This window comes from Methylobacterium sp. 142-1Y (assembly GCF_057747795.1).
In genome coordinates, this window is sequence record NZ_CM173224.1 from 1,967,501 (window position 1) to 2,080,436 (window position 112,936).

The window sequence follows — 112,936 nt, forward strand, 5'->3', positions numbered from 1 at the left end:
TCATCGCCTCTCAGCGCCAAGGCATCCACCAGATGCTCTTAAGGCACTTGATCGCTCTCATGATCGGTGTCCGGCGTGACCGACAGCCTGTTGGGGCCATCGCTCACACCATCCACGGTCACGATAAAGACCGGCAGCCACCGCTTTCGCAGCGACTGCCTTATGCTTGCCGAACGCACCCCGGCCGGCCGCTTTCGCAACGGCCCGGGCACATTCCCTCTTCACGATGTCAGATATCCGCAGCCACCCGCTGAACGCGTCGATGGTGCGAAGCTCTTTGATCCGGACGACCCTCGACCTCACTGCCGATCGGCAGGGGAGGGTGGTGGAGCTGGACGGGATCGAACCGACGACCTCATGCTTGCAAAGCACGCGCTCTCCCAACTGAGCTACAGCCCCGTGGGACGCCACTCGTTGGCAGAGACCGTCACCTGATCCTGGTGGGCCTGGGACGACTCGAACGTCCGACCTCACCCTTATCAGGGGTGCGCTCTAACCGCCTGAGCTACAGGCCCGTCGCTGGTTCCACCAGCGTGTCCGGATGATGAGAAAGAGAAACGAAGACGGCGCGTCCCGCCAATTGGGTCCTGACTGGACCCTTGATCCAACGACGCCGTACGAGGAGAGGACCGGTTACCCGATCGTCCTGACAAACAGCATCCTTAGAAAGGAGGTGATCCAGCCGCAGGTTCCCCTACGGCTACCTTGTTACGACTTCACCCCAGTCGCTGACCCTACCGTGGTCGCCTGCCCCCTTGCGGTTGGCGCAGCGCCGTCGGGTAAGACCAACTCCCATGGTGTGACGGGCGGTGTGTACAAGGCCCGGGAACGTATTCACCGTGGCGTGCTGATCCACGATTACTAGCGATTCCGCCTTCATGCACCCGAGTTGCAGAGTGCAATCCGAACTGAGACGGCTTTTGGGGATTCGCTCCAGGTCGCCCCTTCGCTGCCCATTGTCACCGCCATTGTAGCACGTGTGTAGCCCATCCCGTAAGGGCCATGAGGACTTGACGTCATCCACACCTTCCTCGCGGCTTATCACCGGCAGTCTCCCCAGAGTGCCCAACTCAATGATGGCAACTAGGGACGTGGGTTGCGCTCGTTGCGGGACTTAACCCAACATCTCACGACACGAGCTGACGACAGCCATGCAGCACCTGTGTGCACGCCTCCGAAGAGGACAACGGATCTCTCCGCCTAACATGCCATGTCAAGGGATGGTAAGGTTCTGCGCGTTGCGTCGAATTAAACCACATGCTCCACCGCTTGTGCGGGCCCCCGTCAATTCCTTTGAGTTTTAATCTTGCGACCGTACTCCCCAGGCGGAATGCTTAATGCGTTAGCGGCGCCACTGACCTGCATGCAGACCAACGGCTAGCATTCATCGTTTACAGCGTGGACTACCAGGGTATCTAATCCTGTTTGCTCCCCACGCTTTCGCGCCTCAGCGTCAGAACCGGACCAGACAGCCGCCTTCGCCACTGGTGTTCTTGCGAATATCTACGAATTTCACCTCTACACTCGCAGTTCCGCTGTCCTCTTCCGGTCTCAAGCCAACCAGTATCGAAGGCCATTCCGTGGTTGAGCCACGGGCTTTCACCCTCGACTAAATCAGCCGCCTACGCGCCCTTTACGCCCAGTGATTCCGAGCAACGCTAGCCCCCTTCGTATTACCGCGGCTGCTGGCACGAAGTTAGCCGGGGCTTATTCCTCCGGTACCGTCATTATCGTCCCGGAGAAAAGAGCTTTACAACCCTAAGGCCGTCATCACTCACGCGGCATGGCTGGATCAGGGTTGCCCCCATTGTCCAATATTCCCCACTGCTGCCTCCCGTAGGAGTCTGGGCCGTGTCTCAGTCCCAGTGTGGCTGATCATCCTCTCAGACCAGCTACTGATCGTCGCCTTGGTGAGCCGTAACCTCACCAACTAGCTAATCAGACGCGGGCCGATCCTTCGGCAGTCAAGCCTTTCCCCAAAAGGGCGTATCCGGTATTAGCTCAAGTTTCCCTGAGTTATTCCGAACCGAAGGGCACGTTCCCACGCGTTACTCACCCGTCTGCCGCTGACCCCGAAGGGCCCGCTCGACTTGCATGTGTTAAGCCTGCCGCCAGCGTTCGCTCTGAGCCAGGATCAAACTCTCAAGTTGAAGAGCTGATCAAAGCTGATCACAATAGTAACGGAGGCTCACGACCGATCGGCGTTTCCGCCTGATCGTGTGAGCACCGAAACGTCAGACCAGCATCATCCTACTCACGACCGGTTCCGACGGAACCGACCCGCAGGGACGACGCCGTCCACGCTTCTCTTTCTCGTATGTACTTGTCAAAGAGCGGGTCGGGCCGGGAGCCAGACCTTGTACCCTGGAGAACAGAAAGCCGAGCCTGGTTTCCCTGGCCCTTGCTTCACCGTCTCTGGGGAAGTCCTTCGCGGCGGCCAGTTCGTCGGCGCCCCGTCGGTGAGCGGCTGTCTAAGGGTAGCCGGCTCGCCTGTCAACACGGCTGCGATCCAAGGATCGTGACCCATAAGGTGGGGAAGGGCAGGGGTACCGCGTAGCCCCCGCGGCCAGCCCGTCCCCGAGATGGATTTGCACGCCCTGCGTTCAAGTGTCCGCCGTCATCGGGCCGAGACCGGTCGGCCGGCGTCCCCTACATTGAGCAGGCGATGCAGGAGACCGACGGCGGATGCGTACGACCCTTCCACCCATCGCGGTGATCGGCGCCGGATTCAGCGGTACCATGGCGGCTCTCCACCTGAGCCGGTTGATGCCGGAGCGTCCGGTTCTGCTATGCGAGAAGTCGAGCGCGTTTGCGCGCGGCCTCGCCTACGCGACAGGGTGCAGCGATCACCTGCTGAACGTCCGCGCCACCAACATGAGCGCATTCCCGGACCAGCCGGACCATTTTTCGCGGTGGCTTGAAGGCTGCCCCCTCGACGGAGCCGCGTGGACCCATTCAACGCCGGCCGGGCTGTTCGCGGCCCGCGGACTCTATGGCCGTTACCTCACCGACCTGCTGCTCACAGCCTTGTCCAAGCCTGGGCCGGGGCCCCTCCTGATGCTCGAGAACGACGAGGTCGTCGATCTTGCGCCGGCGGAGACCGGCTTCGATCTAACCCTTGCGGCCGGACGTCGGCGGCGCGTGGCCGGCGCAGTTCTGGCCTGCGGCAACCTGCGGGCCCCGCGCGGTCCTCGCAGCCGCTACGTGGTCGATCCCTGGGACGACACTCCGCTCGACGATCTACGGCCCGACCTGCCGTTGCTCATCATCGGGACCGGGCTGACCATGGTCGATGCCGTCGCGGCTCTGCGCCAGCGCCGCTTCCCTGGGCCGATCCTTGCCGTGTCACGCCACGGCTTGTTGCCGCAGGTCCATGCCGCGACTGCCTCATGGCCCGCGCCTGCGATCCCAGCCGCAGCGCGGCAGTCGCTCCTCGGGCTGCTGCGGTTCTTGCGCGAGGAGACGCGCCGTGCTGCGTCGGCCGGGATCGATTGGCGCGGAGTGATCGACTCTCTGCGAGGCGACAGCGTCGGCTTGTGGCGCGGCCTGCCGCTCTCCGAGCAGCGCCGCTTCCTGCGCCACCTGCGTGCCTTCTGGGACGTGCATCGCCACCGGATGGCACCGCCTGCAGCCAAGATCGTCGGTCGCGAGTTCGCGGAGGGCGGGCTGACGCTGATGCGCGCACGGGTGGTCGCGATCGACGACCAAGCCGGCCATGCTCGGGTCACGGTGCGCGAGCGCGGCGTTGCCGCTCCGCAGGTCGTCGACGTGCAGCGGATCATCGATGCGTCCGGCGTCGGACGCGTCGTGGATACCGACGACTTGCTCCTGCGCCGCCTGCTGAGCCGAGGGCTGGTCCGGCCTGACGCCCTTGGCCTCGGTCTCGCGGTGGCGGATGATCTCGCGGTGCTCGGCCAGCACGGCGAAGCGGGTCGACCGCTTTGGACCCTCGGTCCTCTGCTGCGCGGTACGCTGTGGGAATGCACGGCAGTGCCCGACATCCGCGGGCAGGCGGCCGAGCTCGCCCGGACGGTGGCGAAGCGACTACAGAGTGCAGCGACCGGAGTGGGCCGGGAGACGGCCTGAGCTCGAGGGCACGATACTGGCGCCAGATGCCGCGCAATCGCAATCACCTGCTCGCGCACTCGCTCGCAAACGTGTACTTGCACAGGCACTTGCCCGCATCGAGCGGACACCTCCTGTCATTCCATAACGTCGCTTATGCGAATTGTGTGGTTCGGCGAGGGCACTGGCGGGCCGGAAAGGATCGATCCGACCTCCCCCGGAACGGATCGCGGGCCGATCCCGGGGCCGGCCCTCGTGCGGCGCCTCAGAGTGCGGCGATCAGGGTCTTGGCCTTCGCGGCGACCCGATCGGGCGTGTCGCCGGGCTTGTAGAGCGAGGAGCCGCAGCCGTAGCCGCTGGCGCCGGCCTCGCGCCAGGCCGGCAGGCTGCGGGCATCGACGCCGCCGACGGGCAACAGCGGCGTGCCCTTCGGCAGCACCGCCCGCAGGGCCTTCAGCATCGGCGGACCGCCGGCCTCGGCCGGAAACAGCTTGAGGGCGTCGGCCCCGGCATCGAGCAGGCCGAAGGCCTCGGCCGGGGTCAGGAAGCCCGGCATCGCCACCATGCCGCGGGCCTTGGCGGCGCGCACCAGGGCCGGATCGGCGTGCGGCGTCACCAGCAGGCGACCGCCGACGGCCGCCACCGCCTCGACCTCGGCCTCGCGGCGGAAGGTGCCGGCGCCGACGAGCGCCCGGTCGCCGAGGCGCGCCGCCAGACGGCGCACGCTCTCGACCGGCTCGGGCGAGTTCAGCGGCACTTCGAGGATCACGACGCCCTCGGCCACCAACGCCTCGCCGATCGCCTCGACCTCGTCGGGCGTCACGCCGCGCAGGATCGCCACCAGGGGGCAGCGCGAGAGCCAGCCCGTCACATCCATGCGATTCTCTCCCCGATCAGCGCCAGTCCGCGGGCGGCGGCATCCGGATCGCCCGTGACAGCCTCGCCACCCTCGAGGGCGATCGCCCGGCCGTAGAGCGCCATCAACGGGCCTGAGCCCACGAGGTGTACGAGGGCCGGCTTCGTCATGGCGGCCGCCACCTCGTGCCCGATCAGCAGGCCCGACAGGTAGCTCGCCGCATCCTCCGGTGCGAGCCGGCCGAGCAGCCCGAGGGTGCGGGTGCCGAACAGGTGGTGGAGCAGCCCGCCCTCGTCCGCTGCGCGGGCGACGCCCGCCTCGAAGGCCGGCCCCACCTGCGCCGGCCCGGTCATCATCCGGCCGAGGATCGTGTGACCGCTGAGCGCCGCGAAGGCCTCGCCGGTCATGTGGGTGGTGAAGCCGGCGATGCGGCTCCTTGCGACCCGCACCCACTTGGCATGGCTACCGGGCAGGCAAAGCAACGCGTCCTCGCCCCGCCCGGCAAGCGCCCCGAAGACCTGGACTTCCTCGCCGCGCATCACCTCGGGCGTGCCCGCGGCATCCTCGGCGCTCAGGCCCGGGACCAGCCGCACGGTGGCGCCCGCGAACGGCACCGGCACGACGGCGCCGGCCAGCTCGTCGAGCCCCGCCGGACAGGCGAGATACGGCGCCTCCTGCCAGCCTTGGCGGCTGCCGACCATGCCGGAGAGCAGCACCCGGGTCTCGCCCTCGGCCAGCCAGTCGCCGACCATCTCCGTCAGCGCTGCCGGAAAGCCGCCTTCGGGCACCCGCAGGATGCCGCCCGCGCTCTCGCGCCGCGCCAGAACGGCACCGTCCGGCGCGAGCCGGTAGGCGCGGGCGCTGCTCGTTCCCCAATCCACCGCGATCATGCCCGGTGCTGTGCCCCAGGGACGGCGCGAGCGCAACCATCCCGCCGCGCTGCCCCTTGCGCTTGACGCCGCTCCGGGCCGCTCCTATCCAGGGAAAAAGGTTGCAACTGAAACCAATCGACAGGGCAGGAAAGGGTCGCCGTCATGAACAGCCAGGCGCCGTCCGGGCTTCGTCCCGCCGCCACCGGCTCCGGTCTCAGCCCCGGCTACATGTCGGGCTTCGGCAACGGCTTCGAGAGCGAGGCCCTGCCCGGCGCCCTGCCGGTCGGACGCAACTCGCCCCAACAATGCCCCTACGGCCTCTATGCCGAGCAGATCTCCGGCTCGCCGTTCACCGCGCCGCGCACCACCAACGAGCGTTCCTGGCTCTACCGCATCCGCCCGACCGTGATGCATTGGGGGGCGTTCCGGAAGGTCGATGCCGGTCTCTGGCGCACCGCCCCGGCCCAGGAGATCGAGTTGCCGCCGGCGCCTTTGCGCTGGGATCCGGTTCCGATCCCGGCCGAGCCGCTCTCCTTCGTCGAGGGCATCCGCACCATGACGACGGCCGGCGATGCGGGCAGCCAAGCCGGCATGGGCGCGCATGTGTATGTCGCGACCCGCTCGATGCGGGACGAGTACTTCTACAACGCCGACGGCGAGACGCTGGTGGTGCCGCAGGAGGGCGGTCTGCGCTTCCGCACCGAGTTCGGGGTGATCGACGTCGAGCCCGGCGAGATCGTGGTGATCCCGCGCGGCGTGAAATTCATGGTCGAGCTGCTGGGCGGCCCGGTCCGGGGCTATGTCTGCGAGAATTACGGCGGCGCCTTCACGTTGCCGGAGCGCGGTCCAATCGGTGCCAATTGCCTGGCCAACCAGCGCGACTTCCTCACGCCGGTGGCGTCTTACGAGGACCGCGACGCCCCCGGCACGATGCTGGTGAAGTGGGGCGGGACCCTGTGGGCGGCGGACATCGCCCATTCGCCCCTCGACGTGGTGGCCTGGCACGGCAACTATGCGCCCTACAAGTACGACCTGCGAAAATTCTCGCCGGTCGGACCGATCCTGTTCGATCACGCCGATCCGTCGATCTTCACGGTACTGACCTCACCCTCCGAGACGCCCGGCACCGCCAATATCGACTTCGTGATCTTCTCCGACCGCTGGCTGGTGGCGGAGAACACCTTCCGGCCGCCCTGGTACCACCTCAACGTGATGAGCGAGTTCATGGGGCTGGTCTACGGGGTCTACGACGCCAAGACCGGCGGGGGATTCCGGCCGGGCGGCGCGTCGCTGCACAACACGCTGCTGCCGCACGGGCCGGATGTCGACGCGTTCGAGAAGGCCTCGACCACCGAGCTCAAGCCGCACAAGCTGGAGGGCACGCTGGCCTTCATGTTCGAGACGCGGTTTCCCCAGAAGGTCAGCCGCTTCGCCGCCGAGACCCCGGCCTTGCAACAGGATTACGGGACTTACGGGCGCGAGCTCGTGAAGCATTTCGACCCGACCCGGCCGCAGGTGCGGTGATGACATTGATCGATCACACCCACGACCCCGCCGCCCGCTCCTCGGTTCCCGGAGCCGACGGGCATCTCGACTTTCCGATTCAGAACCTGCCGCTCGGGATCTTCTCGCGGGAGGACGGCGCCTCGACCGAGGGTGGCTCCCGGCGAGCCGGCGTCGCGATCGGCGACCAGATCCTCGATCTCGCGGCGGTCCTGGCCGCCGGCCTCCTCACCGGCGAGGCGGTTCGGGCGGTGGTTGCGGCGGAATCCGGCGACCTCGCCGGGATGCTGGCCCTCGGCGCCGGCCCGCGCCGGGCCCTGCGCCACCAGCTCTTCGCGCTCCTGCAGGCGGATGGGCCCGACCGCGATCGGGTGACGCCGCTCCTGCACCCGGCCGCCGCCTGCACGCTGCACCTGCCGGCGCGGATCGGCGACTACACCGACTTCTTCGTCGGCATCCACCACGCCACCAACACGGGCAAGCAGTTCCGGCCCGACCAGCCGTTACTGCCGAACTACAAGCACGTGCCGGTCGGCTATCACGGCCGCGCCTCCTCGATCCGGCCCTCCGGCGTCCCGGTGCGCCGGCCGCACGGCCAGGCGAAGCCCCCGCATCTCGACGCGCCGGTCTTCGGCCCGTCGCGCCGGCTCGATTACGAGCTGGAGCTCGGGGTGTGGATCGGGCCCGGCAACGACCTCGGCACGCCGGTGCCGATCGGCGAGGCCGCCGGGCAGGTGGCGGGCTTCTGCCTGCTCAACGACTGGTCGGCCCGGGACATCCAGGGCTGGGAGTACCAGCCCCTCGGGCCGTTCCTCGGCAAGAGCTTCGCCACCACGATCTCGCCCTGGATCGTCACGCCGGAGGCGCTGGCGCCGTTCCGCATCGCCCAGGCCGCGCGGCCCGAGGGCGATCCCGCCCCCCTGCCCTACCTCCTCGACGCGGCCGACCAGGACAGCGGCGCCCTCGACCTCGACCTGGAGATCTGGCTCTCCACCGCGGCCGCCCGCGAGGCCGGCGCAAGTCCGCACCGGGTCGCGCGGTCCAACGCCCGCCACATGTACTGGACGGTGGCGCAGATGATCGCCCATCACACCAGCGGCGGCTGCAACCTGCGCCCGGGCGACCTTCTCGGCACCGGCACCCTGTCGGGCCCGGCTCCGGATTCCTGCGGCAGCCTGCTCGAGACCACGCAGGGCGGCAAGACGCCGATCCGCCTCGCGCCCGGCGAGGAGCGCCGTTTCCTGGAGGATGGCGACGAGGTGATCCTGACGGCGCGAGGAATCCGCGAGGGCTTCGCGCCGATCGGCTTCGGTGCCTGCCGGGCTTTGGTGCTGCCCGCGTCGTGAACTGGGTCCCGGTCGCCGATCTCGCCGAGTTCGAGGCAAGCCCGGTGCTCGCCCGCGAGGCCGGCGGCGTCGCCCTCGCGCTCTACCGCATCGACGGCGCGGTCTACGCCACGCAAGGGCTCTGCACCCATGCCGGAATCAGCCTCGCCGGGGGCGAGATCGTCGAGGGCTACATCGAGTGCCCGGCCCATTACGGCCTGTTCGAGATCGCCACCGGCCGGGCGCAGGGCGGGCCGGTCTGTCGCGACCTCGCGACCTATCCGGTCCGGGTCGAGGATGGCCGGGTCTTCGTCGCGGTCGGGCCGGAGGAGTGATCCCGGCTCAGCGGGCCTCCGCGAAATGCGTTCCATCCCAGGTCAGGGTCGTCCGGCAGGGGGCGGACTCCGCCTTGCCGCAGGCGCTGCCGTGCCGGCTCAGCAGGATGGCAGGCCTGCCGTTCACCGTCCCGAAGCGCAGGTCGCGGACGGTTCCGCTGAAGGCCTGGACGTAGCCGCTCCGTCCCTTCGAGACGTAGACCTCCATCCGGCATCCCGCTTCATGGCAGTAGCGGCTGGCCTCCGCGCCGCACTTGTAGCTGCCGTAATCGAGGATGTAATCCATCACGCCGTCGCGGTTCACGTCCTTGCGCGAGATGAATTGCGTCACGAACGCCGCCTTCTTCAGCATGCAGTCGCGGATATCGCCGTCGATCGCGGCCCGAAGCTGACGCGGCAGCTCCTGGGCCCGGACATCCCGATGCGATGACAGAACAGCCGAGACCAGCGCCGTCGCCATGACGGCGCGGCGAGAGAGGATGGCGCGCAACGACGATCTCCGGCAAGCATCGGCGGAACAGGGCCGGAATCTTGATTCCGGCTCGTCTCACGCAAATCGCGGAAGGCGAAGCGTTCGATGATTCGCTCCGATGCCGTGATCTGGCCGCAGCGCGACGCCCCCGTCAACACCATGACGCAGGGTGAAACCGTCGGATGGCGGGCGGACGGCCGCCGCGCCGGTCCGCCCTCGGCCGGGCGTCTACCGGTCCCCTGCCAGCCCCTGCCCGCTCGCCGCCCCGGCGAGCGCCAGGATCGCCCGGTTGAGCGGCACGGCGATCCCGTGGCGCTCGGCCGCCGCGACGACGGCGCCGGTCAGATGGGCATGTTCCAGCGGGCGTCCGGCGAGGCGGTCGTAGAGCATCGAGCTGCCGCCGTCGCCGCTGATGCGCCCATAGCTGTCGAGGATGCGGGTCGCGTCCTCGTCGGTGAGCCGGGCGCCCTCGGCATTGGCGACCCGGATCACCTCGTCCATCAGGCCACGGGCGAGGTCCCGGATCGCCGGATCGTTGAAGACCACGATGCGCCGCAAGGTGAGCGCCGTGATCGGATTGACCACCGCGTTGCTCAGGAGCTTGCGCCAGGCGACGGTGACGAAATCCGCTTCCTGCGTGATCTCGAACGGCGTGCCGGAAAACAGCTCCGCGAAGGCGGCACCGTCGGGGCCGGCCGGCACGGTCATCTTGGTGCTGCCGTGGTGGGTGATGCGGCCTGGCGCCGTGCGCTCGACCGAGCAATAGATGATCGCCGGCAGCACCGTGACCCCCGGCGGCAGGTGGGGACGGGCCCGCTCCGCCTGGCCGACGCCGTTCTGCACCACCACCACCCGGGTCCGGGGCCCGACGAGGGTGCGAAACCACGGCTCCGCACTCGCAGTGTCCTGGGCCTTGGTGGTCACCAGCACCCAGTCGGCGGCACCGACCTCCGCCGGATCGGCGACGATGCGGACCGGGACCTCGCGCTCGCCCGAGGCGTCGGTGACGACGAGGCGGTCGAACGGCGTGCGCACGCACAGGGTCACGTCGCGCCCTGCCCGCTCCAGCGCTCCCGCCAGGTAGCCGCCGATCCCGCCGCTCCCGATCACCGCGACGCTGCCCGCCTGCCTGGTCCCGTCCGCCATCGTTCCACTCGCTCTCAACGATCGTTGCGCCCGGACCTTAGAGCGGCCCCCTCGCCCCGGAAAGGCGGGGTCGCCGCGGGTGGGGCCTGCATCCGCCGCGTTCTTACCCAGGGTCACACCTTGTCCGCTGCGCTGCGGGATCTAGCTTCACCGCCGTCGCACAGGCCAGGAGATCCCCATGACGTCGCACGTCCCGGTGGAAGGGCATGCCGCTTCCGGCAACAAGCCGGCCCCGCCCTGCACGATCGTGATCTTCGGCGCCGGCGGCGACCTGACCAAGCGCCTTCTGATGCCGGCGCTCTACAACCTCGCCGGCAGCCGCCTCCTCGACGACGCGACCGCGATCTGGGGCGTGGACCACACCGACGGATCGGACGAGAACTGGCGAACGAACCTTTCCGACACGATGGAGTCCTTCACCAAGGACGACACGGCGGAGTTCCACGCCAAGCACATCGACCCGAAGGCCTGGGGTTTCGTGCGCGACCGGCTGCACTACTTCAAGGGCGACTTCCTCGACCCGACAACATATCAGGCGATTGCCAAGAAGATTCCCGGCAACGCGGTGTTCTACCTCGCGGTGGCGGCGCGGTTCTTCGCGCCGATCGTCGAGCATCTGGGCCAGGCGGGGCTCCTGAAGCAGTCCGACCACGCCTTTCGCCGGGTGGTGATCGAGAAGCCGTTCGGCAGCGACCTCGCCTCGGCGCAGGAGCTGAACAAGCGGCTGCTTACCGTCGCCGACGAATCGCAGCTCTACCGGATCGACCATTTCCTCGGAAAGGAGACGGTGCAGAGCATCATGGCGATCCGCTTCGCCAACGGGATGTTCGAGCCGATCTGGCGCCGCGATTTCGTCGACCACGTCCAGATCACCGCCGCCGAGACGATCGGCGTCGAGGAGCGCGGCGCCTTCTACGAGCCGACCGGGGCTTTGCGAGACATGGTGCCCAACCACCTGTTCCAGCTCCTGTGCATGACCGCGATGGAGCCGCCGGTCTCCTTCGACGCGGAAGCCGTGCGCACCGAGAAGGCGAAGCTCGTCCAGGCGGTGCGCCCGGTTCCGCCGGAGGATGCGGTGCGCGGCCAGTACCGCGCCGGCACCGAGCAGGGCCACGCCGTGCCGTCCTACCGGGAAGAGCCGCATGTGGCTGGCGACAGCCGAACCGAGACCTACGCGGCCTTGAAGCTCACCATCGACAACTGGCGCTGGGGCGGGGTGCCGTTCTATCTCCGCACCGGCAAGCGGATGACCGGGCGGCGCACCGAGATCGCGGTGCATTTCAAGCCGGCGCCCTACCGGCTCTTCCGCGATACCCCGGTCGACCAGATCGCCCCCAACATCCTGCGGATCATGGTCGATCCGGTCCAGGGCATGACCACCGAGTTCAACGCCAAGGTGCCGGGGCCGTCGATGCGGCTCGGGGCCGTGCGCTCGACCTTCCGCGAGGGCGACTTCTTCCCCCAGGAGCCGAATGTCGGCTACGAGACCCTGATTTACGATTGCCTCTGCGGCGATGCCACCTTGTTCCAGCGCGCCGACAACATCGAGGCATCGTGGGCCGCCGTCGATCCGCTGGTGAAGGCGTGGGGGGCGGGCGGCGAGCCGGAGCCCTACGAATCTGGCAGCGCCGGCCCGAAGGCGGCCGACGAGCTGCTCGCCCGCGACGGCCGGCGCTGGCTGCCCCTGGACGGCGACTAAGCAGATTTCGCAAAAATGGCCGCCGGTTTTGCGGGATGAAGCTGCGACAAAACAAGGAATCCGAGCGGGCGAAGCGTTGGCCTGCCAACGCAAGTCTGCTGAGAGCAGCACCCGATCGCGCCTCCACACGGTACACGACAGGGGCCTGAAGTCTGCCGGCCATGGGGCTCTTCCACCCTCATCCTCATCCTGAGGTGTTCGTCGATCGAAGATCGACTGACCTCGAAGGAGGGCTCCAGGGATCGCGGAGGCTTCTGGAGCCCTCCTTCGAGGCTCCTTACGGTCGAATGCGATCTCCGATCGCCGGCGCCTCAGGATGAGGTCGCGGGTGGGAGAGGTGATCGCCGCGGGTTTCATGCCACTGTCGTGCATCGTGGCGCTGCCATCGGAGGCTGCTCCAATTTTTGATTTTGCCGCATTTTCTGCGAAGAACCAGTATCCACGTCGTCGGAAAATGCGGTAGAGTAGAGCCCGATTACGCTGCCATCGGACGCTGCGTTAGTCTTTTATTTCGCCGCATTGTCTGCGGCGAACCGGTATCCACGTCGTCGGACAATGCTCTTTGCGGGAAATGCTCTTGGCGGGAGAGGCGACCTTGGACGACACGCGCGAATGGCTCGAGGCCGACGGGCTCGGGGGCTTCGCCTCCGGCCCGGTCATGGGCCCGCGTACCCGGCGCTACCACGCGCTGCTTCTGACCGCGACGACCCCGCCGACGGGCCGCCTGGTCCTGGTCAACGGGATCGAGGCGGAGGTCGCCATCGCGGGCGGGACCGTCCCGCTCTCGACGCAAGCCTATGCGCCTGACGTGATCCACCCGGACGGCTGGCGCCACGTCGCCGATTTCACGCCCCGTCCCTGGCCGTCCTGGACGTATCGCCTGGCCGACGGCGGCACGCTCCGGCACGAAGTGCTGGTCGAGCCCGATTCAGGCGAAACGCTGCTGCGCTGGCAGCGCCTGACCGGCACCGGCCCCTGCACCTTGACTGTTCGCCCGCTCCTGTCGGGCCGCGACTACCACGCCCTCCACCACGAAAACCCGGCCTTCGCCTTCGCCGCCGCCGTGCAGGGCGGCAACGTCTGCTGGCGGCCCTATCCCGGCCTGCCGGCCATCGGGGCGCTCACCAACGGGACTTACGCCCACGAGCCGGACTGGTACCGGAATTTCCTCTACGCGGCGGAGGCGGCCCGCGGCCTCGACGACATCGAGGATCTGGCAAGCCCCGGTCGCTTCACCTTCGACCTCGCCACCGGTCCGGCCGTGATGATCCTGCGCAGCGGCGACGGCCTGTCCGTTCGCGCGGCGGCGCATGCCGAGCGCCTGATGGCGGGCGAGCGGGCGCGGCGCAAAGCCTTGTCGCCGCTGGCGCTGGCGGCCGGCACCTACCTGGTCGACCGCTCGGGCGGGCGCACCCTGGTGGCGGGCTTCCCGTGGTTCACCGATTGGGGCCGGGATACCTTCATCGCGTTGCGCGGCCTCCTCGTCGCCACCGGCGCGCTGGCACAGGCCCGCGCGATTCTTCTCGCCTGGGCCGGCGCGGTGAACGAGGGCATGATGCCGAACCGCTTCCCCGACCGAGGCGCGGTGCCCGAGTACAACGCCGTCGACGCCTCGCTCTGGTACGTGGTCGCGGTCCACGAGGTGCTCGCCGCCCACGCCGCTGCGGGTCGCCCGGTCCCGGAGGCGGAAGCCGCGCGCCTCGCCGAGGCCTGCATGGCGATCCTCGACGGCCACGCCGCCGGCACCCGCTACGGGATCGAGGCCGATGCGGATGGGTTGCTGCGGGCCGGCGTGCCGGGCGTGCAGCTGACCTGGATGGATGCCAAGGTCGACGACTGGGTCGTCACGCCCCGCATCGGCAAGCCGGTCGAGGTCCAGGCCCTGTGGATCAACGCGCTCAGAATCGGCTCCGCCCGCTGGTCGCCGCGCTGGCGCGACCTGGAGCAGCGCGCCTCGGCGAGCTTCGCGCGCTTCCTCGCCCCATCGGGCGCCCTTCACGACGTGGTCGATGCCGACCATGTCCCGGGCGCGGTGGATTCCAAGGTCCGGCCGAACCAGATCCTGGCGGTCGGCGGCCTGCCCTTCCCGCTCCTCACCGGTGCCGCGGCCCGGGCGGTGGTCGACGCGGTCGAGGCCCGCCTCCTCACGCCTCTGGGCCTGCGCTCCCTCGATCCCGCCGATCCGGACTATCGCGGCACCTATGCGGGCGATCAGAGGGCGCGGGACGGCGCCTATCACCAGGGCACGGTCTGGCCGTGGCTGATCGGCCCCTTCGTCGATGCCTGGCTCGGCGTGCGGGGCCGTTCCCAGCCGGCGAAGGCCGCGGCGCGGGCGCGCTTCCTGCCGCCGCTCGAGGCCCATCTCCAGGAAGCGGGCCTCGGCCACGTCTCGGAGATCGCCGACGGCGATCCGCCCCATCGGCCCGGCGGCTGCCCGTTCCAGGCCTGGTCCCTCGGCGAGCTGATCCGTGTGCGGCGGATGCTCGACCTCGATCCGGTGTGACCGCTCTTCCGGTGCGCCCGTTTCTGGAGAACCCCGCGATGCCCGATCCCGCCCCCTGCCTCACCGATACCGAGGAGGGCCGCCGCCTCGCCGCCGTCGAGGACGAGGGCTGGCACCGCTGGGGGCCGTACCTGAGCGAGCGCCAATGGGGCACGGTGCGGGAGGATTACAGCGCCGGCGGCACCGCCTGGGACTACCTGCCCCACGACCAGGCCCGCTCGCGCGCCTATCGCTGGGGCGAGGACGGCATCGCGGGCTGGAGCGACGACCGCCAGCTCTGGTGCCTCGCACTTGCCGTGTGGAACGGCCGCGACCCGATCCTGAAGGAGCGGATGTTCGGCCTTACCAACGGTGAAGGCAATCACGGCGAGGACGTCAAGGAACTGTGGTGGTACCTCGACGGAACTCCGACGCATTCGTACATGCGGATGCTCTACAAGTACCCGCAGGCGCCCTACCCTTACGCCGAACTCGTGGCCGAGAACGGACGACGCAAGGGAAAAAACCTCCCGGAATACGAGATCGCCGATACAGGTGTGTTCGCGGAGGGGCGGTACCACGACGTGACGGTGGAATACGCCAAGGCCGCCCCCGACGACGTGCTGATGCGGGTCACCCTCGTCAATCGCGGGCCGGACGACGCGGATCTCCACGTCCTGCCGCAGTTCTGGGCCCGCAACACCTGGTCCTGGGGCCATGAATCCTGGGAGACGACGCAACCCCGCCCGCTCCTGCGCCTGACCGAGACCGGCGCCGTCGAGGCGACGCGCGAGGGCTCGCCGCCCTTGCGCTTCACGGCCTTGCAGCCGGCCGAGTTCCTGTTCTGCGAAAACGAGACCAACACGCGGCGGCTGTTCGGCACGCCCGGCCCCGCCCACCCGAAGGACGCGGTCAACGACCGCATCGTCGAGGGCCGGCACGACGCGGTGAACCCGCTGGCCGAGGGCACCAAATGCGCCGCCTGGAGCCGCGTCACCGTACCGGCCGGCGGCGTCGTGAGTTTACGCTTCCGCCTGTGCCCCGCGGCGAACCCGGACGAGCGCGACCCGGCCGCCTTCGACGCCGTGATGGCGCGCCGCCTCGCCGAGGCCGACGCCTTCTACGGCGCGCTCCAGCGCGACATCGCCGACCCGGATGCGCGCCTCGTCCAGCGCCAGGCCCTCGCCGGCATGCTGTGGTCGAAGCAGTTCTACCATTTCGACGTCCGGCGCTGGCTTACCGGCGATCCGGCCCAGCCGGCCCCGCCGGAAGGCCGCCGCCACGGCCGCGACAGCGATTGGACCCATCTCAACAACGCCGACATCGTCTCGATGCCGGACAAGTGGGAATATCCCTGGTACGCGGCCTGGGACCTCGCCTTCCACTGCGTGACCTTCGCGCTGATCGATCCGGCCTTCGCCAAGGGCCAGCTGATCCTGCTGACCCGCGAATGGTACATGCACCCGAACGGGCAGTTGCCGGCCTATGAATGGGCCTTCGGCGACGTGAACCCGCCGGTCCATGCCTGGGCGGCGCTCCGCGTCTACCGCATCGACCAGGCGATGACCGGCAAGCCCGACCGCGCCTTCCTGGAGCGGGTCTTCCACAAGCTGATGCTGAACTTCACCTGGTGGGTGAACCGCAAGGATGCCGGCGACCGCAACGTCTTCCAGGGCGGTTTCCTCGGGCTCGACAATATCGGCATCTTCGACCGCTCGGCCAAGCTGCCCACCGGCGGCACCCTCGACCAGGCCGACGGCACCGCCTGGATGGCGACGTACAGCCTCAACCTGATGCGCATCGCGCTGGAGCTGGCGGTTGAGGATCCGGTCTACGAGGACATCGCCACCAAGTTCTTCGAGCACTTCCTGACCATCGCCGAGGCGATGACCCATGTCGGCGGCACCGGCACCGGTTTGTGGGACGAGACCGACGAGTTCTACTACGACGTCTTGCGCCTGCCCGACGGCCGCCAGGTGCCGTTGCGGGTGCGCTCGCTGGTCGGCCTGATCCCGCTCTGCGCCGTCGAGGTGCTGGACGAGAACTTTTCGGAGCGCTTCCCGGCCTTCGCCCGCCGGGCCCGCTGGATCCTGGCCCACCGCCCCGACCTCGCCGATCAGGTCTCGCGCTGGGAGCAGCCGGGCCGCGGCAACCGGGTGCTGCTCTCGCTGCTGCGCCGCCACCGGATGAAGGCGCTCCTGCGCCGGATGCTCGACGAGACCGAGTTCCTGTCCCCCCACGGCGTCCGCTCGGTCTCGAAGGCGCATGCGGCGGCGCCGTTCCGCTTCCCATGGGACGGCCAGACCTTCGCGGTCGATTACGAGCCGGCGGAATCGACCACGGCCGTCTTCGGCGGCAACTCGAACTGGCGCGGGCCGGTCTGGCTGCCGATCAACTTTCTGCTGGTCGAGGCGCTCACCGAATTCGGCCGCTTCTACGGCCCCGACTTCAAGGTCGAGTGCCCGGCGGGCTCGGGCCATTACCTCACCCTGCCGCAGATCGCCGACGAGCTGTCCGCCCGCCTCACCCGCCTGGTTTTGCGCGGCCCCGGCGGACGCCGCCCGGTGCTGGGCGACAACCCGCTGTTCCAGGACGATCCGCATTTTCGCGACCACATCCCGTTCCACGAATACTTCCACGGCGATACCGGCGCGGGCCTGGGGGCTGCGCACCAGACCGGGTGGACGGGCTTGCTGGCGCTGCTGCTCCAGCCGCGGCGGGACGTGGCGGGCGGGCAGGTGCCGGCGGCGCCGGAGGGCTGATGCAGGGTCTCTCGACCATTCATCGCGTCGTGCACCCATCGCTTCGGGGTGAGATCCGCGCATGAAGGCGATCACGTCGATCCCTGTCCGCTTCGTCAGCGCGATCAAGCGGTCGTTCCGGCAGTTCCTGAGCCTGCCGCTCGCGACCGTGATCGGCTTCGCGGGCTTGAGCGTCCTGGTCTACCTCGCGGACAGATCCTGGTCCGGCGGCCAGGCACCTCACGGCTTTCGCTGGCTCGGGGACCTGATGGGGGACCGGGCAGCCCTCGGAAGCCTGCTCGCGACCGTGGCATCGAGCATCGTCACGGTCACCTCCATCACCTTCTCGCTCCTGCTTCTCGCCGTGCAGCAAGGTGCCGCAGCCTTGACCGCACAGGTCACCGACCAGTTCATGGCCCGCAAGGTCAATCAATTCTACTTCGGCTATTTCGTCGGTCTGTCGGTTTTCGTACTGATGACCCTCGTCACGAACACGGATTATCATCGTCCCGTGTTTGCCGCAGCCCTCAGCCTGCTGCTCACCGCTCTGGCACTGTGCCTGATCATCGTGATGATCTACAACACCATCGATCAGATGCGACCCGAGCAGATCATCCAGTTCATTCACGACAAGGTGCTGGGCGCGCGAGGCGAGGACCTCAAGCTGCTTGCGGCAACCCGACGGGCGAGGTGCCACGGCTGGTTCGACGTCGCGCTCGTCCGCTCCTGCGAGAAGGGCTACGTCGTCGGCCTCGACCTCGCTCGGATCGAGAACGCTCTGGAGCGGCATGCGCGAGGCAACGTCGAGATCGAGATCCTGATCACGCTCGGGACGTATCGGGCCGTCCAGGACCCGCTGTTCCAGGTCCGAACCAGACCCGGCGTCACCTTGAGCGAGGATGCGCAAAACAGCATCGTCGACGAGGTCCTGGCCGCCTTCGCCTACGACGACGGCCGTGATCTGAAAAACAACACCGCCTACGGCTTGCACCAGCTCTCGACCATAGCGTGGACTTCGGTATCGACGTCGAAATCGAACCCCAATCCAGGCCTCACGGTGATCCAGGCCCTGCGAGACATCATCTCACAATGGAGCCGGGGCGAGGTCGAGATGCGGGACGATGCCGGCTCCTGTATCGTCTACGACGATGCGGCCCCGATCATCGCAACCGACGCGCTCGAAGCCGTGATCGTGGTCGCGTCGGAATCGATTCAATCGCAGACGCTGACGGAAGCCGTCAGGACGCTCGCCATCCTCCTGCGCCACGTCGAAACGCCGACGGCCGAGCGGCTGGCCGATGTGGCCCATCGCGCGCTGTCGAGCCTCGGCGAGCACGTCCTCACCCGCCAGCTCGACATCGCACTCCGCGACCTGACGGACGCCCTGCGGGAACGGGGCTTCGTCACCATCGCGGATGCCGTCCGCGAGGCGTCGGCCGAACTCGCGGCCAGCCTGGGCAAGCTGAACTCGCGCTCGACCCGGGTCCCCGGAACGACATCGTAGCCGATGACCGTCATGCCCGCTCTCATCCTGCCGCGGAGGCCTGACACCGTGGCGGGCCGAACGGCAATCAGCGCCTCTTCCCCGGCCTCTTGAACACCCCGACGATCTCGACATGCGGCGAGTGCCGGAACTGATCGACCGGGGTCACCGCCTCCAGCCGGTAGCCGCCGCGTACCAGCAGAGCGGCATCGCGGGCGAAGCTGCCGGCATCGCATGAGACGCCGACCACCACCGGCACCTTCGATTCGGCGATCCGGGCGCTCTGCGCCTCGGCGCCGGCGCGGGGCGGATCGAACACCACGCCGTCGTAGCGGTCGAGCTCCGGCGCCAGCAGCGGGCGGCGGAAGAGGTCGCGGCGTTCGGTGGTGATGGTGCGAAGGCCCGCGGTCTCACGGAAGGCGCGATCGAGGGCTTTGAGCGCCCCGTCCTCGCCCTCGACGGCGTGGACGGTATGGCCTTCCGCGAGTGCCAGCGAGAAGGCGCCGGCGCCGGAGAAGAGATCGACCACGCGCTTCGCTTTGCCGACTCCCTCGACGACGAGGCGCGCGAGCGTCGCCTCGCCCTCCGCCGTCGCCTGGAGGAAGCCGCCGGAGGGCGGTACCAGACGCGAGCGGCCGGCCGGGATCTCCGGCGGACGGCGGATGATCAGCACCTCGCCGTGGAGGGAGAGCCGGGCGAGGTCCAGTTCTCCCGCGAGCAGCACCAGGGCCTGGCGCGCCCGCTCCGAGGCCGGGCCGTGGCCGCGGATATCGACGTCGAGGCCCCCGGCGGTCGCGGTCACCTGCACGTCGAGGGGCTTTCCGCCGCCTCCGCCGAGGGGACGGCTGACCGCCCGGGCGATCTCGGGGGCGCGGTGCAGGGCCGATTCCGTGATCGGGCAATGGTCGATCGCCACCAGTGCGTGGCTGCGCGCCGCCATGAAGCCGGCCTGGGGCCCGCCCTCGCCCGCCCGTACATGCAGGGTGATGCGGCGGCGTCCCGTGCCGTGGGCATCGAGGAGCGGCGCCACCGGCGCCTCGATCCCGGCCCGCGCCAGGGCACCGACCAAGAGGTCGCGCTTCCATTCCGCATAAGGAGCGGGTGCGAGATGCTGGATCGCGCAGCCGCCGCAGGTGCCGAAATACGGGCAGAACGGCGCGATCCGATCGACCGAGGGCGTCAGCACCGCGTCGAGCCGGGCCCGGGGCGGCCGGGCGCCCTCCTCCGGCTCCGCCCGCACGGTCTCGCCCGGCAGAGCGCCCGGCACCACCACGCCGTCCGCCGTCACCCCGTCGCCGCGCAGGCCGAGGCGGGTGATCTCGTAGGTCGTCTCTGCCACGTCGCTCATCGCCCAAGCCCCTGCGAAACAAGCCCCTGCGAACCCAATCCCCGCAAGCCGAGCCCCCGCACCGCGCCGATCAGGAATTCCCGGTTGCCGTCGCCGCCCTCGACCGGCGACGGGATCAGGCCGCGGACGGCGAAGCCGAGAGAGACGATGAGGTCCCGGATCCGCTGGCAGACCGTCTCCTGCACCGCCTCGTCGCGGACCAGCCCGCCGCGGCCGACATGCTCGCGCCCGGCCTCGAATTGCGGCTTGATCAACGCCACCAAGGCGGCGTCGCCCGCCAGGAGCGGGATCACGGGCGGCAGGACCAGCCGCAGGGAGATGAAGCTCACGTCGATCACCAGAAGGGAGGGCGGCTCGGGGAAGGGTTGGAGGGAGCGGGCGTCGGTCGCCTCGAGCGCCGCCACGCGGGGATCGGCGGCCAGGCTCGGATGGAGCTGGAAGCGGCCGACATCGACGGCATGGACGAAGGCTGCGCCGCGGCGCAGCAGCACGTCGGTGAAGCCGCCGGTCGAGGCGCCGATATCGAGGCAGGTCCGGTCCGCCGGGTCGATCGCGAAGGCGTCGAGGGCGGCAGCGAGCTTGAGGCCGCCGCGGGAGACGTAAGGGTGCGGCGCCTCGGCGACGATGGCGGCGCCCTTCGCGATCAGGTCGGAGGCCCGGCGCACCACGACGCCGTCCGCCCGCACCAGTCCGGCCTCGATCGCGGCTTGCGCGCGCGCCCGGCTTTCGAAATGGCCCGCCTCCACCAGGAGGCGGTCGGCCCGCAGCCGCTCGCCCGTCGTCATCAACTCTCGATCCCTGATCGTCTACGACCGTTCCGTAGCCGCCCGGAGGCCGTCCACACCGGCGCCGCGCGCCCTAGCTACACGGCGGCACACGAGGAGAGTTCTTCCCATGAGACATACCGTGCTCGCGAGCGCCCTGGTTCTCGGCGTGACCGCCCCGGCCTTCGCCCAGGACAAACCTGCTCAGGACAAACCTGCTCAGGACAAGCCCGCTGCGCCGACGACCTACAATGCGCCGATCGTCAACAACAAGGGCGAGACGATCGGCAAGATCGACCTCAGGGACGGCGCCAACACCCTGGTGATGCGGGTGACGATCCAGACCGGCGGCCTGCCGCCCGGCTGGCACGGCATCCACTTCCATGCGGTCGGCAGCTGCGCCGACACCGACAAGTTCCAGGAGTCGAAGGCGCACGTCAATCACGACAACGCCAAGCACGGCCTGCTGAATCCGGAGGGACCGGACGAGGGCGACCTGCCGAACGTCTACGCCAATGCCGATGGCTCGGTGAATGCCGAGGTGTCGAGCGACACCCCGCTCACCGGCGAAGGCGGCCTGAAGGACAATGACGGCTCGGCGCTGATCATCCACGCCAACGAGGACGACCATACCACGCAGCCGATCGGCAATGCCGGCGCCCGCATCGCCTGCGCGGTCATCAAGTAGCCGGGAACGGGCCGCGTCCTCGGACGCGGCCCGGTTCTCGCCTCAGCGCTGGCGCCGGGCGACGCTGACGACGTTGCTCGCGACCTTGGGTTCCGAACGGGCCGGCAGCGTGGCCTCGACGACCTTGACGATCGAGGCCGCATCGAGCCCGGCCTCGGCATACATCCGCTCCGGCGAGTCGTGGTCCTGGTAGCTGTCCGGCAAGGTCAGCGTCCGCACCCGCACCTTGCCGTCGTCGAGCGCCCCGCGCGACGACAAGAGGTGCAGCACCATCGCACCGAACCCGCCGACAGACCCCTCCTCCAGGGTCACCAGAACCTCGTGGCTCGATGCCAGATCCAGGATCAGCGCCTCGTCGAGCGGCTTGGCAAACCGCGCATCCGCCACCGTCACGGCGATGCCGGCCGCCTCCAGGCGTTCGGCCGCCTTCAGCGCCTCCGCCAGACGCGTGCCGAGGCTGAGCAAAGCCACCCGCGCGCCCTCGGGACGGCGGATCACCCGGCCCTTGCCGATCTCCAGGACCTCGCCCTTCTCGGGAAGCTCGACGCCGACGCCCTCGCCGCGCGGATAGCGGAACGCGATCGGCCCCGTATCATGCGCGTGCGCGGTCGCCACCATGTGCACCAGCTCGGCCTCGTCGGCCGCCGCCATCACCGTCATGTTCGGCAGGCAGCAGAGATACGCCAGGTCGAAGGCGCCGGCATGGGTCGCCCCGTCCGCCCCCACCAGGCCGGCCCGGTCGAGGGCGAAGCGCACCGGCAGGTTCTGCAACGCCACGTCGTGGACGAGCTGGTCGTAGCCGCGCTGCAGGAAGGTCGAGTAGATCGCGCAGAACGGCTTGAACCCCTCCGTCGCCAGGCCGCCCGCGAAGGTCACCGCGTGCTGCTCGGCGATGCCGACGTCGAAGGTCCGCTCCGGATGCACCTTGGCGAACAGGTCGACGCCGGTGCCCGACGGCATCGCGGCGGTGATCGCCACCACCTTGTCGTCGATGTCGGCCGCCTTGATCAGGCTCTCGCCGAACACCCGCGTATAGGCCGGCGCGTTGGGCTTGGCCTTGGTCTGCTTGCCCGACACGACGTCGAACTTCACCACCGCGTGGCCGCGATCGGCGGCGGCCTCGGCGGGTGCGTAGCCCTTGCCCTTCTGGGTCACGACGTGGACCAGCACCGGGCCGTCCGGCGCGTCGCGCACGTTCTTGAGCACGGGGAGCAGGTGGTCGAGGTTGTGGCCGTCGATCGGCCCGACATAGTGGAAGCCGAGCTCCTCGAACATCGTGCCGCCGCCGGCGAGCATGCCGCGGGCATATTCCTCGGCGCGGGCGGCGGTGTCGTAGAGGGCCTTCGGCAGCAGGCGGCCGAACTGCTTGGCGGTGTCGCGGAGCGAGCGGTAGGTGTCGCCCGAGACGAGCTTGGCGAGGTAGGACGACATCGCGCCGACGGGGGGCGCGATCGACATGTCGTTGTCGTTGAGGATGACGATCAGGCGGCTTTTGAGGGCGCCGGCATTGTTCATCGCCTCGTAGGCCATGCCGGCCGAGATCGAGCCGTCGCCGATCACCGCCACCACGTTGCGGCGCGGCGGCGTCTCGCCGCGGGCTCGTGCCGCGGCGTCCGAGAGGTCGCGGCCGATCGCCATGCCCAAGCCCGCGGAGATCGAGGTGGAGGAGTGCGCCGCGCCGAAGGGATCGTAGGGGCTCTCGGAGCGCTTGGTGAAGCCCGACAGGCCGCCGCCCTGGCGCAGCGTGCGGATGCGGTCGCGGCGGCCGGTGAGGATCTTGTGGGGATAGGCCTGGTGGCCGACATCCCAGATGATGCGGTCGTCGGGGGTGTTGAAGACGTAGTGGAGGGCGACGGTGAGCTCGATGACGCCGAGGCCCGCGCCGAGATGGCCGCCGGTGACCGAGACGGCATCGATGGTCTCGGCGCGCAGCTCGGCGGCGAGCTGCGTCAGGTCGCTCTCGGGCAGCTGGCGCAGGTCCGCAGGAATGCGGACGCGGTCGAGGAGGGGAAGGTTGAGCGGTGACACCGGAGCCATCCTCACGTCCGGAAGGAGAAGACCCGCCGCGGCACGCCGGGGCGGGATGAATGGGAGCGATCAGGCGACATCGAGCGGCGCCGTCCCGGCGGCGCGTCCGTCCGCCCCGAGGGTGATGCGCTGGATGCGCGCCTCGGCACGCTGCAGCAGCGCCTCGCAGTGCCGCTTGAGGACCTCGCCGCGCTCGTAGATCGCGACGGATTCGTCGAGCGGCACGTTGCCCTGCTCCAGGCGCTGCACGATGCCCTCGAGTTCCTCGAGGGCCTTCTCGAACGGCAGATCCGCGGTTCCGGTCGGGCCGGCGGGGACGGAGACGGCCGCGCGGCTGGCATCGGACCGGGCTGCGGACATGCGTGACGACACTCCCATGATGAGCGTTGGGTTATGGCGACGAGAATCGCGCGAAACAACCCTTCGGCGGTGCCGCAGGGCCGCGATGAAGCCGTCGATGCCCGTTTGCGCGCCAGGGCTGCGTTTCGGCCACAGTGGAATCAGTCGATGGTGACGCTGAAGGGCTCACCCTCGAAGGCGTCGGCGCCGCGACCGATCGCCGCGATGGCCGCCACCATGCGCCCGTCCCGCCCGAGCATCGCATCCGCCACCGCGACGAGGCGGCGGTTCGGAGTCGCCGAGGGCGAGGCCTGGCGCAACTCGCGGGCGATCTCGGCCTCGTCCCGGTCCGGACGTAGGGCGCAGGTGGCGATGAAGGCGGCGGCCGTCGAGCGGCTGATGCCAGCATAGCAGTGGATCACCAGCGGCTGCTCGCGCGGCCAGGCGCGCACGAAGTCGAGGAGCCGCCGGACATGCACCTCGTCGGGCAGGACGTGGCCGTCGAGGGTGTCGGTGATGTCGCTGACTCCGACGAACAGGTGGTCGTCTTCCGCGATTGCCGGCGGCCGGATCACCTTCGTGCCGACATTGATCAAGGTCACCACATGGCGCGCGCCGGTCGCCTCGACCGTCTCGGGCAGGCGGGACAGGGCGCAGACGTGCAGGGTCGGCATGGCGGCGGGAAATCCTTCGGTTCAGGATACGGGAACGCCCTGCTGGGCATCGGCCAAGGCGTGGAAGCGGGCGAGGAACGCGCTTTGGGCCTCGGCGGTCGGCCAGGGTTCGAGCAAGGTGCCGAGATCGGCGTCGAGGCGATCCGGCTTGCCGAAGACCCGGACGGCCTCGACTTGCGAGAAGCCGGCGAGCCGCGTCGCCTCCAGGTAGGCGCTGAGCCGATCGGCGCGCTTGATCAGGCGCTGCATCGCCGCGCCCGGTGCCGGGGTGAGCCCGAAGCGCAGACGGATCGCCGCCAGCAGCCGAGTCTCCACCGCCTTGTAGGAATGCCCGATCGCCGCCTTGAACGGCGAGATGATGTCGCCGATCACGTATTCGGGCGCATCGTGCAGCAGCAATTCCAGCCGGCCAGCGGCCGCGAGGCCGGGCTCGAAGGCGCCGCCGATCGCCTCGACGAGCAGCGAATGCTGGGCCACCGAGAAGACCTGCGGGCCGGCGGTCTGCCCGTTCCAGCGCGCGACCCGGGCGAGCCCATGGGCGATGTCGACGATCTCGACGTCGATGGGCGAGGGATCGAGAAGGTCGAGGCGCCGACCCGAGAGCATCCGCTGCCACGCCCGCGGCGGCGCGCTCACGGCTTGACCCCGAGACCACCGGGACCGGCCAAGGCGGCGCAGGCTTCGTGCCGGCAGCAGCCGACGAGGTGATCGTTGAGCATGCCGACCGCCTGCATGAAGGCGTACACGATGGTCGGGCCGCAGAAGCCGAACCCTTCCGCCTTGAGCGCCTTCGACATCTTGCGCGAGACCTCGCTCTCGGTCGGGATCTCGGTGCGGGTCTCCGCCTTCGTCTGGACCGGGCGTCCGTCGACGAAGTCCCACAGGAAGGCCGAAAAGCCGGGCCCTCGCTCCTGGATGGCGAGGTAGGCCCGCGCACTGCGGATCGTCGCCTCGATCTTGGCGCGGTTGCGGATGATGCCGGTATCCCGCATCAGCGCCTCGACCTCCGCAGGGCCGAACCGTGCGATCGCCTCCGGCTCGAAACCCGCGAAGGCACTCCGAAAACCCTCGCGCCGGCGCAGGATGGTGATCCAGCTCAGGCCGGCCTGGAACCCGTCGAGGATCAGCTTCTCGTAGAGGGCGCGGTCGTCGTGCTCCGGCACGCCCCACTCGGCGTCGTGATAGGCGACGTAGAGCGCGTCGGTGCCCGGCCACCAGCAGCGCTGGCAGCCGTCGGGATGCAGGATCAGTCCGGTCGACATCCGGTGTCGTGTAGCGGTGTGGAGCTGGAACGCAACCTCCCCGACGACCTCGCTACGCGACGAACTCGGCCGCCGCGAAGCCCTGCAGGTAGAGGAGCGCGGTGAGGTCTCCGTGGTCGATCCGGGCGTGCGCCGCGGCCGCCACCGCAGGCTTGGCCCGGAACGCCACGCCGAGGCCGGCTTCCTCCAGCATCGCCAGGTCGTTGGCGCCGTCGCCCACCGCCAGGGTCTCGGCCGGATCGAGACCGAACCGGCTGCGCAGCTCGACGAGGGCGTCGCGCTTGGCGTCGCGACCGACGATCGGCTCGGCGACGGTGCCGGCGAGCCGGTCGCCCTCCGTCTCGAGGCGGTTCGAGCGATGCTCGTCGAAGCCGATTTGCGCCGCCACCGGCCCGGTGAACAGGGTGAAGCCGCCCGAGACGAGCGCCGTATAGGCGCCATGCGCCCTGAGGGTGCGCACCAGGATGCGCCCACCGGGCATCAGGGTGATGCGCTCGGCGATGACCTGATCGACGGCCTTGAGGGGCAGGCCCTTGAGCAGGGCGACGCGCTCGCGCAGGGCCGGCTCGAAGGCGATCTCGCCCCGCATCGCCCGCTCGGTGATCGCCGCGACGTGGTCCTTGAGCCCGACCACGTCGGCGAGCTCGTCGATGCATTCCTGGCCGATCATGGTCGAATCCATGTCGGCGAGGAAGAGCCGCTTGCGCCGGTGGGGGCTCACGACCTGCATCGCCACGTCGATCGGCTCAGATGCGAGCGCCGCGCGCAGGCGCTCGGCGAGGGCCGGCGCGGAGGCGGGCGCCCCCTCGACCAGGATTTCGGCGGCGACCTCGCCGTGCAGGATGCGCGGCGGGTGCTCGGTCGCCAGCACGCGCCGGGCTTCGGCCAGCACCGCGTCGGTGATGGCGGGGCGCTCCGGGTTTGCTATCAGGGTGGCGACCAGGGTCATCGGAAAAGCTCGGGCTCGTCGGTACGGCGCGTCCGGGCTTGCGCGCATCGGAGAGGCAGGCATGGACGGGCGGGTTCGGGCGATCCTCATCGCAGGGCCGACCGCCTCGGGCAAGTCGGCCCTGGCACTCGCCCTGGCGCAACGGCACGGCGGCGTGGTGATCAATGCCGATTCGATGCAGGTCTATCGCGACCTCCACCGACTCACCGCCCGGCCGGCGCCGGAGGAGGAAGCACGGGCGCCCCACCGCCTCTACGGCACGATCGACGGCGCGGTGAATTTTTCCGTCGGCCATTACCTGGCGGAGGCCGGCGCGACGCTCCGCGAAGCCTGGGCCGCGGGCCGCCTGCCGATCGTGGTCGGGGGCACCGGGCTCTACTTCATGGGCCTGACCGACGGCCTGTCGGAGATCCCGCCGGTGCCGGACGAGATCCGGGCCGTCGTGCGGGCCGAGGCGGAGGGGCGGGAGACGCCCGAGCTTCACGCCGCCCTCGCCCGCCGGGACCCGGACGGTGCCGCCCGCCTCGACCGCAACGACCGCCTGCGGGTGCTCCGCGCCCTCGAAGTGCTGGCCGCCACCGGCCGGCCGATCGCCGCGTTCCAGGCCGCGCGCCGGCCGGGCCCGCTCACCGGCCTGTCCTGCCACAAGATCTTCCTCACCCCGGACCGGGAGGTTCTGCGGGCGCGGATCGATGCCCGCTTCCTCGCCATGATGGCGGCGGGCGCCCTCGACGAGGTTCGGGCCCTGGCCGACCGTCACCTCGATCCGATGCTGCCGGTGATGCGCGCCCACGGCGTGCCGGGGCTGATCGCCTACATGCGCGGGGACCTCCCGTATGACGAGGCCGTGGCCCGTGGCCAGGCGGATACGCGGCGCTACGCCAAAAGGCAGGTGACGTGGTTCCGGCACCAGGCCGGGGCGGAGTGGGCGTGGGTGACGCCGGAGGCGGCGATGGCGGGGGTCGAGACGGGAATGTGGGACCGGCCGGGGTGACGGGGGACCCGGCAACCCCTGTTCCCCACCGGTTTCCAGAGGAACCGCAAGGCGTTGCCCGGGCATCCTGCGACGGCGCCTGAGACCGCCGTGCCTCGCCCTCCCGTGATACGAGAGGATGAAGAGATCGGGCCAAGCCCTTGTGAGAGCAGCCCGATCGCCGGTCACGCCCGCCCGCGCCGTCCCTCCACCAGCCACATCGCCAAGACGGCCGCGGCGATGGCCGCGAGCGCCGCGAGGCCGAGCCCCAGGGGATAGACCGAGACGCCGCGCACCACCGCACTGTCGCTCGGGCGGAAGCCGATCCAGTCGGAGCCGGAGAGCCGGCCGGAGCGGGTGATCTGGAGCCGCGGGATCGCGAGCCCGCCCCCGGCCTCGGCGAGGCGGCGCACCGAGCCGCCGGTCGCCTCGGCGAGCGGGCGCAGGCGCTCGGTGTCGCTGAACACGTCGATCAGTTCGCGCGGATTGGCCGGGCCGACGCTGACGAAGGCGACGAGGTTGCCGGAGCGCAGGGTGTGCAGCCCGAGCTCGTCGGCCTCGAAGGCGGCGGCGAACAGGCCCGGCTTGTCGGGGTTCAGCGTCAGGGTGCGGGTCTTCCCGCTCGGCGCCGTCACGGTGACGGGCTCGGCGGTGTCGGCCATGGTCTGGCGCTCGACCCGGACCTCGCGGCCGTGCCCGGTGGCATTGGCCCGCAGGGCCTCCTCCTCCAGGGCCGGCTCCTTCATCAGCCAGTGGCCGAGGCGGCGCAGCAGGTCGAGATGCGGCCCGCCGCCCTCGTAGCCCCGGGCCCAGAGCCAGGCATGGTCGGAGAGGAGGAGCGCCACCCGGCCCTTCTCCTCGCGGGAGAGCGCCAGCAGCGGCAGCTTGTCGGCGCCGGCCAGGATCGGGGTGACGCCGGGGCGGACCTCGGCGCCGATGAGGCGCAGCCAGTCGCCCCAGGCCGGCGGCGAGGCCTCGGAGCCCGGCAGGTCGCGGGTGACCGGGTGGCGCTGGCCGCTATCGGTGAGCGCCGCCTTGTAGGCGCGCTCGACCACCCGCCCGTTCGGCTCGCCCGGCAGGATCGCGGACAACCGCGTCCGGGCAAGACTCGCGGCCGAGGCGAATTCGGGCCCGGCGGCGATCAAGAGCGCCCCGCCCTCGCGCACGTAGCGCACGATATTGTCGAAGTAGCTCGACGGCAGCACGCTCTGGTTGGCGTAGCGGTCGAAGATGATGAGGTCGAAATCCTTGATTTTCTGCTGGAACAATTCGCGGGTCGGGAAGGCGATCAGCGACAGTTCGGAGATCGGCGTGCCGTCCTGCTTCTCCGGCGGGCGCAGGATGGTGAAGTGGACGAGATCGACATTGGCGTCGGACTTGAGTAGGTTACGCCAGGTGCGCTCGCCGGCATGGGGCTCGCCCGAGACGAGGAGCACCCGCAATTTCTCGCGGATGCCCTCGATCGGCAGCACCGCCCGGTTGTTGGCGGTGGTCAGCTCGCCCGGCAGCGCCTCGGCCTCGATCTCGACGACGTTGGGGCCCCCGTGCTCGACCCGGAGCGTCAGGCTGAAGGGCTGGCCGGTGCGGACCGTCTGGCGCACCACCTGCTCGCCGTCGCGGCGCACCGTCACCACCGCGGAGCCGGTGCCGCCGCGCTCCATCACCTCGGCCCGGATGGTCTGGTCGCGCCCGACGATGCCGAAGCGCGGCGCCTCGATCAGGCGGATCTGCCGGTCGCGCTCGTCGGGCCGGCCGGTGACCAGCACGTGGAGCGGCGCCTTGAAGCTCGCGGCGGCGAGGTTCGCCGGGATGTCGTGGACGACGCCGTCGGTCAGCATCACCACGCCGGCAAGGCGATCCGGCGGCACGTCGGCGAGCGCGCTGGAGAGCGCCGTGAACAGCCGCGTGCCCTCGTCGCCGCCGGCCTCCGGCACGTCGACGAAGCGCGGCTCGATCTGGTTCACCGTGCCGAGGCGGCGTTGCAGCTCGGCCCGCACCGTATCGGTCATCGCCGGGCGGTCGCCGAGCCCTTGCGAGCCCGAACGGTCGACCACGACCGCCACGATGTCCTTGACCGGCTCGCGCTCCTCCTGGACCAGCGAGGGATTGGCGAGCGCTAGCAGCACCAGGGCGAGGACGAGGACGCGCAGGAGCGCCACCGGCCCGCGGGCCAGGAACGCCACTACGGCGAGGATCGCGGCGAGGCTCCCCAAGGCCCACAGGATCGGGATGGGGACGAGGGGGGCGAGGCTGAGACTCAGCATGAACGGTACCGTTGTCTGATGCGACGCCTCACTGCCCCAGCCGCTCCAGCAGCGCCGGCACGTGGACCTGATCGGCCTTGTAGTTGCCGGTGAGCGCGTACATCACGAGGTTGACGCCGCCGCGGAAGGCCATCTCGCGTTGCCGCGGATCGCCGCCGACGAGGGGATAGAGGGCTTCGCCGCGCCGGCCGATGGCCCAGGCAGAGGCGAGGTCGTTGCCCGTGATGACGATCGGCGAGACGCCGTCGCCGGCCCGGGCCGGGCGGCGCTCACCGCCCTCGCCGGCCGGCGGCAGGGCCTCGACCCAGGTCTGGCCGGTGGCGTAGCGGCCGGGGAAGCCGTCGACGAGGTAGAACGCCTTGGTCAGAACGTGGTCGCGGGGCACCGGCTCGAGTTCCGGCACCTCCAGGGTCGCCAGCATGCGCTGGAGGGTGAGGGCCTCGGGCGTGGGCGGTCCGCCGGGGCGGGCCGTCATCGCGTCGCGGGTGTCGAAGATCACCGTGCCGCCGTTCTTCATGAAGGCGTCGATCCGCCGGATCGCCGCCTCGCTCGGCAGCGGCCGGTTCGGCACGATCGGCCAGTAGATCAGCGGGTAGAAGGCGAGCTCGTCCTTGGCCGGGTCGATGCCGGCGGGCTCGCCGGGTTCGAGCGCGGTGCGGCTCGCCAGCATCTGGGTCAGGCCGGCGAGGCCGGCCCGGCTGGTCTCGTCGACGGTCGGGTCGCCGGTGATCACGTAGGCGATGCGGGTGACGAGCGCCGATTCGATGCCGTTCGGCCGGTTGGCCGCGGGCTCGACCGCGCGAGCCGATTCGGGCGCCGCGCCCAGCACCAGGATCCCGAGGATCACGGCGGCCGCGGCCGGCCGGCGGCGCAGGCGTGCCGCCATCCGCCCGAGGAAGCCGCCGAGCCACAGGCTCGCCAGGGTGTCCAGACCCAGGAGCAGCAGCGCGGCGAGGAAGAACGGTCCGCGCAGGTCGCGGGTGCGGGCCTCCTCCAGGCCGCCGAAGCGGGCACTGCTCAGCGGCTTCAGGTCGAGAGGCTTCAGCCGGTCCTCCGCCGTGAGCGCGTTGACCGCGAGGCCGCCATCGGCAGGTCCGTAATAGCCCGGCGGGTGCTCCGGCGTCGCCCGTTCGGTCCACGTCGCCGGGACCGCCCGGGCGGTGGCCGGGGGCGCCTTCAGGGCGCCGAACCCGTCGAGGGTGAGGCGCGGCGCGAGCACAGGCGGCGGGGCGCCGGGGCTCGCCCCGGTCGTCGGCGGGGTGGTGCCCGCCAGCGCCACGACGCGGCGCAGCATGGTCACGAACAGGCCCGAGAGCGGCAGGTTCGACCAGGTGGTGTCGGCGGTGACGTGGACCAGGACCACCATGCCCTCCCCCCGCTTCGCGGCGGTGACGATCGGAGTGCCGTCCTGCAGGGCGGCCCAGGTGCGCCGGGCGAGGTCGCCGTCCGGCTCGGCCAGGATCTGGCGCCGCACGCCGATATCGGCCGGCGGCGTCAGCCCCGAAAAGGGGCTCTCGGGCGCGAACGGCGCCAGTGTGCGCGGGCTGTCCCAGGACAGGGTGCCGCCGAGATTGCGCCCGCCCCGGCGCAGGCGCACCGGCACGAGGTCGTCGCTGCCGGCGGCGAGCCGCGGGCCCGCGAAGCGCAGGAGCAGCCCGCCCTTGTCGACGAAGGTGGAGACCCGCTCCAGCGTCGCCGGATCGAGGGCGCCGACATCCGCCAGCACCAGGACCGAGACCTGGGAATCGAGCATCTGGCCGATCGATTCGGCGACGCCGCGCCCGCCGCGGGGCTCCAGCACGTCGGCGAAGGGCGTCAGTGCGCGGGAGAGATAGTAGGTCGGCGAGAGCAGCGGCTGGGCCTGGTCGCTCGTCCCGCCGAAGACGAGGCCGACCCGGCGGCGCCGGCCGCGCTCGTCGGCCAGCACCACGGCACCGGCCGAGTGCTCGCCCGCGACCTCGAACCGCGCGATGGTGTTGCGTAGCTCCACCGGCAGGTCGAAGCGGACCTCCGTCGCGGTGGCATTGCCGGCGAAGGCGAAATTCGTCTCGGCAAGCGGCAGGCCCTTGGCATCGAGGGCCCGGACCGTGCCGGATTCGCGACCGTTCGGCTCCGCCCGCACCACGATGACGCCGAGCTGGCCGCCGGAGGAATCCGGGCCGGCGAGGCCTAGAGCCGGCGTCCGCTCGGCCTTGAGCACGGTGATGTCGGCGCGGTTGCGCGATGCGGCTGCCGCGAGGCCGGCCGGGAAGGCGTCGCCGTCCGGCCCGGCGACGCCGTCGCTGACCCAGACCACGGCGCTGCCCGGGTTGCGCTCCAGGAAGGCGGTGAGCGACGGCAGCTGCGCCGACCGGTCGGCGAGGTGCGGCAGCGGCTCGATGGCGCGCAGGCGCTCGAGCGCCGGCCCGGGACCGGTGGCCTCCAGGCCCGTCGGCGAAGCGGCGGTGGCGAGCAAGGCCACCGGACGCCCGGCCCGGGCTGCCGCCTCGACCTCGGCCGCGGCGACGCGGATCCGGTCGCGCCAGTCCTGCGCGGCGGTGAAGCCGTTGTCGAGGACCAGTACCAGGGGGTTACGCCCGTCGGCGGCACCCTGCGGGCTCGGATTCCAGACCGGACCCGACACCGCCAGGATCAGGCAGGCGGAGGCGAGCAGCCGCAGCGCCAGCAGCCAGGGCGGCGTGCGGGCCGGCGTCTCGCGCTCCGGCAGCAGGTCGGCGAGGATGCGCAACGGCGGGAAGTCGATGCGCCGCGGCCGCGGCGGCGTCACCCGCAAGAGGTACCAGAGCGCCGGCAGGGCGACGAGCGCCGCGAGGGCGGCGGGGGCGGCGAAGCTGAGGGGCAGTCCGAACATCGAAGGCGTCCTCAACCTGCCCCGCGGGCGGCGGCGACCAGGGTGACGAGGCGGAGCGCCGCCTCGCTCGCCGGTCGGTCGGTGCGGTGCAGCGTCAACGTCCACCCCTGCGACCGGGCGATCTCCGCCAACGCATCGCGATGGGCGCGGATCCGCCGGCGATAGGCCTCGCCCCAGGCGGCGGCGTCGCCGACCCGGAGCGACAGGCCGGCCTCCAAGTCGTGCAGTTCGGCCTGGCCGGAGAACGGGAAAGTCTCCTCCACCGGATCGACCACCATGACGAGGTGGCCGCGGCTGCCGGCACCGGCGATCGCCGCGACCGCGGCCCGCACCTGCTCCGGCGGCGAGAGGAAATCGCCGATCAGCACCGCCTCGTCGAAACGTCCGACCGGGGCGCGGGGCGGCAGATCCTCGTCGAGGCCGGAGGCGTCGGCCGACAGGGTCTCGGCCATCCGCTCGACGATGGTGCGAGTGGCCTGGGGCCGCGACAGGCCGAGGAGCCCGACCCGCTCGCCGGCCTCCACGAAGGCGTCGCCGAGGGCCAGCGCCAGGACGAGGGCCCGCTCGATCTTCGGCGCCTGCGCGAGCGTGGAGCCGAAGCCCATCGAGGCCGAGCGGTCGACCCAGAACCAGACGGTATGGGCCGCCTCCCATTCGCGCTCGCGGACGTAGAGACGGTCGTCCCTCCCTGAGCGACGCCAGTCGATCCGGCTCGCCGCCTCGCCGGCGACGAAGGGGCGGAACTGCCAGAAGCTCTCGCCCGGGCCGGCCCGGCGGCGGCCGTGCAGGCCGTGCGCCAGGGTCGCGGCGACCCGGCGGGCCTCCAGGATCAGGCGCGGCATCCGCTCGGCGAGCGAAAGGGCGGTCTCGGTCTCCTGCCGGCCGGGGGCGCGGAGGCTTGCGTCCAGGACGCGTGTCGCGACCACCGGGTCAGAGCCGCCCGACGAGGCGGCCGATCAGGCCGGGGATCGTCTCGCCATCGGCGCGGGCCGCGAAGGTCAGCGCCATGCGGTGCTTCAAGACCGGCTCGGCCAAAGCCGCCACGTCGTCGACGGAGGGCGCGACCCGTCCCTCGATCAGCGCGCGGGCGCGCACCGCCAGCATCAGCGCCTGGCTGGCGCGGGGGCCGGGGCCCCAGAGCAGCTTGTCGGCGATCGCCGCGTCGCCCCCGACGGGCCGCGCCGCGCGCACGAGGTCGAGGATCGCATCGACCACCGCGTCGCCGACGGGCAGACGCCGCACCAGGCGCTGGGCCGAGAGCAGGGCGTCGGTGTCCATCACGGCTTGCGGCCGGTGTTCCTCGGCACCGGTGGTCTCCAGCAGGATGCGCCGCTCGGCGGCGCGGTCGGGATAGCCGACGTCGATCTCGAGCAGGAAGCGGTCGAGCTGGGCCTCGGGCAGCGGATAGGTGCCCTCCTGCTCGATCGGGTTCTGGGTCGCCAGGACGTGGAACGGCCGCGGCAGATCGTGGCGGGCGCCGGCGACCGAGACGAAGCGCTCCTGCATCGCCTGGAGCAGCGCCGACTGGGTGCGGGGGCTGGCGCGGTTGATCTCGTCGGCCATCAGGAGCTGGGTGAAGATCGGCCCGCGCACGAAGCGGAACGAGCGGTGCCGGTCCTGGTCCTCGTCGAGGATCTCGCTGCCGAGGATGTCGGAGGGCATCAGGTCGGGGGTGAACTGCACCCGGCGCGCGTCGAGCCCGAGCACGGTGCCCAGCGTCTCGACGAGCTTGGTCTTGGCCAGGCCCGGCAGGCCGACGAGGAGACCGTGGCCGCCCGCCAGCACGGTGACCAGCGCGAGATCGACCACCTGCTCCTGCCCGAAGATGACCCCGTGGATCGCCTCCCGGGCGCGCCCGACGCTGGCGAGGCAGGCCTCCGCGGCGGCGACGATGCCGTCATCCATCGGGGTCGCGGCCGGCGCGCTGGCTTCCATCATGCGGGGTCCTCGTCGTCATCCGGGGGGCCTCGCGGCCCCCTGTCGGGGATCGGCGAGTGTGGCTCCCTTCCGCACCGCAAGGCAAGGTTGGCGCGACGCCGCAGGGCGGTGGGGCGGGTGCCGAACTCACGCGCCGTGCGGCTCATCCTCCGCCCCGATCAGGGATGACGCTGTCGAGAGACGGAAGCGGCGCGGGCGATTCCCTCCCCCCGCGGGCTGCAGGGCCGTCCGGGAAAAAAATCGGCACGGGTAAACCCATCCCCTCTCCCGAATGGGCAGGACAATGGCATAAGAAGTACAATTGCATAAGAGACGGCTGTGGGTCGATCTGCCCTGAAAGCGATTTCGGAGAGCGGCCTCTCCGCAAGCGAAAGATGCGGCGAGCGATCGGCAATCACGCATGCTTGTACAGCCTCTTCGCTTATATGCGATAGCCATGCCTACACGGGAGAGTGGATCCTGCGCTTTACTGGCGATGAATTAGGTCCGACACAACCAAACAGAGATCAATGCCAAATCAAGGCGTTCGTCGCCCGATCGCCACCGGATCCACCGACACCTCCTGCTTCAAGGTCCGCAGCGCGAAGACCGAGCGCGACTGGCGGATGCCGCGGATGCGATAGAGCTTTTCACGAAGGAACCGCTCGTAATGCGCGGTGCCGCTGACCGCGACCTTGATCATGTAATCGTACTCGCCGGTCACAAGATGCACCTCCAGCACTTCGGGGATGCGCAGGATCTCGGTACCGAAGGCCTCCAGCACCGCATCGTCGTGCTTGTCGAGGGTGACCTCGATGAACACCACGTCCGGGATGCCGAGTGCCCGGTGGTCGAGCACGGCGACGTAGTCGCGGATCAGCCCCGCCTCCTCCAGGCGCCGCAGCCGCGTCCAGCACGGCGATTGCGACAGCCCGACCCGCTCGGCGAGCGCCGCGATCGTCAGCCGGCCATCGGCCCGCAGGGCACCGAGGATCTTCCGGTCGAGATCGTCGAGCCTTTGCGGCTCCGCGCCCTTCTGCGGCGCCTGCGCCCGCGCAGAACGTCTGTTCGGCGTTTCGCCCCTCGATGCCATGCTGCGTTCTCCGGTCACCCGCTTTAGCGGCGAAAAACGGCGAGGACCATCCGGCCGGACCGGGCTACAGTCGGGGAAATCAAGCGTCGCGGGAGGGCGCAGATGGCTCTTGAACAAGGGCATGCGGTGGAGGTCCGGGCCCGGATTCTCCACGTCTTCGGCGGTGTCACGCGCCCGCTCGGCGGGAGCGAACGCGCCGGCCACACTCTGAGACGCCTCGCTCTCGACGCCACCTCCTCCGCGGTCACCCTGTCGATCCTGGTTCCGGAAGGAACGGACCTGTCCGTCCTCGCTGCCCGCCTCTCGCGCCATCCGATCGCGGTCGAGGCGCAGGTCGGCGCGCCGTTCTGACACCCCCTCCCGCATCGTCCGCGACCCCCTCCCCCGCGAAGGGCTTATCCCATGCCGCCAGACGCCCCGAGCCCGCAGGCTCCGTTAAGTCTCCACGTCCCCGAGCCGGCCGTCCGTCCCGGCGGCAATCCGAGCTTTTCCGATCTCGACATCCCGGAGGCCGGCGCCGTCCGCCGGCCCGACGTCGACGTGGCGGCCGCCGACATCCGCGACATGGCCTACACGCTGATCCGGGTGCTGGATTCCGACGGCAAGGCGGTCGGCCCCTGGGCCGGCTCGCTCACCGACGACGAATTGCTCGCAGGTCTTCGCGACATGATGAAGCTGCGCGCCTTCGATGCGCGGATGCTGATGGCCCAGCGCCAGGGCAAGACCTCCTTCTACATGCAGCATCTCGGCGAGGAGGCGGTGAGCACCGCGTTCCGCCGGGCGCTCCAGCCCGGCGACATGAACTTCCCGACCTACCGCCAGGCGGGCCTGCTGATCGCCGGCGGCTACCCGCTCGTCGACATGATGTGCCAGATCTACTCGAACGAGGCCGATCCGCTGCACGGCCGGCAATTGCCGGTGATGTACTCGGCCAAGGAGCACGGCTTCTTCTCGATCTCGGGCAACCTCGCGACCCAGTATATCCAGGCGGTCGGCTGGGCGATGGCATCGGCGATCAAGAACGACACCAGGATCGCCGCCGCCTGGATCGGCGACGGCTCGACGGCGGAATCGGATTTCCACGCGGCCTTGGTCTTCGCCTCGACCTACCGGGCGCCGGTGGTGCTCAACGTCGTCAACAACCAGTGGGCGATCTCGACCTTCCAGGGCTTTGCCCGCGGCGGCTCCTCGACCTTCGCGGCCCGCGGTCACGGCTTCGGGATTCCGGCGCTCCGGGTCGACGGCAACGACTACCTCGCCGTCCACGCGGTGGCGAAATGGGCGACCGAGCGGGCGCGGCGCAACCTCGGGCCGACGCTGGTCGAATACGTCACCTACCGGGCCGGCGCCCATTCGACCTCCGACGACCCCTCCGCCTACCGGCCGAAGACCGAGTTCGATGCCTGGCCCCTCGGCGACCCGGTCAGGCGCCTGAAGGATCACCTGATCGCCCGCGGCGCCTGGTCGGAGGAGCGCCACCGCCAGGGCGAGGCCGAGATCCTCGACGAGGTCGTGGCCGCCCAGCGCGAGGCCGAGACCCACGGCACGCTGCATGCCGGCGGCAAGCCGTCGCCACGCGACATGTTCGAAGGAGTGTTTTCGGAAATGCCCCCTCACCTGCGCCGCCAGCGCCAGCAGGCGGGGTACTGACATGCCGCGCCGCACGATGATCGAGGCCATCCGCGACGCGATGGCCGTGGCGATGGAGCGCGACGACGACGTGGTCGTGTTCGGGGAAGATGTCGGCTATTTCGGCGGCGTCTTCCGCTGCACCCAAGGGCTCCAGGCCCGCTTCGGCAAGAGCCGCTGCTTCGATGCGCCGATCAGCGAACTCGGCATCGTCGGCGCCGCCGTCGGCATGGCCGCCTATGGCTTGAAGCCCTGCATCGAGATCCAGTTCGCCGACTACATGTATCCGGCCTACGACCAGATCGTGTCCGAGGCCGCGCGCCTGCGCTACCGTTCCGGCGGCCAGTTCACCGCCCCGATGGTGGTGCGGATGCCCACCGGCGGCGGGATCTTCGGAGGCCAGACCCACAGCCAGAGCCCCGAGGCCCTGTTCACCCACGTCGCCGGCCTCAAGACCGTGGTGCCGTCGAACCCCTACGACGCCAAGGGCCTGCTGATCGCCGCAATCGAGGATCCCGACCCGGTGATCTTCCTGGAGCCCAAGCGCCTCTATAACGGCCCCTTCGACGGCCACCACGACCGGCCGGTGACCCCGTGGGCCCGCCACGACCTCGGCGAGGTGCCGGACGGGCACTACACCGTGCCGCTCGGCAAGGCGGCGATCCGGCGCGAGGGCAACGCCGTCACGGTGCTGGCCTACGGCACCATCGTCCACGTCGCCGAGGCCGCCGCGGCCGAGACGGGAATCGACGCGGAGGTCATCGACCTGCGCACGCTGCTTCCCCTCGACATGGAGACGATCGAGGCCTCGGTGCGCAAGACCGGGCGCTGCGTCATCGCGCACGAGGCGACCCTGACCTCGGGCTTCGGCGCCGAGCTGGCGGCGCTCGTGCAGGAATCCTGCTTCTACCACCTGGAGGCGCCGATCGTCCGGGTCGCCGGCTGGGACACGCCCTACCCGCACGCCCAGGAATGGGCCTATTTCCCGGGCCCCGAGCGTGTCGGCCGGGCCCTTCGCGCCGCGCTGGAGGGCTGACCCATGGGCTTTCGCATCGTCAAGCTCCCGGATATCGGCGAGGGCGTGGCCGAGGCCGAGGTCTCGGCCTGGCACGTCAAGGTCGGCGACGTGGTCCGCGAGGACCAGCCCCTCGCCGACGTGATGACCGACAAGGCCACCGTCGAGATCCCCTCGCCGGTGAGCGGCACCGTGGCGGCACTGGGCGCCGAGGCTGGCCAGATGCTGGCGGTCGGCGCCGAATTGGTGCGGCTGGAGATCGAGGGCGGCGAGGCCGCCCCTGAGGCCGGGGTCGCGGTGGCGCCCGAGATCGCCAAGGCGCAGGACGCGGCGGCCGGCAAGCCCGCCGCCGCCCTGATCCTGGCCGCGGACGGCCTGGAGCCGGCGCAGCCCGCACCTGCCCCGCCTTCTGCTGCCGCGCCGAAACCCGCCGAGCCACCGAAGCCTGCACCGACCAAACCCGCTTCCCCTGCCCCGCGCCCCGCGGCGGCAGCACCCTCCTCCGGCCCGCCGCGCCCTCCCGGCGAGAAACCGGTCGCCTCGCCTGCCGTGCGCCGGCGGGCGCTGGAGGCCGGGATCGACCTGCGCCAGGTCCGCGGCACCGGCCCGGCCGGCCGCATCGGCCACGACGACCTCGACGCCTTCCTGAACACCCCGCCGGAGGATGCCGCGCCGGCCCCCGCCGGCCGCGCCCCGCGCACGGGCGTGGAGGAGATCAAGATCATCGGCCTGCGACGGCGCATCGCCCAGCGGATGGCCGACGCCAAGCGCCGCGTCGCCCATTTCTCCTACGTCGAGGAGGTCGACGTGACGGCGGTGGAGGAGCTGCGCGCCGCCCTCAACCAGCGCCACGGCGCGACCCGGCCGAAGCTGACCCTGATCCCGTTCCTGGTCCAGGCCCTGGTGCGGAGCCTCCCGGACTTCCCGCAGATGAACGCGCATTACGACGACGAGGCGGAGGTGATCCACCGCCATGCCGGCATCCATGTCGGGATCGCGACGCAGACGCCGTCGGGCCTGATGGTGCCGGTGCTCCGTCACGCCGAGACCCGCGACGTGTGGAACTCGGCGGCCGAGGTTCGCCGCCTGGCGGAGGCCGCCCGCAACGGCCTGGCCGCCCGGGACGAACTCTCGGGCTCGACCATCACCATCACGTCGCTGGGGGCGCTCGGCGGCATCGTGACGACGCCGGTGATCAACCGACCGGAAGTGGCGATCATCGGCGTCAACAAGCAGGTGATGCGCCCGGTCTGGCGCGATAACGCCTTCGTGCCGCGCCTGACGATGAACCTCTCGGCGTCCTTCGACCACCGGGTGGTCGACGGCTACGACGCCGCCCTGTTCGTGCAGGCGCTCAAAGGCCTGATCGAGACGCCCGCGACCCTGTTCATGGAGGCCTGATGTGGGCGAGATCACCACCAAGCTCCTGGTGCTCGGCGGCGGCCCGGGCGGCTACGTCGCGGCGATCCGCGCCGGCCAGCACGGCATCGACACCGTGCTGGTCGAGGAGAACCGCTTGGGCGGCACCTGCCTCAATGTCGGCTGCATCCCCTCGAAGGCGATGATCCACGCCGCCGAGGCGTTTCACGCGGCGGTGCTGCAATCCGAGGACGCCTCGCCCTTCGGCCTCTCGGCCGGCCCGCCGCGCCTCGACTTCTCCCGCACGGTGGCCTGGAAGGACGGTATCGTCGGGCGGCTCAACACCGGGGTGGCGTCGCTCCTGAAGCGCGGCGGGGTCAAGATCCTGCGCGGGCGCGGCACCATGGTCGACGGCAAGACCTGCCTCGTCGAGACCGATACCGGCCCCGAGCGGGTTCGGGCCGAGCACGTGATCCTGGCCACCGGCTCGGTCCCGGCGGCACTCCCCCACCTGCCCTTCGGCGGGCGGGTGATCTCCTCGACCGAGGCCCTGTCGCTGCCGAGTGTCCCCGCCACGATGGCGGTGGTGGGCGCGGGCTATATCGGCCTCGAACTCGGCACCGCCTTCGCCAAGCTCGGCGCCAAGGTCACGGTGGTGGAGATGGCCGAGCGGATCCTGCCGGCCTACGATGCCGAGCTGACCCGGCCGGTGGCGCGGCGCCTCGCGGGGCTCGGGATCGAGGTGCTGCTCGGCGCCAGGGCGACCGGCCTGTCCAGCGACGCGCTGGCCGTCGAGGTCGGCGGAGACTCGAAAAAGATTCCGGCGGAGGTGATCCTGGTCGCGGTCGGGCGCAAGGCGCGCACGCAGGATCTCGGGTTGGAGCGGCTCGACCTCGACATGAGCGGACCGTTCATCCGCATCGACGAGCGTTGCGCCACCTCGATGCGCAACGTCTGGGCGGTCGGCGACGTCACCGGCGAGCCGATGCTGGCCCACCGCGCCATGGCGCAGGGCGAGATGGTGGCCGACCTCGTGGCGGGCCGCCGCCGCGCCTTCCACAAGGTGGCGATTCCGGCGGTCTGCTTCACCGACCCGGAGGTGGTCTCGGCCGGCCTCTCGCCGGAGGAGGCCCGTACCGCCGGCCACGAGATCCGCACCGGCCTGTTTCCCTTCGCGGCGAACGGCCGCGCCATGACGCTCGGCGCCGAGGACGGCTTCGTGCGGGTGACGGCGCGGGCCGACAACCACCTCATCCTGGGCATCCAGGCCGTGGGGGCCGGGGTCTCGGAACTCGCGGCGGGATTCGGCCTGGCGCTGGAGATGGGCGCTCGGCTGGAGGACGTGGCCGGCACGATCCACGCCCACCCGACCCTCGGCGAAGCCTTCCACGAGGCGAATCTCCGGGCGCTCGGGGAAGCGTTGCACATCTGAAAAACGGCGCCGCCGCGCAAATCGGCGCCCGATATGCGAGAGGATCGGTCGTCCGGGCGGCGGAGGGACGACGCGTGAGCGAGAAGAAGCGCCGGGCCACGGCCGCGGAGATCCGCGACCGGGCCTTCGGCGACGTGATCGAGTGGCTGGAATACCGCGTCGCGGTGTGCCGCGACGGGCTGGAGCGCTACACTGCCTCCCACGGCGCCGACAGCCGGGCCGTGGCGACGGAGCGCGCCGCGGCGTTCGAGGCCGAGCTGATCCTGCGCGAGATCGGCAAGCTCGCACAGGCGGCGCCGCGCTCGAAGGCGTTTCGCGAGGCCGCCGAGGCACGCCGCCGCTTCATCGCCGCGCAGCGCGAGCGGACCGGCGACGCCGGCACGCCGGACGAGGCCTGAGGGGCTGCTGCCGCAGCGCCATCCGCGGCACGAAGATTTTTCCCGTTCCTCATTGAATAGAACCGAGACCGCGTGAAATACTCCGAAGTCGGTTCGCACCAGACGAGCCGGGATCCGGGGAGAATCGCCATGACGGGCCGGTGCCGCTTGCGCCTGGACAGACTCGTTTCCGTGCTCGCCCTCTGCCTCGCGGCGCAAGGGGCGCGCGCCGAGGTGAAGACGGGGCCGGTGCTGACGCATTGGGGCCTGTGCGAGGCCTCCGGCGCCGTGCCCTACCCGGCCGGCAGCTTCGGCGACCGCTTCCTGGTGGTCGACGACGAGGACAACACGCTCCGCCTCTACAAGGCCGACGAATCCGGCGCACCGCTCGCCCTGAAGGGCGGCGACCTCGACGCCGCGCTCGCGACGAGCGGCCGCGAGGAGCCCGCCAAGGCCGACCTCGAATCCCTCGCCTGGCTCGGCAGCGACCTGGTGCTGATGGGCTCGCATGCCCGCGACAAGGACGGCCGCACCCGGGAAGCCTCGCGCCAGATGCTCGCCCTGTCGGTCGGGGGCGACGCCAAGGCCCCGGCGGTCACGCCGAAGGGCAAGGCGTTCACGGGGCTTGCCAAGGCGCTGGCCGATCTCGACCCGCGCCTGTCCGAGCGCATCGCCGTCGATCTCGCGGCGAAGGCGAGCCTGAGCCCGAAGCGGCGCGGCCTCGCCCTCGAGGGCCTGGGCCCGACGCCCGACGGGCGCGGCCTGTATGTGGGCCTGCGCAACCCGCTCAACGCCGACAACGATGCCCTGGTGGTGCCGTTCGAGAACGCCGCCGAGGTGCTGGCGAGCGGCGCCGCGCCGAAGCTGGCAAAGCCCATCGCCCTCGACCTCAAGGGCCGGGGCATCCGCGACATCGCCTATGCGCCGGGGATCAAGGCCTATTTCCTCGTCGCCGGCGGCTCCGGCAGCGGCGGCGAGGCCGCCGACCTCTACCGCTGGTCGGGTACGGTCGGCGAGGCGCCGACCCGGGTTCCTGGGGTAGCCGAGGCGCTGGCGGCGCTCCCGGACTTCCAGCCCGAAGGCCTGATCGTGTCTTCGGACGGGAAGAAGGTGCAGGTGATCAGCGACGATGGCGACATCTGCCCGGCGCGCAAGCCGCAGGGGTTTCGGAGCGTGGTGCTGGAGTTGGAGTGAGAGGTATTCGCTCCACTGATCCTTCAGCGATCTCGTGTCTCTTGTTTCATCCCGATGCCCGCCGCGAGACGGGTCTCGGGGTGATGTCGGCGAAGCCCGGGAGAAGAGACGGAACGGCATCCGCGCTTTGAGGACCTGGCGGTAACGACATCCGATCGGCTTGACCATGCGCAGGATGGTGATCGACCGGATGCGGCTTCGGGAGGGGCTGCTTCCAGGCTATCGATGACGACGAGGTCCATGACGGGTTTGCAGTCTGACGGCTTTCGGGCAGGATCGCGAAAGAGTCGGACGTCGACCGCCCCCTTGGCCAAGCCTGCCAGCGCCGAGGAGGTGCGCGCATTTCACGCGAGGCTGATGGCCGTCGCCAGCGGCTCAGATGATCCGCGGCTCGAACGTGTCTTCGACATCGTGCCGCGGGAGGCATTTCTGGGTCCCGGACCATGGAAGATCATGGTCAATGAGCGCTACGTCGAAACACCGACTACCGATCCGGTCTTCGTCTACCAGAACTGCCTCGTTGCCCTCGATGCCGCCAGGCGCATCAACAACGGCGAACCGTTCCTGCATGCGCGCTGGATCGGAGCGATCGCCCCGAAGAGAGGCGAGACCATCGTCCACATTGGAGCGGGCGCCGGATATTACACCGCTCTCCTGTCGATGCTGGCCCTGCCGAGCGGTCGCGTACACGCCTATGAGATCGAACCGGGACTGGCCCGCCGCGCCTCCGACAACCTAGCGCCATTCGAGGGCGTGACTGTCGTGCAGGGCGATGCGACGGAATTGCCCCTGCCGGATTGCGACGTGATCTACGTCAATGCGGGGGTCGTTTCACCGCCCGGTCCTTGGTTGAAAGCCCTGCGACCCGGCGGGCGGATCGTCTTTCCGTGGCGGCCCTCGACGCAGCTGGGGGTCGCCGTGATGATGACCCGAGCGGACACGAGCTTCACGGTCCGGCTGTTGGGACCGGCGTGGTTCATCCCCTGCGTCGGTGCGTCGGACCCGGCAGGTTGCATCAAGTCCCCCAGCCTATCGCAGGCGCATTCCATCGGAGCGGCGTGGCTGATCGAAGATCGAGCGCCGGACGATACGGCTGTCGCCCTATGCCGGGATGTCTGGTTCTCGGGCGGGCCGGAATAGAACCGGACGACCGATCCGGGTCGACAGGGGAACGGCCGGTTCGGGATGGGCGACAGCCCCATGGTCACGAGACCGCCGCTTTCGGGCAGAGGGGTCGGGGCCGCGCACCCCACTCAGCAGCGTTTCACCGGCGGTCGAAGGATACGCCGATGCCAGCCCAGGCGGGTTTTCGAGTCGGTGACGTATCTCTGCGAGACGGTCATGCGACGAGTGCCGCCGGGCGAACCGAACGTTCTTCGACGATGACCGCGACCGTGTCGTCATCACGCACGCGGCCCGTGATCCTATCTCCACGAACGACGCCGTCCGTTGCCCGCCCTGCCGCAGCATATGCCGAGATGCCGCGAGCCGGCACGACTCTACAGTTCATCGCGGCCCTCGCGCCGCGTGAAGCCCCGCCTCACGACGGAGCCGCGCCTCCCAGGCGCTCCCTCTCCCGCAACGCCTCGATGAGGTCGAGCACGCGCGCGACCTGCGCGCCGACATTCCACCAGGCCGGCCGTGGCAGGGCGGGAGGCACGGGTACCGCCGCCACCGCCTCGACCAGGAAGGCCGCCTCCGGCAAGGCCGGTCGGTCGGCGCGGCGGGTCGAGGCGGTGGTCAGCGCCCGGGCGAGCAGTTGCGCCTTGCGGGCCCCCGGCACCCGGGCGCGGCGGGTGACCGGGTCGAGGCCGGCGCGGGCGAGGTCGCGGCCGATCTCGGCGTAGATCAGCCCCGCGGCGCGCACGGCCGGACGGCAGGCAGCCGGCAGCATCGCGATGCCGGATTCGGCCCGGGTGTAGAGGAGGTCGGCCGCCGCGAGCAGGCGGGCCACCACGGCGGCGAGGCCTAAGCTCGGCTCCGGCCGGGCCAGGAAGGCGTCGGGGTCGATCCCGGCCTCGCGCAGCCAGTCTTCGGGCAGGTAGAGGCGCCCGTTGCGGGCATCCTCGCCGACGTCGCGGGCGACGTTGGTGAGCTGCATGGCGATGCCGAGGTCGCAGGCCCGGGCGAGGGCCTCGGGCGAGCGCTCGCCCATCACCAGGGTCATCATCGCCCCGACCGAGCCGGCGACCCGGGCCGCGTAGGCGACGAGGGAGGAGAGGTCGGGGTGGCGCCGCCCGGCGGCGTCCCAGGCGAGACCCTCGAGGAGGGCGGCGGGCAAGGCCTCGGGGATGGCGTGCCGAGTCACGATCTCGGCGAGCGCCCGGTCGGCGGGGGCGTCCGCCGGCCGGCCGGCATAGGCGGCGGCGAGGCGGGCGCGCAGACGCGGCACGGCATCGGCTCGGGCGCCCGCCCCGTCCACCGCGTCGTCGGAGAGGCGGCAGAAGGCGTAGAGCCCGTAGGCGTCGCGGCGCACCGCCTCGGGCAGCAGCCACGAGGCGGCATAGAAGCTGCGCGAGCCGGCCCGGATCGCGTCCCGGCAGGCGCTGTGGTCTGCGGAGCGGGCCAGGGCGGCGGCGAACGGCGTCGGGCGACGCGCATCAGGCGAAGACGGCAGCATCGGGCACCACGCGATCGAGGATCTTCGAGGAGGACAGCACCCCCGGAAGCCCGGCCCCCGGATGGGTGCCGGCGCCGACGAGGTAGAGGTGGCGCACCGCGCCGCAGCGGTTGTGCGGGCGGAAATAGGCGCTCTGGGTCAGGATCGGCTCCAGGCCGAAGCCCGAGCCGCGCCAGGACAGGAAGTCGTCGGAAAAGTCCTGCGGCGTCGTCACCCGGGAGGTGACGAGGGCATCCGACAGGCCCGGCAGCACGGTCGCTTCGAGGCGCGCGGCGATGCGCTGCCGGAACGGCTCGGCCAGCGCCGCCCAATCCTGCCCGCCGGCGAGGTTCGGCACGGGGGCCAGCGCGTAGAACGCGTCGTGCCCCGGCGGCGCCACGCTCGGATCGGTCGCGGTCGGCCGGTGCAGGTAGAGGCTCATGTCCTCGGCCAGCACCTTTCGCGAAAAGATGTCGTCGAGGAGCCCGCGATAGCGCGGCCCGAGCAGGATCGTGTGGTGGGCGAGTTCCGGATAGCGGCGCCGCGTGCCGAAGTACCAGACGAACAGCCCCATCGAGGAATGCGCCCTGGACAGGCGCCGCTCGCGCCAGCCCCGCGCCTCCTTTGGCAGCAGATGGAGCGCGGTGACGGCGGAATCGGCGTTCGACACCACCACGTCGGCGGCGATTTCGGTGCCGTCGGCGAGCGCGACGCCCCGGGCGGTGCCGTCCTTCACCAGAATTCGCTCGACCTCGGCGCCGCACCGCACCTCGCCGCCCTGGCCCTCGATCAGCGACACCATCCCGCGCACCAGGGCGCCTGTGCCGCCGAGGGCCGAATGCACGCCCCAGCGCCGCTCGAGCGACGCGATCAGGCAGTAGAGCGCGCTCGCCCGGAACGGCGAGCCGCCGATGAGCAGCGGGTGGAAGCTGAAGGCCGTGCGCAGGCGCTCGTCGCGAAACACCGACGAGACCAGGCTGTAGACGCTGCGATGACCGCCGATCCGCAGGAGGTCGGGGGCGATGCGCAGCATGTCGGTGAGGCGCCCGAACGGCACCGCGCCGAGCTGCTCGAACCCGACCCGGCACAGCTCGTCGGACAGCGCCATGAACCGGTCGTAGGCACCGCCCTCGCCGGGGGACAGGCGCTCCACCTCGGCGCGCATGGCGTCGGCCTCGCCGCACATGGCGAAGGTGGCGCCGTCGTCGTAGCGGATGCGGTAGAACGGCCGCATCGGCACGAGCGTCACGTCGTCGGCGAGACGACGCCCGCAGAGCGCCCACAATTCCTCGAACAGGAACGGCGCGGTGACGATGGTCGGCCCGGCATCGAAGGCGAAGCCGTCCTGCCGGTGGACCCGCGCCCGCCCACCCGGCTGGTCGAGCCGTTCGAGCACGCTCACCCGGTAGCCCCGCACGCCGAGCCGGATGGCCGCCGCGAGCCCGCCGAAGCCGCTGCCGATCACCACCGCACGGGGGCGGCGCCGGGCGGACGTGACCCGCGGCGGCGCATCGTCGAGTGTCAACATAGGTTGACACTATCGTCGCGGTCGGGGCGGGTGGCAAGCGGGAAAGGTGGTTTTCCGGGCCGGCGCCTCATGACGCTCGCGCGCTCACCGGCGCACGAGCGTCAAGCTGCATTGACGCCTGCTCCGTGTGGCCTCGGCCGGGCGCCTACACGTCGCAGCTCAATCCCAACGCCGCCAGCCCCTCGTCGAGCAGGTCGCCGACATTCGGGATGCCCAGGAGGTAATCGGCGGGGCGGGTGCCGGCGGCCTCGCGCTCGCGGGCGAGACGGACCGCGTCGGGGAATTCCTCCGGCTCCATGTCGCCGCGGCCGACGAACAGGATCGCCACCAGCTCGGCCCGCTCGTCGTCGTTGAGGCCGGCGATCACCTCGCGCAGCTCCTCCTCGGTGGCGTCGTCGGTGCCGTCGACCAGCACGTCGCGGGCGCCGTCGTCGATCGGGTTCGAGCCGGAATCAGGGTCGCTCAGGCCCTCCTTCACGTCGAGGGCCCGGACCCGCAGGATGAACTCACAGACCTTCTCTACGGCGATGTCCATCGGTCGAACCTCCTCGCACCACGCGCGACACTGAATGCCAGCCTCAACCCGCGAAGCGCGGCCGGGTTCGCCTTTCTCGCTTCGCCTCTGGTTTCTCGCTTCGCCTCTGGACGGCGGGGCCGTTCGACATCAAGTGAGCGGCGGCGCGCCCATCCTCCGAGATTCCCGCCCCGAGGTTCCCGATGCTCATCAACGCCGCCTTCGCGGCCCTGCGGCAGGTCTTCTCCCCGCCGCTCCGCGCGATCCTGTGGAAGTCGCTCGTTCTCACGGTCGGGCTCCTGGTCCTGGTATGGTTCTGCCTCACCAAGGGCATCGCGGCGATCCTCGCCGCCCACCCGATCTCGACCGACTACGCGATGGTCAACGCCGTGGCGTCGTTCCTGGCCGGGGCCGGGCTGTTCGTCGGGCTCGCCTACATCCTGCCGCCGGTCTCGATCCTGGTGGCGGGCTACTTCCTCGACGACGCCGCCGACATCGTCGAGCGCACCGACTTCCCCGACGAGGTGCCGGGCCGGGCGATGCCGCTCTCCCAGGCGATGCTCTACACGGTACGATTCGCCGCGCTGGCGCTGGCCGTCAACCTCGCGGCCCTGCTCCTGCTGCTGGTGCCGGGCGTCAACGTGGCGGCGTTCTTCCTCGCCAACACCTACCTGCTCGGGCGCGAGTATTTCGAGCTCGCCGCCGCCCGGTTCCGGCCCCTGACCGAGGCCGGCGCCATGCGGCGCCACCATTCGGCGACCGTGATGCTCGCCGGTGCGCTGCTCGCCGGGCTGATGCTGGTGCCGATCGTCAACCTGATCACGCCGCTCTTCGGCATCGCCCTGATGGTCCACGTCCACAAGGGCCTGAGCCGCGACCGGCTGCTGAAGGCCCCGACCTCGCGCCCGCCCCTGGCGATGGACCGCGACCGGCTCGACGCGGGCAGGCGCTGATCCGGTTTCCGCATCGCGAAGCGATCAATCGGCAGCCGTCTGAGACGGTTGCGGATCGTGCCGGGCGCGCGCACCCTGGCGCCATGCCCGGCGAGACCCACGACGTGCTGAACCAGAGCCCGCCCTTCGGCGACGTGAACCTGTTTGCGGCCGATGCGGCGCTGCGGGGCGCCGTCGCGGCCTTCGGACCGGATGCGGCCGACGGGCTCGACAGTTTCGGCGTGCACTGGGGAACGGCCGAGCGGCTCGATCTCGGCCGCCTCGCCAACGCCCACCCGCCGATCCTGCGCACCCACGACCCGCGAGGGCACCGGGCCGACCGGGTCGAGTTCCACCCGGCCTACCACGCCCTGATGGCGGACAGCGTCGCGGACGGCCTGCACGCCTCGATCTGGGACGGGGCGGATCCGGAAAGACCCCGGGCGCGGGGCCGTCTCGCCCGGGCGGCGCGGGTCTTCATGGTGGCGGGCGTCGAGAGCGGGCATCTCTGTCCGATGACCATGACGAGCGCGGCGGTCGCGGCGCTCGAGTCCGCCCCCGACCACCTCGCCGCCTGGCTGCCGCGGATCGTGAGCCGGCGCTACGATCCGCGCTTCAAGCCCTGGTTCGAGAAGGCCGGCGTCACCCTCGGCATGGGGATGACCGAGAAGCAGGGCGGCACCGACCTGCGCGCCAACACCACGACGGCCGCGCCCGCGGGCGGCGACACCTACGCGCTCACCGGCCACAAGTGGTTCTTCTCGGCGCCGATGTCCGACGGTTTTCTGGTGCTGGCGCAGGCCCCCGGCGGGCTCACCTGCCTGCTGGTGCCGCGCCACCGGCCCGACGGCAGCGTGAACGCCCTGCACCTGCAACGCCTGAAGGACAAGCTCGGCAACCGCTCGAACGCCTCCGCGGAGGTCGAGTTCGCGCGAGCCTTCGGCTGGCGTATCGGCGAGGAGGGCCGCGGCGTTCCGACCATGCTGGCGATGGTGCAGCTGACGCGTCTCGATTGCGCGGTCGCCTCGGCGGGTCTCTGCCGCATGGCCCTGGTGCTGGCCCTCCACCATGCCCGCCATCGCCAAGCGTTCGGGAAAGCCCTGGCCGACCAGCCGGCGATGCGCCGGGTGCTGGCCGATCTCGCCCTCGAGAGCGAGGCGCAGACGGCTTTGACCCTCCGGCTCGCCGCCACCTTCGACCGGGGCGAGGCGGCGCACACCCGGCTTCTCACCCCGGCGGTGAAATACGCTGTGTGCAAGGCGGCGCCCGGCTTCGTCTACGAGGCGATGGAGGCTCTCGGCGGTAACGGCTACGTCGAGGAGAGTCCCCTGCCCCGGCTCTACCGCGAGGCGCCGGTCAACGCGATTTGGGAGGGCTCCGGCACCGTCATGGCCCTCGACGTGCTGCGCGCCGCCACGCGGGCGCCGGAGGAGGTCGTGGGGCTGGTGGCGGAACTCGGCGAGGAGGCGGAGGGCCTGCCGGGCGTGCGCGAGGCTGCCGCCGACATCGTTGCGGCGCTCCGGGCGCCCGACGCCGAGGCCCGCGCCCGCTTCGCCACCGGCCGCCTCGCGACCCTCGCCGCCACCGCGTCCCTGGCCGCCTGCGCGCCGCCGGCCGTCGCGGAGGCCTACGCGGCGACGCGGCTCGCGCGGGAGCGGGCGATCTACGGGGCGAACGGGATCGGGGCGGTGACGGAGATGCTGCTCGGCCGCGCCCTGCCGTGAGTCACCCGAACACCACGTGCCCCATGATCCGCCCCGGCATGAGGGTGAACAATCCGGTGATCACCAGCGCGCCGAGATAGACCCCGATCATGCTCCAGCGATGGGCCGCGACGTTTCCTCGCCGCGCGTAGAGCACCGCCCGCACCAGGGCGACGAGCGTCACCACCGACAGAAGGTGGATCCAGCTGAACGGCCCGGCCTGGCGCAGGCCCGAGATGCCGAACGAGCTGAGCGCCACCACCGCCATCAGCCCGACCCAGAACCGGCCCATCAGCCGATGCCGCCCGCCGCCCCGGGGCAAGACGAACTGCAAGGCCCCGAGCACCAGCGCGGCGATCGCCGCCGCGGCGTGGGCCTGGATCACCGGCGAGGCCTGGAGGAGCGGCTGGAGGGTCATGGCTGGAGGATCATGGCGGACACGTCCCGCGACGCGTGCCTCGGCGCCCGCGCCTTGCGGCCCGGTCCGATGCGCGTATGTTGACAGGAGCAACATACGAGGCATGTGGACATTGTCAACATCGGAGGGCGGCAGCGCCTATCACCATGGCGACCTGCGCCGCAGCCTGATCGCGGCGGCGCGCGAATTGCTGCGGGCCGGCGGCGTCGAGGCGGTGACCTTGCGTGAGGCGGCGCGCCTCGCCGGCGTGTCGCACAACGCTCCCTATCGCCACTTCGCCAGCCGCGAGGCGCTGCTGGCGGCGCTCGCGGCCGAGGGATTCCGGGACCTCCGCCGGGTGCTCGACGAGGCCGGGGGCCGGGCCGAGCCGGCCGGACGGCTCACCGCCCTCGGCCGGGCCTATCTGCGTTTCGCCGATGCCGACCGGGCGACCTTCCGGCTGATGTTCGGCGGGGTGGTGGAAGAGACCGCGCATCCCGATCTCGCGGAGGCCTCGGGCGCCGCGTTCGCGACGTTGCAGAACGTTGTGGCGGAGCGCGAGCCCTCCGGCCTCGCCGAGCGCGAGGCCCTGCGCGCCTGGGCGCTGGTCCACGGCCTCGCCCATCTCGTGGCCGACCGGCAGATCGATGCCGCGCGGGCGGAAGCGTGCCTCGCTTGAGAGCAATTCCGATGTGGATCGTTCGCCTTCAAATGAGGCAGGCCAAAATTTAGGCATTTTCGCTGCGCCTAAAAACAGCGTGCCGGCGATGGAACGGTTGGCAGGGCTCTTGCAGTCCCCTCCCCGTCATTCACCGACGGGAAACTCCACGATGCCGCTGCCCACCCGCCCGCTCCTGCGCCGGTCCGCGCTCGGGCGAACCCTGTCCGGGCTCGCCCTCGCCCTCGCGCTGGTGGGGCCTGCGAGCGCGCAGGGCGTGCTGCGCATCGGCATGACCGCCTCCGACATCCCGCTCACTACCGGCCAGGCCGACAATGGCGGCGAGGGCATGCGGTTTGCCGGCTATACGATCTACGACGCGCTCATCAACTGGGACCTCAGCCGGGCCGACAGGGCCTCCGACCTGACGCCGGGTCTGGCCACCTCCTGGACGATCGACCCCGCCGACAAGACCCGCTGGACCTTCAAGCTCCGCCCCGGCGTCACCTTCCACGACGGTTCCATCTTCGACGCCAACGCGGTGGTGTGGAACCTCGACAAGCTGCTGAAGCAGGACAGCCCGCAATTCGACCCGCGCCAGTCGGCGCAAGGCCGTACCCGCATCCCGGCGGTCGCCTCGTACAAGGCGGTCGATCCGATGACGGTGGAGATCGTCACCAAGAACCCGGACGCCACCTTCCCCTACCAGATCGCCTGGATCCTGATGTCGTCTCCCGCCAACTGGGAGAAGCAGGGGAAGAGCTGGGACGCCGTCGCCAAAGCGCCCTCCGGCACCGGACCGTGGAAGGTGACGGGCTTCGTCCCGCGCGAGCGCCTGGAGCTGGCGCCGAACAAGGAGTACTGGGACAAGGGCCGGGTCCCGAAGCTCGATCGTATGGTCCTGGTGCCGCTGCCCGAGGCCAATGCCCGGGTGGCCGCGCTCCGCTCCGGCCAGGTCGACTGGATCGAGGCGCCGGCGCCGGATGCGGTGCCCTCGCTGAAGGCCGCGGGCTTCGCGCTGGTCACCAACCTCTACCCGCATAACTGGACCTGGCACCTGTCGCGGGCCGAGGGCTCGCCGTGGAACGACATCCGCGTGCGCAAGGCCGCGAACCTCGCCGTCGACCGCGAGGGCCTGAAGGAGTTCCTCGGGGGGCTCGCCACCCCGGCCGAAGGCTTTTTGACCCCCGGCCATCCCTGGTTCGGCAAGCCGAGCTTCAAGCTCTCGTACGATCCGGACGCCGCCAAGAAGCTGCTCAAGGAAGCCGGCTACGGCCCGAACAAGCCGGTCGTCACCAAGGTGCTGATCTCGGCCTCGGGCTCGGGCCAGATGCAGCCGCTGCCGATGAACGAGTTCATCCAGCAGAACCTCGCCGAGGTCGGCATCAAGGTCGATTACGAGGTCGTGGAGTGGAACACGCTCATCAACATCTGGCGTGCCGGCTCCAAGTCCGATAGCGCGCGCGGCGGCACAGCGATGAACTACTCCTACCTGATCCAGGACCCGTTCACCGCCTTCATCCGCCACGCCCAGTGCAACCTGGCACCGCCGAACGGCACCAACTGGGGCTATTACTGCGACCCGGCGATGGACAAGCTGTTCGACGAGGTCCGCACGACCTTCGACCCGAAGGAGCAGGTCGGAGTCCTGCAGAAGATCCACGAGAAGTTCGTCGATGACGCGCTGTTCCTGATGGTCACCCACGACGTCAACCCGCGGGCGATGAGCAAGAAGGTGCAGGGCTTCGTCCAGGCCCAGAGCTGGTTCCAGGATTTCTCGCCGATCACGATGGCGAAGTGAGCGTCTGACCGATCTCCCGCCCGGCCACCGCCGGGCGGGACCACGACACCGTCAACCGGCGCCCCCCATGATCCTCTTCATCCTCAAGCGCATCGGCTACGCCGCCCCGGTCGCCCTCGGCGTCAGCCTGGTGTGCTTCCTCCTCGTCCATCTCGCCCCCGGCGATCCCTTGAGCGCGATCCTGCCCGTGGATGCCACCGCCGAGATGCAGGCGCAGATGCGCTCGGCCTACGGCTTCGACAAGCCGCTGCCGGTGCAGTACGGCCTGTGGCTCTGGAAGATCCTGCACGGCGATCTCGGCACCTCGATCGCCACCGGCCGCCCGGTCCTGTCGGAGGTCGGCCGCGCCGTCGGCAACAGCCTGATCCTCGCCTCCGTCGCGACGCTGATCGGCTTCACCTTCGGCACCTTCTTCGGCTTCGTCGCCGGCTACGCCCGGGATTCCTGGCTCGACCGGGTCGCCTCGTCGATCGCGGTGTTCGGGGTCAGCGTGCCGCATTACTGGCTCGGCATCGTGCTGGTGATCGTGTTCTCGGCCACCCTCGGCTGGCTGCCGCCGACCGGCGCGGGGCCGCAAGGGTCGGGCAACTGGGTCCCGGACTTCGACCACCTGCGCTACATCCTTCTGCCGGCCATCACCATGTCGGTGATCCCCATGGGGGTGATCTCGCGCACCGTGCGGGCGCTCGTCGGCGACATCCTGCACCAGGACTTCGTCCAGGCGCTTCGCGCCAAGGGCCTGTCGGAATTCGGCGTCTTCCGCCACGTGGTGAAGAACGCGGCGCCGACCGCCATCGCCATCATGGGCTTGCAGCTCGGCTACCTGCTCGGCGGCTCGATCCTGATCGAGACCGTGTTCGCCTGGCCGGGCACCGGCTTCCTCCTCAACGCCGCGATCTTCCAGCGCGACCTGCCGCTGCTCCAGGGCACGATCCTGGTCCTGGCGATGTTCTTCGTCACCCTCAACCTCCTGGTCGACGTGGTGCAGACCGCGCTGGACCCCCGCATCGAGAGGGCCTGATCCGATGTCGATCCAGACCTCCCTCACCGGCGATCCCGTCGCTTCGGTGCCGGCGCCCGAGATCCCGGCCGTGGCGTCCCGCGGCTACTGGGGCAGCGTGTTGCGGCGGCTCGCCCGCGATCCGGTTGCGATGGCCGCCGGCCTCGTGATCCTCGCCATCGTGCTCGCGGCGATCTTCGCGCCGCTGATCGCCCCGATGGACCCGTTCAAGGGTTCGATGGTCCGCCGCCTGCGCCACGTCGGCGACGCGACCTACTGGCTCGGCTCGGACGAGCTCGGCCGCGACATGCTCACACGCCTCCTCTATGCCGGCCGCCTGTCGCTGTTCATGGGCGTGCTGCCGGTCGTCATCGCGTTCTTCGTCGGATCGGGTCTCGGCATCCTGGCGGGCTATGCCGGCGGCTGGGTGAACACGCTGATCATGCGCGTCGTCGACGTGTTCTTCGCCTTTCCCTCGGTGCTGCTCGCCATCGCGCTGTCGGGCGCGCTGGGTGCGGGCATCCTGAACTCGATCGTGTCGCTCACGGTCGTGTTCGTGCCGCAGATCACCCGCGTCGCCGAGAGCGTCACGGTACAGATCCGCAACCGCGACTATGTCGAGGCGGCCCGGGTTTCGGGCGCGAACCCGTTCACGGTGGTGCGGGTGCAGGTGCTCGGCAACGTTCTGGGTCCGGTCTTCGTCTACGCCACCAGCCTGATCTCCGTCTCGATGATCCTGGCCTCCGGCCTCTCCTTCCTGGGTCTCGGCGTGAAGCCGCCGGAGCCGGAATGGGGATTGATGCTCAACACCCTGCGCACCGCGATCTACGTCAACCCGGTCGTCGCGGCGCTTCCCGGCGTGATGATCTTCATCACGTCGATCTCGTTCAACCTTTTGTCGGACGGCCTTCGCTCGGCCATGGAGGTGCGCCAGTGACCGAGCTCGATCCCCGCGACCGCGGCGGCCCCGCCCAGCCGCTCCTCACCGTCGACGGCCTGCTGAAACACTTCCCCGGCAAGGGCGGTCTCTTCGGCAAGGGCCCGGCGGTCCGCGCCGTCGACGGCGTCGACTTTTCCGTGATGAAGGGGGAGACCCTCGGCGTCGTCGGCGAATCCGGCTGCGGCAAGTCGACGACGGCGCGCCTGCTGATGCAGATCGCCCGGCAGGACAAGGGCGACATCGTCTTCGACGGCGAGTTGCTCGGTTCCCGCGCCCTCGACCTGAAGGCCTATCGCCGCCAGGTGCAGATGGTGTTCCAGGATTCCTACGCCTCGCTCAACCCGCGACTCACGGTCGAGGAATCGGTCGCCTTCGGCCCGCGGGCGCACGGCCTGTCCGCGGCGGCGGCGCTCGCCCGCGCCCACGACCTGCTGCGCCGGGTCGGGCTGGAGCCGCGGCGCTTCGGCGGGCGCTACCCGCACGAGGTCTCGGGCGGCCAGCGCCAGCGGGTCAACATCGCCCGCGCGCTCGCCCTCGAGCCGCGGCTCCTCATCCTCGACGAGGCGGTCTCGGCCCTCGACAAATCGGTCGAGGCGCAGGTTCTGAATCTCTTGACCGACCTCAAGCAGGAATTCGGCCTGACCTACATCTTCATCTCGCACGACCTCAACGTCGTGCGCTTCATGTCCGACCGGGTGATGGTGATGTATCTCGGCCGGATCGCCGAGATCGGACCGGCCGACGCGATCCTCGGGGAGCCCCGCCACCCCTACACCGCGGCCCTGCTGGCCTCCCAGCCCTCCACCGATCCGAATGCCCGGCTGGAGGAGGCGCCGCTCACCGGCGACCCGCCGAACCCGATCAACCCGCCCCCCGGCTGCCGCTTCCACACCCGCTGCCAGTTCGTGGCAGACGTTTGCCGGACGCGCGAGCCCGGTCTCGACCCGGTGGCGCCGGCCCATTTCGCCGCCTGCCACAGGTCGGTGGCGGGGTCCGGCCACCCGGATGCTCCCCCGGTCCCGCTGGCGGCGTGAGGCAATCATGAACGCACCCCTGCGCACGAGCGACACCGCCACCTCCGACGCCCTGATCGAGGTCCGCAACCTCACGGTCGACTTCCTCGGCGGCCGAAAAGCCGTCCGGGCGGTCGGCGGGGTCGATTTTTCGATCCGCGCCGGCGAGGCCCTGGCCCTGCTCGGCGAATCCGGCTCCGGCAAGTCCGTGACCCTGCGGGCCCTGATGCGGCTCCTGCCGGAATCCCGCACCCGCATCGGCGGGCACCTGCGGGTCGACGGCCACGACGTGCTCTCGCTGAAGCCGAAGGCGCTCTCGGCCTATCGCGGCGGTACGGTCGCGATGATCTTCCAGGATCCGGGCCTCGCCCTCGATCCGGTCTACCGCATCGGCGACCAGATCGCCGAGGCCGTCATGCGCCACGAGGGCGTCTCCCGCGCCGCCGGGCGGGCCCGGGCGCTGGAACTGTTCGAGCGCGTCCACATCCCCTCGCCGGCCCGGCGGCTCGACGCCTACCCGCACGAATTGTCCGGCGGCATGCGCCAGCGGGCGATGATCGCGCTCGCGCTCGCCTGCCGGCCGAAGGTGCTGCTGGCCGACGAGCCGACCACGGCGCTCGACGCCACGGTGCAGATCCAGATCCTGCTGCTCCTGCGCGAGTTGCAGCGCGACCTGGGACTCGCGGTGATCTTCGTCACCCACGATGTCGGCGTGGCGGTTCAGGTCGCCGACCGGGTGGCGGTGATGTATGGCGGCCACCTCGTCGAGGTCGGGGCGAGCGGCGAGGTCATCGGCACCCCGGCCCATCCCTATACGCGGGGCCTGCTCGCCTCCCGCATCACGCCGGATTCACCGCGCGGCGTGCGGCTGCCGACCATCCCGGGCTCGCCGCCCGACCTCGCCGACCCGCCCCCCGGCTGCCCGTTCGAACCCCGCTGCGGCCTCGTGGTGCCGGCCTGCCGCGAAGGCCTGCCGGCGCGGGTGGCGGTAACGCCGGGGCATACGGCACGGTGCGTGCGCGTGGGTGAGGATGGGACGGGGGAGATGCGGGCTTAAGCAGATTGGCGTTAGAGCATTTTCCGACGAAGTGGATGCCGGTTCGTCGCAGAAAATGCGGCAAAACAAAGACCTAGAGAGCTTCGCGATTGCAGCGCGATCGTGAAGTGCTCTAGCGTGCAACGCGTCGTTCGCTCGGGCTCTCGTTCGGTCGCACATTTGTTGTTGCAGAACCGGCGGCCGCTTTTGCGAATTCTGCTGAGAGACCCCCCCCTCATGGACCATTGCCTCCCGGTCCGATGCGGGGGCATGATCGAAGGCAGATCCGAGACCTGGAGGCTCCATGACGCAGGTGACGAATCCTGAAAGGCTGTCGCTCGACGCGGTGTCGGTCGAGGACCTGAACGCCGCCCTCCGCGTCATCCGCCGGCTGCCCCTGGAGCTGCTGGGCTTCCTGATCCTGCTCCCGATCGTCTGCATCGGCCTGTCGCGGCTCGGGACGGCCCTCGCGCCTCCCTACGGCGTCTATCTGTACGGGCAGTCCCTCGTCACATGGGGCCTGATCCTGATGCTCGCCCTGCTGTTCGGGCTGGTCTGGTGGCGAGGGCGACAGGTCGGACGCCTGCTGAATGCTCCGGAGATCCTGTCGTCGCCGGTACCGGGCCTGCTGTCGGCGCCCGGCGTGCTGGCCGAACGCGCGCAGGCCCTGGGCATGGAATGGACCGGCTTCTTCGGGCCGCTCCGCCCGCGCCGGACGTGAGGCCGGTGGATCGCAGCAAACGCGCCGCCTTCGAGTGATCGTCGAGCCGCCGGTCGGGCTCCGGCGTGGCGAGGTGGACCGGCACGCTTGACGGATCTCCTCCGTTAGCCCCTCCTGTGGCGATAACAATCGTCACCGGGAGGATGTCTTGAATTCCATGAAACGGCTGCTGTTGTCCGCCGGCTGCCTGGTGCTGTCGGCTGCCTCCGCCTCGGCTCAGACCACCATCAAGGTCGGCGTGCTGAACGATATGTCGGGGGTCTACTCCGATATCGGCGGCAAAGGGTCGGTCGCCGCGGCGCAGCTCGCGGTGGAAGACTTCGCGGCGATCGACAAGTCCATCCATGTCGAGGTCGTCTCCGCCGATCACCAGAACAAGCCGGATATCGGCGCCGGCATCGCGCGGCAATGGTATGACCGGGACGGCGTCGACGCGATCCTGGACGTGCCGACCTCGTCGGTGGCGCTGGCGGTCAGCCAGGTCACCCGCGAGAAGAACAAGATCTTCATCGATTCGGGCGCCGGCACCACCGACCTGACCGGGTCGCAATGCTCGCCCAATACTGTCCACTGGACCTACGATACCTATGCACTGGCGAACGGCACCGGCGGCGCCATGGTCAAGCGCGGCGGCGACACATGGTTCTTCCTGACGGCCGATTACGCCTTCGGGCAATCGCTGCAGAACGAGACCGCTTCGGTCGTCACGCGCAATGGCGGCAAGGTACTGGGCTCCGCCAAGGTGCCGTTCCCGGCGAGCGACTTCTCGTCCTTCCTGCTCCAGGCGCAAGCCTCCGGCGCCAAGGTGATCGGGCTGGCGAATGCCGGCGGCGACACGATCAACGCCGTCAAGCAGGCGCATGAATTCGGCATCACCGAGGGCGGGCAGAAGCTCGCGGCCCTGCTGTTCTACGCCCAGGACGCCAAGGCGCTCGGCCTCGAGACCGCCAAGGGCCTGGTGCTGACGGAGGCCTTCTACTGGGACCTGAACGACGGGACCCGGGCCTTCTCGGAGCGCTTCGCCAAGCGGGCGAACGGCACCATGCCGAGCATGAACCAGGCCGGCGTCTATGGCGGGCTGATGCACTACCTGAAGGCGGTCTCGGCGACGAAGTCGAAGGATCCCAAGATCGTGATGGAGTGGATGAAGGCCAACCCGACCGACGATCCGCTCTTCGGCAAGGGCATGATCCGAGCCGACGGCCGCACGATCCACGACATGTACCTGTTCGAGGTCAAGAAGCCGTCCGAGTCCAAGGGCCCCTGGGACGTCTACAACAAGCTCGCGACCATTCCCGGCGACCAGGCGTTCAAGCCGATGAACCAGGGCGGCTGCCCGCTGGTCGGCAAGAGCTGAGTGGCAAGAGCTGTGTAGCAAGAGCTGAGCCGGCCGGCGCGGCATCCCGACGCCGCGTCATGCCGCGTTGCGCCCGTCCCGGCCGGGGGTTAACTCCGGCCTCGGATTCGAGTGATGGAACGGGAGATCGGGACGCGGTGAGCAAGGCGCCGGTGACGAAACGCGGGCCGGCGCAAGGGGCGGCCAAGACGGCGGCCGCCCCCTTCGCCGAGATCGTGATGGTGTGCGCCAAGTGCGCCAAGCGGCAGGGCATGGGCGCCAAGGCGGTCCGGGGCGGTTTGAAGCGCGCCCTCAAGGCGGGTCAGCGCGGCCGCAAGGTGCGGGTGGTCGAGACCGGTTGCCTCGGCCTGTGCCCGAAGCGCAGCCTGACGCTCGCCACCGCCGGCTCCCTCGGTGAAGGCCGTCTCCTGGTGCTCGATCCGGCGCTCGCCCCCGAGGCGATGCTGGACGCTCTGCTGCCTATGCGGGAGACGATGACGTGACGGCGGTCGGAACCGGCGCGGCACGGTCCGGCACCCGCCCGAGCCTCGGCCGCCGCCTGCTGCGGCGGGTGCCGCTCCTCGGCGCCGCGATCGGCGTGGTGCTGGCCCTCTGGCTCGTCGCCGCCAACGACGTCGGGGCGGTGGCGGACGCCTTCGGGCGCGTCGGAATCCTCGGTATCGCCGCGGTGGTGCTGGTGCGCGTCGCGATCATCGGGCTGTGCGGCGTTGCCTGGGCCCGAGTCCTCACCGGCCTCGTCGGCGTCGCCGCCGGGCCGTTCGTGCTGCTGCGCTTCGTGCGCGAGGGCGTCAACGTGCTGCTGCCCGTCGCCTCGGTCGGCGGCGAGGTGCTGGGCGCGCGGCTCCTCACCTTCTGGGGTGTCACCGGGGCGGCGAGCGCCGCCGGCATTCTGGTCGACATGTTCTTCCAGGTCGTCACCCAGGCCCTGTTCGCGCTGACCGGCGTCGTGCTGCTGTCGCAGATCGAGGGCGAGCAGGCCGCGACCCTGGCGGCCTGGTGCGCCAAGGGACTGGCCCTGAGCGGCGTGGTGCTCGCCGCCTTCTTCGCGGTGCAGCGCTATGGCGGCGCCGCCTTCATCGAGCGCCAGGTGACCGCGCTCGCCCGCCGCTTCGCCGCGGAGGGCGGGACGGCGCCGGCCGGCGGCGGCGTGCAGGCCTCCCTCGACGCGGTCTGGGACCGCCGGCGCTGGTGGCCCCTCGCCCAAGGCTTCCTGCTCCACCTCGCGGCCTGGTTCCTCGGCGCCCTGGAGATCTGGATCGCCCTGCAATGCCTCGGCATCGAGGGCGTGACGCTGGCCGAGGCGGTGGTGCTCGAATCCTTGAGCCAGGCGATCAAGTCCGCCGCCTTCCCGGTCCCGAGCGGTCTCGGGGTGCAGGAGGGCGGTTTCGTGCTCCTCGGCGGTCTGTTCGGCATCGATCCGCACACCGCGCTTGCCCTCTCGCTGGTCAAGCGGGTGCCGGACGTGGTGCTGGGCGTACCGGGGCTGATGGCCTGGCAGGCGATCGAGGCCAGGCGCGGGCTGATGGCGGCGAGGGCGGTGCCGCCAGCGGCCTGAGGGGCGAGACACGGCTCGACGGACGGTCGGCCCATGCGCGCCGCGGCGAGGTCGATGGCGGTGGGCTGGATGGTGGCTTCGCAAGCGTCGCGATCGGTGGATGTACGGCGGTCCAGACGATGAGTCTCGAGACCGCGCCAGGCCCCCTCGACGTCGATTGGGTTCCGCCGCGTATCGGGAGCAGGCCACCGAGGCGGCGGCGCCCGACCTCCTTGCGCCGTCGGGCTTTGGGGGACCTGTTCCTCGGGCTTGCCCGGTCCGGTGAAGCGCCGACGGCTCCATCCGACAACCAGCGAGACCGAACTGGGGCCTTGAGCACGAGCAGGCCCGCTCCCGGGACGGCTCGCTCCGGCATGTCTGCCTGGTGATTCCCGCCCTTGCGGTGCGGGCGCGGATGCGACAGCGGGCGAACGGCTTGCTTCGACCAATCGAGCAAGGGCCTAGTTCACCTGTGCCCGGTCGCTTCGAAAGATTTGACAGGCCGCGAGTTGGCTCGCCCAGCGGCGCCGTGAACCGGCCCTCCTGATCGCCTGGCCGGCGTGGCGGCGCACCAAGCTCACATTGATGGAGACATGTCACTGCGAGATTATAATATAAGATTTCTGACTAATCATCCGGGTAAATTATTGTATTTTATCAGTTAAAAATATAATTATATTGATTAAACATATGTGCTATTTGATTTTTAAGGCGCAAATATGTTTTTATATTTATTGTGCGCTCCTCGAACTTGGAAAAATCGGAAATCTCGCACCGGAAGTGGGAGCAAGAAAATATGAAATCTCAATATAAAAACATCCTTACGGCTGCCGTGTCCTGATGCTAAGTTGTTTCCACCCTGTAACGGACGAGCACATTGAGGGCCGGGCGGGGCGATAAGGGAGCTTGAAATGGCGAGGGTCGGTCCTCTGCTGCAGAACGTGCTGCAGCGCATCGGCGGGGCGACCCGGGCCTTGGATGAGCGCGAAATGCTGGCCGTGGCGGCTCATGTCGGTGGCGAGGCGGCCGAGGGACGCCTCCCGCTCGTCGTCCAGTTCGGGACGCGCCGTCCGAAGCGAGGCGAGACGTGGCCGGAATACAAGGCTCGGATCGGCAGCGAGATCGAGCCGATGAGGGAGGTGTTGACCAGAGGCAAGGGCGAGCCCTTGATCCTGGCTAATGCGCTTGCCGCGACTATCCCGGCACAGCAGGCGCTCGGGCTCCGTGGCCACGAAGGCGTGAGCCTCGTCGAGCTCGATCCCACGGTGAACCCGACTCTGATGGACGATGCTCTCGTCGACGTGGGCCTGAGCCAGTTTCACAACCAGGCCGGTCGGCTGACAGGCAAGGGGGTCCGGGTGGCCGTCCTGGATTCGGGGATCGACACCGAGCACCCCTGGCTGACCGTTGCCGGTTCCGTGAGCACTTGTGGAGAGGACGTAGCCCTGCCTGGCCGTCACGGCACGCATTGCGCGGGATCGATCGCCTCGAAAGACGCCGTCTTCGGGGGGATCGCACCGGACGTCGACCTGCTGAACGTCTAGGTACTGAAGCAAGACGGGACAGGCCAATACACGCGCATCACCAAGGGGGTCGACGCCGCGCTCGATCTCGAGGCCGACGTGCTCTCGCTCAGCCTCGGCTTCAACCATCGTCCGACCTGGTCGGACCAAGGCCATGGCTGGGCCTGCCCGGACGGGCGCTGCCCCCTCTGCACGGCGGTCGACAACGCCGTGTCCCTGGGTGTCATCGCATGCGTCGCGGCGGGAAACGAGCACAGTCACGCGGAGAGCCTGCGGCGGTTCGGGTACGGGAACACCTTCGATACCGAGCTTGCCTGTCCCGGCCAGGCACGCGCGGCGATCACGGTCGGCGCGCTGACGAAGCGGACCTTTCTCCCCGCCGACTTCTCGAGCCGTGGCCCAACCTCCTATGGCGAGGCGAAGCCCGACCTCGCGGGCCCCGGAGTGAACGTGATGTCGACCATTCCGGTGCTGCGTCTGGCCAATGGCAAGCTCGATCCCGCCGTCCGACGGGGCGATCTGTTCGGCCGCGAGAGCGGCACCTCCATGGCGACGCCCATCGTCGCTGGCACCGTGGCGCTCCTGCTCCAGCATCGTCGCCAGCAAGGCGGCCCGACGACCCCGGCATCCATCAAGCAACTCCTCCTCGCCCAGGCCACCACCGCGCTCGCGCAGCCGCCGAACGTCGTGGGCAAAGGCCGCATCGACCTCGCGCGCTATGGTGTTATCGTGCCGACCACATGAATGAGGCCTATTCCGTTGGGGTCCACCATGGAAATCCGTGACATCGAGAAGCTGCGCGACCGCGGCCTGACGGTTCCGACCGCCGATGGCGACGAGGGCGTTCGCATCACGGCACAGTGCTCACGCCTGTTCGAGGACCAATCCCGGCGTGAGCGCCGGGAGGCGCTGGAGGCCTGGGAGCACGATCTTGAGCGCCGGATCGCGACGCATGGCGGCCAGATCGTGCCCGGCTCCCTGTCCGTCGCCGGCCAGACGATCGAGGCCATAGTGCCGATCGGAAGCCTGACCTCGCTCAAGGCCGACCTGTCGGCGGCCGACATCCGTGTCGATATCCCGGTTCCCACGCAAGTGACCCTGGAAACGTGAGCGCGACGTGACGACCAGGTCCGGTTGACGGCCTGCACGGGCAGCCCTTGGCTTCGCTCGAGCGCGTGAAGCGTTCGGCTTCGCCGTGCGGGCTTGCGATCCGTGGCGAACACCGATCCGCTCAGCGCGCAGCGCCCGCTGCGATCACCCGGGCCAGCAGGTCCGGGGTGTCCGGGGCGTTCATCGCACGGGCGGCGGTCTCGGCGGTATGGCCGCTCGCGTCGCGGCGGGACGGGTCGGCCCCGCGGGCGAGCAGCGTCTCCACCATCTCGACGCGGTTGAACATCGCGGCCGTCATCAGGGCGGTGCGCCCGTCCGGTCCGGCGCCGTCGATCGCGGCCCCGCCGTCGAGGAGGGCCAGCACCACCGGCATCGCGCCCTTGAACGCCGCCGCGGCGAGCGGGGTCTGGCCGCGGTCGTTGGCGGTCTCCGGATCGGCCTTGTGCGCCATCAGCACGCCCACCGTCTCGACATGGCCGTGATAGGCCGCCAGCATCAGGAGCGTGTCGCCCTTGTCGTTGCGCAGGTTGGGCGGCAGGCCCATCCCCAAGAGTTCGGCCAGCTCCGCGTGATGGCCGAGTCGGGCATACTGGAAGACCCTCCCTGCGAAGGCGATCGTGTCCTCGTCCAGCATCGGCGGCGCCTTCGCGCCGGGCTCGTCGTTCTGCATCGCGCTCGCATCCATGGCTCGTCGGTGCCGGATATCGGGCAGACCGGCCGGCTGCCAAGAGAAAGGGTCGGCGAGAGGGAGCGCCGCCGACGAGCGGAGCGCCTTCCGCCGAGGACGGGGTTAGGATTACGTTCACCACTCGGCGTGGAAAGGCTGGGAGCGGCCAGGCTTCGGGATGGATGTTCACGTCTGCCTGCGCATCTGGAGCCGCACGAAAAGCTTGAGCGCGAGACATCCGTCGTGACTGCCCTGTACGAGTGCATTGCCGGAAATCACGACCTCAAGCTGGTTTTTCTTGCAGCGGTTGTATGCAACCTTGCCGCGGCAACCAGCTTGACGCTCCTCGACCATGCCCGCCTCCGCGCCGGCCGGGAGCGGCGCCTCTGGCTCTCCACCGCCGCCCTGGCGGGCGGGACCGGCATCTGGGCGACGCATTTCATCGCCATGCTGGCCTTCTCGCCTGACATCGCCTCAGCCTACGATCTCGGCCTGACCGGGCTGTCCCTGCTGATCGGCATCGGCATGGCGGCGGCCGGCTTCTGGACCGCCCTGCGGCCGGGCCTGCCGGCGGCCGCCTGGCTCGGCGGCGCGCAGATCGGGCTGGGCGTCGGCGCCATGCACTTCACCGGTATGGCGGCCTTCGAGGTCGCCGGCCGGATCACCTGGAATTTGGGCCTCGTCCTGGCGGCTTTGGCCGCCGGGACCGGGCTCGGGAGCCTGGCGCTCGCCACCACCCTGCGGGACGGCTCGGTCCGGGTGAAGCTCGCCGGGGCGGGCCTGATGGTGGCGAGCATCTGCGGGCTGCACTTCACCGCAATGACGGCGGCCACGATCGTGCCGGATCCGAGCATCGCCCTGTCGGGCACCGCAGTGACGGCGGGGACCCTCGCCCTGGCGGTGGCGCTCGCCAGCATCACCATCCTGGCCCTGGCCTTCGCCGGCCTGTGGCTGCACCAGCGCGACGAGCGCCGCTCGGCCCTCGAAGGCGACCGGATGCGCGGCCTCGCCAACGCCGCGGTCGAGGGGCTGGTGGTCTGCGACGGCGACCGGATCGTCACCGTCAACGACAGCTTCGCCGACCTCGTCGGCCTCGAGCCCGACGCGCTGACCGGCGCCGCCCTCGCGGATCTCCTCGTCGAGCCGGCCGCGACAGGGTCCGCTGAGGTGCCCGAGGCGCAGCTGCGCCGCCGCGACGGCAGCCTGGTGCCGGTCGAGGTGATACGCCGGGTCATCGACTTCGCCGGCCGGCCGCACGCCGCCCTGGCGGTGCGCGACCTGCGGGCCCGCAAGCGCGCCGAGGCGCGAATCGCCTTCCTCGCCCATCACGATGCGCTCACCGGGGCGCCGAACCGCACCAGCTTCAACGCCCGGCTGTTGCAGGAGATCGCGCTGGCCCAGGCCGCCGGCCGGCCGCTCGCGGTGCTCTGCGCCGACCTCGACCGCTTCAAGGAGGTGAACGACCTGTTCGGCCACGCCGCCGGCGACGCGCTCCTGCGCACCGTCTGCGCGGCGATCACCGCGGTGCTGAGCCCCGGCCAGATGCTGGCGCGGCTCGGCGGCGACGAATTCGCCGTGCTGGCACCGAATCTCGACGCACCGGGCGCCGAGGCGCTGGGCGAGACGATCCTGGCGGCCCTGCGCCAGGCTGAGACCGGGCCGGCGGGCGCCATCGCGGCGGCGAGCCTCGGCATCGCGCTCTATCCCCATGACGGGGAAGATGCGGAAACCCTGATGATCCAGGCCGACACCGCCCTCTACCGCGCCAAGCAGGAGGGCCGCGGCCGCCTGCGGTTCTACGAGGCGCGGATGGGTGTGCAGGTCCGCGAGCGGCGCCAGATCGAGCACGACCTGCGCCACGCCGTCGAGCGGGGCGAGATGCGGGTCGTCTACCAGCCCCAGACCCGCATCGACACCGGCGAGGCGGTCGGCTTCGAGGCGCTCCTGCGCTGGCAGCACCCGGAGCGGGGGAACGTCCCGCCCGACCGGTTCATCCCGATCTCGGAGGAGACCGGCAGCATCCTGCAGATCGGCGAGTGGGTGCTGCGCGAGACCTGCCGCGAGGCGGCCTCGTGGGACAAGCCGCTGCGCATCGCCGTCAACGTCTCGGCGGTGCAGCTCCACGCCCCGGGCTTATCGGAGCTGGTCCACGAGGTCCTGTTCGCCACCGGCCTCGCTCCCTCCCGGCTCGAACTCGAGATCACCGAGACGGCGCTGATCCGCGACCTGCCGCGGGCGCTCGCCACCCTGCGCCGGGTCAAGGCGATGGGGGTGCGGATCGCCATGGACGATTTCGGCACCGGCTACTCGTCCCTGTCCAACCTGCGCGCCTTCCCGTTCGACAAGATCAAGATCGATTCCTCCTTCACCCGCGCGGTCGATTCGAGCGAGCAGGCGGCGACGATCGTGCGCACCGTGCTCGGCCTCGGGCGCGGCCTCGGCCTGCCGGTCCTGGCCGAGGGCGTCGAGACCGCCGGCGAGCTCGCCTTCCTGGGGGCCGAGGCCTGCCACGAGGCGCAGGGCTACCTGTTCGGCCGTCCGGGCCCGATCGAGGGGTTCCGGCACCTCACCATGGGATTGCCGCCCGCCGCCGAGACGGCGGCGTGAGGGACCGTCGCGAAACTGCGACCCCACGGGCTGGCCGGCGGTGGCGGGAGGCGGCATAAGCCTGGCGGAAGGGGCCACCCGGCCCCGCCCTCTACCGAGACGAGACCCCATGACCGTCAAGGCCGTCCCCACGCAGCCCTTTCCCGACCAGAAGCCCGGCACGTCGGGCCTGCGCAAGAAGGTGCCGGTCTTCCGCCAGCCCGGTTACGTCGAGAACTTCGTCCAGGCGATCGTCGACTGCCTGCCCGATCGGGCCGGCACGACCCTGGTGGTCGGCGGCGACGGGCGCTTCCTCAACCGCGAGGTGGTGCAAACGACCCTGAAGATCGCGGCGGCCAACGGGTTTTCCCGCATCCTGGTCGGCCGCGGCGGCCTGCTCTCGACCCCCGCCGCCTCCTGCGTGATCCGGAAATACGGCGCGATCGGCGGCGTGGTCCTGTCGGCGAGCCACAATCCGGGCGGGCCGGAGGGCGATTTCGGCATCAAGTTCAACGCCCGCAACGGCGGCCCGGCGCCCGAGCCGGTGACCGAGGCGATCTTTTCCCGCACCAAGACGATCACCGAGTACCGCATCGTCGAGGCCGCCGACATCGACCTCGACACGATCGGCGACGTGGCTCTCGGTGAGGCCACCGTCACGGTGATCGATCCGGTGGCGGATTACGCCGCCCTGATGGAAACCTTGATCGACTTCGAGGCTGTTGCGGCCCTGTTCCGCTCCGGCTTCCGGATGCGCTTCGACGCGATGAGCGCGGTGACGGGTCCCTACGCGGTGGAGATCCTGGAGCGGCGCCTCGGCGCGCCGGCCGGCACGGTGGTCAATGCCGAGCCCTTGCCCGATTTCGGCGGCCACCATCCGGATCCGAACCCGGTCCATGCCCATGACCTGATGGTGGAGATGACCGGCCCGGACGCGCCCGATTTCGGCGCGGCGTCCGATGGCGACGGCGACCGCAACATGATCGTGGCGCCCCGCCTCTTCGTCACCCCGAGCGACAGCCTGGCGATCCTCGCCGCCCACGCGCATCTGGCGCCGGGCTATCGCGGGGGCCTTGCCGGCATCGCCCGCTCGATGCCGACGAGCCGCGCCGCCGACCGGGTCGCGGCCGCGCTCGGCATCCCGGCCTTCGAGACCCCGACCGGCTGGAAGTTCTTCGGCAACCTGCTCGATGCCGGGCGGATCACGCTCTGCGGCGAGGAGAGCGCCGGCACCGGCTCGAACCACGTCCGCGAGAAGGACGGGCTCTGGGCGGTCCTGCTCTGGCTCAACCTGCTCGCCGCGACGAAGAAGCCCGCCGACACGGTGGTGCGCGACCATTGGGCGACTTACGGCCGCGACTACTATGCCCGCCACGATTACGAGGAGGTGGAGAGCGCCGCCGCCGAAGGATTGATGACCGCTCTTCGCGACAAGCTCGCCGGGCTGCCCGGGCAGCGTATCGGAGATCTGACCGTCGAGGCCGCGGACGACTTCGCCTATACCGACCCGGTCGACGGGTCGGTGACGGCGCGCCAGGGCGTGCGGATCCTGTTCCGCGAGGATGCCCGGGTGGTCTTCCGTCTGTCGGGCACCGGCACGGTCGGGGCGACGCTCCGGGTCTATCTCGAGCGCTTCTCGAAGGACCGGCTCGATGCGCCGACCGCCGAGATGCTGGCCCCGGTCGTGGCGGCCGCCGAGGCGATCGCCGGGATCGTGCAGCATACCGGCCGGACCGAGCCGTCGGTGGTGACGTAGGGCAGGCGTGAACCCTCCCCCCGCAGAGGGCTGAGTTGTTCGGGGAGAACAAATGGCGCGGGTTCCTCCTCTCCCCGCGGGCGGGGAGAGGGCCGATCCTCCGTCCAGGAGGAGCGGCGAGCCCGCGCAGCGAACCGCAGGTTCGCCGCGAGGGCGAGGGGGGGGGCCGGATGAGCCTCATCCTGAGACACCCCCTCACCCTCGCTCCGGCTGCGCCTGCCGTGCCATCTGAACGATGACACAGCCCTCTCCCCGCCCGCGGGGAGAGGGGATCTCCTGCGCCTCGTCTTTCCCCGGACAGCCCTCCGCAGAGGGAGAAGGGTTCAGAGGTGGCGCCTCACACCGCCCCCTCCTCCCCCGGCGGGGTGATCCGCGGGCGCTCGTGGTAGAGCAGGTACAGCCCCGAGGCCGCCACGATGGCGCCGCCGATCACCGTCCAGCGGTCGGGCAGATGGCCGAAGATCAGGTAACCCAGCAGCACCGCCCAGAGCAGGTGGGCGTAGGCGAAGGGGGCCAGCGTCGAGGCCGGCGCCCGGCGATGCGCCAGAATCAAGAGCCAGTGCCCGAGCGCCCCGAAGAACCCGACCGAGGCGATGCCGATCCACGTCGAGGGCTCGGCCGGCGTCTCCCACAGGAACGGCAGGGCCGGTGCGGTCAGCACCGAGCCGACGAGGCCGGTATAGAACATCGTGGTCTCGGGCGGATCGTGCGCGGCGAGCATCCGCGTCACCACGATGTAGACGCCGTTGACCAAAGCCGTCACCACGGCGAGCAACGCCGCCGGATGCATCCCCGAGACGCCCGGGCGGCTCACGACCAGCACGCCCGAGAAGCCGACCAGCACCGCGATCGTCCGCCGCCAGCCGACCCGCTCGCCCAGCAGCGGCCCGGCGATCAGCGCCACTACCAGGGGCGAGGCGAAGGTGATCGAGGTCACCTGTGCCAGCGGCAGGTAGCGGAGCGCCACGAACGAGCACATCGTCGCCGTCACCAGGCAGAGCGAGCGCAGCACCTGCAGCCCGGGCCGGCAGGTGCGCATCAACCCGACGATGTCGCGCCGCGCGGCGAGGAACGCCGCCACGATCACGAAGCTGACGAGGTAGCGCACGGCGACGATCAGCATCGGGCTCATCGTTCCGCTCAAAAACTTCGCCGAGGCGTCGATCGAGGCGAAACCCGCCACCGCGCTCACCATCAGGGCGATGCCGATCAGGGTCTCGTGCTGGCCCGTGCCGCGCATGCCCGATTCCTCTCCTGTCCACTCCCTTGACTTAGAATGGAACTCCGTTCAAATCCAGAACTGCGTTCCAGATTTGCGAGCGCGGAATTCGAGCACGACAGATGGCCGGCTCCCTGCTGCGGCGCGCCCTGGACCTGGTGGAACTCCTCGCGAACCATCCGCGCGGGTTGCCCCTCCAGACCATCGCCGAGACGCTGGATATCCCCAAGAGCGGCGCGCACCGGCTGCTCGCCGAACTCACCGAGCATCATTACGTCGTGCAGGACGGCGAGACCGGCCGCTATCTCCTCACCACCAAGTTCGCCACGCTCGGTCTCAAGCACCTCTCGCGCACCGGCGTCGTCGACATCGCCCAGTCGGTGCTCGACCGGCTGGCGGGCCTCAGCGGCGAACTGGCGCGCCTCGCGGTGGTCGATTACCCGCGCCTGGTCTGGGTGGCGAAGGCGCAGGGCGCCCGCACCGGCCTGCGCTACGACGGCGACATGGGCACGGAAGCCCGGCTCTCCACGACCTCGACCGGCATCGCCTGGCTCGCCAGCCTCTCGGACGAGGAGGCGCTGAGCCTCGTCATGCGCCAGGGGCTCGCCGTGCCGGAGGAATGCGGCCCCAACGCGCCGCGCACGGTCGCCGCCCTGATGGCGCTGGTGAACGAGGCCCGCGCCCGGGGCTATGCCTGGGTGCAGGACACCAACACGCCGGGCGCCGCGGCGATGGCGGCCAACATCGTCCATCCGCAGACCGGGCGGGCGATCGGCAATCTCAGCGTCGCCGGCCCGAGCCTGCGCCTCACGCCGGCGCAGCGCGACGCGATCGCGCCCGACCTGATCTCGGCCGCCGCCGACCTGTCCTCGGTCGGCGCCTTCTCCGAGTATCTCGGAGCGCTCGGCGGCAGGGCCACCGTCACGTCCGGGTAACGCCCCGACATGGCTCGGGCCCCGGGACGGTGGTAAGTCCCGCGGGCGCGTCGAACGACCGGGCCACCGAGAGCCACCGAGGATCAACCCTCGCACGACCCGCCTCCGAGAGGAGCGCACAGGAGGAGACGATGACCCACGCCGACAGCGAGTTCCTGCAACGGGACCGCTCGATCCATCCGCCGGCCTTCACGCCGGACTACAAGACGAGCGTGCTGCGCTCGCCGCGTCGCGCCATGCTGTCGCTGCAATCCTCCCTGTCGGAGGTGACCGGCCCGACCTTCGGCCATTCCGAACTTGGGGCCCTCGATAACGACCTGATCCTCAACTACGCCCGCGAGGGCGAGCCGATCGGCGAGCGGATCTTCGTCCACGGCCATGTCCGCGACGAGAACGGGCGCGGCATCCCCCACACCCTGGTCGAGTTCTGGCAGGCCAATGCCGGCGGGCGCTACCGCCACCGCAACGACCGCTACCTCGCGCCGATCGACCCGAATTTCGGCGGCTGCGGCCGGACGATCACCGACGAGCACGGCTTCTACTACTTCCGCACGATCAAGCCCGGGCCCTATCCCTGGCGCAACAACCTCAATTCCTGGCGCCCGGCACATATCCACTTCTCGGTGTTCGGCTCGGGCTTCGCCCAGCGCCTCATCACCCAGATGTATTTCGAGGGCGACCCGCTGATCTGGCGCGACCCGATGGTGCTCGGCATCCCCGACCGCTCGGCCGCCGAGCGCCTGATCGCCCCCCTCGACCTCGGCGCCGCGGTGCCGCTCGACATGCTCGCCTACAAGTTCGACATCGTGCTGCGCGGCCGCCAGCAGACGGTGTTCGAGAACAAGCTTCAGGGGAACTGAGACGATGGTCCAGCCGCTTCCCGTCCGTCTCCAGGAGACCCCGTCCCAGACCGCCGGGCCCTACGTGCATATCGGGCTGATCCCGCACCAGGCCGGGTTCGACATCTTCGAGACCAACTTCACCAACGTCCTGACCGGTCCGGACACGAAGGGCGAGCGCATCCGGATCGAGGGCCGGGTCTTCGACGGCGCCGGCTCGCTGGTGCGCGACGCCTTCCTGGAGATCTGGCAGGCCAATTCTGCGGGCCGCTACAACCACCCGGCCGACCGCCAGGAGGGCAAGCCCCTCGACGAGACGTTTCGGGGCTGGGGCCGCACCGGCTCGGATTTCGAGACGGGCGTGTGGTTCTTCGAGACGGTGAAGCCCGGCCCGGTCGAAGGCCGCAAAGGCCACCGCGCGATGGCGCCGCACGTCAATCTCTGGATCGCCGCCCGCGGCATCAATATCGGCCTCCAGACCCGGCTCTACTTCGCCGACGAAGCCGCGGCCAATGCCGACGACCCGGTGCTGAACCTCGTCGAGCGCGGGCCGTTGCGCGACAGCCTGCTGGCGAAGCGCGAGGAGCGGGATGGGAAGGCGGTCTACGTCTTCGACATCTACTTGCAGGGGCCGAACGAGACCGTGTTCTTCGACGTGTGAGATTCTTCCCACCCGCCTCACACACGACGCCTCATCCCACCCACGACCTCATCCTGAGGTGCCGCGTAGCGGCCTCGAAGGAGGGCTCCGGAGATCGCTGAGACTTCTGGAGCCCTCCTTCGAGGTCAGTCGATCTGCGATCGCCAACACCTCAGGATGAGGATGCGGGTGGGAAAGTATAGAAGCCAGCCAAATCCGTCTCGCGCTCGCAGAGCCGATAATAACCCAGGAGACCCCCCATGAACCCCGTCGTCATCGCGGTCGCGATCACCGGCTCGGTCCCGCGCAAGAAGGACAACCCGGCGGTGCCGACCACCGTCGCCGAGCAGATCGAATCGACGCACCAGGCCTTCGAGGCCGGCGCCACCCTCGTCCACATCCACGTCCGCAACGACGACGAGTCGCCCTCCTCCGACCCCGACAAGTTCGCGGCCGTGCAGGAGGGCGTGCGCAAAGCGTGCCCCGGCATGATCGTGCAGTTCTCGACCGGCGGCCGCGGCCGCGACCCGAGCGCGCGCGGGCTCTCGCTGGTGCACCGGCCCGACATGGCCTCGCTCTCGACCGGCTCCGTCAACTTCCCGAGCATCGTCTACGAGAACCACGCGACGCTGGTGAACGACCTCGCCGGCACGATGCACAAGAACGGTATCCGGCCCGAGATCGAGATCTTCGATCTCTCGCACATCCACGGCGCCAAGAGGCTGATCGAGGAGGGGCTGATGGACGCCCATCCGCACGTCCAGTTCGTGATGGGCGTGAAGAACGCGATGCCGGCCGACGAGCACCTGCTCGACATCCTGCTCGCCGAGACCCGCCGGGTGATCCCGGGCGCGACCTGGACCGCCGCCGGCATCGGCCGCGAGCAGGCCCGCGTCATGGGCTGGGCGCTCTCCCGCGGGGCCGATGCGGTCCGCACCGGCCTCGAGGACAACGTCCGGGTGACCAAGGACCGGCTGGCGGCGAGCAACGCCGAGCTGGTGTCGCTGGCCGCCGAGATGGTGACCCGCCACAACCGCAAGGTCGCGACCCCGGCGGAGGCCCGCGCCCTCCTCCATCTCAAGCCCGTGGCCTGATCCGATGACGCTCTCGGCCCTCGACTCCGCCCTGCTCGGGCCCCTCTTCGCCACGGACGCGATGCGCGCCGTCTTCGCCGACGAGGCCCGGGTGGCGGCGATGCTGCGGGCCGAGGCGGCCCTGGCGCGGGCGCAGAGCCAGGCCGGCCTGGTGCCGGCCTCCCTCAGCGCCGCCATCGAGGCGGTCCGGTCGACGGCGCTCGACCCCGCCGCGCTCGGCCGGCGCACCGCCGTCTCGGGCGTGCCGGTGATCCCCTTCGTCAAGGCGGTGCAGGGCGCGCTGCCGCCGGAGCTGGAGCCCGCCTTCCACAAGGCGACCACCACCCAGGACATCGCCGACACGGCCCTGGTGCTCCAGGTCCGCGACGCCCTCGACCTCGTCGCCGCCGACCTGAGGGCGATCATCGAGGGGCTGTCGGGCCTCGCCCGTCACCATCGCGAGACGCCGTGCGTCGGCCGCACCTACGGCCAGCACGCGGCACCGGTCACGTTCGGCTTCAAGGCGGCGATCTGGGCACTCGGCATCGCGGAGGTGGCGGCCCTGCTGCCGGCCCTGCGCGATCGGGTGCTCACCGCCTCGCTGGGCGGTCCCGTCGGCACGCTCGCCGGCCTCGGCGAGAAAGCGGAAGCGGTGGGCGACGGCTTTGCCGCCGCGCTCGGTCTCCATCCCGACCTCGCGCCCTGGCACACGCGGCGCGCCCGCATCGCCGAGACCGGCTCGTGGCTCGCCCTGCTGATGGGGGCGCTCGCCAAGTTCGCCACCGACGTCGCGCATCTCGCCACCACCGAGGTCGCCGAGGTGGCCGAGCCCTACGTGCCGGGCCGCGGCGGCTCCTCGGCGATGCCGCACAAGCGCAACCCCGTCTCCTCGACGGTGATCCTCTCCGCCTTCGGCGCCGCCAAGGGCACCAGCCTGACCCTGCTCGACGGGATGGCCGCGGCCCACGAGCGCCCGGCCGGCGCCTGGCACGCCGAGTGGCACGCCCTGCCGACCCTGTTCGGCCTCGCCTCGGGCGCGTTGCGCGAGGCGCGCGGGTTGGCACAGGGGCTGGTGCCCGATCCCGAGCGGATGCGCCGGAACCTCGACGTGACGCAAGGCCTGCTCTTCGCCGATGCGGCGGCGAGCCGGCTCAGCCCGGTGATCGGCGCCAAAGCCGCCCATGCCCTGGTGGAAGAGGCCGCCGGCGCGGTGCGCGACGGGCAGGGCTCGCTCCGGGAGGTCTTGCGCGCCCGGCCCGAAACGGCCGACGCCGATCTGGACGCCGCCTTCGATCTGACCCCCGCCATCCGGGCGGGGGCCCGCACCGCCGACCGGGCGCTGGCGGAAGTCTCCCGCCTCGCCGCCTTCCTGCATTCCGCATAACCTGAGGTTCCCATGCCCCGGATCGAGGCCAACGGTACCCTTCTGAACTACGAGCTGTCCGGCCCGAGCGGTGCGCCGGTGGTGGTGTTCTCCAACTCCCTCGGCACCTCGCTGGCGATGTGGGACCCGCTGGTGCCTCACTTGCGCGGCCGCTACCGGGTGTTGCGCTACGACACGCGCGGCCACGGCGCCTCGCAGGTGCGCGACGAGCGCATCGAGGTCGAGGACCTGGCCGAGGACCTGATCGGCCTCCTCGACGCGCTTCACATCCCCCGCGCCCACGTGGTCGGCCTGTCGCTCGGCGGCATGACCGGCCAGGCGGCGGCGAGCCGCCATCCCGACCGGGTGATCAGCCTGACCCTGATGGCGACCGCCGCCTTCATGCCGAGCGAGGCGTCGTGGAACGAGCGCGCCGCCCTGGTGCGCGAGAAGGGCACGGCGGCGATCGTCGAGGCGACGATGACCCGCTGGTTCACGCCCGATTTCCCGGCCAAGGCCCCCGACGCCGTGGCGCCGGTGCGCGGGCAGTTCACGGGGACGGATTCCGCCGGCTACGCGGTGTGCTGCAACGCCATCGGCCGCATGGACCTGCGCCCGGTGCTGAACCGGATCACGGCGCCGACCCTGGTCATCGCCGGCCGCGACGACCCGGCGACGCCGCCCGCCATGGCGCAGGAGATCTGCGACGGCATCCGCCACGCCGAGCTGGTGGTGCTGCCGAACGCCGCCCATCTCCTGTCCGTCGAGCAGCCGGCGGCCACCGCCGCCCATCTCCTCGGCTTCCTCGACCGGCACCGGGAGGCGGCCGACACCGCGACCGGCGCGGTGGCGTTCGAGACGGGGCTCGCCAACCGCAAGAGCGTGCTCGGCGAGGCCCATGTCGAGCGCTCCCTCGCGGCGGCCGGCGACTTCGCCGGGCCGTGGCAGGACTTCATCACCCGTACCGCCTGGGGCGAGGTCTGGGGCGACCCGCGCATCCCGTGGAAGACCCGTTCCTTCGTGACGCTCGCCATGATGGTGGCGCTCGGCCGCGAGGAGGAATTCAAGCTTCATATCCGCCCGGCCCTGCGCAACGGCGTCACCGTCTCGGAATTGCAGGCCCTGCTGATCCAGACCGCGATCTATGCCGGCGTGCCGGCGGCGAACGGCGCCTTCCGCTGGGCCCGCGACGTGCTGGGCGACGAGATCGCCTGAGCCGGGGCGACGAACCGGCCTTGCGCCGATGCGCCGGGGCGGCCGGGATGGTAGAGCACCGTCCCGACCGCCTCGCCCCTGCCCGCCGAACTGTTCGATCATGGACGCCGTCACGCCCCGCGCCTCTCCCCGCACCAAGGATCCCGAGCGGACCAAGGCCGACATCCTGACGGTCGCGACGGAGGAATTCTCGGCCTTCGGGCTCAGCGGCGCGCGGGTCGATGCCATCGCGGAGCGCACCCGCACCTCGAAGCGGATGATCTACTACTACTTCGGCAGCAAGGAAGGCCTGTACCTCGCGGTGCTGGAGAAGGCCTATGCCGACATCCGCCAGGTCGAGGCCGATCTCGACCTGGGCAACGTGGGCCCTGCCGAGGCGATCCGCCGGCTCGTGGAGTTCACCTTCGAATACGACGAGGCCCATCCGGACTTCATCCGCCTCGTGGCGATCGAGAACATCCACCGGGCCGAGCACCTGTCGGGCTCCGAGACGATCCGCGGGCTCAATCTCGGGGTGATCCAGACCATCACCGACATCATCGCCCGGGGCCAGCGCGACGGGGTCTTCCGCGCCGACGTCGATCCCCTCGACGTGCACCTGATGATCAGCGCGCTCTGCTTCTTCCGCGTCTCGAACCGCCACACCTTCGGGGCGATCTTTTCCGTCGATCTCGATGCGCCGGACCTGCGCGCGCGCCACAAGCGGATGGTCGGCGACGCGGTGGTCGGCATGCTGTCGCTGCGCTGACCCGGCGGGGAACCGGATCCGGCGCGCGGCCATTACTCCGATAAGACTGCACGCCATCTTATCGAGGAGAGCCCGATGACCAGGGGCACCAGCCGCCTCGTCCTGCTCGCCGTCCTGGCCGCCTCGCCCGTTCTGGCGCAGGTCACGGACACGCCGCAGCGCAGCCGCGAGCAGACCCCCAACATGCCTCCGCCCCACGAGACCCTGCCCGAGCGCGTCCGCCCCGGCGACACCGACGCGACCGGCACCGTGCGGCCGAGCGCGCCGGCACCGGACCCGAAGACCAGCGACGGGGTGCTGCGGCCGCAGAAGGGGTGAAGGCACGCGCTTCCGCACGCCGGCCTTGCGCCATTCACGACCGCAACGGGCCCCCGCACAGCAGACCGGTCCTGTTGCCTGTCCGATGGCGCGCGTCGCCCAACGGCCAGGCGGCCTTCGCTCCCTTGGAGGACACTCGGTGCGCAACGTCGCGCAGCCCGGCAGCGGTCGCGTTCGTCGATACCTCCCCTGCGGGCCGAATTGCAGGGCACGCCTGGGGACATTACTGTTATTTTCTCCATCCATTCAACATCAATTGTTATAATATAAGATAATGATTACGCTTAACATCCCGCTCGAAGCAGTCATGATCGATCGTGACTGTCTGCTCCGCACCATTACGGCTCTGCGATGCGCGCGAGGAGGGAGGCATGTTGAGCAGGCGGATCTTCACCGGCTGCGCGATCTGCGCGGCCTTCGGGCTGGTAGCGGATGACGCCTCGGCGCAGCCGTCGGGCGGGATCAAGCGGACGATCACCGCGCGCACCGACGGCCCGGCCGAGGGCTACGAGACGCTTCAGGTGATCGTCGATATCGAGCCGAACGTCACGCTCGACTGGCATACCCATCCGGGCACCGAGGCGGGCTACGCCTTGGACGGTGTCGGCGAGCTGCGCGTCAAGGGCGAGGCACCGCGGACGATGAGGTCCGGCTTCTCCTGGATGACGGCGCCGGACACGCCGCACATGCTGAAGAACGGTCCGCAGGCAACCAGGCTGCTCGTGACCTTCACGGTGCAGAAGGGCAAGCCCCTGGCGACACCGGTCCCGGCTCCGACATGAGCGCCCTGCGACCGCGGCGGCGCCGACCCGTGCGCCGCCATCGGGAGCGAAACGATCACCTCGGGAGCGCCTCGACGACCGAACCGCAGGACACGATCATGCGAGGCATGGCCTTCGTCGCGATCCCGCGGCTCTCCGCCCCTTCGATCGCCGGCGCATCGGCGAACGGGTCTCAGAACCGCGCCGTCAGGAACAAGCTGACGTTCCGCCCCGGCAGCACGATCTCGTCCTTCTTGAACGAGGCCGAGTTGCGGATCACGTCGTTGAGCAGGTTCGTGCCCCGCATCCCGAGCGTCACCTCGCTCCAGCCGGTCACCGCCGGATCGAAGGCCTTGGTGTAGCTGACCTCCGCCCGCAGGTTGTCGTAGCCGGGCGTACGGGTCTCGTAGGGCGCGGTCTCGGTATGGGCGAAGGCGTGGAGCAGGTTCATCCGCGCGTACCAGCCGTCCGCCCGCACGAACACGCCGCCGCCGACCCGGTGCGGCGGGATGCGCGGCACATAAGTTCCGTCGTCGAAGGTCGCGCGCACGAAGTCGTACTGCGCCTCGATCCCCGCAAAGCCGTTGCCGACGGGCAGAAGGTCGAGCTGCGAGCCGATCTCGGCGCCGGCGAACGTCGCGTTCTGCTGCGAGTAGACGATCTGGGCCAGCTCGTCGTCGCTGCCGCAGCTGGAAAAGTCGTCGCCGCAGCGCTGGCCGGTCAGGCGCTTGTAGATGAAACCGGTATAGCGGGTGTAGTAGCCGGTGGCGTCGAGGCGGAACGGGCCGACGGCCCGGCGGATGCTGGCCTCGATGGTGCGGGCGCGCTCCTTCTTCAGGTTCGGATCGCCGATCTCGAAGGTCTCGGTCGCGTCGTGGGGCCCGCGGGAATAGAGCTCGAAGGCCGACGGCGCCCGCTCGACGTACTGCCCGGTCAGGCTGGCGACGAAGCCCTCGGGCAGATCCTGCAGCACGCCGAAACTCGCGCTCTTCGGGGCGAAGTGCCGGCGGCGGCCGTAGGAGAGCGGATCCTCGCCGTCCACCGGCAGGTAATCGCCCGGGAACAGCGTCGCGGTGCCGGTGGAGCGCGCCCCCTCGATCCGACCCGCCGCCTGGAGCCGCAGGCCCCGCTCCAGGCGCAGCTCCTCGAACAGGTAGACGGCGTTGCTGCGCGAATCGGTTGGCGCCAGGAGGGTGCCGGCCTCGCCCGAGGTGCCGATCAGCCGCCGGTCGGCCTGGAGGCCGAGCGCGCCGGTCAGCGTGCCCAGCGGAGTGAGCACCGGGACGTGCTGGATCTCGAGCCGGCCTTCCGCCTGCCGGTTCTTGAAGGTGGCCTGGATGCCGTCGATCCCGTCGCCGCCGATCCCGATCTCGTTGTGGCGGTAGGTCGAGCCGCCGAGCCAGAACCGGATCGCCTCGACCGGCCCGTCGAGCGGGCGGTACTCGCCCTTGGCCTGGAGCTTGTCCTGGGTCGGGTCGAGGCGGGTGCGGCTGTCGGCGGCCTCTCCGCCCGGGATCTGGTAGAGCGCGTCGTAGTGGCTGAACGACAGGCCGACGAAGCCGCGGTCGAACAGGTACGACATCCCGACCGCGCCGCCCTGCGATTCGTTGGCCGTGTTGCGCTGGATGCCGAGCGGCGTGGAATAGCTGTCGGCGGCGGTCTTGAAGCCGTCGGCGTGGAAGGCGACAGACTGGCCGGCGGCATCGACCGTCGCGGCGGCATTGCGGCCGTTATCGACCGACGAATAGCCGGTGGTGATCTGCCCGGCATAGCCGTTCGGCGGCGCGAGCGTCGGGATCCGGTTGTCCTCCACCGAGACCACGCCGCCGATCGCCTGGCTGCCGTAGCGCAGGGAGGCGGGCCCGCGGATCACCTCGATGCGGTTGGCGACGAGCGGGTTGATCGGCACGGCGTGGTCCTCGCCGAGATCCGAGACGTCCTGGACGCCGATGCCGTTCTCCTGGATCCGCACCCGACCGGTATCGAGGCCGCGGATGATCGGCCGGCTCGCCGCCCCCGGCGCGTAGGTGGTGGCGGAGAGGCCGGGCCGGTCGAACAGGGCGTCGCCCAGGGTGCGCGGCTGCTGGCGCAGGATCTCGCCTTGCGTCACCACCGTGACCGGCGAGAAGGTGGTGGTGACGACCGGCAGCACCCCGACCGGGAAGGCACCCCCTGCCCCGCTCCCCGCCCCGCCGGTCGGCGCGGCGGCGATCGGGCTCGGCGATGCGACGTCGATCGTGTCGAGGGCGATGTCCTCGGCCCGGGCCGCCTGGCCGGCAAAGGTGAAGGCCGCCGCCAGCAGCACCGGACCCGCCCCGAACGATCCCACCTTGCCCATGCCCGCCCCCGACGAATGCTATAACGTTGCATTCGCGCGACGAGGGACGGGCTGGCAAGGGGAAAGCCGGGGCATCCCGCACGAGACGCCCCAAGCGTAACGTTATTACAACACGGTACGTATCAGCGGGCCGCGAGGTCCCGCCGCAGGGTCGGCAGCCCGATCCCGGCGGCATCGAAGCCGCCATCCACCGCGAGGGTCTGGCCGGTGACGTAGCTCGCCCGCGGACCGCACAGGTAGACGATGGCGTCGGCGATCTCGCGCTCCAGGCCGTAGCGGTTGAGCGGCACGGCGTCGTGGTAATCGGCGCGGATGGCGGGGCTGTGGACCGCCTTCGCCATGGCGGTATCGACCGGGCCCGGCGCCACGGCGTTGACCCGGATGTTCAGGTGGGCGAGTTCCACCGCCTGCTGCTTCGTCAGGTGCTTGAGCGCGGCCTTGCTGGTGCCGTAGGCGACCCGCAGGGTCGAGGCGCGCTGCCCCGAGATCGACGTGATGTTGACGACCGCACCGCCGCCGCCCCGCGCCATCACCGGGGCCGCCGCCTGCACGCAGAGGAAGGGGCCGGTGAGATTGACGGCGAGCACCCGCGCCCATTCGGCGTGGCTGGTGTCGAGGAGCGGCTTGAACACCGCGGTGCCGGCATTGTTGACCAGCGCGTCGAGCCGGCCGAACCGGCCCTCGACGGCGGCCACGGCCTGCGCCACCGCATCCGGGTCGGCGACGTCGGCGGTGAGCGCCAGGGTGTGGTCGGGTCGGTCGAGCACGGCCACGGCCCGGTCCTGTGCCGCGCCGTCGATGTCGAGGAGCGCGACGCGCCAGCCCTCGTCCAGGAAGAGTCGTGCCGTCGCCAGCCCGATGCCCCGCGCCGCGCCGGTAACCAATGCGACCTTGCCCTCGCCCGCCATACGATGCCCTCCCGTCGTTTTGCCTCTTGGGCTTGCCTCTTGCATCGCGGGCGGAGGCCGGCAGGTCAAGCCGGATCGGGGGTCGCGTTGCGGGCCATGAAGCTCTGCGCCGTGCCGGTCGAGGAATCGACGAAGATCACATCCGTCGGCGCACGCCGGGGCGTGTCGACGGAGAGGAACACCACCGGCCCTTCGATCAGTCGCGGCATGGCGTGGACCACGCCGCGCTCGAAGAACAGCAGTTGGCCGGGGCCGAACTCCGCCTCGTCGGAGGCGTCGCCGATCCAGAACGTGCCGCGGCCGGAGATCACGTAGAGGTATTCGTCGCAAGCTTCGTGGTAATGCGCCGGCGTCGGCCGGTAGACGCGAAACACCCGGGCGCTCGCCGCCGGCCGATCGGTCAGGTAGGTGTCGACCAGCATCGTGGTCGCGCTGTCGGGCAGGGCGGCGGCGATCGCCCCGATATCGAAGCGGCCGCTTTTCGGCGGTGCGTCGGACACGCTGTCGGACATCCCATCCTCCCGTTCGAACCTCGCAGCCGTTCAAGCTAGCGCGGCTCCTCGCGCAGCGGGAGGGGCGAAAACGCCGGACCCGAGTGCATCGGTCGCGGGCAATTTTTTAGAACCCCCTTAGTCTTCGATCTTGACGGAGCACCGCCGCCGGCTACCCTCACGCACAATTCGCCGCCAAAAGGCGAAGCTGACGCAAGAGGGAGGAGAGTGGATGCCTGCATCCATGTCGCCCGGTCACGCCATCACGGCCACGCCATGCCGCTGATGACGCGAATCGTTTATTTCCGACATCGTGCCGCGAGCGTGGCCTTTGCCTCGTTTCTCGGCTGTGTCCCGGCCTTCGCCGGCGACATCGACGTGGTGCACGCCTTCGTGGCCCCCACCGAGAAGGTCGGCTCCGACGTCCCGCTCCACCTGACGGTGATGAACCGCGCCGCCGAGGCCGATTCGCTGCTGCGCTTCCGCTGTCCCTTCGCGAATTTCAGCGAGCGGGTCACGGTCGACAAGGGCGGCGAGGGCCCGCCCTCGAAGCGCCCGGTCCAGACCATCGCCGTCAAGGCCGCGGGCGAGACCGCCCTGACCCCGGAGGGCATGCACGTCATGCTGCTCCAGATCCGACAGCCGCTGGCCGCGGGCGAGCGCTTCACCTGCTCGGCGAGCTTCCGCAAGGCCGGCTCGGTGGACGTGCCGGTCGAGGTCCGCGCGTCCAACTAGCGATCGACATCAATCCACGCCCGGCCGCGAGACGGCCCGCGCCGGGGCGACGACATAACCATAAGGCCGCCCGGAGGAGACACCCATGACGACGTCCCGCACGGCACGGCGCATCCTTGCCGCAACCTCGCTCGCCGCCCTGATGGCCGGCGCCATCGCCCCGGCCGTCGCCGCCGACGGCGGCGTCACGCAGGAGCGCCTGCTGAATGCCGACAAGGAAGACGGCAACTGGATCCAGCACCACAAGAACTTCGCCGGCCACCGCTACTCGACGCTGAGCCAGATCAACAAGGACAACGTCAAGGGCCTCAAGGTCGCCTGGACGATGGCGCTCGGCGGCATCGAGTCCGGCGGCATCTGGAGCCATGGCGGGCTCGAAGGGACGCCGATCGTCGAGAACGGCATGATGTACGTCACCGACGGCTGGGGCTCGGTCTACAAGATCGACACCCATGGCGGCGAGGGCAAGCTCGTCTGGAAGATGGATCCGAAGACCGACCGGGAATGGGCCGGCGCGGTCGCCTGCTGCGGCGTCAACAACCGCGGCGTCGCGCTCTGGGGCGACCTCGTGGTCAGCCACACCCTCGACGGGCGGCTGATCGCCACCAACAAGGAGACCGGCCAGGTCGCCTGGCAGCGCCAGGTCGCCGATCCGGACAAGGGCGAGACCATCACGGGCGCACCGCTGATCGTGAAGGGAATGGCGATCTCCGGCGTCGGCGGCGCCGAATACGGCATCCGCGGCTGGATCGCCGCCACCGACCTGAAGACCGAGAAGGAGGTCTGGCGCACTCACACCATCCCGGGCAAGGGCGAGCCGGGCTCCGAGACCTGGAAGGGCCCGAACAACGCGGCGGTCAGCGGCGGCGGCTCGACCTGGGTCACCGGCACCTACGATCCCGATACCGACACGATCGTCTGGGGCGTCGGCAATCCGGGCCCGGACTGGGACAACGCCTACCGGCCCGGCGACAACCTCTACACCGACTCGACGCTCGGCCTCGACGCCCAGACCGGCAAGATCAAGTGGCACTTCCAGCACACGCCGAACGACCCCTACGATTATGACAGCGTGTCGGAGAACCTGCTGGTCAACGCCAACGGCCGCAAGCTCGCCATCGAGGCCGACCGCAACGGCCACGCCTACGCGGTCGACCGGACCAACGGCCAGTTCGTCTGGGCGACGCCCTTCGTCAAGAAGGTGACCTGGACCAAGGGCATCAACCCCGATACCGGCAAGCCGTTCGAGTACGACCCGACCAAGGACGTGCAGCGCTACAACCCGGCGGCGACGCCTTCGGCCGAGAACAAGAACGCCGATTTCTGCCCCGGCAACATGGGCGGCAAGAACTGGCCGCCGACCGCCTACAACCCGAACCTGCAATACTGGTACATCCCGGTCATCGAGAGCTGCAACCGCGTCACCCACGAGGCGATGACGCAGGCGAACCTGAAACCCCGGGAGTTCTTCACCGGCGGCGGGCCGAGCCAGCCGTTCCGGATCACCGGCAGCGTGACGGCGATCGACGTGAAGACCGGCAAGGTCGCCGGCAAGCACGAGACCCAGTTCCCGCTCCTCGGCGGCATGCTGGCGACCCCCGATCTCGTCTTCACCGGCGAGCCGGGCGGCGGCGTGATGGCGCTCGACGCCAAGAGCCTCGACAAGCTGTGGGAGTTCCGCACCGGCAGCGGCGTCAACGCGCCCCCGATGACCTTCACGGTCGACGGCAAGCAATATGTCGCGATCCTGGTCGGCCTCGGCGGCGCCTGGGACAAGTGGTTCATCGACTCGACCCCGGAGCTGAAGAACATCCAGACCGGCTCGATGCTCTACGTCTTCGCGCTCTGAACTGAAATCCTTCCGGGCGGGGCGCGTCGGCGCCCCGCCGCGCACGAGGTTTTGACGGATGCGGAAAACGATGGTGCCGGTTTTGCTCGCCGGCCTCGCGCTCGCCTGCGCTCCGGCCTGGGCGCAGGGCGCCCGGACGGCCGGGGGCGAGGGCGATCTCGCGGTATTCAAGAAGGCCTGCTCGGGCTGCCACAAGTGGCATGGCGGCGGAGGGGGCGGCTATGGCGGCGACGCGCTGTCGCTGCGCAAGACGCAGCTCGACAAGGAGCAGGTCGCCGAGGTGGTGCGCTGCGGCCGGCCCGGGACCGGCATGCCCTACCACCTGCGCGGCGCCTACGACACGGTGAAGTGCTACGATTCGCTGAAAGCCGACATGGCCGGCAACATGCCGCCGGAGACGGCGGTCTTCTTACGCCCGGCGGAGATCGACGCGGTGGCGACGTATGTCGTCACCCAGCTCAAGGGCAAGGGCGATCCGACCTTCGCGGAATGCACCGCCTTCTTCGGCACCACCTCCCGGGCCTGCGACGTCTACCGCAAGAAGGAGGGCTCCGATGCGCCGACCGTCTCACATTGATCTCGCGGCCTTGGCCGCCCTCCTCTGCGCCGGGCCGGCGCTCGCCGTCGGGCCCGAAATCGCGGATCTGCGTGATGTGCGCGTCGGGATGCCGGTCTCGGAGATCTCTGGCAAGGGCTACGGCGACCTCGTCTGCCGCGAGGGCCCGGCCCGGACGCTCGCGGGCTGGAGCGACTGGCGCACCTGCCCGGCGGATGCCAAGGGGCTGCACGCGATCGGCTTCGCTTACGCCGACGGCACCACCCGCAACGGCACCCGGGTCGCCGGGCACCCGGCGCGGCTGACCCTGCTCGTCGGCGACGATGCCCGGGTCGACGGGCTGGTGATCGAGACCGACGACGCGGTGCCGCTCTACCTGCGCAAGAAGGGCCATCTGCTGGGCCTCCAGGCCCGCAGCCACTGGGGCGAGGACGGCTGGACCTGTGCCGAGGGCAAGCCCGCCGGCGACGAGACCCCGCTCGGCGAAACCTTCGTCAAGGAGGAGTGCCGCAAGGCGCTGGGACCCAAGAGCGTGACGGTGACCCGCGACCTCTACGGCCACCAGGGCGCCGACCCACGCGCCTTCATCAGCCGGACGCGGATCGTGGTGGCGGCGACGAAGTAGGGTTTCGTTCCGCAGCGCGCGAGAATATTTTCCGGATGAATATTGAGATAAACAGCACGCGATCTCCAACCCTCGACCTCATCTGAGGTGCTGGCGATCGTAGATCGCACGCGTTCGCAGCTCGACTGACCTCGAAGGAGGGCTCCAGAAATCTTTTGGCTTCTGGAGCCCTCCTTCGAGGCCTACCGACGCGGGCACCTCAGGATGAGGTTCTCTGGTGGGTCGGGGCGTGCATCCGCCCGGCCCCCCCTCACGCCGCCCGGATCGTCGCGAGGAACTGCGCCACCTCCCCGGTCAGCTGCTCGGTGCGGCGCGACATCGTCGCGGCCGAGGCCAGGACCTGGGCGGCGGCGGCGCCGGTCTCCTCGGAGGTCCGGGCGACCGTGCCGATCGTGCCGGTGACCGCGCCGGTGCCGGCGGCGGCCTCGGCGACGTTGCGGACGATCTCCTGGGTCGCCGCGCCCTGCTGCTGCACCGAGGTGGCGATCGCGCTCGCCACGCCGCTGATCTGATCGATCCGTGCGGTGATGCCGTCGATCGCCCCGACGGCCCGCCCGGTCGAGGTCTGGATCGCCGCGATCTGGCCGGTGATCTCCTCGGTGGCGCGGGCCGTCTGGCCGGCCAGTTCCTTGACCTCGGCGGCGACGACCGCGAAGCCGCGCCCCGCGCTACCGGCCCGCGCCGCCTCGATCGTGGCGTTGAGCGCCAGGAGGTTGGTCTGGCTGGCGATCGACGAGATCAGCGCCACCACGTCGCCGACCCGGGCCGCCGCGCCGCTCAGATCCCGCACCAGGGACACCGTCTGCGCGGCTTCCGCGGCCGCGACCCGCACGAGATCGGCCGAGTCGTCGACCTGCCGGCTGATCTCGGCGATCGACGAGCCGAGTTCCTCGGCGGCGGCTGCCACGGTCTGCACGTTGGCCGCGGTGTGGCCCGCCGTTGCCGCGACCGCGTGGCTGCTCTCGGCCGTCTGCGTGGCCTTGGCCGCCATGGAGTGGGCGGTCGCCTGCATCGCGTCGGCCGCCTGCGCCACGTGATCGACGACGGCGCTCACCGCACCCTCGAACCGGTCGGCGATGCGGTGCAGCTCGGCCCGGCGCCGCTCCTCCGCACCGGCCCGGGTGGAGGAGGCCTCGGCCTCGAGGGCGCGGTTGCGGATCAGGCTGTCCTTGAACACCGCGACGGCGTTCGCCATCGCGCCGATCTCGTCCCGTCGCCCGGCGCCGGGGATCGCCACGTCGAGATCGCCCCGGGCGACCCGGCCGATCGCCTGAGCGGTGCCGGTGAGCGGCCGGATCACCCGCGCCACGACAAGGATCAGCACGGCCAGACCGATGGCGACCGTGGCGGCCAGAGCCGCCAGCGCCAGCTCGAGGCCACTCTGCGCCTCGGCGCGGCGCTCGGCCAGGACGGAGGCCGCCCGGTCGAACGCGGTGTCCCGCAGGCGCAGGACCGACGACCACATCGGAACCGCCCGGTCCCGGTAGGCCGTGCCGTCGAGCGGGAAGGCGCCGGTGCCGAAATGCGGCAGCAGCTCCGTCTTGAGGGCCGCGAAGGCCTGGACGTAGCCGCGGCGCACGCCCTCCATCGCCGTGGCGACGGCCTCCCCGGCGCCGGCATCGGCTGCCACCCGCTCCAGTCCGGCGAGCAGCTGGTCGACGCGGCCCTGGGCGGTCCAGAAGGCGATCTCCTGCTCGGGCGTCACCGGCTTGCGGGGCGCGATCAGGGTCTGGAGGAAGCCGGCCTGCCGGCCGCCGATATCGCGCAATTCGCCGGCCGTCCCGGCAAACAGAACCCAACGAAAGGCCCGGCCGTCGACCGTCGCGAGGTCGCGCGTCAGGCCGGATGCGGGCGCGGCGGCGGCGTCGTTGATCGTCGCCATGACCTTGGCGAGCGCGCTCTCGGCATCGCCGCGCTGGCTCACCGGCAGGGCGAGCCGGGCCTGCGCCAGGTCTCGGGCCGCGCCGAACCTCGTCTCGATCTCCCGCGTCGTCGCCTGGAGCGCGCCCGCGTCCGGCAGGGCGGCGGCGGCCTCGACCGCCCGGCGCAACGTCGTCACCGCCTCATCGGACCGCCGCCGCAAGTCGGCGAGCCCGGCATGCTTGCCGGCCTCGTCGAGGGAGGCTGTCGTCAGGAGCAGACTCCACAGGCCACGCTCCATGTTGACCGCCTGCGGAATCGCCGCGAGGGCCCGCACGACGCCGAGCCGCACCGTGCCGCGATCGATCTCACTGGCCCGGGACCGATGGAACGAGGCCATCGCGGCGGCCAGGGCGCATGCAAGCGCGCAGATCGCGACGATGGACGAGAACAGAAGCTTCTTGATGCTCACGACCGAGGCCCTCCCAGGCGCTGCCATGATGCGTGGAAATGGCTAATCGGAGATTGCCGCAGGGTCTCTCCACGTCCAGGACTAAGCAGATTTCGCAAAAGTGGCCGCCGGTTTTGCGGAAAAAATCTGCGATAAAACAAGGATCTAAGCGGACGAAGCGTTGGCCTGCCAACGCAAGTCTGCTTAGCATTCGCGCGATCCCGTCTTGCCTTCCCGTGCGCCGCCTCGTCCGTCACCGCTGTCCGCCACCGGTCGGGCAGATGCCATCGCGGGGCCATCGCGAGAATCCCGACCGGAATCAGGCGCAGGACCGCTCATGCCGCTGCCTCTTCCGGATCCTGTCCGGGGTTTCCGATCGATCGCTCGGCGATTGCCACGCCGTCGCCGTGATGGCTGTGCCATCGCGTTCGCGATGGGGAGGCCGGCTTCGCTCGGGCGGGTGGAGCGTGCGGGACCGCCGCGCAGGTTGGCCGACGGAGTGTCCGACAATCCTGTCAGTCCGGCAACGGCGGCTTCAGCCGCGGTTCAACGCCGGGCCGCGAGGATGCCCTCATGCCGGCCTTCACCGGCCCCGTCCACCGGCCACGAGCCGGACAGGGATCGTCCGCCATGACCGCGCGTTCCTCACGCACGACCCGCCTCGCCCTCGGCGCCCTGGCGCTCCTCGCCCTCGCGGGCCCGGTCGCTGCCGCCGATCTCGACGATGAGCCGCCACCCCGCTTCGAGGGACGGAGCGAGTGGCGGGCCCCGCCGCCTCCGCCTCCCCTTGCCCATTCTCCTCCCCTCGCCCACTCCCTTGCCCCTGTCCCACCGCGCATCGTGCAGGGTCCCGAATCCTGCCGGACCTTCGTGAAGCGCCGCATCGACCCTTACGGCGAGGAGGTGGTACGCCGGGTGCGGGTCTGCGACGAGAGTCCAGGGTATCGGGACGGCGGTTTTCGCGATGGCCCGCGCTGGGGCGGCCCGCCGCCCTGGCATCGCCACCGGCACTGGGACGACGAGCCCGGACCCGGGCGCTGGTAGAACCTCACTCGACGATCGGGATTTCCTCCCCGATCGTCACCTCGCTGCGATCGACCCGGCAGACGAAGGCGTGAGCCGCCACGCCGGCCTCACGTGCATGCCGGAACGCGGCGGCAAAGCCCGGATCGAGGTCGCCCGCGACGGCGAACCGCTCGGCCCGCATCTGCACCACCCAGATCACCAGGGCGCGACCGCCGAGACGAACGACCTCGGCGAGCTCGTCCATATGACGGGCGCTGCGGGCGGCGACGCAATCGGGGAACTCGGCGAGGCCCGGCTCCCGCATCAGGTGGCAGTTCTTTACCTCGACATGGATCGGACCGGCGGCATCGCCGGCGAGGAAATCGACGCGGCTCGCCCGGCCATAGGCCACCTCCGCCCGCCAGGACGTGGCGCCGGCAAGCGGCTTCAGGCGCCCTTCGTGAAACGCCTCGGCCACCAGGGCGTTCGGCCGCGCGGTGTTGATGCCGACCCATTGCGGCCCGCCGGGCAGATCCGCCTCGACCAGCTCCCACGACCAGGCGAGCTTGCGGGCCGGATTGGTGGAGGCCGAGAGCAGCACCGGCCGGCCGGGCGCGACCAGGCCGAGCATCGCCCCCGGATTGGCGCAATGCGCGGTGACGAGCGAACCGTCGGCGAGCTCGATATCGGCGAGGAAGCGCTTGTAGCGGCGCACGAGGCGCCCCTCGGTCAGCGGGCCGGGGAAGCGCATGAGACGGGGATTTCGATGGGCATTCCCGGCGCTTAACCGGCGCGGGCCGGGGTGTCACGCTTGAGCCGCGGGGGAGGCCGCGATAAGGCGGGCGTCAACCCTATCGCCCCCGGTCGCGGGACGGTCACGAGGATCCCAGATGCCTGACGCCAGCCCCGCCCCGGTCACGGCCGCCATCCTGGTCATCGGCGACGAGATCCTGTCCGGACGCACCAAGGACAAGAACATCGGCTACATCGCCGAGTACCTGACCCATTCGGGCATCGACCTGCGCGAGGTGCGGGTGGTGCCGGACGTGGCCGAGGAGATCGTGGCGGCGGTGAACGGCTTACGCGCCCGCTACACCTACCTGTTCACCACCGGCGGCATCGGGCCGACCCACGACGATATCACGGCCGATTGCGTGGCCGAAGCCCTCGGCGTCGGGATCGACGTCGATCCGCGGGCGCGGGCGATGCTGCTCGAGCGGATCAAGCCGGAGGATCTCAACGAGGCCCGCCTGCGCATGGCCCGCATCCCGTTCGGGGCCGAGCTGATCGAGAACCCGATCTCGAAGGCGCCGGGCTTCATGATCGAGAACGTGATCGTGATGGCGGGCGTGCCCTCGATCATGCAGGCGATGCTCGATTCGGTCGCCCCGCGGCTGAAGACGGGCGCGCGCGTGACCGCCGAGACGATCGAGGCAGGCAACCTGCCGGAGGGCGGCTACGCCGAAGGGCTCGCTTCCATCGCCAAGTCCCATCCGGGCGTCTCGATCGGCTCCTACCCGTCGATGACGCCGGCGGGTTTTCGCAACCAGATCGTCGTGCGCGGGCGCGAGCCCGAGGCGCTGACTGCTGCGCGCACCGAGATCGAGGCGCTGGTCTCGCGCCTGCAAGCCGAACGGAACTGAGGATACGATGGCTGCCCCGAGCGACAAGGCTTTTCCGGTTTCCTGGGACCAGTTCCACCGCGACGCCCGGGCGCTGGCCTGGCGGCTCGCCAGCGCCGGCCCGTTCGAGGCCATCGTCTGCATCACCCGCGGCGGGCTGGTGCCGGCGGCGATCGTCTCGCGCGAGCTCGGCATCCGGCTCGTCGAGACGGTCTGCGTGGCGAGCTACCACGATTACCAGGAGCAGGGCGCCCTCAAGGTGCTCAAGGACGTGGCTCCGAGCATCCGCGCCATCGGCGACGGCCAGGGCCGCGGCGTGCTCGTCCTCGACGACCTGACCGACACCGGCAAGACCGCCCAGGTGGTGCGCGCCATGCTGCCTGAGGCCCATTTCGCCACCGTCTACGCCAAGCCCGCCGGGCGTCCGCTGGTCGACACCTTCGTCACGGAGGTGAGCCAGGACACCTGGATCTACTTCCCGTGGGACATGGGCCTGTCGTACCAGGCGCCGATCCAGCCCGGAACGTCCGGTTAAGGTATTCGCCGCCCTAACGTGATCCGGCACATTCGCCGGATCAGTTGAGCGAGGTCTTGGCCCTGTCCACCGGGGCCTCGCCCCGGCGGCCAGATCGATAAAATTGCGCCTATCCATTTCAGCGCCGCCGAGCAGGTCGGGGGCCATTCTCCTTCGTAACGAAGGGGATGGCGCAGATGACCACGGGTTTCGGGCACCAGGTGAAGCGGGTTCTGGTCGGCGTGGCGATGCTCTCGGCGGCGTTCGTGACGGGCCAGGCCGACGAGGCGGCGGCCCAGACCCTGGCCGCCCTGCCGATGCCGAGCGCCGGCGCCCCGGATCTCGGCCATGCCCGGCCGATCGTCGGCTGGGTCGAGTTCTGCGCCCGCTACGCCTCCGAATGCGCGGTCGACGTGAGCGAGCCGGCCCAGGTGACGCTGACCCCGCGGCTGTGGCAGACCGTCACCGGCATCAACCGCCAGGTGAACACCTCGCTCCGCGCCGTGACCGACCAGGAGCATTGGGGCGTGCCGGACCGCTGGGACTTGGCCGAGGACGGCTCGGGCGATTGCGAGGATTTCCAGCTCCTCAAGCGCAAGCTGCTCGCCCAGGCCGGCCTGCCGCGCCGGGCGATGCGGATGACCGTGGTGATCGACGAGAAGGGCGAGGGCCACGCCGTGCTGATGCTGCGCACCGACCGCGGCGATCTGGTCCTCGACAACAAGACCAGCGCCGTGCTGCCGTGGCACAAGACCGGCTACACCTACATCAAGCGCGAATCGCAGGACGCCACCGCCTGGGTATCGCTCGGCGGCGCCACCGCTCCCACCGTCACCGCCAACCGGTGAACCGCCGAATCAGCCGAAGAATCTGCGTATCGAATTGGAACCAAAGTGCGGCAGGGCCGTTTACCAGGGTTTAAATTTTTCGGTTGAGCGCCGTCCGGCCCCGTGGCAGCTTGGATGCAAGAACCAAGCGAAGAGTCGATGGGGCGATGCGGGCAGTGTTGGACGGCCTCGGCCGGGCGGGCCATGTCGATGCGCGGCATGTCGATCGCCAGGGCCTCCTGAAGCGCGGCATCCGGGCGGCGCAGCTCGGACTTCTCGGCACGCTGCTGCTCATCGGCGGCGCCACGACGCAGGGGCAGACCCAGACCCTGGCCGCCCTGCCCGATGCCAGCGCGGCGATCGAGCGCGGCGGCACGGCCAAGCCCGTGAGCGCCTGGACCGATTTCTGCAACCGCTACCCGGCGGAATGCGCCGTCGACACCAGGGAGCCCACCACCCTGACGATGACGCCGGCCCTCTGGCGCACGCTCACGGCGGTGAACCGGCGCGTCAACGGCCGCATCCGGCCGATGATCGACCAGGATCATTGGGGCGTGGTCGACCGCTGGGACTTTCCCGATGACGGCATGGGCGATTGCGAGGATTACCAGCTCCTCAAGCGCCGGATGCTGGTGGAACGCGGCGTCGCCCGCCGCGCCCTGCGGATGACCGTGGTGATCGACGAGATCGGCGAGGGGCACGCCGTGCTGATGGTCCGCACCGACCGGGGCGACTACATCCTCGACAACAAGACCAACATGATCCTGCCCTGGCAGCGCACCGGCTACACCTACGTGAAGCGCGAGGGCCAGGACGGCCTCGCCTGGGTGGCGCTGAACGGCGTCGCCTCGCCGGTCGCGACCGCGAATCGCTGATCCGGGCCGGAGCCGCTCAGGTCCGGCGCAGGACGTTCTCGGCGAGGCGGCCCCATTCCGCCTGGAGCTTGCGCACATGCGCGGGGGCGCGGCGTAAGGAGTCCAGGATCTCCTGCGCATCGCGCCGCGCCTCTTCCGGGCGGCCCGCCTCGGCCAGCACGGAAGCGAGCCGGGCGCGTGCCTCGTAAGCGTGATCGTGCCGCGAGATCGTCTCGAACGCGTCGATCGCCTCCTCGGTGCGGCCGACAGCCGCCAGGGCGCGGGCATGGAGCATGGGCCCGCGCGGAGAGTCGTAATCGGGCTCCCGAACTTTCAGCGCATCGAGGCCGGCCAAGGCCTCCGCCGGACGGCCGAGCGCCAGATCGGCCTCGGCCCGGGCGAGATGGAAGACCGGCTCGCCGCCATTCGGCCGCTGGACGATCTCGCCCTACTGCTCCCAGGCCTCCTGCCACTTGCCGAGCGCCGCGCATTCCTCGGCGAAGCGCGCCCGGTTGGCGACCGTGTCAGCCTCCGCGAGTTGGTCGCGCAAGGCGCGGTAGGTCCTCTCCGGGTTCACGCTGTGGGCGATCGCGCGCCGGGTCCTCTCGCCGCGGGGCGAGCCGAGGAGGTTCGGCAGCAGCTCGACCAGGATGTAGGCGATGCCGCCGAGGGGCGGCAGGAGAACGATGATCCAGCCCCAGGGCGAGAACCGCCCGGTCTTCGCGGCATGGACCGCGAGGCCGACATTCACGAGCAGGAGGAGAAGGGCGATCGGCACGGCACGCATCCCGGTATCGAGGGCTGCGTGCGAGAAAGAACGGCGCTTCCGCTAGGTCAACACGCGCCACGCGCGGGCGAATGCGGACCCGGCCTGCGAGGCAGGGCTCTCAGGCGCCCGACACCAGATGGGCGAGGTCGAGCACGACCCGGCCCGAGACCAGGCTCCAGCCGCAGGCCAGCATCGTCGCCAGCATCACGAACGGCACCGGCCGCCGCTCGATCCGCCGGCCGCGCACGGTGTTGCGCAGGATGATGAACGGGGCTCCGAAGGCGAGGATCGGCAGGGAGGCGAGCGCCACGATGCCGCCGCCGGACAGGAGGCCGAAGCTCGCACGCCGCGCCGTCGCCCATTCGAAGGCGCTCGCCAGGAGGCCGGCGAAAGCGAGGCCGAGCACCAGGGTCTGCAGGTTCTCGAGAGCGGAGGGCGAGAGGTTCATGGGAGGTTAAACTCCGGCAAGCGCGTTCGTCCCACCCTGCGCCAGACGCGATTTTCGATTATGGTTAATTTTTCGTTATCCACAGGTCTTTGAGGCCGATCCCGTTGCGGGATTCTCCTCGCCCTTTGTGTGATTCTCCTCGGCATGGGGCGGTCGCGCCACAGAAATCCGCCCCGTGACCGGGTTTCGGTAAGGAGCCGTTAACGATCGGAGCCGAACGTTCGGGGATAGGCCCGGTCCGGGCCTCGAATCGAACGAATCGGAGGCGGGCGCCATGGGGCCTGCACTGAGCGCCACTGTCGCGCAACTCGAACGGGATGTGATGCGTGCGGCGCGGACCGGTCGGTCCGCGGTCCCGCCCGTCGCCCGCCATCCGTCCGACCGGCGCCTGATCCTCGCGGCAGCCCTCGGGCTCGCCGGCACGCTCGCCCTCACGGGTGTCCTCGCCGCCTGGCTCGCCCGTCCGCCGGTTCCGGCCGGCCCGGTGGTGGTGGCGAACCTCGCGCCCCGTCCCCTCGTGCTGCCGGCCGCCTGGTTCGTACGGCCCGCTGCCGCCGCCGAGGCGACGCCGGAGCGGATCGACCTGGCGATCCCGTGGAGCGAACTGACCGGCAGCGCTCTGCCCGGCCTGATGCGGGTGACCGCCACGCGGGCCCCGGAGACCGAGGCGCCGCTGAGCCCGGCCCGGCGCTACGCCCGGTTCCTCACCGCCGAGGCGCAACCGTTCGGCGAGGGCCTGATGCGCCGGCGCTTCCGGACCGGCACGCCGTTCGAGGGCGAGGATCTGTACCTCGCGCAGGGCGAGGGCAGCCGCTTCGCGGCGCGCTGCACGACCGGCGCCGTACCGGAGCCCGACGCCGCCTGCCTCAGCGAGATCCGGGTCGGGTCCTTGAGCTTGCGCCTGCGTTTCTCGACCGACCGGCTGCCCTCCTGGAGCGCCGGTCTTGCCGGGCTGGAGCGTCTGTTCGGCCCCAGCCCGTAAAGCTTTGGACTACTCGTCCAGATCGGTGTCGAGGATCGCCATCGAGAAGTTGAACGAGCGGTCGCCGTCCTCGTCGTCGACCGACAGCACGCCGAGAAATTCCTCACCGATATAGACCTCGGCCGAATCCGTCTTCTTGGGACGGGCGACGAGCCGGATGTTGTGGTTGGCGAAAGTGCGGCGGAGATAGCCTTCCACCTTCGTCATCTCGGTCTTGTTCACGCTGGCCTCTTCACGTGCTTGGGCGTCGCAGCGACCGCGCCGGAGCGGGCGCGGGCACTGCCGCCTTCAACGAGGACCCCGCGCCGCCGGCACGGGATGCGACGATGCCCCCTCCCCGCCGGGCGGACCGCGGGGTCTGTCCACGGGCGATTCCCTTGCCGCAGGAACTTGCGCCGTAGGAACTTGCGCCGCAGGAGCGTCTCGGGGGGCGGCAGGCCCCCGCCTTGCCACGGCGGGGCCTGACGGGCAAGGCGCCCTGCGCGCCCGGCCGTCAGATCCCGTCCATCGCGTTGATGAACTGGTTCATCGCGCGGGCCGGGTCCGAGCAGCCGGCCGAGCCGACCACCCGCGCCGGCACGCCCACCACCGTGGTGCAGGGCGGCACCGCCTGAAGCACCACCGAGCCGGCGGCGACCCGGGCGCAGGCCCCGACCTCGATGTTGCCGAGGATCTTGGCCCCGGCGCCGATCATCACGCCGTGGCGGATCTTGGGGTGGCGGTCGCCGCCGTGCTTGCCGGTGCCGCCGAGGGTGACGTCGTGCAGCATCGAGACCTCGTCCTCGATCACCGCCGTCGAACCGACGACGAGGCCGGTGGCGTGGTCGAGGAAGATGCCGCGGCCGATCCGCGCCGCCGGGTGGATGTCGGTCTGGAACACCTCGGAGGAGCGGCTCTGGAGGTAGAGCGCCAGGTCGCGCCGGCCGCGGGTCCAGAGCCAGTGGCCCAGGCGGTGGGCCTGGATGGCGTGGAAGCCCTTGAAGTAAAGGACCGGCTCGATCGCCCGGCCGGCGGCCGGATCGCGGTCGATCACCGCGCCGATATCGGCCCGGAAGGCCTGGCCGATGCCGGGATCGTCCGCCACCGCCTCGCCGAAGGCCTGGGCGATCAGGTCAGCGGTCAGCGCCGGGTGGCCGAGCCGCGAGGCGACGCGGTGAGCCACCGCCGATTCGAGGGTGGCGTGGTTGAGCACGCTGGCGAACAGGAACGAGGCCAGGCGCGGCTCGTCGTGCATGACGGCCTCGGCCTCCTGGCGCAGCCGCCGCCAGACCGGATCGACGATGCCGGCGACCGGATCGGCGCCGGACAGGGTGGGAGCGGGGCTGGACGACAACGACCTTCTCCTCGGCAGCGGCGGCGGGCGGACGAAACTCTCTCCACCGCATGGCGCACGACGGCGTTCATCCGGAATAGCCTGGAGAGGCACCGGCGATTCATCAAGCCCCCCTGCCCGCGGGGCTGCCCCGCCCTCAATCGCCGTCGGGCCTGAAGACGTAGCCCATGCCCCTGACGGTCTTGATGAAACGAGGATTGGCCGGGTCGGGCTCGACCTTCTTGCGGATGCGGTTGATGCGGACGTCGATCGCCCGGTCGAAGGCGTCGGGGTCGCGGGCATCGGCGAGATCGAGCAGGCGCTCGCGGGTCAGCACGCGCTTGGGGTTGTCCAGGAAGGCCTTCAGCAGGCCGTATTCGGACCGGGTCAGGATCTGCTCGGTGCCGGCTTCGTCGCGCAGGCGCAGGGTCTCGGTATCGACGATCATCCGGCCGAAACGGACGCCGTTCTCCTGTCGGTCGTCCGGCCTGGTCTCCTTCTCCTGCCTGCCCTCCTCCGGCGGGGCGCTCTTCGCCTGCGCTGCCCGGCGCAGCACCGAGCGGATGCGGGCGACGAGTTCGCGCAGTTCGCAGGGCTTGGGCAGATAGTCGTCGGCCCCGAGTTCGAGGCCGACCACCCGGTCGATCGGGCTCGCAGTGGCGGTGAGCATGATGATGGGGATCGTCGAGCGGCCCTTGAGATCGCGCACGATCGAGAGCCCATCCTCCTCCGGCATGTTGAGGTCGAGGACGATCAGGTCCGGGGCGACCTCGGCGAGGCGCCGCCGCAGCGCGCGGCCGCCGTCGCACAGGCTGACCTCGAAACCGTGCATCCGCAGGTAGTCGCCCACCATGGCGCGGGCATCGGGCTCGTCGTCGACCACGACGACGTGCGGGGCGAGGCTCGTCATCCCGTCGCCCCCGGACGGGCAGCCCGCCCGCATCCCCGCCTCGCCACCATCCTGCGCCCCCGTGCCGCAGCGGCCCCGACATCACGGGGGCGCTGGCGACGACAATGCCGTGCCGGACGCTTTCCGTCCACGTGCCGCACCGGGAGCCGGGGCACTGCACCGAGATTGTCCTCAGTTCGTCGGGGCGCGGGGATCGGCCCGCCATCCCCGGAAAAGACGGATCCCGGGCGAGGATCCGGTTCAGGCGAGGATATCGGCCAACCGTCCGGCGAGCCGGGCGCGGGAGGCGGCCGAGAGGGCGCCGGGTGCCTCGGCCTCGATCAAGGCGGCGATCTGGGCCCGGCTCGGGCCGCGCGGGCGGGAATCCTGCAGGAGCGCGTTCAGGGCATCGAGATCCCGCTGCCAGGGTGCGTCCGGCAGCGGGGCGGCGGTCGCGCCGACATGTCCCGGGACCACGTGAAGCATGGCGTGCCTCCCTTGTCTGCAAGCGCGGTGCTTGTAGGCGGGCTCTGTTGCACGAGCATTACGTGGCGACGATCGCCGCGCGGGATGTGCTCTCGCGCACAAGACGTCATGCCGTGCCGTTCGCGGCCTGCCGCCGTCGCCGTGTCGTCGCATCGAGATTCCGACACTCCGCCGGCGGCGCGGGACCGGGCCGGTCGGGGCAAGCGGTGCGGATCGTCGGGTGTGATCTTGTCCTGACGGCTCGGGCCCGCCAGGATAACGCGCGGCGCCTTGCCAACCGGTCCGCGCAGGCCCTCAACGGACGGTCGATGAGCGACGACGACATCCTCTTCCTCCTGCCGGACGACGAGCCCGGCGAGGACCTGCAAGCGGCCGCCTGGCCGGTCATGGTGGTGGACGACGATCCCGCCGTGCACGAGGGCACCCGATTCGCACTGTCCGGCTACGGCCTCGACGGGGCGGGGCTCGAACTCATCTCCGCCTATTCGGCGGCGGAGGCCAGGACCCTGCTCTCGGCCCGGCGCGGCATGGCGGTGATCCTGCTCGACGTGGTGATGGAGACCGACGATGCGGGCCTGCGGCTCGTCGACTTCGTGCGGCGCGAGCTGAAGGACGACACGGTGCGCATCATCCTGCGCACCGGGCAGCCCGGCCAGGCGCCGGAGCGGCGCGTCATCGTCGATTACGACATCAACGACTACAAGGCGAAGACCGAGCTCACCGCCGACAAGCTGTTCACCAGCCTGACCGCGGCGTTGCGCGCCTACCAGCAGCTCAAGCGGCTGGAGGAGACGCGGCGCGGGCTCGAGATCATCATCGACGCCGCCCCGATGCTGCTCGACTACAAGTCGATGCAGCGGCTGGCCGAGGGCGTGCTGACCCAGGTCTCCTCGCTCCTCAACGTCGCCTGCGAGGGCATCCTGGTCCTGCGCGAGCAATCCGGCCCGCAGGATGCGGTGAGCGTGCTCGCGGGCTCCGGCTGCTACCAGCACCTCGCCGGCGACGGGCAGCGCCCCCTCGACAACGACGTGCGCGAGATCGTCGCCCGCGCCTTCGCGGAGCGGCGCCACACCTTCGGCGACCGCTGGTCGACCCTCTACGTCCACACCGCCAGCGGCAGCGAGATCGTCGCCCTGCTGAAGGCCGACCGCTCGCTCTCGGAGACAGACCGGGCGCTCATCGGCCTGTTCACCTCGCGCCTGTCGGTCGCCTTCGACAACGTGATCCTCTACGAGCAATTGCAGCGGGCCAATATCGGCCTGGAACAGCGGGTGGTGGAGCGCACCGGCGAATTGATGCGGGCCAACCGGCGGCTCGCCATGCAGCGCTCGGACCTGCGCCGCGCCAATCAGCTCAAGACCGAGATCCTCGGCACCGTCGCCCACGACCTGAAGAACCCGCTCGCGGTGATCCTCGGCCGGACCGAGATGCTGGGCGACATGATCGAGGCGAGGCCGCCGCCCACGGAAGCGATGCACGCCCAGATCGGCCATATCCGCGAGACGGCGCGCCGCCTCACCGGCATGATCGAGACCCTGATCGCCGATGCGATGAACGACGCGCTCGACATCGTGGTCCGGCGCGAGCCGGTGGATTTCGCCGGCCTCGCCCGCGAGGTGTCGCAGGCCAACGCGCCTTTGGCCGAGACCAAGGGCCAAACCCTGCGCTCGGAGATCGCCGCCGGCCTCACGCTCCACGGCGACGCCGAGCGCCTGCGCGAGGCGATGGACAACCTGATCTCGAACGCCATCAAGTATTCGCCGGCCGGCGCCGAGATCGTCGTCACGGTGACGCGTGAAGCCGACGAGACCGTCTACGCGGTGCGCGACCACGGGCCAGGCCTGTCGCCGGAGGATATCGGCCGCCTGTTCGGCCGCTTCCAGCGCCTCTCGGCCAAGCCCACCGCCGGAGAAGGCTCGACGGGCCTGGGGCTCTCGATCGTCAAGCGCATCGCCGAGCTGCATGGCGGGCAGGCCACGGCGGAGACGCATGGGACCGAGCCGGGCTCGACCTTCGCCATCCGGCTGCCGCACGGAACCGGCGGGATCGAATGACCGAGGCGCTGCGAACCGTCTGCGCCACGACCGAGAGACGGCGGCGTTCGCACGGCGAGGTTCGGCGGGCATGCGACGTCGCTGCAGCGGGACACCATTCCGCCCTCGCACGCGCGTAGCGCCGGCCAGCCCGTTTCGATCCCGATCGATCAAATTCAATGTCTCAACTGATTCTCTCGATGATGATTTTGTCTATATTTAAGATGCAGTTGTTGAAATTTTTGTTTGTATCTTGAAATACGAATAAAAATCTCAATCTCGCGATTTTTAACATATAAAATTGCCGTTCGTTCTATGGAATAATATTAAATCGATCGAGATTATGTCCGCAACTGGTACGTCGTCGTTATACGACGGAAAATATCAAGCCCGATACGATCGGCGAACTGTCGACCGATGTTAACTTTCGCGTAACTTTCTTATATTGCAATCAATCTCAGGTTGATCAACCCGGGGTTGCCAATGCCTCTCTCCCGCCTTTCGCCGACGCGGTTCGTCCATCACCGGTCGGGTTCGGCCGCGGTCGAGTTCGCGATCCTTGCCCCTGCATTACTGGCGATCCTGCTCGGAATCGTCGCCTTCGGAAGCTTTATCGGCACCGCCCATAGTCTACAGAATGCGGCCGGTGAAGCCGCGCGCGCGGCCGTCGCCGGGCTCGACCCGACCGAGCGCGCCATGCTCGCGACGGCCGCCGCACAACGAAGCATTGCAGGAAGCGGGCTGCTCCGAACGGATGCCCTCGTCGTCGACGCCAAGCCGGACCCGGACGATCCCGATCTCTTCACCGTGACGCTGCGGTACGATCTCAAGACGACCTTGCTCAACCTGCTGCCCCCGGTGGTGCCGTTCCCACAGACCCTCTCGCGCTCGGCCAGCATCCGGAGGGGCGGGCTATGATGGCGGGCACGCCGCGCCGGCGCTTCGGCGTCGATCGGACGGGATCGATCGCACCCCTCGTCGCCATCCTGGCGACGATCCTTTGCGGCTTCGCCGGTCTCGGGATCGATCTCGGTCAGGTCTATCTCGAGAAACGTCGGGTCCAGTCCGCGGTCGATCTTGCAGCACTCGCGGCGGCGCGGGCCGGCAACAGCCCCATCGCCGCGTCCCGGTCGCTGTTCGACAACGGATACCGCACCGCGGACGGACTGGCCATCGCAGCCGGCACCTATCTGGCGGACCGCGCGGTGCCAGCGGCCGATCGGTTCACCCCGGCCGGACAAGCGCCGAATGCGACCCGGGTCCGCGTCGCCAGCACCGTGCGGACGGCCTTCGCGCGGATCGTGGGCGGACCGGCAAGCTTCACGGTGTCCGGCGAGGCCACGGCGATGCGGGCGGATCTCGCGGCGTTCGGCCTCGGATCGCGCCTCGTCGGAGTCGATGGCGGCATCGCCAACGCCCTGCTGTCGCGCCTGCTCGGTACCGCCGTCTCCTTCACGATCATGGATTACCGCGCCCTGGCCAGTCTGAGGGTCGATGCGCTCGGCCTCCTGCGCGGGGCGGCGTCCCGGCTGAACCTCCAGGCCGGCACGTATGACGACGTCCTGAAGAGCAGCCTGCCGATCGCCGATGTCATGGCGCTGATCCTGACGGCGGCCGAGCCGGGTGGCGCGACTGCGTCCTCCCGGTCGTCCCTGAATGCCCTGACGGCGGCCTTGAGCGGCGCCGGCGCTTCCATTCGCCTGGCCGGGCTGCTGACGGCGGGCGAACTCGGCGCCTCCCCCGTCTCGCAGACCGGCGAGGCGCTCTGGGTGAATGCCCTCGACCTGATCACCGGGACCGCCCTCCTGGCGAACTCGGCCAATCAGGTCAGCCTCGATCTCGGCGCCACGCTCCCGGGTCTCGCACGCACCCGGGTGACGATGCGCGTCGGCGAGGCGTGGCGCACGTCCGGGTTCGTGGGCCTCGGCGGCAGCCTGAGCGCCGCCCAGCAACGGGTTCTCGTCGAGTTCTGGATTCCCGGACCACTCGCCCTCGCCAGCCTGTACCTTCCGGTCTACGTCGAGCTTGCGCCGGCGCGCACCGTCCTGAAGGGGGTCACCTGCCCGTGGAACGCCGTCGGCGAGCGGAGCGTCAAACTCGACGTCGCGACCGGCGTCGCATACCTCGCGGTCGGCCAGGCTCCGCCCGGCGCACTCGATCTCGGCTCGCCCCGCCCCAGCCTCGTGCCGACGACGATCCTGGAGGCACCCCTCGTCACGGTCACCGGGGCCGCAGCCCTGCAGCTCGGCTCCTCGACACAATCCGTGACGTTCACCGACAGCGACATCCGGGCCGGACGGGTGAGAACCGTCTCGACCAACACCATCGCCTCGTCCCTGACGGCATCCCTGCTCACGAATATCGACCTGCAAGTCAACGGCCTCGGGCTGCCGGGCCTGGTCGACCTGAGGACCGTGGTCTCCGCCGCCCTGAGCGCGGCGGCAGCGCCGATCGACACCGTCCTGGCCTCCATCCTCACCGTCGCCGGGGTCCAGCTCGGCTCCGCAGATGTCGCCGTCACGGGCACCCGGTGTGGCGGGGCGGTCCTCGTTCAGTAACCCGCTCGCCGCCCGAGCGCGACCGTCGCCTCACCCCGCGTCGCTCGCCCCCAATCCCTGCTCGTGCGGGTCGGTCACCGCGTCCGGGATCGGGGCGCGGGCCTTCGGGGTGACCTCAAGGGCGGTCAGCGCCAGGGGATCGAGGCCGTGATCGGCCTCGCCGCAATAGGCGGCGAGCTGCTCGCGCATGCGCGGGGTCCAGAACGCCACGATGTGCTTGTGGATGCCCGCCACCGCCTCGTCCTCCGGGTAGGAGCGGAAAAAGGCGGCGATCTGGTTTGCCATGCGGACGAGTTTTTCGGCGGGATCGGCGGCGCTCATTACAAACAACTCACGGAACGATCAGGCGCTCGGGCGCGGTAAACAGGGTGACGGTGTCGCGGCGGGCGATCGCCGCCAGGGTCAAGCCGTGCTTGGCGGCGCGCTCGACGGCGAGCGAGGTCGGGGCCGAGATCGCCACCAGCACGGCGGCGCCGAAGCTCGCGGCCTTCTCGACCATCTCGAACGAGCACCGGCTGGTGATGACGAGGAAACCGTCCTCGGGTCGCGTGCCGGCGCGCAGGAGCGCGCCGATCAGCTTGTCGAGGGCGTTGTGGCGCCCGACATCCTCGCGCACCATCGCGACGCGACCCTCGCAGGTAGCCCAGGCCGCGGCATGGACCGCCCGGGTCTCGCGGCCGAGCACCTGGAGGTCGTCGAGGGCTTGAACCGCCCGCTCGACCGCCGAGAGGGAGACCGTGACGCCCTGCGCCGCTTTCCGGTCGGCCTTCGGGATGTCCTTCAGGTCGTCGATGCCGCAGACGCCGCAGCCGGTGCGGCCCGAGAGCGCCCGCTTGCGGGCGAGGTGCTCGCGCAGGCGGCCCGGGACGAGGTCGACGACGAGGCGAAGGCCCCCCTCCCCGGTCTCGACCCGCGCGCCGCGGATCTCGGCCGCGTTGGCCACGATCCCCTCGGTCAGGCTGAACCCGTAGGCGAAATCGGCGAGATCCGCCGGTGTCGTCATCATGACGGCGTAGGGCACGTCGCCGTAGATCACGTTCACCGGCATTTCGACGGCGAGCGACCGCTCCCCGTCCCGGTCCTCGCCGCGGCCATAGGCGACGGTCCGGATCGGGACGGGATGACAGGTCGCGAGACCGTTATTCGGCGGCATCGAGGGTCTGGGCGATGCGGGTGAGGGAGATGTCTTCCTCATAGAACCGGGCCTGCCAATCGGAGGGCCGGTTGGTACGCCGAACCTGCACCGCCGTCACCTTGTACTCGGGGCAGTTGGTCGCCCAGTCCGAGTAGTCGGTGGTGATGACGTTGGCGCCGGTCTTGGCGTGGTGGAAGGTGGTGTAGACCACCCCCGGCTGCATCCGCTCGGTGACCCGCGCCTTCAGGGCGATGTCGCCGGACCGGCTCTCCAGGCTGACGAGGTCGCCGTCGACGATGCCGCGGGTCTCGGCGTCGAAGGGATGGATCTCCAGCACGTCCTCGGGATGCCACAGCGAGTTGGCGGTCCGCCGCGTCTGCGCCCCGACATTGTACTGCGACAGGATCCGGCCGGTGGTGAGCACCAGCGGGAACTTGCGGGTCGTGCGCTCGTCGGTGGGCACGAACTCGGTGAGCATGAAGCGGCCGAGGCCCCGCACGAAGCGGTCGACATGCATCATCGGCGTGCCCTGCGGCGCCTTGTCGTTGCAGGGCCACTGGATCGAGCCGAGCTCCTCGAGCTTGGCGTAGGAGACGCCGGCGAAGCTCGGGGTCAGGGACGCGATCTCGTCCATGATCTGCGACGGATGGGTGTAGCTCATCGGGTAGCCGAGCGCGTTGGAGAGCAGCACCGTGCCCTCCCAGTCGCCGTAGCCGCCCATCGGCGCCATCACCTGGCGCACCCGGCTGATCCGCCGCTCGGCATTGGTGAAGGTGCCGTCCTTCTCCAGGAACGAGGCGCCGGGCAGGAAGACGTGGGCGTATTTCGCCGTCTCGTTCAGGAACAGGTCCTGGACGACGATGCACTCCATGGCGCGCAGGCCGGCGGTGACGTGGTGTGTGTCGGGGTCGGACTGGGCGATGTCCTCGCCCTGGATGTACAGGCCCTTGAACGTGCCGGCGACGGCCTCGTCCAGCATGTTGGTGATGCGCAGGCCGGGATTGGGCGAGAGTTCGGCGCCCCACAGGGCCTCGAAGGTCTCGCGGGTGGCGTCGTCCGAGACGTGGCGGTAGCCGGTCAGCTCGTGCGGGAACGAGCCCATGTCGCAGGAGCCCTGGACGTTGTTCTGGCCCCGCAGCGGGTTCACGCCCGCGCCCGGCTTGCCGATGTTGCCGGTGGCCATGGCGAGGTTCGCCATGCCCATCACCATGGTCGAGCCCTGGCTGTGCTCGGTGACGCCGAGGCCATAGTAGATGCCCGCCGCGCCGCCGGTCGCGTAGAGCCGGGCGGCCGCCCGCACCTCGGCCGGATCGCAGCCGGTGAGTTCCTGCACCGCCTCAGGCGCGTGGCGCTCGTCGGCGATGAACCGGGCCCAGATCTCGAAATCCTTGAGATCGCAGCGCTCGCGGACGTAAGCCTCGTCGATCAGGCCCTCCGTCACGATGACGTGGGCGAGCGCATTGACCATCGCCACGTTGGCGCCCGGCTTGACCGGGAGATGGTGCGTCGCCTTGATGTGGGGCGACTTGACGAGGTCGATCCGGCGCGGATCGATCACGATCAGCTTGGCGCCCTGGCGCAGGCGCTTCTTCATCCGCGAGCCGAAGACCGGGTGGCCGTCAGTCGGGTTGGCGCCGATCACCAGGATCACGTCGGAATCTTCGACCGACTTGAAGTCCTGGGTGCCGGCCGAGGTGCCGAGCGTCGACATCAGGCCGTAGCCGGTCGGCGAGTGGCAGACCCGGGCGCAGGTATCGACGTTGTTGTTGCCGAAGCCGGCGCGGACCAGCTTCTGGACGAGGTAGGCCTCCTCGTTGGTGCAGCGCGACGAGGTGATGCCGCCGATCGAATCACGGCCGTACTGGGCCTGGATGCGCTTGAAGGCGGAGGCCGCGTGCTGGATCGCCTCCTCCCAGGACACCTCGCGCCAGGGATCGGTAATCTTGTCACGCACCATCGGCTTGGTGATGCGGTCCTTGTGGGTGGCGTAGCCGTAGGCGAAGCGGCCCTTGACGCAGGAATGGCCCTCGTTGGCCTTGCCGTCCTTGTAGGGCACCATGCGGACGATCCGGTCGCCCTGCATCTCGGCCTTGAAGGCGCAGCCGACGCCGCAATAGGCGCAGGTCGTGACCTTGGAATGCTCCGGCTGGCCCATCGCGATGACGGACTTCTCCTGAAGCGTCGCCGTCGGGCAGGCCTGCACGCAGGCGCCGCAGGAGACGCACTCAGAATTGAAGAAGTCGGTCGGACCGGCCGCCACCCGCGAATCGAAGCCGCGGCCGGCGATGGTCAGCGCGAAGGTGCCCTGCACCTCCTCGCAGGCCCGGACGCAGCGGTTGCAGACGATGCACTTCGACGGGTCGTAGGCGAAGTACGGGTTCGACTCGTCCTTCGGCAGGTACAGCTCGGAATTCTTCGAGACGTGGTTGGCGCCGTCATAGCCGTAGCGCACCTCGCGCAGGCCCACCGTGCCGGCCTGGGTCTGCAACTCGCAATCGCCGTTGGCCGAGCAGGTCAGGCAGTCGAGCGGGTGATCGGAGATGTAGAGCTCCATCACCCCCTTGCGCAGGCGCGCGAGCTTGTCCGACTGCGTATGCACCACCATGCCGTTCTCGGCTGGCGTCGTGCAGGAGGCCGGCGTGCCGCGGCGCCCGTCGATCTCGACGAGACAGAGGCGGCACGAGCCGAACGGTTCGAGCGAATCGGTGGCGCAGAGCTTCGGGATCTGCGTTCCGGCATGCATCGCCGCCGCCATCACCGAGGTGCCGGCGGGCACGGTCACGCTCTGGCCGTCGATCGTCAGCGTCACGCTCTGGTCGGAGACGCGGATCGGGGTGCCGTAGTCGATTTCCTTGATGAGGGCCATTCGTTGCGTCCTCACTCGGCGGCCAGCGGCAGCTTGGCGCCGCGGCCGGAAAAATCTTCCGGGAAATGGGTGAGCGCGCTCATCACCGGCACGGGCGTGAGCCCGCCCATGGCGCAGAGCGAACCGTCGGTCATGACCTCGCAGAGGTCGGTGACGAGGGCGAGGTTTTCGCGGGGCGACTCGCCGGCGAGCACCTTGTCGATCGTCTCCAGCCCACGCACCGCACCGATCCGGCACGGCGTGCACTTGCCGCAGGATTCCGCGGCGCAGAACTCGAAGGCGAAGCGGGCCTGGCGCGCGAGATCGACGGTGTCGTCGAACACCACGATGCCGCCATGGCCGAGCAGGCCCTTCTTCGCCGCGAAGGCCTCGTAGTCGAGCGGCGTGTCGAGGAGCGATTCCGGGAAATAAGCCCCGAGCGGCCCGCCGACCTGCACGGCGCGCAAGGGGCGGCCCGAAGCGGTGCCGCCACCGAAATCCTCGATCACTTCGCGGAGCGTGAGGCCGAAGGCGGTCTCGATCAGGCCGCCGCGCTTGACGTTGCCGGCGAGCTGGATCGGCAGGGTGCCGAGCGAGCGGCCCATGCCGTAGGCGGCGTAGGCCGGACCGCCATGCTCCAGAATCCACGGCACGGCGGCGAAGGAGAGGACGTTGTTGACCAGCGTCGGCTGGCCGAACAGGCCCTTGAGCGCCGGGATCGGGGGCTTGGCCCGCACGAGCCCGCGCTTGCCCTCCAGGCTCTCCAGCAGCGAGGTCTCCTCGCCGCAGATATAGGCGCCGGCGCCCAACCGCACTTCCAGGTGGAAGGCGTGGCCCGAGCCCATCACGTTCGCGCCGAGGAAGCCCGCCCACTCCGCCGCCGCGATGGCGGTCTCGAGCGCCGCGAACGCGTGCGGGTACTCGGAGCGGCAATAGATGTAGCCGCGGGTGGCGCCCACCGCGACCGCCGCGATGGTCATGCCCTCGATGAGCGTGAGGGGATCACCCTCCATCAGCATCCGGTCGGCGAAGGTGCCGGAATCGCCCTCGTCGGCGTTGCAGACCACGTATTTCTGCTCGGCTTGCGCCAGCATCACCGTGTTCCACTTGATGCCGGTCGGGAAGCCGGCGCCACCCCGGCCGCGAAGCCCCGAGGCCTTCACCGCCTCGACGGTGCCGGCGGGCCCGGCCGCCAGCGCGGCTTCGAGCCCGCGATAGCCGCCATGGGCCCGGTAATCCTCGACCGAGGCCGGATCGATCACGCCGCAGCGGCCGAAGGTCAGGCGCTGCTGGCGGGCGAAATAGGACTGGTCCTCGGGCCGGCCGATGCGCAGGCGATGCGCTCCCCCCTCGACCAGACCGGCATCGAGCAGGGATTCGACGTCGCCCGGGCGCACCGGTCCGTAGGCGATGCGCCCCTCCGGCGTCTCGACTTCCAGCAGCGGCTCCAGCCACAGCATGCCGCGCGAGCCGGTGCGGACCAGCGTCACGTCGAGGCCGCGGGCCTGCGCCGAGCGCTGGATCGCCTTGGCGACGCGGTCGGCGCCGAGCGCGAGGCTCGCAGCATCCTTCGGGAGATAGAGGGTGATGCTCACGCGGCCCGCTCCGTCAGCGCATCGGCCAGGGTGTCGAGGTCGAGGCGGCCGACCGGCTCGCCGTCGATCAGCGCCGCCGGGCCGCAGGCGCAGAGCCCGAGGCAGAAGACCGGCTCGACCGTCACCTGCCCGTCCCGGGTGGTGCCGTGCCAGGCGACGTCGTAGCGGCGCAGCACGTCCTCATGGAGCGCGTCGGCCCCCACCGCCTGGCAGGCCTCGGCCCGGCACAGCTTCACGGTGTGGCGGCCCGCCGGCTCCTTGCGGAAGTCGTGGTAGAAGGTGAGGCAGCCGTGGACTTCCGCCCGCGACAGGTTCAGCGCCTCGGCGATCAGCGGCACCGCCGCGGTATCGACGTAGCCGAAGGTCTCCTGCAAGGCGTGCAGGATCGGCAGGGTGGCGCCCTCGCGGTGCGCATGGCCGGCGATGATCCCGGCCGCCCGCTCGGCGTCCCAGGATTCGTATGCGCTCGCGCGGCCAAGGTCTCGGCCCGACATCGGTTTCCAACCCAGATCGTTGTCGTTCTAGGGTGCAGCCTGGGCGGTCTAGGCCATCTGATCAAGCGCGTGGTTCGGTGGCACGACAGGGAATTTTTGTTAAAACCGGTATTTACGAACGAGAAAGAAGGTGTGAGCGCGATCCCTACGACGAAAGTTCCGGGCATCGGGCGGAAGCGGTGATCGGCGGACGGGGGCGTTGCGCCCACGTCTTCGGGACGGGCGGAATTTCCGGGATCATCGGAACGCCCGGAAGTGACGCAGCGCATCCTGACGAGACATGCGCGCTCCACATCGTCTTTTTACGAAGCCGCAACCCGCTCGATCACGCCGGCGGACGACGACATCGCCATCCTCGTTCCGGGACCGCGCGGCGAAGCCCAACATCCAGGACTGTCGATCGTGAAGTCGGGAGAGGAGAGCCTGCCGCTCTGCCGCCCACGCCCGATCCGTCCGGTTCACGGGTGACGCAAGGGCAGGCGCAGGCTTTCCGCGTCCCCGGGGCGATCCCGGTGCCGGCCGGGAGCGCCCAGCGTCGGTCGTGATGTCCTCCGAGATCGGCGTCCTACGCCGCCCGCACCGTCGCCAGGAACCGCTGCACCTCGGCGTCCAGGTGCTCGGACTGACGCGACAGGTCGGTGGACGAGGACAGGACCCGGCGTGCCGCCGCGCCCGTCTCTTCCGAGGCGTGGGCGACCCCGGTGATGTTGCTCGTCACCTCGCCGGCGCCGGTCGCCGCCTGGCTCACGTTGCGGACGATCTCCTGCGTCGCCGCGCCCTGTTGCTCCACCGCCGCGGCGATCGACGTCGCCACACTGTCGATCTCGCGGATGCGTCCGGTGATCCCGCCGATCGCCGCCGCCGCCCGGTCGGTGACGCTCTGGACCTCGCCGACCTGGCGCGCGATGTCCTCGGTCGCCCGGCCGGTCTGGGTGGCGAGCTGCTTGACCTCCGCGGCGACGACCGCGAAGCCGCGGCCGGCCTCGCCGGCCCGCGCCGCCTCGATCGTGGCGTTCAGCGCCAGAAGGTTGGTCTGGCTGGCGATGGTCGAGATCAGCCCGACCATCTCGCCGATCCGGCCCGAGGTCTCGCGTAGGGCCTGTACCAGTTGCCCGGTCCGGTCGGCCTCGTGCACGGCGGCCTGGGCGAGCTCGGCCGAGCCCTGGACCTGGCGGGCGATCTCGTGCACCGAGGCGCCGAGTTCCTCGGCCGCCGCCGCCACGGTGTTGACGTTGACGGCGGCCTCCTCGGCGGCCGCCGCGACGGTCGTCGACCGGCCCGCCGTCTCCGTGGCGGTGGCGGTCATGGTCCGGGCGGTCGCCTGCAGCTCGGCCGCCGAAGCCGAAACCTGATGCACGATGCCGCCGACGGCGCCCTGGAAGCCGTCGGCGAGATCCAGCATGGCCTGCCGGCGCGCGCCTGCGGCGGCCTCGTCGGCACGGCGGCGGACCTCCGCCTCCTCGGCGGCCTTGCGGGCGACCATCGCCTTGATGCCCTCGACCGCCCGGGCGACCGCCCCGACCTCGTCGCGCCGCGACGCCGCGCCGATGCGGGCGTCGATCTCGCCCCGCGCCATGCGCTCGAGCACGCCGACGAGGCCGCGCAGCGGCCGGGTGATGCCGACGACCGCAATGAGCGCCGCCGCGGTGAGTCCGGCCAGGAGGGCGGCGATGCCCGACAGGAGCAGGTGGAAGCGGGTCGCCGCCGTCTCGGCGTCGAGCCGCGCCGCACCCTGATCCACCGCCTGGGTGATGTCGCGGGCGAGCGCCTTGCCCTCCTCCACCATGGCATCGAAGGTCGGGTCGACGGTCTCGTGCGCGAGGTCGATCGCCTCCCAGTTCTTGTTCTCGCGGCCGAGCCGCAGCACCTGGGACACGGCCTTGATGTAGGCCTCGGCCCGGGTCGCCTGCGCGGCGATGCGCGCGGAGAAGGCCGGTGCCTGGACGCGCAGGTCGGCCAGCACCCGGGCGATCTCGGGGATCGCCGCCTCGAAGGCCCGGCCGTCCGACTCGATCCGCTTCTGGTCGGTCTCCGATGCGATGCGGAAGACCCGGTAGTTCATGTCGAAGATCAGGCGGTTCAGCTGGCGCATGTTCGCCGCCGCCTTGGATTCGTGCCGCAGGAAGGCGCCGTAATCGGCGTTGATCGTGGCGAGCTGCGACTGCGCGTACCACAGGCTGCCGCCGAGCAGGGCGCCGATCAGCCCCACCGCCCCGACGATCTTGGGGAGAATCTTGAGATGGGACAATCGCACCATGGGAGGCCTCGGCCGGTCCGTCCTGCAGGCGCAGAATTCAGCGGCACCATTCATAAGCCTGGATTAACATCGCGCGTTTAACGTGTTATATCAAGACCGAAAACGACAGACGCCATCAAGCATCTCCCCGCGGATCAGGCCCCGATCGATCGCAGATCGTGCGGCGAAAGCGGCCCATATCGGCAGAATATGCTTGGGAACCGCGCAATCTGCCTGCCGATGCATCGAAATACAGGGTACCCCGTGCACGGTTCGACCCCAATGCTCAGAGCGCCGCCACTTCCGCTGCCAGGTCCGGCGCAATCGCCCGCGCCTCGGCCAGGAAGGCGGTAACGAGCGGGGTCATGGGATCGCGCTCGGGGACGACGAGGCCGATCATGTGGCTGACGTCCGGATCGGTGATCGGCACCGCCCGCACCCGCTCGGTGAGCCGGAAGGTCTCGGCCAAAGCCGCCGGCATGATGCTCGCCCATTTGGCGGTGCGCACATGGGTGACGAGCACGATCATCGAGTTCGATTCGAGCAGCGGCGCCGGCTCGGCGCCGGCGGCGCGCAGGTGGCGGTCGATGATGCGGCGGTTCTGCATCGCGGGCGTGAGCAGGCAGAGCGGGATGCGGCCGACCTCGGCCCAGGTCACGCTCGCGCGTCCGCCATAGATCCCGTCGGCGGCGGTCAGCAGGCGGTAATGCTCGCGGTAGAGCGGCAGCGCCGTGACGCGCCCCAATGGCTCGTCCTCGATGTAGGTGAGGCCCGCATCGAGTTCGAGATTGGCGATCTGTCGGATGATCTCGTGCGAGGTCGCGGACTGCACCGAGAAGCGCACCGCCGGGTGGCGGGCGCGGAACGGCGTGGTGAGTGCGGCGACCATCGGGGTCGCGGTCGGAACCGCCGCCATCCGCAGCGTGCCCGAGAGGCCACGGCGCAGGGCCGCCACCTCCTGGCGCATGGCGCGGGCGTCGCCGACGATGCGCCGGGCCCAGTCGAGCACCCGCTCGCCCTCCGGGGTGAATCCCTGGAAGCGCGAGCCGCGTTGCACGAGAAGCACACCCAGCCGCTCCTCGAGCTGCTTGACCCCCGCCGAGAGGGTCTGCTGCGACACCCCGCAGGCCTGGGCGGCGCGGCCGAAATGCTGCTCGCGGGCGAGCGCCAGGATGAACTCGAGACGGTCGATCATCGAAGGGTCAAGGTCACGTCCAGCGGCTCGAAACGGCCCTGCGAGGCCGAGCACGGTTTCGCGGAATCATTCGAGCATCAAGACGAATGTCCAGTGTCCACAGGCGAATTCGGAACGCCGATGCGACGCCAACGCCGTTGCGCTTGCGGCGGCATTGTGGTGAGAGACGCCTGACCGGGTCTCGGCCGGGTTCCGGCCGCAGGGCGGCGGGCCGGCATCCTACGACCGAGACAGGACGGCGCTCCCGACGCGCGGGCAGCCGTTGCCGGCACACAGCCTGTTGGGGAGCATCGAGGGCAGATGGGGATGGCGAGGGCGCAAGGCCGGCGGTTGAGCCGGGGCTTCTGGGGAGGCGCAGCGGCGCTGGCGACGACCGGGTTCCTCGGCACCGCCACGGCCGTGTCGGCGGCGGGCATCGGCCAGCCGGTGCCGTGGCAGATGGACCTGCAGAAGCCCGTGACCGAGGTGGCGACGGAAATCTACAATTTCCACCACCTCCTGAACTGGATCATGCTGGTCGTCGTCCTGTTCGTGCTCGCCCTGCTGATCGCGGTGGTGGTCAAGTTCAACGAGACGAAGAACCCGACCCCGTCGCGCACCACCCACAACACGATGCTCGAGGTCGCCTGGACGATCGTCCCGGTGCTGATCCTCGTGGCGATCGCGATCCCGTCGTTCCGGGTGCTGCGCACGCAGCTCTCCGACCCGAAGGCCGACCTGATGGTCAAGGTCATCGGGCACGCCTGGTACTGGTCCTACGAGTACCCGGAGGCGGTCGGCGGCTTCAAGTTCGACGCCAACCTGCTCGAGGGCGAGGACCAGGTGAAGTCCGGCCAGCCCAAGATGCTCGCCACCGACAACGAGATGGTGGTGCCGGTGAACAAGATCGTGAAGATCCAGGTCACCGCCGCCGACGTGATGCATTCCTGGGCGATGCCGTCCTTCGGCTTCAAGATCGACGCGATCCCCGGCCGCCTCAACCAGTTCTGGTTCAAGGCCGACCGCGAGGGCGTCTATCACGGCCAGTGCTCCGAGCTGTGCGGCCAGCGCCACGCCTACATGCCGATCACCGTGAAGGTGGTGAGCGAGCAGGCCTTCCAGGCCTGGACCGCCGAGGCCAAGACCAAGTTCGCCCGCACCGACGGCGGCGCCAAGTTTGCTGAAGCGAAGTAATCCGCTTCGCGAACGCCGACTGATTTCATGATGCGGGGTGCCGCCGTCGGCGCGCTCCGCCCCTTTCGACAGACCGACCGAGACATTCCTCGAAGAGGCTGACCCCATGGCTCAAGCCGTTGCGGCAGGGCACGACCACGCCCACGACCACACCCCACCGTTCTTCACGCGCTGGTTCAACTCGACCAACCACAAGGACATCGGCACGCTCTACCTGCTGTTCGCCTTCTCGGCGGGCATCGTCGGCGCGTTCCTGTCCTTCGGCATCCGGATGGAGATGGAGGCCCCCGGCCTGCAGTACTTCTCCAACCCGCAGACCTACAACGTGTTCGTGACCGGGCACGGCCTCATCATGGTGTTCTTCATGGTGATGCCGGCCCTCATCGGCGGGTTCGGCAACTGGTTCGTGCCGCTGATGATCGGCGCGCCGGACATGGCGTTCCCGCGCATGAACAACATCTCGTTCTGGCTGACGGTCGCGGGCTTCATGAGCCTCGTCTGCTCGCTGTTCGTCGAGGGCGCCCCCGGCG

At 70.2% G+C, this 112,936-nt stretch carries 101 protein-coding genes, 2 tRNA genes, 2 rRNA genes and 2 pseudogenes (2 of these 107 cut by a window edge); 59 read left to right on the forward strand and 48 right to left on the reverse strand.

Annotated elements, in window-relative coordinates:
• The 4 genes from AC3AOF_RS09010 to AC3AOF_RS09025 form a co-directional block, all read right to left on the reverse strand.
• Positions 1-53, reverse strand: a 23S ribosomal RNA gene (locus tag AC3AOF_RS09010) (it extends 2,746 nt beyond the left edge of the window).
• A 270-nt stretch (positions 54-323) separates the two neighbouring features.
• Positions 324-399 (reverse strand) — tRNA-Ala (locus AC3AOF_RS09015).
• Between the two features lie 39 nt (positions 400-438).
• Positions 439-515: transfer RNA gene (locus AC3AOF_RS09020), tRNA-Ile, on the reverse strand.
• 151 nt (positions 516-666) lie between these two features.
• Positions 667-2,150 (reverse strand): 16S ribosomal RNA (locus AC3AOF_RS09025).
• Together the 16S and 23S rRNA genes with 2 tRNA genes alongside form the textbook arrangement of a ribosomal RNA operon.
• Positions 2,151-2,685: 535 nt before the next feature.
• On the opposite strand from AC3AOF_RS09025, the gene AC3AOF_RS09030 reads away from it, so the two are divergent.
• Positions 2,686-4,086 carry an FAD/NAD(P)-binding protein gene (locus tag AC3AOF_RS09030; RefSeq protein WP_236992088.1) on the forward strand — a complete coding sequence of 467 codons (1,401 nt, stop codon included), beginning with the start codon at positions 2,686-2,688 and terminating at the stop codon, positions 4,084-4,086.
• A gap of 244 nt (positions 4,087-4,330) precedes the next feature.
• On the opposite strand, the gene AC3AOF_RS09035 is transcribed toward AC3AOF_RS09030, so the two are convergent.
• Both AC3AOF_RS09035 and AC3AOF_RS09040 read right to left on the reverse strand, forming a co-directional pair.
• Entirely contained in the window at positions 4,331-4,942 is a 612-nt protein-coding gene (locus tag AC3AOF_RS09035; protein WP_236992089.1) for a 2-dehydro-3-deoxy-6-phosphogalactonate aldolase, read from the reverse strand.
• Positions 4,933-5,811 carry a 2-dehydro-3-deoxygalactonokinase gene (locus AC3AOF_RS09040; RefSeq protein WP_236992090.1) on the reverse strand — a complete coding sequence of 293 codons (879 nt, stop codon included), beginning with the start codon at positions 5,809-5,811 and terminating at the stop codon, positions 4,933-4,935. Before AC3AOF_RS09040 ends, AC3AOF_RS09035 begins: the two co-directional genes overlap by 10 nt.
• Positions 5,812-5,955: 144 nt before the next feature.
• Between AC3AOF_RS09040 and hmgA the strand changes: the two genes are divergently transcribed.
• Genes hmgA through AC3AOF_RS09055 form a run of 3 tightly spaced genes read left to right on the forward strand, consistent with a single transcriptional unit; the run spans position 5,956 to position 8,956 of the window.
• Positions 5,956-7,317, forward strand: coding sequence for a homogentisate 1,2-dioxygenase (gene hmgA, locus AC3AOF_RS09045; RefSeq protein ID WP_236992091.1), 1,362 nt, complete (start codon positions 5,956-5,958; stop codon positions 7,315-7,317).
• A complete protein-coding gene (fahA, locus tag AC3AOF_RS09050; RefSeq protein ID WP_488348288.1) occupies positions 7,317-8,642 on the forward strand; it encodes a fumarylacetoacetase in 1,326 nt (441 codons plus the stop codon). Before hmgA ends, fahA begins: the two co-directional genes overlap by 1 nt.
• A complete protein-coding gene (locus tag AC3AOF_RS09055) occupies positions 8,639-8,956 on the forward strand; it encodes a Rieske (2Fe-2S) protein (RefSeq protein WP_236992093.1) in 318 nt (105 codons plus the stop codon). The genes fahA and AC3AOF_RS09055 overlap by 4 nt, the downstream gene beginning before the upstream one ends.
• Positions 8,957-8,963: 7 nt before the next feature.
• Here AC3AOF_RS09055 and AC3AOF_RS09060 read toward each other — a convergent pair whose 3' ends face one another.
• A complete protein-coding gene (locus AC3AOF_RS09060) occupies positions 8,964-9,446 on the reverse strand; it encodes a hypothetical protein (protein ID WP_236992094.1) in 483 nt (160 codons plus the stop codon).
• 210 nt (positions 9,447-9,656) lie between these two features.
• A complete protein-coding gene (locus AC3AOF_RS09065) occupies positions 9,657-10,574 on the reverse strand; it encodes a 2-dehydropantoate 2-reductase (protein WP_236992095.1) in 918 nt (305 codons plus the stop codon).
• Between the two features lie 178 nt (positions 10,575-10,752).
• Between AC3AOF_RS09065 and zwf the strand changes: the two genes are divergently transcribed.
• The 4 genes from zwf to AC3AOF_RS09085 all read left to right on the forward strand — a co-directional run bounded on the left by zwf (position 10,753) and on the right by AC3AOF_RS09085 (position 19,000).
• A complete protein-coding gene (gene zwf / locus AC3AOF_RS09070; protein ID WP_488348289.1) occupies positions 10,753-12,273 on the forward strand; it encodes a glucose-6-phosphate dehydrogenase in 1,521 nt (506 codons plus the stop codon).
• A gap of 595 nt (positions 12,274-12,868) precedes the next feature.
• A complete protein-coding gene (locus AC3AOF_RS09075) occupies positions 12,869-14,776 on the forward strand; it encodes an amylo-alpha-1,6-glucosidase (RefSeq protein WP_488348290.1) in 1,908 nt (635 codons plus the stop codon).
• Positions 14,777-14,814: 38 nt separating this feature from the next.
• Positions 14,815-17,517, forward strand: a complete 2,703-nt coding sequence (locus AC3AOF_RS09080) for an MGH1-like glycoside hydrolase domain-containing protein (RefSeq protein ID WP_488348291.1) — start codon at positions 14,815-14,817, stop codon at positions 17,515-17,517.
• Between the two features lie 61 nt (positions 17,518-17,578).
• Positions 17,579-19,000, forward strand: a complete 1,422-nt coding sequence (locus AC3AOF_RS09085; protein WP_488348292.1) for a DUF2254 family protein — start codon at positions 17,579-17,581, stop codon at positions 18,998-19,000.
• A 67-nt stretch (positions 19,001-19,067) separates the two neighbouring features.
• On the opposite strand, the gene AC3AOF_RS09090 is transcribed toward AC3AOF_RS09085, so the two are convergent.
• Together AC3AOF_RS09090 and AC3AOF_RS09095 are read right to left on the reverse strand one after the other, a co-directional pair.
• Positions 19,068-20,327: a class I SAM-dependent RNA methyltransferase gene (locus tag AC3AOF_RS09090; protein WP_488348293.1), complete on the reverse strand. Its 1,260-nt coding sequence runs from the start codon at positions 20,325-20,327 to the stop codon at positions 19,068-19,070.
• The gene (locus AC3AOF_RS09095; RefSeq protein ID WP_488348294.1) at positions 20,324-21,112 is read right to left on the reverse strand and encodes a TlyA family RNA methyltransferase; all 789 of its coding nucleotides are present in this window, start codon (positions 21,110-21,112) and stop codon (positions 20,324-20,326) included. The genes AC3AOF_RS09090 and AC3AOF_RS09095 overlap by 4 nt, the downstream gene beginning before the upstream one ends.
• Positions 21,113-21,221: 109 nt before the next feature.
• Between AC3AOF_RS09095 and AC3AOF_RS09100 the strand changes: the two genes are divergently transcribed.
• Positions 21,222-21,779, forward strand: coding sequence for a superoxide dismutase family protein (locus AC3AOF_RS09100; protein WP_236992102.1), 558 nt, complete (start codon positions 21,222-21,224; stop codon positions 21,777-21,779).
• 42 nt (positions 21,780-21,821) lie between these two features.
• Here AC3AOF_RS09100 and dxs read toward each other — a convergent pair whose 3' ends face one another.
• The 6 genes from dxs to serB form a co-directional block, all read right to left on the reverse strand.
• A complete protein-coding gene (gene dxs, locus AC3AOF_RS09105; protein ID WP_488348295.1) occupies positions 21,822-23,807 on the reverse strand; it encodes a 1-deoxy-D-xylulose-5-phosphate synthase in 1,986 nt (661 codons plus the stop codon).
• Positions 23,808-23,876: 69 nt separating this feature from the next.
• Complete coding sequence (locus AC3AOF_RS09110) at positions 23,877-24,167, reverse strand: exodeoxyribonuclease VII small subunit (protein WP_236992104.1); 291 nt, start codon at positions 24,165-24,167, stop codon at positions 23,877-23,879.
• A gap of 140 nt (positions 24,168-24,307) precedes the next feature.
• The gene (locus tag AC3AOF_RS09115) at positions 24,308-24,820 is read right to left on the reverse strand and encodes a tyrosine phosphatase family protein (protein ID WP_236992105.1); all 513 of its coding nucleotides are present in this window, start codon (positions 24,818-24,820) and stop codon (positions 24,308-24,310) included.
• A gap of 21 nt (positions 24,821-24,841) precedes the next feature.
• Positions 24,842-25,426: an HD domain-containing protein gene (locus AC3AOF_RS09120; protein WP_236992908.1), complete on the reverse strand. Its 585-nt coding sequence runs from the start codon at positions 25,424-25,426 to the stop codon at positions 24,842-24,844.
• A 26-nt stretch (positions 25,427-25,452) separates the two neighbouring features.
• A complete protein-coding gene (locus tag AC3AOF_RS09125; protein WP_236992106.1) occupies positions 25,453-26,082 on the reverse strand; it encodes a DNA-3-methyladenine glycosylase I in 630 nt (209 codons plus the stop codon).
• A 52-nt stretch (positions 26,083-26,134) separates the two neighbouring features.
• Positions 26,135-27,031, reverse strand: coding sequence for a phosphoserine phosphatase SerB (serB, locus tag AC3AOF_RS09130; protein ID WP_236992107.1), 897 nt, complete (start codon positions 27,029-27,031; stop codon positions 26,135-26,137).
• Between the two features lie 46 nt (positions 27,032-27,077).
• Here serB and miaA point away from each other — a divergent pair, with 46 nt between their 5' ends.
• Positions 27,078-28,025 (forward strand): tRNA (adenosine(37)-N6)-dimethylallyltransferase MiaA, encoded by a 948-nt coding sequence (gene miaA, locus AC3AOF_RS09135; RefSeq protein ID WP_488348974.1) that lies wholly within the window; start codon positions 27,078-27,080, stop codon positions 28,023-28,025.
• 164 nt (positions 28,026-28,189) lie between these two features.
• Here miaA and AC3AOF_RS09140 read toward each other — a convergent pair whose 3' ends face one another.
• From AC3AOF_RS09140 to AC3AOF_RS09160, 5 genes are all read right to left on the reverse strand, one after another.
• Entirely contained in the window at positions 28,190-30,268 is a 2,079-nt protein-coding gene (locus tag AC3AOF_RS09140; protein ID WP_488348296.1) for a hypothetical protein, read from the reverse strand.
• A gap of 28 nt (positions 30,269-30,296) precedes the next feature.
• Positions 30,297-33,119, reverse strand: a complete 2,823-nt coding sequence (locus AC3AOF_RS09145) for a DUF4159 domain-containing protein (RefSeq protein ID WP_488348297.1) — start codon at positions 33,117-33,119, stop codon at positions 30,297-30,299.
• A gap of 11 nt (positions 33,120-33,130) precedes the next feature.
• Positions 33,131-34,045 (reverse strand): DUF58 domain-containing protein, encoded by a 915-nt coding sequence (locus AC3AOF_RS09150; protein WP_236992110.1) that lies wholly within the window; start codon positions 34,043-34,045, stop codon positions 33,131-33,133.
• 4 nt (positions 34,046-34,049) lie between these two features.
• A complete protein-coding gene (locus AC3AOF_RS09155; protein WP_488348298.1) occupies positions 34,050-35,057 on the reverse strand; it encodes an AAA family ATPase in 1,008 nt (335 codons plus the stop codon).
• A gap of 517 nt (positions 35,058-35,574) precedes the next feature.
• The gene (locus tag AC3AOF_RS09160) at positions 35,575-36,129 is read right to left on the reverse strand and encodes an Lrp/AsnC family transcriptional regulator (protein ID WP_488348299.1); all 555 of its coding nucleotides are present in this window, start codon (positions 36,127-36,129) and stop codon (positions 35,575-35,577) included.
• Between the two features lie 102 nt (positions 36,130-36,231).
• Between AC3AOF_RS09160 and AC3AOF_RS09165 the strand changes: the two genes are divergently transcribed.
• The 8 genes from AC3AOF_RS09165 to AC3AOF_RS09200 all read left to right on the forward strand — a co-directional run bounded on the left by AC3AOF_RS09165 (position 36,232) and on the right by AC3AOF_RS09200 (position 44,275).
• A complete protein-coding gene (locus AC3AOF_RS09165) occupies positions 36,232-36,480 on the forward strand; it encodes a hypothetical protein (RefSeq protein WP_236992112.1) in 249 nt (82 codons plus the stop codon).
• Between the two features lie 51 nt (positions 36,481-36,531).
• A complete protein-coding gene (locus AC3AOF_RS09170) occupies positions 36,532-37,779 on the forward strand; it encodes a 3-methyl-2-oxobutanoate dehydrogenase (2-methylpropanoyl-transferring) subunit alpha (protein ID WP_236992113.1) in 1,248 nt (415 codons plus the stop codon).
• Position 37,780: 1 nt separating this feature from the next.
• Entirely contained in the window at positions 37,781-38,794 is a 1,014-nt protein-coding gene (locus AC3AOF_RS09175; RefSeq protein WP_236992114.1) for an alpha-ketoacid dehydrogenase subunit beta, read from the forward strand.
• A 3-nt stretch (positions 38,795-38,797) separates the two neighbouring features.
• Positions 38,798-40,174 (forward strand): dihydrolipoamide acetyltransferase family protein, encoded by a 1,377-nt coding sequence (locus AC3AOF_RS09180; RefSeq protein WP_488348300.1) that lies wholly within the window; start codon positions 38,798-38,800, stop codon positions 40,172-40,174.
• Position 40,175: 1 nt separating this feature from the next.
• The gene (gene lpdA, locus AC3AOF_RS09185) at positions 40,176-41,564 is read left to right on the forward strand and encodes a dihydrolipoyl dehydrogenase (RefSeq protein ID WP_488348301.1); all 1,389 of its coding nucleotides are present in this window, start codon (positions 40,176-40,178) and stop codon (positions 41,562-41,564) included.
• 74 nt (positions 41,565-41,638) lie between these two features.
• A complete protein-coding gene (locus AC3AOF_RS09190; RefSeq protein WP_236992117.1) occupies positions 41,639-41,962 on the forward strand; it encodes a hypothetical protein in 324 nt (107 codons plus the stop codon).
• Positions 41,963-42,133: 171 nt separating this feature from the next.
• Positions 42,134-43,135, forward strand: coding sequence for a DUF3616 domain-containing protein (locus tag AC3AOF_RS09195; protein WP_488348302.1), 1,002 nt, complete (start codon positions 42,134-42,136; stop codon positions 43,133-43,135).
• Between the two features lie 306 nt (positions 43,136-43,441).
• Complete coding sequence (locus AC3AOF_RS09200) at positions 43,442-44,275, forward strand: protein-L-isoaspartate O-methyltransferase family protein (RefSeq protein ID WP_236992119.1); 834 nt, start codon at positions 43,442-43,444, stop codon at positions 44,273-44,275.
• Between the two features lie 400 nt (positions 44,276-44,675).
• On the opposite strand, the gene AC3AOF_RS09205 is transcribed toward AC3AOF_RS09200, so the two are convergent.
• The 3 genes from AC3AOF_RS09205 to AC3AOF_RS09215 form a co-directional block, all read right to left on the reverse strand.
• The gene (locus AC3AOF_RS09205; protein ID WP_488348303.1) at positions 44,676-45,755 is read right to left on the reverse strand and encodes a phytoene/squalene synthase family protein; all 1,080 of its coding nucleotides are present in this window, start codon (positions 45,753-45,755) and stop codon (positions 44,676-44,678) included.
• Positions 45,736-47,262: a phytoene desaturase family protein gene (gene crtI, locus AC3AOF_RS09210; RefSeq protein WP_488348304.1), complete on the reverse strand. Its 1,527-nt coding sequence runs from the start codon at positions 47,260-47,262 to the stop codon at positions 45,736-45,738. The genes AC3AOF_RS09205 and crtI overlap by 20 nt, the downstream gene beginning before the upstream one ends.
• Positions 47,263-47,407: 145 nt before the next feature.
• Positions 47,408-47,797, reverse strand: a complete 390-nt coding sequence (locus tag AC3AOF_RS09215; RefSeq protein WP_236992122.1) for a DUF3775 domain-containing protein — start codon at positions 47,795-47,797, stop codon at positions 47,408-47,410.
• 182 nt (positions 47,798-47,979) lie between these two features.
• Between AC3AOF_RS09215 and AC3AOF_RS09220 the strand changes: the two genes are divergently transcribed.
• Both AC3AOF_RS09220 and AC3AOF_RS09225 read left to right on the forward strand, forming a co-directional pair.
• Complete coding sequence (locus AC3AOF_RS09220) at positions 47,980-48,729, forward strand: sulfate transporter family protein (protein WP_488348305.1); 750 nt, start codon at positions 47,980-47,982, stop codon at positions 48,727-48,729.
• An 83-nt stretch (positions 48,730-48,812) separates the two neighbouring features.
• Positions 48,813-50,432 (forward strand): acyl-CoA dehydrogenase family protein, encoded by a 1,620-nt coding sequence (locus tag AC3AOF_RS09225; RefSeq protein WP_236992124.1) that lies wholly within the window; start codon positions 48,813-48,815, stop codon positions 50,430-50,432.
• Between the two features lies 1 nt (position 50,433).
• Here AC3AOF_RS09225 and AC3AOF_RS09230 read toward each other — a convergent pair whose 3' ends face one another.
• On the reverse strand, positions 50,434-50,829 hold the full coding sequence (locus tag AC3AOF_RS09230) for a DUF2306 domain-containing protein (RefSeq protein ID WP_236992125.1): 396 nt from the start codon (positions 50,827-50,829) through the stop codon (positions 50,434-50,436).
• A gap of 103 nt (positions 50,830-50,932) precedes the next feature.
• Here AC3AOF_RS09230 and AC3AOF_RS09235 point away from each other — a divergent pair, with 103 nt between their 5' ends.
• The 12 genes and pseudogenes from AC3AOF_RS09235 to AC3AOF_RS09290 all read left to right on the forward strand — a co-directional run bounded on the left by AC3AOF_RS09235 (position 50,933) and on the right by AC3AOF_RS09290 (position 63,501).
• Positions 50,933-51,487 (forward strand): TetR/AcrR family transcriptional regulator, encoded by a 555-nt coding sequence (locus tag AC3AOF_RS09235; protein WP_236992126.1) that lies wholly within the window; start codon positions 50,933-50,935, stop codon positions 51,485-51,487.
• Positions 51,488-51,638: 151 nt separating this feature from the next.
• A complete protein-coding gene (locus AC3AOF_RS09240; protein WP_488348306.1) occupies positions 51,639-53,267 on the forward strand; it encodes an ABC transporter substrate-binding protein in 1,629 nt (542 codons plus the stop codon).
• A 67-nt stretch (positions 53,268-53,334) separates the two neighbouring features.
• Positions 53,335-54,288 (forward strand): ABC transporter permease, encoded by a 954-nt coding sequence (locus AC3AOF_RS09245; protein WP_488348307.1) that lies wholly within the window; start codon positions 53,335-53,337, stop codon positions 54,286-54,288.
• Positions 54,289-54,292: 4 nt separating this feature from the next.
• Positions 54,293-55,204 carry an ABC transporter permease gene (locus tag AC3AOF_RS09250; protein WP_236992129.1) on the forward strand — a complete coding sequence of 304 codons (912 nt, stop codon included), beginning with the start codon at positions 54,293-54,295 and terminating at the stop codon, positions 55,202-55,204.
• Positions 55,201-56,241 (forward strand): ABC transporter ATP-binding protein, encoded by a 1,041-nt coding sequence (locus tag AC3AOF_RS09255; RefSeq protein WP_488348308.1) that lies wholly within the window; start codon positions 55,201-55,203, stop codon positions 56,239-56,241. The genes AC3AOF_RS09250 and AC3AOF_RS09255 overlap by 4 nt, the downstream gene beginning before the upstream one ends.
• A 7-nt stretch (positions 56,242-56,248) precedes the next feature.
• Positions 56,249-57,277: an ABC transporter ATP-binding protein gene (locus AC3AOF_RS09260; RefSeq protein ID WP_488348309.1), complete on the forward strand. Its 1,029-nt coding sequence runs from the start codon at positions 56,249-56,251 to the stop codon at positions 57,275-57,277.
• A gap of 283 nt (positions 57,278-57,560) precedes the next feature.
• Complete coding sequence (locus tag AC3AOF_RS09265; protein WP_236992132.1) at positions 57,561-57,977, forward strand: ABC transporter ATP-binding protein; 417 nt, start codon at positions 57,561-57,563, stop codon at positions 57,975-57,977.
• A 157-nt stretch (positions 57,978-58,134) separates the two neighbouring features.
• Positions 58,135-59,334 (forward strand): ABC transporter substrate-binding protein, encoded by a 1,200-nt coding sequence (locus tag AC3AOF_RS09270; RefSeq protein WP_488348310.1) that lies wholly within the window; start codon positions 58,135-58,137, stop codon positions 59,332-59,334.
• A 137-nt stretch (positions 59,335-59,471) separates the two neighbouring features.
• Entirely contained in the window at positions 59,472-59,816 is a 345-nt protein-coding gene (locus AC3AOF_RS09275) for a (2Fe-2S) ferredoxin domain-containing protein (RefSeq protein ID WP_488348311.1), read from the forward strand.
• Positions 59,813-60,889, forward strand: coding sequence for a lysylphosphatidylglycerol synthase domain-containing protein (locus AC3AOF_RS09280; protein WP_488348312.1), 1,077 nt, complete (start codon positions 59,813-59,815; stop codon positions 60,887-60,889). Before AC3AOF_RS09275 ends, AC3AOF_RS09280 begins: the two co-directional genes overlap by 4 nt.
• Before the next feature lie 1,259 nt (positions 60,890-62,148).
• Positions 62,149-63,135 (forward strand): annotated as a pseudogene (locus tag AC3AOF_RS09285) (S8 family serine peptidase).
• A gap of 15 nt (positions 63,136-63,150) precedes the next feature.
• Positions 63,151-63,501, forward strand: coding sequence for a hypothetical protein (locus tag AC3AOF_RS09290; RefSeq protein ID WP_488348313.1), 351 nt, complete (start codon positions 63,151-63,153; stop codon positions 63,499-63,501).
• A gap of 121 nt (positions 63,502-63,622) precedes the next feature.
• Here the strand turns inward: AC3AOF_RS09290 and AC3AOF_RS09295 are convergent, their stop codons facing one another.
• Both AC3AOF_RS09295 and AC3AOF_RS09300 read right to left on the reverse strand, forming a co-directional pair.
• Positions 63,623-64,171: an ankyrin repeat domain-containing protein gene (locus AC3AOF_RS09295; protein WP_488348314.1), complete on the reverse strand. Its 549-nt coding sequence runs from the start codon at positions 64,169-64,171 to the stop codon at positions 63,623-63,625.
• Between the two features lie 183 nt (positions 64,172-64,354).
• On the reverse strand, positions 64,355-64,522 hold the full coding sequence (locus AC3AOF_RS09300; protein ID WP_236992137.1) for a hypothetical protein: 168 nt from the start codon (positions 64,520-64,522) through the stop codon (positions 64,355-64,357).
• Between AC3AOF_RS09300 and AC3AOF_RS09305 the strand changes: the two genes are divergently transcribed.
• Together AC3AOF_RS09305 and AC3AOF_RS09310 are read left to right on the forward strand one after the other, a co-directional pair.
• Positions 64,457-66,775: a bifunctional diguanylate cyclase/phosphodiesterase gene (locus tag AC3AOF_RS09305; RefSeq protein WP_442919379.1), complete on the forward strand. Its 2,319-nt coding sequence runs from the start codon at positions 64,457-64,459 to the stop codon at positions 66,773-66,775. The two genes, AC3AOF_RS09300 and AC3AOF_RS09305, sit on opposite strands and share 66 nt — an antisense overlap.
• A gap of 109 nt (positions 66,776-66,884) precedes the next feature.
• Positions 66,885-68,510: an alpha-D-glucose phosphate-specific phosphoglucomutase gene (locus AC3AOF_RS09310; protein WP_488348315.1), complete on the forward strand. Its 1,626-nt coding sequence runs from the start codon at positions 66,885-66,887 to the stop codon at positions 68,508-68,510.
• 337 nt (positions 68,511-68,847) lie between these two features.
• Here AC3AOF_RS09310 and AC3AOF_RS09315 read toward each other — a convergent pair whose 3' ends face one another.
• Complete coding sequence (locus tag AC3AOF_RS09315; RefSeq protein ID WP_236992140.1) at positions 68,848-69,750, reverse strand: DMT family transporter; 903 nt, start codon at positions 69,748-69,750, stop codon at positions 68,848-68,850.
• A 101-nt stretch (positions 69,751-69,851) separates the two neighbouring features.
• Here AC3AOF_RS09315 and AC3AOF_RS09320 point away from each other — a divergent pair, with 101 nt between their 5' ends.
• From AC3AOF_RS09320 to AC3AOF_RS09360, 9 genes are all read left to right on the forward strand, one after another.
• Complete coding sequence (locus tag AC3AOF_RS09320) at positions 69,852-70,664, forward strand: IclR family transcriptional regulator (protein ID WP_236992141.1); 813 nt, start codon at positions 69,852-69,854, stop codon at positions 70,662-70,664.
• A 131-nt stretch (positions 70,665-70,795) separates the two neighbouring features.
• On the forward strand, positions 70,796-71,524 hold the full coding sequence (gene pcaH, locus AC3AOF_RS09325) for a protocatechuate 3,4-dioxygenase subunit beta (RefSeq protein WP_236992142.1): 729 nt from the start codon (positions 70,796-70,798) through the stop codon (positions 71,522-71,524).
• 4 nt (positions 71,525-71,528) lie between these two features.
• Positions 71,529-72,164 (forward strand): protocatechuate 3,4-dioxygenase subunit alpha, encoded by a 636-nt coding sequence (gene pcaG / locus AC3AOF_RS09330; RefSeq protein ID WP_236992143.1) that lies wholly within the window; start codon positions 71,529-71,531, stop codon positions 72,162-72,164.
• Positions 72,165-72,403: 239 nt separating this feature from the next.
• On the forward strand, positions 72,404-73,237 hold the full coding sequence (locus AC3AOF_RS09335; protein WP_236992144.1) for a 3-oxoadipate:acetyl-CoA acetyltransferase: 834 nt from the start codon (positions 72,404-72,406) through the stop codon (positions 73,235-73,237).
• Positions 73,238-73,241: 4 nt separating this feature from the next.
• A complete protein-coding gene (locus AC3AOF_RS09340) occupies positions 73,242-74,600 on the forward strand; it encodes a class-II fumarase/aspartase family protein (RefSeq protein WP_236992145.1) in 1,359 nt (452 codons plus the stop codon).
• 12 nt (positions 74,601-74,612) lie between these two features.
• Positions 74,613-75,794 (forward strand): bifunctional 3-oxoadipate enol-lactonase/4-carboxymuconolactone decarboxylase PcaDC, encoded by a 1,182-nt coding sequence (pcaDC, locus tag AC3AOF_RS09345; protein ID WP_236992146.1) that lies wholly within the window; start codon positions 74,613-74,615, stop codon positions 75,792-75,794.
• Positions 75,795-75,894: 100 nt separating this feature from the next.
• Complete coding sequence (locus AC3AOF_RS09350) at positions 75,895-76,542, forward strand: TetR/AcrR family transcriptional regulator (protein WP_236992147.1); 648 nt, start codon at positions 75,895-75,897, stop codon at positions 76,540-76,542.
• 75 nt (positions 76,543-76,617) lie between these two features.
• A complete protein-coding gene (locus AC3AOF_RS09355) occupies positions 76,618-76,860 on the forward strand; it encodes a hypothetical protein (RefSeq protein ID WP_236992148.1) in 243 nt (80 codons plus the stop codon).
• A 371-nt stretch (positions 76,861-77,231) separates the two neighbouring features.
• Positions 77,232-77,642 carry a cupin domain-containing protein gene (locus tag AC3AOF_RS09360; protein WP_488348316.1) on the forward strand — a complete coding sequence of 137 codons (411 nt, stop codon included), beginning with the start codon at positions 77,232-77,234 and terminating at the stop codon, positions 77,640-77,642.
• 172 nt (positions 77,643-77,814) lie between these two features.
• Here AC3AOF_RS09360 and AC3AOF_RS09365 read toward each other — a convergent pair whose 3' ends face one another.
• The 3 genes from AC3AOF_RS09365 to AC3AOF_RS09375 all read right to left on the reverse strand — a co-directional run bounded on the left by AC3AOF_RS09365 (position 77,815) and on the right by AC3AOF_RS09375 (position 81,379).
• Complete coding sequence (locus AC3AOF_RS09365; RefSeq protein WP_488348317.1) at positions 77,815-79,959, reverse strand: TonB-dependent receptor; 2,145 nt, start codon at positions 79,957-79,959, stop codon at positions 77,815-77,817.
• 122 nt (positions 79,960-80,081) lie between these two features.
• On the reverse strand, positions 80,082-80,867 hold the full coding sequence (locus AC3AOF_RS09370) for an SDR family NAD(P)-dependent oxidoreductase (protein ID WP_488348318.1): 786 nt from the start codon (positions 80,865-80,867) through the stop codon (positions 80,082-80,084).
• Between the two features lie 65 nt (positions 80,868-80,932).
• On the reverse strand, positions 80,933-81,379 hold the full coding sequence (locus tag AC3AOF_RS09375; RefSeq protein WP_236992152.1) for a cupin domain-containing protein: 447 nt from the start codon (positions 81,377-81,379) through the stop codon (positions 80,933-80,935).
• A gap of 303 nt (positions 81,380-81,682) precedes the next feature.
• On the opposite strand from AC3AOF_RS09375, the gene AC3AOF_RS09380 reads away from it, so the two are divergent.
• The 4 genes from AC3AOF_RS09380 to AC3AOF_RS09395 all read left to right on the forward strand — a co-directional run bounded on the left by AC3AOF_RS09380 (position 81,683) and on the right by AC3AOF_RS09395 (position 85,123).
• On the forward strand, positions 81,683-82,093 hold the full coding sequence (locus tag AC3AOF_RS09380; protein ID WP_236992153.1) for a copper chaperone PCu(A)C: 411 nt from the start codon (positions 81,683-81,685) through the stop codon (positions 82,091-82,093).
• Positions 82,094-82,235: 142 nt separating this feature from the next.
• The gene (locus tag AC3AOF_RS09385; protein ID WP_488348975.1) at positions 82,236-83,942 is read left to right on the forward strand and encodes a PQQ-dependent dehydrogenase, methanol/ethanol family; all 1,707 of its coding nucleotides are present in this window, start codon (positions 82,236-82,238) and stop codon (positions 83,940-83,942) included.
• 58 nt (positions 83,943-84,000) lie between these two features.
• Complete coding sequence (locus AC3AOF_RS09390; RefSeq protein WP_488348319.1) at positions 84,001-84,519, forward strand: c-type cytochrome; 519 nt, start codon at positions 84,001-84,003, stop codon at positions 84,517-84,519.
• The gene (locus tag AC3AOF_RS09395) at positions 84,497-85,123 is read left to right on the forward strand and encodes a hypothetical protein (RefSeq protein WP_488348320.1); all 627 of its coding nucleotides are present in this window, start codon (positions 84,497-84,499) and stop codon (positions 85,121-85,123) included. Before AC3AOF_RS09390 ends, AC3AOF_RS09395 begins: the two co-directional genes overlap by 23 nt.
• Positions 85,124-85,373: 250 nt before the next feature.
• Here AC3AOF_RS09395 and AC3AOF_RS09400 read toward each other — a convergent pair whose 3' ends face one another.
• Entirely contained in the window at positions 85,374-87,455 is a 2,082-nt protein-coding gene (locus AC3AOF_RS09400; protein WP_488348321.1) for a methyl-accepting chemotaxis protein, read from the reverse strand.
• A gap of 609 nt (positions 87,456-88,064) precedes the next feature.
• On the opposite strand from AC3AOF_RS09400, the gene AC3AOF_RS09405 reads away from it, so the two are divergent.
• Positions 88,065-88,478: a hypothetical protein gene (locus tag AC3AOF_RS09405; protein WP_488348322.1), complete on the forward strand. Its 414-nt coding sequence runs from the start codon at positions 88,065-88,067 to the stop codon at positions 88,476-88,478.
• A 4-nt stretch (positions 88,479-88,482) separates the two neighbouring features.
• On the opposite strand, the gene sfsA is transcribed toward AC3AOF_RS09405, so the two are convergent.
• Positions 88,483-89,190, reverse strand: coding sequence for a DNA/RNA nuclease SfsA (gene sfsA / locus AC3AOF_RS09410; protein ID WP_236992158.1), 708 nt, complete (start codon positions 89,188-89,190; stop codon positions 88,483-88,485).
• A 139-nt stretch (positions 89,191-89,329) separates the two neighbouring features.
• Between sfsA and AC3AOF_RS09415 the strand changes: the two genes are divergently transcribed.
• The 4 genes from AC3AOF_RS09415 to AC3AOF_RS09430 all read left to right on the forward strand — a co-directional run bounded on the left by AC3AOF_RS09415 (position 89,330) and on the right by AC3AOF_RS09430 (position 92,277).
• Positions 89,330-90,082, forward strand: a complete 753-nt coding sequence (locus AC3AOF_RS09415; protein ID WP_488348323.1) for a competence/damage-inducible protein A — start codon at positions 89,330-89,332, stop codon at positions 90,080-90,082.
• 7 nt (positions 90,083-90,089) lie between these two features.
• Positions 90,090-90,596: a xanthine phosphoribosyltransferase gene (gpt, locus tag AC3AOF_RS09420; protein ID WP_236992160.1), complete on the forward strand. Its 507-nt coding sequence runs from the start codon at positions 90,090-90,092 to the stop codon at positions 90,594-90,596.
• Between the two features lie 176 nt (positions 90,597-90,772).
• The gene (locus AC3AOF_RS09425) at positions 90,773-91,423 is read left to right on the forward strand and encodes a transglutaminase-like cysteine peptidase (RefSeq protein ID WP_236992161.1); all 651 of its coding nucleotides are present in this window, start codon (positions 90,773-90,775) and stop codon (positions 91,421-91,423) included.
• Positions 91,424-91,569: 146 nt separating this feature from the next.
• The gene (locus tag AC3AOF_RS09430) at positions 91,570-92,277 is read left to right on the forward strand and encodes a transglutaminase-like cysteine peptidase (RefSeq protein ID WP_488348324.1); all 708 of its coding nucleotides are present in this window, start codon (positions 91,570-91,572) and stop codon (positions 92,275-92,277) included.
• Between the two features lie 16 nt (positions 92,278-92,293).
• Here AC3AOF_RS09430 and AC3AOF_RS09435 read toward each other — a convergent pair whose 3' ends face one another.
• The 4 genes and pseudogenes from AC3AOF_RS09435 to AC3AOF_RS09450 form a co-directional block, all read right to left on the reverse strand.
• Positions 92,294-92,611: a tetratricopeptide repeat protein gene (locus AC3AOF_RS09435; RefSeq protein ID WP_488348325.1), complete on the reverse strand. Its 318-nt coding sequence runs from the start codon at positions 92,609-92,611 to the stop codon at positions 92,294-92,296.
• Between the two features lie 24 nt (positions 92,612-92,635).
• A pseudogene (locus AC3AOF_RS09440) lies at positions 92,636-92,698 on the reverse strand (hypothetical protein); the annotation flags it as partial.
• 6 nt (positions 92,699-92,704) lie between these two features.
• Positions 92,705-93,034 (reverse strand): hypothetical protein, encoded by a 330-nt coding sequence (locus AC3AOF_RS09445; RefSeq protein ID WP_488348326.1) that lies wholly within the window; start codon positions 93,032-93,034, stop codon positions 92,705-92,707.
• A 109-nt stretch (positions 93,035-93,143) separates the two neighbouring features.
• On the reverse strand, positions 93,144-93,473 hold the full coding sequence (locus tag AC3AOF_RS09450; RefSeq protein WP_236992164.1) for a DUF6949 family protein: 330 nt from the start codon (positions 93,471-93,473) through the stop codon (positions 93,144-93,146).
• Positions 93,474-93,795: 322 nt separating this feature from the next.
• Here AC3AOF_RS09450 and AC3AOF_RS09455 point away from each other — a divergent pair, with 322 nt between their 5' ends.
• Positions 93,796-94,455: a hypothetical protein gene (locus tag AC3AOF_RS09455; protein WP_488348327.1), complete on the forward strand. Its 660-nt coding sequence runs from the start codon at positions 93,796-93,798 to the stop codon at positions 94,453-94,455.
• Between the two features lie 9 nt (positions 94,456-94,464).
• On the opposite strand, the gene AC3AOF_RS09460 is transcribed toward AC3AOF_RS09455, so the two are convergent.
• The 4 genes from AC3AOF_RS09460 to AC3AOF_RS09475 form a co-directional block, all read right to left on the reverse strand.
• Entirely contained in the window at positions 94,465-94,662 is a 198-nt protein-coding gene (locus tag AC3AOF_RS09460) for a DUF3126 family protein (RefSeq protein ID WP_206289771.1), read from the reverse strand.
• 286 nt (positions 94,663-94,948) lie between these two features.
• Positions 94,949-95,788 carry a serine O-acetyltransferase gene (cysE, locus tag AC3AOF_RS09465; protein WP_236992166.1) on the reverse strand — a complete coding sequence of 280 codons (840 nt, stop codon included), beginning with the start codon at positions 95,786-95,788 and terminating at the stop codon, positions 94,949-94,951.
• A 136-nt stretch (positions 95,789-95,924) separates the two neighbouring features.
• The gene (locus AC3AOF_RS09470; RefSeq protein ID WP_488348328.1) at positions 95,925-96,677 is read right to left on the reverse strand and encodes a response regulator; all 753 of its coding nucleotides are present in this window, start codon (positions 96,675-96,677) and stop codon (positions 95,925-95,927) included.
• Positions 96,678-96,917: 240 nt separating this feature from the next.
• The gene (locus AC3AOF_RS09475) at positions 96,918-97,142 is read right to left on the reverse strand and encodes a hypothetical protein (RefSeq protein WP_488348329.1); all 225 of its coding nucleotides are present in this window, start codon (positions 97,140-97,142) and stop codon (positions 96,918-96,920) included.
• A 308-nt stretch (positions 97,143-97,450) separates the two neighbouring features.
• Between AC3AOF_RS09475 and AC3AOF_RS09480 the strand changes: the two genes are divergently transcribed.
• The 3 genes from AC3AOF_RS09480 (at position 97,451) to AC3AOF_RS09490 (ending at position 101,733) form a co-directional block, all read left to right on the forward strand.
• The gene (locus tag AC3AOF_RS09480; protein ID WP_488348330.1) at positions 97,451-99,196 is read left to right on the forward strand and encodes an ATP-binding response regulator; all 1,746 of its coding nucleotides are present in this window, start codon (positions 97,451-97,453) and stop codon (positions 99,194-99,196) included.
• Positions 99,197-99,658: 462 nt separating this feature from the next.
• A complete protein-coding gene (locus AC3AOF_RS09485; protein WP_236992170.1) occupies positions 99,659-100,093 on the forward strand; it encodes a TadE/TadG family type IV pilus assembly protein in 435 nt (144 codons plus the stop codon).
• A complete protein-coding gene (locus tag AC3AOF_RS09490; protein ID WP_236992171.1) occupies positions 100,090-101,733 on the forward strand; it encodes a pilus assembly protein TadG-related protein in 1,644 nt (547 codons plus the stop codon). Before AC3AOF_RS09485 ends, AC3AOF_RS09490 begins: the two co-directional genes overlap by 4 nt.
• Before the next feature lie 30 nt (positions 101,734-101,763).
• Here AC3AOF_RS09490 and AC3AOF_RS09495 read toward each other — a convergent pair whose 3' ends face one another.
• From AC3AOF_RS09495 to AC3AOF_RS09515, 5 genes are read right to left on the reverse strand one after another with little or no spacing between them, the layout of a single operon-like run.
• Positions 101,764-102,018 carry a formate dehydrogenase subunit delta gene (locus tag AC3AOF_RS09495; RefSeq protein ID WP_442919325.1) on the reverse strand — a complete coding sequence of 85 codons (255 nt, stop codon included), beginning with the start codon at positions 102,016-102,018 and terminating at the stop codon, positions 101,764-101,766.
• 46 nt (positions 102,019-102,064) lie between these two features.
• Positions 102,065-102,886: a formate dehydrogenase accessory sulfurtransferase FdhD gene (fdhD, locus tag AC3AOF_RS09500; protein WP_236992173.1), complete on the reverse strand. Its 822-nt coding sequence runs from the start codon at positions 102,884-102,886 to the stop codon at positions 102,065-102,067.
• A complete protein-coding gene (gene fdhF / locus AC3AOF_RS09505) occupies positions 102,873-105,734 on the reverse strand; it encodes a formate dehydrogenase subunit alpha (protein ID WP_488348331.1) in 2,862 nt (953 codons plus the stop codon). Before fdhF ends, fdhD begins: the two co-directional genes overlap by 14 nt.
• 11 nt (positions 105,735-105,745) lie before the next feature.
• On the reverse strand, positions 105,746-107,308 hold the full coding sequence (locus tag AC3AOF_RS09510; RefSeq protein WP_488348332.1) for a formate dehydrogenase beta subunit: 1,563 nt from the start codon (positions 107,306-107,308) through the stop codon (positions 105,746-105,748).
• Entirely contained in the window at positions 107,305-107,802 is a 498-nt protein-coding gene (locus tag AC3AOF_RS09515) for a formate dehydrogenase subunit gamma (RefSeq protein WP_236992176.1), read from the reverse strand. Before AC3AOF_RS09515 ends, AC3AOF_RS09510 begins: the two co-directional genes overlap by 4 nt.
• A gap of 255 nt (positions 107,803-108,057) precedes the next feature.
• Between AC3AOF_RS09515 and AC3AOF_RS09520 the strand changes: the two genes are divergently transcribed.
• Positions 108,058-108,270 carry a hypothetical protein gene (locus AC3AOF_RS09520; protein ID WP_488348333.1) on the forward strand — a complete coding sequence of 71 codons (213 nt, stop codon included), beginning with the start codon at positions 108,058-108,060 and terminating at the stop codon, positions 108,268-108,270.
• Between the two features lie 97 nt (positions 108,271-108,367).
• Here AC3AOF_RS09520 and AC3AOF_RS09525 read toward each other — a convergent pair whose 3' ends face one another.
• On the reverse strand, positions 108,368-110,059 hold the full coding sequence (locus tag AC3AOF_RS09525) for a methyl-accepting chemotaxis protein (protein ID WP_488348334.1): 1,692 nt from the start codon (positions 110,057-110,059) through the stop codon (positions 108,368-108,370).
• A 265-nt stretch (positions 110,060-110,324) separates the two neighbouring features.
• On the reverse strand, positions 110,325-111,233 hold the full coding sequence (locus tag AC3AOF_RS09530) for a LysR family transcriptional regulator (protein WP_236992179.1): 909 nt from the start codon (positions 111,231-111,233) through the stop codon (positions 110,325-110,327).
• Positions 111,234-111,533: 300 nt separating this feature from the next.
• Here AC3AOF_RS09530 and coxB point away from each other — a divergent pair, with 300 nt between their 5' ends.
• Positions 111,534-112,406, forward strand: coding sequence for a cytochrome c oxidase subunit II (gene coxB, locus AC3AOF_RS09535; RefSeq protein ID WP_236992180.1), 873 nt, complete (start codon positions 111,534-111,536; stop codon positions 112,404-112,406).
• A 106-nt stretch (positions 112,407-112,512) separates the two neighbouring features.
• Positions 112,513-112,936 carry the 5' portion of a cytochrome c oxidase subunit I gene (gene ctaD / locus AC3AOF_RS09540; RefSeq protein ID WP_236992181.1) on the forward strand. The gene runs 1,205 nt beyond the window's last position, so the window shows 424 of its 1,629 coding nt (coding positions 1-424); the start codon lies at positions 112,513-112,515; the stop codon falls past the right edge of the window.

Excerpts from the sequence above, each read along its gene's own strand:
- pcaH (WP_236992142.1), top strand. The coding sequence starts at position 70,796 with ATGACCCACGCCGACAGCGAGTTCCTGCAACGGGACCGCTCGATCCAT.
- AC3AOF_RS09100 (WP_236992102.1), top strand. The coding sequence starts at position 21,222 with ATGAGACATACCGTGCTCGCGAGCGCCCTGGTTCTCGGCGTGACCGCC.
- AC3AOF_RS09295 (WP_488348314.1), bottom strand. The coding sequence starts at position 64,171 with ATGCAGAACGACGAGCCCGGCGCGAAGGCGCCGCCGATGCTGGACGAG.
- AC3AOF_RS09120 (WP_236992908.1), bottom strand. The coding sequence starts at position 25,426 with ATGCTCTCGGGTCGGCGCCTCGACCTTCTCGATCCCTCGCCCATCGAC.
- AC3AOF_RS09490 (WP_236992171.1), top strand. The coding sequence starts at position 100,090 with ATGATGGCGGGCACGCCGCGCCGGCGCTTCGGCGTCGATCGGACGGGA.
- AC3AOF_RS09315 (WP_236992140.1), bottom strand. The coding sequence starts at position 69,750 with ATGCGCGGCACGGGCCAGCACGAGACCCTGATCGGCATCGCCCTGATG.
- fdhD (WP_236992173.1), bottom strand. The coding sequence starts at position 102,886 with ATGCCGCCGAATAACGGTCTCGCGACCTGTCATCCCGTCCCGATCCGG.
- AC3AOF_RS09090 (WP_488348293.1), bottom strand. The coding sequence starts at position 20,327 with ATGAGCGACGTGGCAGAGACGACCTACGAGATCACCCGCCTCGGCCTG.
- AC3AOF_RS09250 (WP_236992129.1), top strand. The coding sequence starts at position 54,293 with ATGTCGATCCAGACCTCCCTCACCGGCGATCCCGTCGCTTCGGTGCCG.
- AC3AOF_RS09390 (WP_488348319.1), top strand. The coding sequence starts at position 84,001 with ATGCGGAAAACGATGGTGCCGGTTTTGCTCGCCGGCCTCGCGCTCGCC.
- fahA (WP_488348288.1), top strand. The coding sequence starts at position 7,317 with ATGACATTGATCGATCACACCCACGACCCCGCCGCCCGCTCCTCGGTT.
- AC3AOF_RS09220 (WP_488348305.1), top strand. The coding sequence starts at position 47,980 with ATGCTCATCAACGCCGCCTTCGCGGCCCTGCGGCAGGTCTTCTCCCCG.
- AC3AOF_RS09270 (WP_488348310.1), top strand. The coding sequence starts at position 58,135 with ATGAAACGGCTGCTGTTGTCCGCCGGCTGCCTGGTGCTGTCGGCTGCC.
- AC3AOF_RS09170 (WP_236992113.1), top strand. The coding sequence starts at position 36,532 with ATGCCGCCAGACGCCCCGAGCCCGCAGGCTCCGTTAAGTCTCCACGTC.
- sfsA (WP_236992158.1), bottom strand. The coding sequence starts at position 89,190 with ATGCGCTTCCCCGGCCCGCTGACCGAGGGGCGCCTCGTGCGCCGCTAC.
- AC3AOF_RS09405 (WP_488348322.1), top strand. The coding sequence starts at position 88,065 with ATGACCGCGCGTTCCTCACGCACGACCCGCCTCGCCCTCGGCGCCCTG.
- AC3AOF_RS09485 (WP_236992170.1), top strand. The coding sequence starts at position 99,659 with ATGCCTCTCTCCCGCCTTTCGCCGACGCGGTTCGTCCATCACCGGTCG.
- AC3AOF_RS09460 (WP_206289771.1), bottom strand. The coding sequence starts at position 94,662 with ATGACGAAGGTGGAAGGCTATCTCCGCCGCACTTTCGCCAACCACAAC.
- AC3AOF_RS09215 (WP_236992122.1), bottom strand. The coding sequence starts at position 47,797 with ATGGACATCGCCGTAGAGAAGGTCTGTGAGTTCATCCTGCGGGTCCGG.
- AC3AOF_RS09320 (WP_236992141.1), top strand. The coding sequence starts at position 69,852 with ATGGCCGGCTCCCTGCTGCGGCGCGCCCTGGACCTGGTGGAACTCCTC.
- AC3AOF_RS09260 (WP_488348309.1), top strand. The coding sequence starts at position 56,249 with ATGAACGCACCCCTGCGCACGAGCGACACCGCCACCTCCGACGCCCTG.
- zwf (WP_488348289.1), top strand. The coding sequence starts at position 10,753 with ATGACGTCGCACGTCCCGGTGGAAGGGCATGCCGCTTCCGGCAACAAG.
- AC3AOF_RS09225 (WP_236992124.1), top strand. The coding sequence starts at position 48,813 with ATGCCCGGCGAGACCCACGACGTGCTGAACCAGAGCCCGCCCTTCGGC.
- AC3AOF_RS09425 (WP_236992161.1), top strand. The coding sequence starts at position 90,773 with ATGACCACGGGTTTCGGGCACCAGGTGAAGCGGGTTCTGGTCGGCGTG.
- AC3AOF_RS09095 (WP_488348294.1), bottom strand. The coding sequence starts at position 21,112 with ATGACGACGGGCGAGCGGCTGCGGGCCGACCGCCTCCTGGTGGAGGCG.
- AC3AOF_RS09470 (WP_488348328.1), bottom strand. The coding sequence starts at position 96,677 with ATGACGAGCCTCGCCCCGCACGTCGTCGTGGTCGACGACGAGCCCGAT.
- AC3AOF_RS09245 (WP_488348307.1), top strand. The coding sequence starts at position 53,335 with ATGATCCTCTTCATCCTCAAGCGCATCGGCTACGCCGCCCCGGTCGCC.
- AC3AOF_RS09205 (WP_488348303.1), bottom strand. The coding sequence starts at position 45,755 with ATGCTGCCGTCTTCGCCTGATGCGCGTCGCCCGACGCCGTTCGCCGCC.
- AC3AOF_RS09300 (WP_236992137.1), bottom strand. The coding sequence starts at position 64,522 with ATGGTCGAGGAGCGTCAAGCTGGTTGCCGCGGCAAGGTTGCATACAAC.
- AC3AOF_RS09265 (WP_236992132.1), top strand. The coding sequence starts at position 57,561 with ATGACGCAGGTGACGAATCCTGAAAGGCTGTCGCTCGACGCGGTGTCG.
- AC3AOF_RS09125 (WP_236992106.1), bottom strand. The coding sequence starts at position 26,082 with ATGTCGACCGGACTGATCCTGCATCCCGACGGCTGCCAGCGCTGCTGG.
- hmgA (WP_236992091.1), top strand. The coding sequence starts at position 5,956 with ATGAACAGCCAGGCGCCGTCCGGGCTTCGTCCCGCCGCCACCGGCTCC.
- AC3AOF_RS09375 (WP_236992152.1), bottom strand. The coding sequence starts at position 81,379 with ATGTCCGACAGCGTGTCCGACGCACCGCCGAAAAGCGGCCGCTTCGAT.
- AC3AOF_RS09145 (WP_488348297.1), bottom strand. The coding sequence starts at position 33,119 with ATGTTCGGACTGCCCCTCAGCTTCGCCGCCCCCGCCGCCCTCGCGGCG.
- AC3AOF_RS09365 (WP_488348317.1), bottom strand. The coding sequence starts at position 79,959 with ATGGGCAAGGTGGGATCGTTCGGGGCGGGTCCGGTGCTGCTGGCGGCG.
- AC3AOF_RS09180 (WP_488348300.1), top strand. The coding sequence starts at position 38,798 with ATGGGCTTTCGCATCGTCAAGCTCCCGGATATCGGCGAGGGCGTGGCC.
- AC3AOF_RS09310 (WP_488348315.1), top strand. The coding sequence starts at position 66,885 with ATGACCGTCAAGGCCGTCCCCACGCAGCCCTTTCCCGACCAGAAGCCC.
- AC3AOF_RS09165 (WP_236992112.1), top strand. The coding sequence starts at position 36,232 with ATGGCTCTTGAACAAGGGCATGCGGTGGAGGTCCGGGCCCGGATTCTC.
- AC3AOF_RS09230 (WP_236992125.1), bottom strand. The coding sequence starts at position 50,829 with ATGACCCTCCAGCCGCTCCTCCAGGCCTCGCCGGTGATCCAGGCCCAC.
- crtI (WP_488348304.1), bottom strand. The coding sequence starts at position 47,262 with ATGTTGACACTCGACGATGCGCCGCCGCGGGTCACGTCCGCCCGGCGC.
- AC3AOF_RS09395 (WP_488348320.1), top strand. The coding sequence starts at position 84,497 with ATGCGCCGACCGTCTCACATTGATCTCGCGGCCTTGGCCGCCCTCCTC.
- AC3AOF_RS09030 (WP_236992088.1), top strand. The coding sequence starts at position 2,686 with ATGCGTACGACCCTTCCACCCATCGCGGTGATCGGCGCCGGATTCAGC.
- coxB (WP_236992180.1), top strand. The coding sequence starts at position 111,534 with ATGGGGATGGCGAGGGCGCAAGGCCGGCGGTTGAGCCGGGGCTTCTGG.
- gpt (WP_236992160.1), top strand. The coding sequence starts at position 90,090 with ATGGCTGCCCCGAGCGACAAGGCTTTTCCGGTTTCCTGGGACCAGTTC.
- AC3AOF_RS09040 (WP_236992090.1), bottom strand. The coding sequence starts at position 5,811 with ATGATCGCGGTGGATTGGGGAACGAGCAGCGCCCGCGCCTACCGGCTC.
- serB (WP_236992107.1), bottom strand. The coding sequence starts at position 27,031 with ATGACCCTGGTCGCCACCCTGATAGCAAACCCGGAGCGCCCCGCCATC.
- fdhF (WP_488348331.1), bottom strand. The coding sequence starts at position 105,734 with ATGGCCCTCATCAAGGAAATCGACTACGGCACCCCGATCCGCGTCTCC.
- pcaDC (WP_236992146.1), top strand. The coding sequence starts at position 74,613 with ATGCCCCGGATCGAGGCCAACGGTACCCTTCTGAACTACGAGCTGTCC.
- AC3AOF_RS09475 (WP_488348329.1), bottom strand. The coding sequence starts at position 97,142 with ATGCTTCACGTGGTCCCGGGACATGTCGGCGCGACCGCCGCCCCGCTG.
- AC3AOF_RS09530 (WP_236992179.1), bottom strand. The coding sequence starts at position 111,233 with ATGATCGACCGTCTCGAGTTCATCCTGGCGCTCGCCCGCGAGCAGCAT.
- AC3AOF_RS09065 (WP_236992095.1), bottom strand. The coding sequence starts at position 10,574 with ATGGCGGACGGGACCAGGCAGGCGGGCAGCGTCGCGGTGATCGGGAGC.
- AC3AOF_RS09080 (WP_488348291.1), top strand. The coding sequence starts at position 14,815 with ATGCCCGATCCCGCCCCCTGCCTCACCGATACCGAGGAGGGCCGCCGC.
- AC3AOF_RS09140 (WP_488348296.1), bottom strand. The coding sequence starts at position 30,268 with ATGCTGAGTCTCAGCCTCGCCCCCCTCGTCCCCATCCCGATCCTGTGG.
- AC3AOF_RS09385 (WP_488348975.1), top strand. The coding sequence starts at position 82,236 with ATGGCCGGCGCCATCGCCCCGGCCGTCGCCGCCGACGGCGGCGTCACG.
- AC3AOF_RS09455 (WP_488348327.1), top strand. The coding sequence starts at position 93,796 with ATGCGTGCGGCGCGGACCGGTCGGTCCGCGGTCCCGCCCGTCGCCCGC.
- AC3AOF_RS09160 (WP_488348299.1), bottom strand. The coding sequence starts at position 36,129 with ATGGCATCGAGGGGCGAAACGCCGAACAGACGTTCTGCGCGGGCGCAG.
- AC3AOF_RS09240 (WP_488348306.1), top strand. The coding sequence starts at position 51,639 with ATGCCGCTGCCCACCCGCCCGCTCCTGCGCCGGTCCGCGCTCGGGCGA.
- AC3AOF_RS09035 (WP_236992089.1), bottom strand. The coding sequence starts at position 4,942 with ATGGATGTGACGGGCTGGCTCTCGCGCTGCCCCCTGGTGGCGATCCTG.
- AC3AOF_RS09110 (WP_236992104.1), bottom strand. The coding sequence starts at position 24,167 with ATGTCCGCAGCCCGGTCCGATGCCAGCCGCGCGGCCGTCTCCGTCCCC.
- AC3AOF_RS09415 (WP_488348323.1), top strand. The coding sequence starts at position 89,330 with ATGCCTGACGCCAGCCCCGCCCCGGTCACGGCCGCCATCCTGGTCATC.
- AC3AOF_RS09155 (WP_488348298.1), bottom strand. The coding sequence starts at position 35,057 with ATGATGGAAGCCAGCGCGCCGGCCGCGACCCCGATGGATGACGGCATC.
- AC3AOF_RS09085 (WP_488348292.1), top strand. The coding sequence starts at position 17,579 with ATGAAGGCGATCACGTCGATCCCTGTCCGCTTCGTCAGCGCGATCAAG.
- AC3AOF_RS09350 (WP_236992147.1), top strand. The coding sequence starts at position 75,895 with ATGGACGCCGTCACGCCCCGCGCCTCTCCCCGCACCAAGGATCCCGAG.
- pcaG (WP_236992143.1), top strand. The coding sequence starts at position 71,529 with ATGGTCCAGCCGCTTCCCGTCCGTCTCCAGGAGACCCCGTCCCAGACC.
- AC3AOF_RS09430 (WP_488348324.1), top strand. The coding sequence starts at position 91,570 with ATGCGGGCAGTGTTGGACGGCCTCGGCCGGGCGGGCCATGTCGATGCG.
- AC3AOF_RS09480 (WP_488348330.1), top strand. The coding sequence starts at position 97,451 with ATGAGCGACGACGACATCCTCTTCCTCCTGCCGGACGACGAGCCCGGC.
- AC3AOF_RS09495 (WP_442919325.1), bottom strand. The coding sequence starts at position 102,018 with ATGGCAAACCAGATCGCCGCCTTTTTCCGCTCCTACCCGGAGGACGAG.
- AC3AOF_RS09340 (WP_236992145.1), top strand. The coding sequence starts at position 73,242 with ATGACGCTCTCGGCCCTCGACTCCGCCCTGCTCGGGCCCCTCTTCGCC.
- AC3AOF_RS09370 (WP_488348318.1), bottom strand. The coding sequence starts at position 80,867 with ATGGCGGGCGAGGGCAAGGTCGCATTGGTTACCGGCGCGGCGCGGGGC.
- AC3AOF_RS09355 (WP_236992148.1), top strand. The coding sequence starts at position 76,618 with ATGACCAGGGGCACCAGCCGCCTCGTCCTGCTCGCCGTCCTGGCCGCC.
- AC3AOF_RS09515 (WP_236992176.1), bottom strand. The coding sequence starts at position 107,802 with ATGTCGGGCCGAGACCTTGGCCGCGCGAGCGCATACGAATCCTGGGAC.
- AC3AOF_RS09360 (WP_488348316.1), top strand. The coding sequence starts at position 77,232 with ATGTTGAGCAGGCGGATCTTCACCGGCTGCGCGATCTGCGCGGCCTTC.
- AC3AOF_RS09115 (WP_236992105.1), bottom strand. The coding sequence starts at position 24,820 with ATGCCGACCCTGCACGTCTGCGCCCTGTCCCGCCTGCCCGAGACGGTC.
- AC3AOF_RS09175 (WP_236992114.1), top strand. The coding sequence starts at position 37,781 with ATGCCGCGCCGCACGATGATCGAGGCCATCCGCGACGCGATGGCCGTG.
- AC3AOF_RS09335 (WP_236992144.1), top strand. The coding sequence starts at position 72,404 with ATGAACCCCGTCGTCATCGCGGTCGCGATCACCGGCTCGGTCCCGCGC.
- AC3AOF_RS09525 (WP_488348334.1), bottom strand. The coding sequence starts at position 110,059 with ATGGTGCGATTGTCCCATCTCAAGATTCTCCCCAAGATCGTCGGGGCG.
- AC3AOF_RS09235 (WP_236992126.1), top strand. The coding sequence starts at position 50,933 with ATGTGGACATTGTCAACATCGGAGGGCGGCAGCGCCTATCACCATGGC.
- AC3AOF_RS09450 (WP_236992164.1), bottom strand. The coding sequence starts at position 93,473 with ATGAACCTCTCGCCCTCCGCTCTCGAGAACCTGCAGACCCTGGTGCTC.